This is a genomic window from Pseudoalteromonas sp. NCCP-2140, from assembly GCF_023708065.1.
Lineage (GTDB): Bacteria > Pseudomonadota > Gammaproteobacteria > Enterobacterales > Alteromonadaceae > Pseudoalteromonas.
In genome coordinates this window covers 1-115,343 of sequence record NZ_BRCZ01000002.1, presented here as the reverse complement: position 1 = coordinate 115,343, position 115,343 = coordinate 1, and the positions used below count along the sequence as shown (strand labels likewise).

General features: G+C 40.7%; 111 protein-coding genes, 2 rRNA genes and 1 riboswitch (1 of these 114 running past the window's edge). Of the genes, 47 read left to right on the top strand and 66 right to left on the bottom strand.

Annotation, left to right across the window (positions count from 1 at the left end; genetic code table 11):
• From NFU46_RS04430 to NFU46_RS04420, 3 genes are all read left to right on the top strand, one after another.
• Window positions 1–254 carry the 3' end of a PepSY domain-containing protein gene (locus NFU46_RS04430; RefSeq protein ID WP_105175283.1) on the top strand. Its footprint begins 898 nt before the window's first position, so only the last 254 of its 1,152 coding nucleotides appear in the window; the start codon falls outside the window, past its left edge; its stop codon occupies window positions 252–254.
• Window positions 254–724 (top strand): hypothetical protein, encoded by a 471-nt coding sequence (locus NFU46_RS04425; RefSeq protein ID WP_130166598.1) that lies wholly within the window; start codon window positions 254–256, stop codon window positions 722–724. Before NFU46_RS04430 ends, NFU46_RS04425 begins: the two co-directional genes overlap by 1 nt.
• Before the next feature lie 240 nt (window positions 725–964).
• Window positions 965–2,377, top strand: coding sequence for a family 43 glycosylhydrolase (locus NFU46_RS04420; protein ID WP_251600081.1), 1,413 nt, complete (start codon window positions 965–967; stop codon window positions 2,375–2,377).
• A gap of 32 nt (window positions 2,378–2,409) precedes the next feature.
• Here NFU46_RS04420 and NFU46_RS04415 read toward each other — a convergent pair whose 3' ends face one another.
• Window positions 2,410–3,159 carry an RIO1 family regulatory kinase/ATPase gene (locus NFU46_RS04415; RefSeq protein ID WP_251600078.1) on the bottom strand — a complete coding sequence of 250 codons (750 nt, stop codon included), beginning with the start codon at window positions 3,157–3,159 and terminating at the stop codon, window positions 2,410–2,412.
• An 86-nt stretch (window positions 3,160–3,245) separates the two neighbouring features.
• The gene (locus NFU46_RS04410; RefSeq protein ID WP_251600075.1) at window positions 3,246–3,710 is read right to left on the bottom strand and encodes a MarR family winged helix-turn-helix transcriptional regulator; all 465 of its coding nucleotides are present in this window, start codon (window positions 3,708–3,710) and stop codon (window positions 3,246–3,248) included.
• Window positions 3,711–3,837: 127 nt separating this feature from the next.
• Between NFU46_RS04410 and NFU46_RS04405 the strand changes: the two genes are divergently transcribed.
• Genes NFU46_RS04405 through NFU46_RS04395 form a run of 3 tightly spaced genes read left to right on the top strand, consistent with a single transcriptional unit; the run spans window position 3,838 to window position 6,192 of the window.
• Window positions 3,838–4,989 (top strand): hypothetical protein, encoded by a 1,152-nt coding sequence (locus tag NFU46_RS04405; protein ID WP_175079995.1) that lies wholly within the window; start codon window positions 3,838–3,840, stop codon window positions 4,987–4,989.
• Window positions 4,990–5,037: 48 nt separating this feature from the next.
• Window positions 5,038–5,928 carry a dienelactone hydrolase family protein gene (locus NFU46_RS04400; protein ID WP_175079996.1) on the top strand — a complete coding sequence of 297 codons (891 nt, stop codon included), beginning with the start codon at window positions 5,038–5,040 and terminating at the stop codon, window positions 5,926–5,928.
• Window positions 5,929–5,976: 48 nt separating this feature from the next.
• On the top strand, window positions 5,977–6,192 hold the full coding sequence (locus tag NFU46_RS04395; protein ID WP_054562273.1) for a hypothetical protein: 216 nt from the start codon (window positions 5,977–5,979) through the stop codon (window positions 6,190–6,192).
• 77 nt (window positions 6,193–6,269) lie between these two features.
• Here NFU46_RS04395 and NFU46_RS04390 read toward each other — a convergent pair whose 3' ends face one another.
• The 7 genes from NFU46_RS04390 to NFU46_RS04360 form a co-directional block, all read right to left on the bottom strand.
• A complete protein-coding gene (locus NFU46_RS04390) occupies window positions 6,270–6,977 on the bottom strand; it encodes a TorF family putative porin (protein WP_175082308.1) in 708 nt (235 codons plus the stop codon).
• Window positions 6,978–6,988: 11 nt separating this feature from the next.
• Entirely contained in the window at window positions 6,989–8,206 is a 1,218-nt protein-coding gene (locus NFU46_RS04385) for a choline transporter (RefSeq protein ID WP_058586477.1), read from the bottom strand.
• A 129-nt stretch (window positions 8,207–8,335) separates the two neighbouring features.
• Window positions 8,336–10,006, bottom strand: a complete 1,671-nt coding sequence (betA, locus tag NFU46_RS04380; protein WP_175079998.1) for a choline dehydrogenase — start codon at window positions 10,004–10,006, stop codon at window positions 8,336–8,338.
• Complete coding sequence (betB, locus tag NFU46_RS04375) at window positions 10,006–11,469, bottom strand: betaine-aldehyde dehydrogenase (protein ID WP_054554308.1); 1,464 nt, start codon at window positions 11,467–11,469, stop codon at window positions 10,006–10,008. Before betB ends, betA begins: the two co-directional genes overlap by 1 nt.
• Window position 11,470: 1 nt before the next feature.
• Window positions 11,471–12,061 (bottom strand): transcriptional regulator BetI, encoded by a 591-nt coding sequence (gene betI / locus NFU46_RS04370; protein ID WP_055020667.1) that lies wholly within the window; start codon window positions 12,059–12,061, stop codon window positions 11,471–11,473.
• 293 nt (window positions 12,062–12,354) lie between these two features.
• A complete protein-coding gene (locus NFU46_RS04365) occupies window positions 12,355–12,822 on the bottom strand; it encodes a nuclear transport factor 2 family protein (RefSeq protein WP_251600072.1) in 468 nt (155 codons plus the stop codon).
• Between the two features lie 88 nt (window positions 12,823–12,910).
• Window positions 12,911–14,092, bottom strand: coding sequence for an MFS transporter (locus tag NFU46_RS04360; RefSeq protein ID WP_251600070.1), 1,182 nt, complete (start codon window positions 14,090–14,092; stop codon window positions 12,911–12,913).
• Window positions 14,093–14,202: 110 nt separating this feature from the next.
• On the opposite strand from NFU46_RS04360, the gene NFU46_RS04355 reads away from it, so the two are divergent.
• Both NFU46_RS04355 and NFU46_RS04350 read left to right on the top strand, forming a co-directional pair.
• On the top strand, window positions 14,203–15,090 hold the full coding sequence (locus NFU46_RS04355; RefSeq protein WP_175082306.1) for a LysR family transcriptional regulator: 888 nt from the start codon (window positions 14,203–14,205) through the stop codon (window positions 15,088–15,090).
• 99 nt (window positions 15,091–15,189) lie between these two features.
• Window positions 15,190–16,281, top strand: coding sequence for an alkene reductase (locus NFU46_RS04350; protein WP_251600068.1), 1,092 nt, complete (start codon window positions 15,190–15,192; stop codon window positions 16,279–16,281).
• Window positions 16,282–16,285: 4 nt separating this feature from the next.
• Here NFU46_RS04350 and NFU46_RS04345 read toward each other — a convergent pair whose 3' ends face one another.
• Complete coding sequence (locus tag NFU46_RS04345; RefSeq protein WP_251600065.1) at window positions 16,286–16,723, bottom strand: MBOAT family O-acyltransferase; 438 nt, start codon at window positions 16,721–16,723, stop codon at window positions 16,286–16,288.
• Window positions 16,724–17,408: 685 nt separating this feature from the next.
• Between NFU46_RS04345 and NFU46_RS04340 the strand changes: the two genes are divergently transcribed.
• From NFU46_RS04340 to NFU46_RS04295, 10 genes are all read left to right on the top strand, one after another.
• Complete coding sequence (locus tag NFU46_RS04340) at window positions 17,409–18,440, top strand: glycosaminoglycan attachment site (protein WP_251600062.1); 1,032 nt, start codon at window positions 17,409–17,411, stop codon at window positions 18,438–18,440.
• 70 nt (window positions 18,441–18,510) lie between these two features.
• A complete protein-coding gene (locus NFU46_RS04335; RefSeq protein WP_251600059.1) occupies window positions 18,511–19,749 on the top strand; it encodes a hypothetical protein in 1,239 nt (412 codons plus the stop codon).
• Window positions 19,750–20,142: 393 nt separating this feature from the next.
• Complete coding sequence (locus NFU46_RS04330; protein ID WP_251600056.1) at window positions 20,143–21,309, top strand: restriction endonuclease; 1,167 nt, start codon at window positions 20,143–20,145, stop codon at window positions 21,307–21,309.
• A gap of 314 nt (window positions 21,310–21,623) precedes the next feature.
• Window positions 21,624–22,337 carry a hypothetical protein gene (locus NFU46_RS04325; protein WP_251600053.1) on the top strand — a complete coding sequence of 238 codons (714 nt, stop codon included), beginning with the start codon at window positions 21,624–21,626 and terminating at the stop codon, window positions 22,335–22,337.
• A gap of 132 nt (window positions 22,338–22,469) precedes the next feature.
• Window positions 22,470–23,384, top strand: coding sequence for a hypothetical protein (locus tag NFU46_RS04320; protein ID WP_251600050.1), 915 nt, complete (start codon window positions 22,470–22,472; stop codon window positions 23,382–23,384).
• Between the two features lie 352 nt (window positions 23,385–23,736).
• Window positions 23,737–24,621, top strand: coding sequence for a YecA family protein (locus NFU46_RS04315; RefSeq protein ID WP_251600048.1), 885 nt, complete (start codon window positions 23,737–23,739; stop codon window positions 24,619–24,621).
• 380 nt (window positions 24,622–25,001) lie between these two features.
• Window positions 25,002–25,667 (top strand): AbiV family abortive infection protein, encoded by a 666-nt coding sequence (locus NFU46_RS04310; RefSeq protein ID WP_251600045.1) that lies wholly within the window; start codon window positions 25,002–25,004, stop codon window positions 25,665–25,667.
• Window positions 25,668–25,802: 135 nt separating this feature from the next.
• A complete protein-coding gene (locus NFU46_RS04305; RefSeq protein ID WP_251600042.1) occupies window positions 25,803–26,165 on the top strand; it encodes a hypothetical protein in 363 nt (120 codons plus the stop codon).
• Window positions 26,166–26,319: 154 nt separating this feature from the next.
• Window positions 26,320–27,174 (top strand): hypothetical protein, encoded by an 855-nt coding sequence (locus NFU46_RS04300; protein ID WP_251600039.1) that lies wholly within the window; start codon window positions 26,320–26,322, stop codon window positions 27,172–27,174.
• 611 nt (window positions 27,175–27,785) lie between these two features.
• The gene (locus NFU46_RS04295) at window positions 27,786–28,289 is read left to right on the top strand and encodes a hypothetical protein (RefSeq protein ID WP_251600036.1); all 504 of its coding nucleotides are present in this window, start codon (window positions 27,786–27,788) and stop codon (window positions 28,287–28,289) included.
• A gap of 37 nt (window positions 28,290–28,326) precedes the next feature.
• Here NFU46_RS04295 and NFU46_RS20445 read toward each other — a convergent pair whose 3' ends face one another.
• Entirely contained in the window at window positions 28,327–28,449 is a 123-nt protein-coding gene (locus NFU46_RS20445; RefSeq protein ID WP_285835529.1) for a hypothetical protein, read from the bottom strand.
• A gap of 213 nt (window positions 28,450–28,662) precedes the next feature.
• On the opposite strand from NFU46_RS20445, the gene NFU46_RS04290 reads away from it, so the two are divergent.
• On the top strand, window positions 28,663–29,112 hold the full coding sequence (locus NFU46_RS04290; RefSeq protein WP_251600033.1) for an antitoxin Xre/MbcA/ParS toxin-binding domain-containing protein: 450 nt from the start codon (window positions 28,663–28,665) through the stop codon (window positions 29,110–29,112).
• A 54-nt stretch (window positions 29,113–29,166) separates the two neighbouring features.
• Here the strand turns inward: NFU46_RS04290 and NFU46_RS04285 are convergent, their stop codons facing one another.
• Window positions 29,167–29,400: a helix-turn-helix domain-containing protein gene (locus NFU46_RS04285; RefSeq protein ID WP_251600030.1), complete on the bottom strand. Its 234-nt coding sequence runs from the start codon at window positions 29,398–29,400 to the stop codon at window positions 29,167–29,169.
• A gap of 105 nt (window positions 29,401–29,505) precedes the next feature.
• Between NFU46_RS04285 and NFU46_RS04280 the strand changes: the two genes are divergently transcribed.
• Window positions 29,506–30,045 (top strand): hypothetical protein, encoded by a 540-nt coding sequence (locus NFU46_RS04280; protein ID WP_251600027.1) that lies wholly within the window; start codon window positions 29,506–29,508, stop codon window positions 30,043–30,045.
• A 66-nt stretch (window positions 30,046–30,111) separates the two neighbouring features.
• Window positions 30,112–30,297, top strand: a complete 186-nt coding sequence (locus tag NFU46_RS20510; RefSeq protein ID WP_405030593.1) for a P-loop NTPase fold protein — start codon at window positions 30,112–30,114, stop codon at window positions 30,295–30,297.
• Between the two features lie 161 nt (window positions 30,298–30,458).
• On the opposite strand, the gene NFU46_RS04275 is transcribed toward NFU46_RS20510, so the two are convergent.
• From NFU46_RS04275 to hrpB, 5 genes are read right to left on the bottom strand one after another with little or no spacing between them, the layout of a single operon-like run.
• The gene (locus NFU46_RS04275; protein WP_251600024.1) at window positions 30,459–30,881 is read right to left on the bottom strand and encodes a hypothetical protein; all 423 of its coding nucleotides are present in this window, start codon (window positions 30,879–30,881) and stop codon (window positions 30,459–30,461) included.
• Window positions 30,881–32,923, bottom strand: coding sequence for a hypothetical protein (locus NFU46_RS04270; RefSeq protein ID WP_251600008.1), 2,043 nt, complete (start codon window positions 32,921–32,923; stop codon window positions 30,881–30,883). Before NFU46_RS04270 ends, NFU46_RS04275 begins: the two co-directional genes overlap by 1 nt.
• Window positions 32,923–34,887 carry a hypothetical protein gene (locus NFU46_RS04265; protein WP_251600005.1) on the bottom strand — a complete coding sequence of 655 codons (1,965 nt, stop codon included), beginning with the start codon at window positions 34,885–34,887 and terminating at the stop codon, window positions 32,923–32,925. The genes NFU46_RS04270 and NFU46_RS04265 overlap by 1 nt, the downstream gene beginning before the upstream one ends.
• A gap of 2 nt (window positions 34,888–34,889) precedes the next feature.
• Entirely contained in the window at window positions 34,890–36,398 is a 1,509-nt protein-coding gene (locus NFU46_RS04260; protein WP_251600003.1) for a hypothetical protein, read from the bottom strand.
• A 44-nt stretch (window positions 36,399–36,442) separates the two neighbouring features.
• Window positions 36,443–38,842 (bottom strand): ATP-dependent helicase HrpB, encoded by a 2,400-nt coding sequence (gene hrpB, locus NFU46_RS04255; protein WP_251600001.1) that lies wholly within the window; start codon window positions 38,840–38,842, stop codon window positions 36,443–36,445.
• Between the two features lie 169 nt (window positions 38,843–39,011).
• Here hrpB and NFU46_RS04250 point away from each other — a divergent pair, with 169 nt between their 5' ends.
• Window positions 39,012–39,779, top strand: a complete 768-nt coding sequence (locus tag NFU46_RS04250) for an ABC transporter substrate-binding protein (RefSeq protein ID WP_251599998.1) — start codon at window positions 39,012–39,014, stop codon at window positions 39,777–39,779.
• Between the two features lie 195 nt (window positions 39,780–39,974).
• Window positions 39,975–40,172, top strand: coding sequence for a CsbD family protein (locus NFU46_RS04245; protein ID WP_054562286.1), 198 nt, complete (start codon window positions 39,975–39,977; stop codon window positions 40,170–40,172).
• 40 nt (window positions 40,173–40,212) lie between these two features.
• On the opposite strand, the gene NFU46_RS04240 is transcribed toward NFU46_RS04245, so the two are convergent.
• From NFU46_RS04240 to metA, 6 genes are all read right to left on the bottom strand, one after another.
• Window positions 40,213–41,358, bottom strand: coding sequence for a lipase family protein (locus NFU46_RS04240; protein WP_105181400.1), 1,146 nt, complete (start codon window positions 41,356–41,358; stop codon window positions 40,213–40,215).
• A 33-nt stretch (window positions 41,359–41,391) separates the two neighbouring features.
• Window positions 41,392–41,916 carry a DUF6795 domain-containing protein gene (locus tag NFU46_RS04235; RefSeq protein ID WP_105181399.1) on the bottom strand — a complete coding sequence of 175 codons (525 nt, stop codon included), beginning with the start codon at window positions 41,914–41,916 and terminating at the stop codon, window positions 41,392–41,394.
• A gap of 165 nt (window positions 41,917–42,081) precedes the next feature.
• Entirely contained in the window at window positions 42,082–43,122 is a 1,041-nt protein-coding gene (locus NFU46_RS04230; RefSeq protein ID WP_251599995.1) for a GGDEF domain-containing protein, read from the bottom strand.
• Between the two features lie 342 nt (window positions 43,123–43,464).
• A complete protein-coding gene (gene metH / locus NFU46_RS04225) occupies window positions 43,465–46,095 on the bottom strand; it encodes a methionine synthase (protein WP_175082301.1) in 2,631 nt (876 codons plus the stop codon).
• Between the two features lie 9 nt (window positions 46,096–46,104).
• A complete protein-coding gene (locus NFU46_RS04220; RefSeq protein WP_220095033.1) occupies window positions 46,105–47,172 on the bottom strand; it encodes a homocysteine S-methyltransferase family protein in 1,068 nt (355 codons plus the stop codon).
• Window positions 47,162–48,109, bottom strand: coding sequence for a homoserine O-succinyltransferase (metA, locus tag NFU46_RS04215; RefSeq protein WP_062566720.1), 948 nt, complete (start codon window positions 48,107–48,109; stop codon window positions 47,162–47,164). The genes NFU46_RS04220 and metA overlap by 11 nt, the downstream gene beginning before the upstream one ends.
• A gap of 199 nt (window positions 48,110–48,308) precedes the next feature.
• Between metA and ettA the strand changes: the two genes are divergently transcribed.
• From ettA to NFU46_RS04200, 3 genes are all read left to right on the top strand, one after another.
• Entirely contained in the window at window positions 48,309–49,982 is a 1,674-nt protein-coding gene (gene ettA / locus NFU46_RS04210; protein WP_054562291.1) for an energy-dependent translational throttle protein EttA, read from the top strand.
• A 115-nt stretch (window positions 49,983–50,097) separates the two neighbouring features.
• The gene (locus NFU46_RS04205; protein ID WP_175080006.1) at window positions 50,098–50,463 is read left to right on the top strand and encodes a PilZ domain-containing protein; all 366 of its coding nucleotides are present in this window, start codon (window positions 50,098–50,100) and stop codon (window positions 50,461–50,463) included.
• A gap of 53 nt (window positions 50,464–50,516) precedes the next feature.
• The gene (locus NFU46_RS04200) at window positions 50,517–51,425 is read left to right on the top strand and encodes a histone deacetylase (protein WP_063529564.1); all 909 of its coding nucleotides are present in this window, start codon (window positions 50,517–50,519) and stop codon (window positions 51,423–51,425) included.
• 81 nt (window positions 51,426–51,506) lie between these two features.
• Here NFU46_RS04200 and cyoE read toward each other — a convergent pair whose 3' ends face one another.
• The 6 genes from cyoE to NFU46_RS04170 form a co-directional block, all read right to left on the bottom strand.
• Window positions 51,507–52,391 carry a heme o synthase gene (gene cyoE / locus NFU46_RS04195; RefSeq protein ID WP_054554292.1) on the bottom strand — a complete coding sequence of 295 codons (885 nt, stop codon included), beginning with the start codon at window positions 52,389–52,391 and terminating at the stop codon, window positions 51,507–51,509.
• A gap of 141 nt (window positions 52,392–52,532) precedes the next feature.
• On the bottom strand, window positions 52,533–52,892 hold the full coding sequence (cyoD, locus tag NFU46_RS04190) for a cytochrome o ubiquinol oxidase subunit IV (RefSeq protein ID WP_251599992.1): 360 nt from the start codon (window positions 52,890–52,892) through the stop codon (window positions 52,533–52,535).
• Window positions 52,892–53,527, bottom strand: a complete 636-nt coding sequence (gene cyoC, locus NFU46_RS04185) for a cytochrome o ubiquinol oxidase subunit III (protein ID WP_054562296.1) — start codon at window positions 53,525–53,527, stop codon at window positions 52,892–52,894. The genes cyoD and cyoC overlap by 1 nt, the downstream gene beginning before the upstream one ends.
• Entirely contained in the window at window positions 53,524–55,512 is a 1,989-nt protein-coding gene (cyoB, locus tag NFU46_RS04180; protein ID WP_251599988.1) for a cytochrome o ubiquinol oxidase subunit I, read from the bottom strand. Before cyoB ends, cyoC begins: the two co-directional genes overlap by 4 nt.
• Window positions 55,513–55,514: 2 nt before the next feature.
• Window positions 55,515–56,429, bottom strand: a complete 915-nt coding sequence (cyoA, locus tag NFU46_RS04175) for a ubiquinol oxidase subunit II (protein WP_054562298.1) — start codon at window positions 56,427–56,429, stop codon at window positions 55,515–55,517.
• A gap of 236 nt (window positions 56,430–56,665) precedes the next feature.
• The gene (locus NFU46_RS04170; RefSeq protein WP_175080010.1) at window positions 56,666–57,085 is read right to left on the bottom strand and encodes a hypothetical protein; all 420 of its coding nucleotides are present in this window, start codon (window positions 57,083–57,085) and stop codon (window positions 56,666–56,668) included.
• 415 nt (window positions 57,086–57,500) lie between these two features.
• Between NFU46_RS04170 and NFU46_RS04165 the strand changes: the two genes are divergently transcribed.
• Entirely contained in the window at window positions 57,501–58,856 is a 1,356-nt protein-coding gene (locus tag NFU46_RS04165; RefSeq protein ID WP_251599985.1) for a M14 metallopeptidase family protein, read from the top strand.
• A 213-nt stretch (window positions 58,857–59,069) separates the two neighbouring features.
• On the opposite strand, the gene NFU46_RS04160 is transcribed toward NFU46_RS04165, so the two are convergent.
• Window positions 59,070–60,047: a transposase gene (locus NFU46_RS04160; protein ID WP_251599982.1), complete on the bottom strand. Its 978-nt coding sequence runs from the start codon at window positions 60,045–60,047 to the stop codon at window positions 59,070–59,072.
• A gap of 280 nt (window positions 60,048–60,327) precedes the next feature.
• Between NFU46_RS04160 and NFU46_RS04155 the strand changes: the two genes are divergently transcribed.
• Entirely contained in the window at window positions 60,328–61,668 is a 1,341-nt protein-coding gene (locus NFU46_RS04155; RefSeq protein WP_251599979.1) for an alpha-L-fucosidase, read from the top strand.
• Between the two features lie 177 nt (window positions 61,669–61,845).
• On the opposite strand, the gene nqrM is transcribed toward NFU46_RS04155, so the two are convergent.
• The 11 genes from nqrM to NFU46_RS04100 all read right to left on the bottom strand — a co-directional run bounded on the left by nqrM (window position 61,846) and on the right by NFU46_RS04100 (window position 71,896).
• The gene (gene nqrM / locus NFU46_RS04150; RefSeq protein ID WP_036966498.1) at window positions 61,846–62,058 is read right to left on the bottom strand and encodes a (Na+)-NQR maturation NqrM; all 213 of its coding nucleotides are present in this window, start codon (window positions 62,056–62,058) and stop codon (window positions 61,846–61,848) included.
• A 78-nt stretch (window positions 62,059–62,136) separates the two neighbouring features.
• The gene (locus NFU46_RS04145) at window positions 62,137–63,168 is read right to left on the bottom strand and encodes an FAD:protein FMN transferase (RefSeq protein ID WP_251599976.1); all 1,032 of its coding nucleotides are present in this window, start codon (window positions 63,166–63,168) and stop codon (window positions 62,137–62,139) included.
• Window positions 63,169–63,280: 112 nt separating this feature from the next.
• Entirely contained in the window at window positions 63,281–64,507 is a 1,227-nt protein-coding gene (gene nqrF, locus NFU46_RS04140) for an NADH:ubiquinone reductase (Na(+)-transporting) subunit F (protein WP_054562303.1), read from the bottom strand.
• Between the two features lie 19 nt (window positions 64,508–64,526).
• The gene (gene nqrE / locus NFU46_RS04135; protein ID WP_016708692.1) at window positions 64,527–65,135 is read right to left on the bottom strand and encodes an NADH:ubiquinone reductase (Na(+)-transporting) subunit E; all 609 of its coding nucleotides are present in this window, start codon (window positions 65,133–65,135) and stop codon (window positions 64,527–64,529) included.
• Between the two features lie 10 nt (window positions 65,136–65,145).
• The gene (locus tag NFU46_RS04130; RefSeq protein ID WP_054554281.1) at window positions 65,146–65,778 is read right to left on the bottom strand and encodes an NADH:ubiquinone reductase (Na(+)-transporting) subunit D; all 633 of its coding nucleotides are present in this window, start codon (window positions 65,776–65,778) and stop codon (window positions 65,146–65,148) included.
• The gene (locus tag NFU46_RS04125; RefSeq protein ID WP_054562304.1) at window positions 65,778–66,530 is read right to left on the bottom strand and encodes a Na(+)-translocating NADH-quinone reductase subunit C; all 753 of its coding nucleotides are present in this window, start codon (window positions 66,528–66,530) and stop codon (window positions 65,778–65,780) included. The genes NFU46_RS04130 and NFU46_RS04125 overlap by 1 nt, the downstream gene beginning before the upstream one ends.
• Complete coding sequence (locus NFU46_RS04120) at window positions 66,523–67,725, bottom strand: NADH:ubiquinone reductase (Na(+)-transporting) subunit B (RefSeq protein WP_062566711.1); 1,203 nt, start codon at window positions 67,723–67,725, stop codon at window positions 66,523–66,525. The genes NFU46_RS04125 and NFU46_RS04120 overlap by 8 nt, the downstream gene beginning before the upstream one ends.
• Before the next feature lie 4 nt (window positions 67,726–67,729).
• On the bottom strand, window positions 67,730–69,073 hold the full coding sequence (locus NFU46_RS04115; protein WP_054562348.1) for a Na(+)-translocating NADH-quinone reductase subunit A: 1,344 nt from the start codon (window positions 69,071–69,073) through the stop codon (window positions 67,730–67,732).
• A 348-nt stretch (window positions 69,074–69,421) separates the two neighbouring features.
• On the bottom strand, window positions 69,422–70,615 hold the full coding sequence (gene fabV / locus NFU46_RS04110; RefSeq protein ID WP_054562305.1) for an enoyl-ACP reductase FabV: 1,194 nt from the start codon (window positions 70,613–70,615) through the stop codon (window positions 69,422–69,424).
• 309 nt (window positions 70,616–70,924) lie between these two features.
• On the bottom strand, window positions 70,925–71,236 hold the full coding sequence (locus NFU46_RS04105; RefSeq protein WP_217874802.1) for a BolA family transcriptional regulator: 312 nt from the start codon (window positions 71,234–71,236) through the stop codon (window positions 70,925–70,927).
• 72 nt (window positions 71,237–71,308) lie between these two features.
• Window positions 71,309–71,896, bottom strand: a complete 588-nt coding sequence (locus tag NFU46_RS04100) for an alpha-ketoglutarate-dependent dioxygenase AlkB (protein ID WP_251599973.1) — start codon at window positions 71,894–71,896, stop codon at window positions 71,309–71,311.
• A gap of 41 nt (window positions 71,897–71,937) precedes the next feature.
• On the opposite strand from NFU46_RS04100, the gene NFU46_RS04095 reads away from it, so the two are divergent.
• Genes NFU46_RS04095 through NFU46_RS04080 form a run of 4 tightly spaced genes read left to right on the top strand, consistent with a single transcriptional unit; the run spans window position 71,938 to window position 75,672 of the window.
• Complete coding sequence (locus NFU46_RS04095) at window positions 71,938–73,071, top strand: methyltransferase (RefSeq protein WP_251600715.1); 1,134 nt, start codon at window positions 71,938–71,940, stop codon at window positions 73,069–73,071.
• Window positions 73,072–73,084: 13 nt separating this feature from the next.
• Window positions 73,085–73,636 (top strand): YajG family lipoprotein, encoded by a 552-nt coding sequence (locus NFU46_RS04090; protein ID WP_251599970.1) that lies wholly within the window; start codon window positions 73,085–73,087, stop codon window positions 73,634–73,636.
• Between the two features lie 2 nt (window positions 73,637–73,638).
• Complete coding sequence (locus NFU46_RS04085; RefSeq protein WP_054562308.1) at window positions 73,639–74,256, top strand: peptidylprolyl isomerase; 618 nt, start codon at window positions 73,639–73,641, stop codon at window positions 74,254–74,256.
• A 36-nt stretch (window positions 74,257–74,292) separates the two neighbouring features.
• Window positions 74,293–75,672, top strand: a complete 1,380-nt coding sequence (locus NFU46_RS04080) for an AmpG family muropeptide MFS transporter (protein ID WP_251599967.1) — start codon at window positions 74,293–74,295, stop codon at window positions 75,670–75,672.
• A gap of 118 nt (window positions 75,673–75,790) precedes the next feature.
• On the opposite strand, the gene NFU46_RS04075 is transcribed toward NFU46_RS04080, so the two are convergent.
• A complete protein-coding gene (locus tag NFU46_RS04075) occupies window positions 75,791–76,030 on the bottom strand; it encodes a helix-turn-helix transcriptional regulator (protein ID WP_054562310.1) in 240 nt (79 codons plus the stop codon).
• Window positions 76,031–76,341: 311 nt separating this feature from the next.
• On the opposite strand from NFU46_RS04075, the gene NFU46_RS04070 reads away from it, so the two are divergent.
• The gene (locus NFU46_RS04070) at window positions 76,342–76,515 is read left to right on the top strand and encodes a hypothetical protein (protein WP_251599964.1); all 174 of its coding nucleotides are present in this window, start codon (window positions 76,342–76,344) and stop codon (window positions 76,513–76,515) included.
• 39 nt (window positions 76,516–76,554) lie between these two features.
• On the opposite strand, the gene NFU46_RS04065 is transcribed toward NFU46_RS04070, so the two are convergent.
• Window positions 76,555–76,794 (bottom strand): hypothetical protein, encoded by a 240-nt coding sequence (locus NFU46_RS04065; protein ID WP_285835532.1) that lies wholly within the window; start codon window positions 76,792–76,794, stop codon window positions 76,555–76,557.
• Between the two features lie 104 nt (window positions 76,795–76,898).
• Window positions 76,899–77,237 carry an iron-sulfur cluster insertion protein ErpA gene (gene erpA / locus NFU46_RS04060; protein WP_054562313.1) on the bottom strand — a complete coding sequence of 113 codons (339 nt, stop codon included), beginning with the start codon at window positions 77,235–77,237 and terminating at the stop codon, window positions 76,899–76,901.
• A gap of 372 nt (window positions 77,238–77,609) precedes the next feature.
• Between erpA and NFU46_RS04055 the strand changes: the two genes are divergently transcribed.
• The 7 genes from NFU46_RS04055 to NFU46_RS04025 all read left to right on the top strand — a co-directional run bounded on the left by NFU46_RS04055 (window position 77,610) and on the right by NFU46_RS04025 (window position 89,324).
• A complete protein-coding gene (locus NFU46_RS04055) occupies window positions 77,610–79,793 on the top strand; it encodes a diguanylate cyclase domain-containing protein (RefSeq protein WP_251599962.1) in 2,184 nt (727 codons plus the stop codon).
• Between the two features lie 71 nt (window positions 79,794–79,864).
• Complete coding sequence (locus tag NFU46_RS04050) at window positions 79,865–81,196, top strand: transporter substrate-binding domain-containing protein (RefSeq protein WP_251599945.1); 1,332 nt, start codon at window positions 79,865–79,867, stop codon at window positions 81,194–81,196.
• Window positions 81,197–81,295: 99 nt separating this feature from the next.
• Window positions 81,296–82,978 carry a chloride channel protein gene (locus NFU46_RS04045; RefSeq protein ID WP_062566705.1) on the top strand — a complete coding sequence of 561 codons (1,683 nt, stop codon included), beginning with the start codon at window positions 81,296–81,298 and terminating at the stop codon, window positions 82,976–82,978.
• A 20-nt stretch (window positions 82,979–82,998) separates the two neighbouring features.
• A complete protein-coding gene (locus NFU46_RS04040) occupies window positions 82,999–83,433 on the top strand; it encodes a CopD family protein (protein WP_054562318.1) in 435 nt (144 codons plus the stop codon).
• 104 nt (window positions 83,434–83,537) lie between these two features.
• Window positions 83,538–84,554, top strand: a complete 1,017-nt coding sequence (locus NFU46_RS04035) for an aspartate carbamoyltransferase (RefSeq protein ID WP_055197864.1) — start codon at window positions 83,538–83,540, stop codon at window positions 84,552–84,554.
• A gap of 72 nt (window positions 84,555–84,626) precedes the next feature.
• Entirely contained in the window at window positions 84,627–85,907 is a 1,281-nt protein-coding gene (gene hemL, locus NFU46_RS04030; RefSeq protein WP_251599942.1) for a glutamate-1-semialdehyde 2,1-aminomutase, read from the top strand.
• Window positions 85,908–86,396: 489 nt separating this feature from the next.
• Window positions 86,397–89,324, top strand: coding sequence for a TonB-dependent receptor (locus NFU46_RS04025; protein ID WP_251599939.1), 2,928 nt, complete (start codon window positions 86,397–86,399; stop codon window positions 89,322–89,324).
• A 404-nt stretch (window positions 89,325–89,728) separates the two neighbouring features.
• Here the strand turns inward: NFU46_RS04025 and mrcB are convergent, their stop codons facing one another.
• From mrcB to NFU46_RS04000, 5 genes are all read right to left on the bottom strand, one after another.
• Window positions 89,729–92,053 (bottom strand): penicillin-binding protein 1B, encoded by a 2,325-nt coding sequence (gene mrcB, locus NFU46_RS04020; protein ID WP_251599935.1) that lies wholly within the window; start codon window positions 92,051–92,053, stop codon window positions 89,729–89,731.
• A gap of 91 nt (window positions 92,054–92,144) precedes the next feature.
• Entirely contained in the window at window positions 92,145–92,306 is a 162-nt protein-coding gene (locus tag NFU46_RS04015) for a YqaE/Pmp3 family membrane protein (protein ID WP_251599931.1), read from the bottom strand.
• 161 nt (window positions 92,307–92,467) lie between these two features.
• On the bottom strand, window positions 92,468–93,697 hold the full coding sequence (locus NFU46_RS04010) for an ammonium transporter (protein ID WP_054562321.1): 1,230 nt from the start codon (window positions 93,695–93,697) through the stop codon (window positions 92,468–92,470).
• A gap of 9 nt (window positions 93,698–93,706) precedes the next feature.
• Window positions 93,707–94,045 (bottom strand): P-II family nitrogen regulator, encoded by a 339-nt coding sequence (locus NFU46_RS04005; RefSeq protein ID WP_054554260.1) that lies wholly within the window; start codon window positions 94,043–94,045, stop codon window positions 93,707–93,709.
• Between the two features lie 181 nt (window positions 94,046–94,226).
• Window positions 94,227–95,456 (bottom strand): diguanylate cyclase, encoded by a 1,230-nt coding sequence (locus NFU46_RS04000; protein ID WP_062566702.1) that lies wholly within the window; start codon window positions 95,454–95,456, stop codon window positions 94,227–94,229.
• Window positions 95,457–95,700: 244 nt separating this feature from the next.
• On the opposite strand from NFU46_RS04000, the gene NFU46_RS03995 reads away from it, so the two are divergent.
• The 5 genes from NFU46_RS03995 (at window position 95,701) to serA (ending at window position 100,465) form a co-directional block, all read left to right on the top strand.
• Window positions 95,701–97,218 carry a S10 family peptidase gene (locus tag NFU46_RS03995; protein ID WP_054562323.1) on the top strand — a complete coding sequence of 506 codons (1,518 nt, stop codon included), beginning with the start codon at window positions 95,701–95,703 and terminating at the stop codon, window positions 97,216–97,218.
• A 118-nt stretch (window positions 97,219–97,336) separates the two neighbouring features.
• A complete protein-coding gene (locus NFU46_RS03990) occupies window positions 97,337–97,903 on the top strand; it encodes a hypothetical protein (protein WP_251599927.1) in 567 nt (188 codons plus the stop codon).
• Window positions 97,904–97,916: 13 nt separating this feature from the next.
• Window positions 97,917–98,513, top strand: a complete 597-nt coding sequence (locus NFU46_RS03985; protein WP_054562325.1) for a 5-formyltetrahydrofolate cyclo-ligase — start codon at window positions 97,917–97,919, stop codon at window positions 98,511–98,513.
• A 54-nt stretch (window positions 98,514–98,567) separates the two neighbouring features.
• On the top strand, window positions 98,568–99,221 hold the full coding sequence (gene rpiA / locus NFU46_RS03980; protein ID WP_054554255.1) for a ribose-5-phosphate isomerase RpiA: 654 nt from the start codon (window positions 98,568–98,570) through the stop codon (window positions 99,219–99,221).
• A gap of 14 nt (window positions 99,222–99,235) precedes the next feature.
• Window positions 99,236–100,465, top strand: coding sequence for a phosphoglycerate dehydrogenase (gene serA / locus NFU46_RS03975; protein WP_167659130.1), 1,230 nt, complete (start codon window positions 99,236–99,238; stop codon window positions 100,463–100,465).
• A gap of 237 nt (window positions 100,466–100,702) precedes the next feature.
• Here the strand turns inward: serA and NFU46_RS03970 are convergent, their stop codons facing one another.
• The 4 genes from NFU46_RS03970 to yaaA all read right to left on the bottom strand — a co-directional run bounded on the left by NFU46_RS03970 (window position 100,703) and on the right by yaaA (window position 103,477).
• Window positions 100,703–100,996, bottom strand: a complete 294-nt coding sequence (locus NFU46_RS03970; protein WP_054554253.1) for a HigA family addiction module antitoxin — start codon at window positions 100,994–100,996, stop codon at window positions 100,703–100,705.
• Window positions 100,996–101,274 (bottom strand): type II toxin-antitoxin system RelE/ParE family toxin, encoded by a 279-nt coding sequence (locus tag NFU46_RS03965; RefSeq protein WP_175082285.1) that lies wholly within the window; start codon window positions 101,272–101,274, stop codon window positions 100,996–100,998. Before NFU46_RS03965 ends, NFU46_RS03970 begins: the two co-directional genes overlap by 1 nt.
• Window positions 101,275–101,644: 370 nt before the next feature.
• Window positions 101,645–102,580, bottom strand: a complete 936-nt coding sequence (locus tag NFU46_RS03960; RefSeq protein ID WP_251599924.1) for a mechanosensitive ion channel family protein — start codon at window positions 102,578–102,580, stop codon at window positions 101,645–101,647.
• 117 nt (window positions 102,581–102,697) lie between these two features.
• On the bottom strand, window positions 102,698–103,477 hold the full coding sequence (gene yaaA, locus NFU46_RS03955) for a peroxide stress protein YaaA (RefSeq protein ID WP_251599921.1): 780 nt from the start codon (window positions 103,475–103,477) through the stop codon (window positions 102,698–102,700).
• A 222-nt stretch (window positions 103,478–103,699) separates the two neighbouring features.
• On the opposite strand from yaaA, the gene tal reads away from it, so the two are divergent.
• Together tal and NFU46_RS03945 are read left to right on the top strand one after the other, a co-directional pair.
• Window positions 103,700–104,650 (top strand): transaldolase, encoded by a 951-nt coding sequence (tal, locus tag NFU46_RS03950; protein WP_054562329.1) that lies wholly within the window; start codon window positions 103,700–103,702, stop codon window positions 104,648–104,650.
• A gap of 186 nt (window positions 104,651–104,836) precedes the next feature.
• Window positions 104,837–105,025 (top strand): DUF3545 family protein, encoded by a 189-nt coding sequence (locus NFU46_RS03945; RefSeq protein ID WP_054562330.1) that lies wholly within the window; start codon window positions 104,837–104,839, stop codon window positions 105,023–105,025.
• Between the two features lie 298 nt (window positions 105,026–105,323).
• On the opposite strand, the gene ung is transcribed toward NFU46_RS03945, so the two are convergent.
• From ung to rrf (NFU46_RS03880), 13 genes are all read right to left on the bottom strand, one after another.
• Window positions 105,324–105,992 (bottom strand): uracil-DNA glycosylase, encoded by a 669-nt coding sequence (ung, locus tag NFU46_RS03940; protein WP_175080475.1) that lies wholly within the window; start codon window positions 105,990–105,992, stop codon window positions 105,324–105,326.
• Window positions 105,989–106,846 carry a cobalamin-binding protein gene (locus NFU46_RS03935; RefSeq protein ID WP_175082281.1) on the bottom strand — a complete coding sequence of 286 codons (858 nt, stop codon included), beginning with the start codon at window positions 106,844–106,846 and terminating at the stop codon, window positions 105,989–105,991. Before NFU46_RS03935 ends, ung begins: the two co-directional genes overlap by 4 nt.
• Before the next feature lies 1 nt (window position 106,847).
• On the bottom strand, window positions 106,848–107,447 hold the full coding sequence (gene cobO / locus NFU46_RS03930; RefSeq protein ID WP_063527779.1) for a cob(I)yrinic acid a,c-diamide adenosyltransferase: 600 nt from the start codon (window positions 107,445–107,447) through the stop codon (window positions 106,848–106,850).
• Between the two features lie 9 nt (window positions 107,448–107,456).
• Entirely contained in the window at window positions 107,457–108,941 is a 1,485-nt protein-coding gene (locus tag NFU46_RS03925) for a cobyric acid synthase (protein WP_251600712.1), read from the bottom strand.
• A complete protein-coding gene (gene cobU / locus NFU46_RS03920; protein ID WP_251599918.1) occupies window positions 108,941–109,468 on the bottom strand; it encodes a bifunctional adenosylcobinamide kinase/adenosylcobinamide-phosphate guanylyltransferase in 528 nt (175 codons plus the stop codon). Before cobU ends, NFU46_RS03925 begins: the two co-directional genes overlap by 1 nt.
• A complete protein-coding gene (locus tag NFU46_RS03915) occupies window positions 109,465–110,271 on the bottom strand; it encodes an adenosylcobinamide-GDP ribazoletransferase (protein ID WP_251599915.1) in 807 nt (268 codons plus the stop codon). The genes cobU and NFU46_RS03915 overlap by 4 nt, the downstream gene beginning before the upstream one ends.
• A gap of 1 nt (window position 110,272) precedes the next feature.
• On the bottom strand, window positions 110,273–111,334 hold the full coding sequence (gene cobT, locus NFU46_RS03910; RefSeq protein WP_175082278.1) for a nicotinate-nucleotide--dimethylbenzimidazole phosphoribosyltransferase: 1,062 nt from the start codon (window positions 111,332–111,334) through the stop codon (window positions 110,273–110,275).
• Between the two features lie 3 nt (window positions 111,335–111,337).
• The gene (locus NFU46_RS03905; RefSeq protein ID WP_175080471.1) at window positions 111,338–112,327 is read right to left on the bottom strand and encodes an iron ABC transporter permease; all 990 of its coding nucleotides are present in this window, start codon (window positions 112,325–112,327) and stop codon (window positions 111,338–111,340) included.
• A complete protein-coding gene (locus tag NFU46_RS03900) occupies window positions 112,320–113,150 on the bottom strand; it encodes an ABC transporter ATP-binding protein (RefSeq protein ID WP_058586526.1) in 831 nt (276 codons plus the stop codon). Before NFU46_RS03900 ends, NFU46_RS03905 begins: the two co-directional genes overlap by 8 nt.
• A gap of 103 nt (window positions 113,151–113,253) precedes the next feature.
• Window positions 113,254–113,321: riboswitch (cobalamin riboswitch) on the bottom strand.
• Between the two features lie 60 nt (window positions 113,322–113,381).
• Window positions 113,382–113,999, bottom strand: a complete 618-nt coding sequence (locus tag NFU46_RS03895; RefSeq protein WP_175082277.1) for a histidine phosphatase family protein — start codon at window positions 113,997–113,999, stop codon at window positions 113,382–113,384.
• 84 nt (window positions 114,000–114,083) lie between these two features.
• On the bottom strand, window positions 114,084–114,512 hold the full coding sequence (locus NFU46_RS03890) for an FKBP-type peptidyl-prolyl cis-trans isomerase (RefSeq protein ID WP_251599912.1): 429 nt from the start codon (window positions 114,510–114,512) through the stop codon (window positions 114,084–114,086).
• A 543-nt stretch (window positions 114,513–115,055) separates the two neighbouring features.
• A 5S ribosomal RNA gene (rrf, locus tag NFU46_RS03885) occupies window positions 115,056–115,170 on the bottom strand.
• A 58-nt stretch (window positions 115,171–115,228) separates the two neighbouring features.
• Window positions 115,229–115,343, bottom strand: a 5S ribosomal RNA gene (rrf, locus tag NFU46_RS03880).

Here is a 115,343-nt window from a genome sequence, read left to right as displayed (position 1 = left end):
GGACGGGTGAAATTGCAGCAAGTAAAAGCCCAGAAACCATGTCGGGACTACTGACCCTTTCGCATATCGCCGATCCGCTGCATTACGGTAATATTGGCGGCCTGTGGACAAAGGTTATTTGGTTTATCTTTGGTTTGATTTTAAGTGGTATGTCGATCACTGGTTTTATGATGTACGCCGCAAAATTAGTAAATAACAAACCTGTAAAAGCGCGCCAAGCTGCGCCAGTGAATAACGTTCAGGAGGCAAACTAATGGCTCGTTTACAAGCAACTTGGTGGCAACGTAAAAAGTATGTTTTACATGCTGTGGTACTGGCTTTACCTGTATGGTTTATTTATCAGTCATTGAATCCTCAGTTTCCTGCACTTTGGCAAGAGCAACAAGCGGGCGAATTTAAAATAGCCCCGATGCCGCTAAATGAAGATGCCCCGTATTCACACCACAATGAGTATGTTAAAGATTTCTTTATCGCCTTTAATCAAGGTGACATAAGCAATGTTCGTCAGGCGTATTTAAATATTGGCCAAGCACCTTTACCACTGACTGAGTTTGCTAAAGATGAAGAAGGCATAATGCATGGCACCAATCATGGCCAGCATGCCCACGCGATAGCCCCTAAAACCATCTCAGCTGATGATAAATTGTGGATCACCATCCAAACTTGGCAAGGCCAACTTCATACACTCAAATGGGATATTCCCAGCCAGTTTATTACTCAATAACATCCGAAAGCCACTCACAGAGTGGCTTTTTTGTATCTCAGCTAATCAAGTCCCTTCCAAAACAGTTAAAGGTAAAATTTTTGTTAATTATTTTTACCGATCACCTTTACAAAAGTAATAATATAATAAAGTATTATAAATAGTTTTCATTTGCACCAATCATAGAGTTGGTGTTGATCAAAACTCATCCATGGAGCAAAACACACAAGGAAAGCTCAATAACAATGATTTGGAGACACAATGATACTTTCAAAAAAAGCGCTAGCTGCGCTCAGCTTGGCAACAACCCTCATACTGCCCAGTGCTTATGCGATTGATAATGGTGTATACACCATTAAATCAAAGTACAGTGCTAAGTTTGTTGAAGTAGCCAGCGCGCAAACCAACGACGGTGCGAATGTTAGTCAGTGGGCTGACACTAATCACGACACCCAGCGCTGGTTAATCACCAACATAGGTGGCAGCAACTATTCGGTTATTAACTTAAATAGTGGTAAAGCCTTAGAGGTGTTTGACTTCTCGACCGCCGATGGCGGCAATGTGGTGCAATATGAGTACGCTAATCTTGCCAGCCAACACTGGCAAATTAATGAGGAAGGTAGCGGCTATTACAGCTTTATTAACGATCACAGTGGTAAGGCTCTTGACCTATATGCTTTTGATGGCAACGATGGCGCAAATATTAGCCAGTGGAGCTACAACGGCAGCGATGCGCAGCAATGGCAGCTAACCAAGCTTGCTAATGTTGAATCAACCCCTTGGGATCCATCAACGACCAATGGCGCTGCAAACCACTGGCCACTAACAGGTAGTTTAGTCACTCACGATCCAACCCTTGGCTATGAAAATGGCACTTGGTGGGTTTTTCAAACAGGACCAGGTATTTACGGAAAATATTCAAGTAACGGTGTAGATTGGAATGATGCCCTACCAATTTTTTCAAATGGTTTAAGCTGGTGGAGTAACTATGTGCCAGATCATGATGGAATTGATGTCTGGGCGCCTGAATTAAAAAGCTACAACGGCCGCAGCTGGCTCTATTATGCTATTTCGACTTTTGGTTCACGTGTCAGTGCTATTGGCCTTACCTCAGCAAGCAGTGTAGCAACCGGTGATTGGCGTGATGATGGTTTAGTCATTAACACGACTAATAGCAATGATTACAACGCTATTGACCCTGATCTTGTGGTGGCAAAAGATGGTGCACCTTGGCTTGCCTTTGGTTCATGGAATTCGGGTATTAAACTAACACGAATTAACCCTATGACCATGAAACCATTTGGTCAAATCTACTCTTTAGCAAGTCGCTCTGGTGGCATCGAAGCGCCTACCATAGTGTATCGCCAAGGTTACTACTATTTGTTTGTGTCGGTTGGCAAATGCTGTGACGGCACGAATAGTACTTACCGCATTGCGTACGGCCGCTCTAGTGACATTCGTGGTCCATACCTAGATAAAAATGGCACCGACATGTTAGCCAGCGGCGGTAGCATTCTAGATGCGGGTAATAGCCAATGGGTAGGTCCGGGTGGGCAAGACATTTTAAATACCGATGTGATTGTTCGTCATGCCTATGATGCAGGTGATAATGGCACCCCTAAATTGCTCATCAGCACCCTGAATTGGGATGCGAATGGCTGGCCTAAATACTAGTTCTCCCCACTAAGCGCGTGCAAGCGCGCTTTTTACAATCTATCTAATATACTGCGAATAAAGTCAGAGTTGAGTATCTGAGTTACAGCCCCGCTACACCATAAATAGGCACGTTGAATCGGATAACCTTTAAAAATCCAACGCTTACGCACATGATTAAAGTCGTGCAAATAATCCGCCTTCGCTTGCGGTAACGAGTCATTGGCTAACTTCTGCCATGCTTTATAAACCCCACTCATATCGGCACCACGCATAAAACGCTGTAACCAGCGCGGAAAACGTGCAAAGCGAATCGCTGACTGAAAATCAATAATGTAAGGCTTGCCCTCTTTTGAACAAATAACATTACCTAAATTACGTAAGTCGAGGTGCACCACCCCGCGGCGATGCATTTTTGCGACCAAACGCTCAAACTCTTTAAAGAAATCACTCGATAAATGCTGCTGTTGCAAGGCAAGCTGACGAAGTGGCGTGCCTTCAATAAAATCATAAGCAATGGCAATTGATGACAAACGGCAAAAGTTATCGACCACTCCGTCTACGTCTTGCAGGCGTGCCAGCCCTTTGTACTCTTGATTGATAAAAAGCGGCGCGATGGTTTTTCTCACCCACCATGGGCTGTGCTGAAAGTCTTTAATAATTAGATCAAATTTCGCGTCTTTATAACGATAAACAATGGCATTGGCAAAGCGGCCTGTGTGAACAACCGACAAACCTTCTGGGCTAAATTGATGAGCTGGAAATTGAGCGTGAAGCTGCGCAAGCAAAGATGATTCAAACATAACAACCCGGACTTGTTAAAATTAAATGCCTAGGCAACTATATTATCAAAATGCATCTACAGCGACAATGTACCGCTTAGAGAAATTTATGCTTTTAAATTATGAATAGCTCTAAACAACAAGCTTGCGAGTTGATTTTGCTCATCATCAGAGAAGCCTGTGAGTGCTTTGCGATAGATATCATTTACAGTGGGTAAAATTTCTGGGTAAAGCTTTTGGCCTTTTTCTGTGAGGCATAAAAGAGTTGAACGGCGATCTTCAACTGACTGCTTTTTTGCAACTAAGCCCTTGTCTTCTAAACGAGAAAGTAACCGACTCATGGCACCACGGTCATACACCATGTGCTCACAAAGCTCAGCCAAGGTATTTACTTTACCGCGTGCAAGTAGCACAACCACAATGTACTGAGCCGACGTTAACTCTTTATCCTCTAACGCATTATCAAGATGAGTCACCAGATTTGAACGTAAATAAGAGACTAAGCGACCTAAGTCTTGCACGGGATCTAAATCTTCAATACAGCACTGGCCAATTGATGCAGGTTCTTTCATATTTCCTCTAAAGCGATGAATAGCAATTCATAGACAGTTAATAGGCAAAATAATTCAATCCTATTAGATTGCTTCAACGGCTATGAATAGTGTAGCGTGAACAAGCTTACTAACTGTCGGGGGCGTTATGCTAACTAAACAACATATTATCAAGTATTTATCTCTTACAATACTGCTACTTCTTTGTTGGCTAGAGCATTATAACCATTTCATTATGCGCTTTATCGACAGCGCCCTTGTGCAATCAACCCTAGTGTACGCTTCATCTCGTACAGTTAATGCTGCTATATCGCTATTGCAATCAGCCGAAGTGGGCATTGGTATTGCGAGTATTCAACCTGCACAACTACTCGACCCAGTCAATGACTTAGCTGAATACATGTCGGATGCTATGCGCCTCGCTATAGGCTCGTTATTTTTACAGCGCATTTTATACACCATTTCTTCTGGGGTTATTTTTAGTGGTGTTTTTACTGTTTCGGTCGTCGCTTACTTTATATGTGAATGGCGTAACTATTTTCCTAACTTACGTCATAAGATTATGGCGAGCTTAATTTTAATTCGCTTTTTAGTGCCTGCTGTGGTGCTTACAACAGGCCTCGTGAGCCAAATATTCTTAGATGAGCAAATAAACCAGCAAAGTGAAATCGTGAGCGAAAAAGTCGAGACGGTGAATAGTAGTGCAAATAACACCTCTGCCCTATCAGCCAAGCTAAAAGCTGAGGTCGATAGTGAAAAACAAACCATCTTCGACAAGCTCTCTCTATTAAATGAGCAGCAGATTAAAAACCACCAGCGAGCCACTGAGCTCAAAGGTGATTTAGCAGAGCTCGAAGCCCAAATAGAAGCGATTCAAGCAACCCGCAGCTTGTCTGAGCGACTGACCTTTACTGAGCTTGAACAAGCAAAGCCATTACTTGATAAAAAGCAGCAATTAACAGCGCAGTTTAATGCGGTACTAAACCAGCAAAGACAGCTGAACTTAGACAAAGACGCCTTAAACGAACAACTAGAAAACCTTAACGCATCACTCAATCAAGACCAATCGTCGCAGGTGAGTAAAATTATCGACACCGTCACCTCTGGCATTAGCAACATGGTGGCAGCCGTCGAAGACTTATTTATCGACTTTTTGAATATCTTGTCACTGCTGATTTTAAAACTGTTATTAATGCCGTTGATTTTTTTATACCTATTTAACAAAGCCTTTAAGGCCATTTGGCAGCGCCGCTTTATGGACGTAGTAATACAAACAAAGCAACTGGCTGTTAATCGCTGATATTTCAGCTAAAGTTATAAACCTAACTCGTTTTTAAAGGATATAAGTATGACAGAGCAACGCCATAACCACATTCCCCAAGAAGCTTTCGATTGGTACGATGAATACGCCCATGGCTTGATGGACCGCCGTACCTTTATGAAAAAGCTGGGTGGCTTAGTCGCCCTTGGTTATTCAATGGCAATGCTAAGTAGCGCTTTACTGCCAAACTACGCATTAGCTGAGCAAGTATCCTTTAATGACCCTGATATTAAAGCCAGTTATAAAACCTTTGATTCGTTTAAAGGTCACGGCGAAGGTAAAGGCTATTTAGTCGAACCCGCTAATTTAACGGGCAAGCTCCCAATAGTATTAGTGATCCATGAAAACAGGGGCTTAAACCCTTATATTAAAGATGTTGCTCGCCGCCTTGCCAAAGCAGGATTTATTGCCTTTGCGCCAGATGCATTACACCCTCTTGGTGGCTACCCTGGCAATGACGATGAAGGCCGCGCCATGCAGCGCTCTATGGATAAACAAAAAATCCAACAAGACTTTATCGCCGCAGCAGAATACATAAAAAGACACCCAAATAGTAACGGCAAACTTGGTGCGGTAGGCTTTTGCTTTGGTGGATATATGGTTAACTACCTAGCAGCAGTTGATAGCAAACTGATTGATGCGGGCGTGCCTTATTACGGCACTCCGGCCGTTAAAGAACTCAGACAAAACATCAAAGCCCCACTACTTGTACACTTAGCCGAGTTTGATAAACGCGTTAATGCAACATGGCCAGAATACGAGAGCGACTTAAAAGCGCATCAAGTGCCTTACACTATGCACATGTATGAGCAAGCAAATCATGGTTTTCATAACGACTCTACATCTCGTTATGATGAAAAACAGGCGGAGCTTTCGTGGCAACGCACATTGGCCTTTTTCAATGAGCAATTGATTTAAACAGAGCAATTTCATACACTCTCGAAAAAATTTTAGGCTAGAAAAGAGATGGAATCGCAAGTCAGTTACCGCTTTGACTCACAGCAAACCGCCAATCGGTTTTTAAATAAGCTTAAACACTGGTCGGTGGCTAAAGTCACTGCGAGTCTTTGCCAAGGTGGTTATGGCGTAAAAATACGCTACGAAGTCGATACCAGTGGTTTTGATTACACTCTTGCAGAGCTTGATGATTTAGCAATGCAACACGAAGGCGAAGAAATTTAATTCTTATATTCTAGGCATAAAAAACGGCTAAACAAGGTTAGCCGTTTCATTTTAAAGCCGAGATTATAACGCTCTACTTATAAATCAAAGCTACGTGAAATAGACGCGACAATTCGCTCATCTGCGGTATCCCAGTCAAGGCTGGTATTTTCGCCAGCAAGCTCAAAATCAAAACCTGCAAAGCTTGTTTGATAGGCTAAACGATAATGGTTGTACGACTTATCATTACCATCCCAAGCAAACTTATTACCATCGAGTGAGTTAGAAATATCAAAGCTGGCACGAATTGCATGATTTGGCGCAATTTCAAAGGTATGGGCAACCATAGAAATCACATGCCCTGCATCGGTACCAAAGTAATCCCAAGCGTACCAGAAGTTAAGTTCTGTGAAACCTAGGCTATTGGTATAGCCAAACTTTGCATAAGTCTCAAAATAATTACCATCGCTTGAGTAATCTTCACCGTGGTAAGAATAATAAGCAATACCATAATCAACACTAAGGGTGTCAGTTAACTCAGCATAGTTACCAAAATACGCATCCCACTCGATGTCTGTGCCATCGCCAAAATCTACATTTGAAGCCCAAGTACCTACATACATACCTGAATCTGCAAAGGCATAATCTAAGCTGCCCTGAATCGCTGGGTCATTCATAGTTTGGCTTACACCATTGAAGGTGTAATCTGATGCCAATGTAACCGTAGTCGATAAGTCAGCCATGGCTGATGTCGATAGTAATGCCAATGGCAACGCTGCTGCTAATACTGTTTGTCTTGTTGTCATGTTGGTTTCCCTTAGCTAACTGTTTCTATTTTTGTGTAATCTAATTTATTGTCTTTTGGTGAACCTTCGATATTTTTCACTGTTTTTAACTTGCTGTAGCCAATAAACGCAGCACAGCCGAAAAATAACGCAATAACGAGCGCACCAACCCATTGGATCTGTAAAAAGTCGAACTTAAACAGCAGGGTTAATAATGAAAGCGCCACCACATTTAAGGCAATATAATTAAATTTACCTAAACGTTTCACCGTTAAGTTTAGGTTATCTGTGTATAAACGGATCAAAGAATCAAGTGAGTTGATCACAAACACCACACCAACAAACACCATAGCGATGTTTTTCAGGCCTGCTGTTGCAATACCCGCTTCATGATATTGATACAAAACACTAAACCAGATAGCGATTGGAATAGATGGGAAAATCAACATAGCCGCCAGCACTTGGTAAGTTTTTAAGCCACCCACAAAACGTGAGGTAAATTGACCAATCATGATGCTCCAAGCAAACCACCAAAACAGGTAGAAGGCATGGTAATCATTCAGCGGTAATATAAATTCATTGATATTGCCAAAGTAACCGCCGATCAACGCAAGGTTATCAACAAATGCAGATGTTTGTGCATCAGAACCAACAAAGGCACCGAACCACATAAATGCAATTAAAGCGATAAACAACCAAGTAGTAGAAATACTTAAAAAGCGTACATACTTAATGTCTGTGCTCGAATACACAGCAAAACAAATCGCTGCAAACACCATTAAGTAGAATGTCGGAATAATTGACTCACCATCACCAAGCGACGGCAAATACCAAGGTAAATTCGACAGCAGTAAAAATGCAGTAAATGCGCATGTACCAATAATAACGATGTTATTAATTAGTTTTACCCAAGCAATTTCAAAGAACTTTACTTTGGGTTCTATTACACAGAAATAAAAGCACGTAAGGAAATAAAATCCCCAGATCAAGAAGCCCCAATAACCAAATTCAATGGCTAGAGGATTGGCAAACGCATACTCTGGGCTTGCTTTTATGTCTGCATAACCTGCAAACTCTGTCAGTGGAAACATAATCAAGCCAACGTCTAGGCCCGATGTAAATAAAATTGCAATGAACGTAAACGTTCTAACCGGTGTGACGCCAACACACCTAACCGTACCCCATTTAAATAAAATAACCGCAATTGCTAACAGGGTAAAAATGATGCCAGCACTAAGCCAAAAGGTCATAGTTACCCCCCCAAAATAAGTAATAATACTTCATTGTTTCTCCAGTTTTATTCCTCGCATTAACGCACCACAAACAACTCGTGATGCGCGCCACTGCAAGCCCCACAGCCGAAACTGCGGGTGGCCTTATTAGATCTCCGAACTACGCTGCGTTGATTGCCATTGTTTTTCCATGGCAACATCTGCAGTTGATGCCGATAACACAGGCTTACCTAAAATGTGGTCCGCCGCTTTTTCTGCCACCATAATGGTTGGCGCATTTAAATTACCGTTTGGAACGGTTGGGAAGATAGATGAATCCACAACCCGCAAACCTTCGATACCGTGTACTTGAGTTTGCGAGTTAACCACGGCCATCTCGTCCTCACCCATCTTGCACGAACATGACGGATGGTAAGCACTCTCAACCGCCTGACGAACAAAAGCATCGATTTCTTCATCGCTTTGAACATCTTTACCGGGTTGAATTTCACCATCGCGATACTCATCAAACGCACTTTGCTCAATAATCTCGCGAGTTAGACGTACGCAAGCTCTAAAGCCTTCAATGTCATCTTGATGCTGTAAGTAGTTAAATTGGATCTTAGGCGCAACCTGAGGATCCGCTGACTTAATCGTTACTGCACCACGGCTTTTTGGTTTGTTATGCCCAACATGAACTTGGAAACCATGACCATCAAAGGCACTCTTACCGTCATAACGAATGGCTGCTGGTAAAAAGTGATACTGAATATCTGGCCATTCAACACCCGGTTTTGAGCGAATAAATGCACATGATTCAAAATGGTTCGTTGCCCCTAAACCTGAGCGATTTAATAACCAACGAGCACCAATTAGCCCTTTTGAAACAAGGCCTAATTTGCCGTTTAAAGTAATTGGTTGCTTACACTTATATTGGAAGTAAAACTCCAAGTGATCTTGTAAGTTTTGGCCAACACCTGGTAAGTGATGTTTAACCTCAACACCCGCTTCGCTCAGGATGTCTTTATCACCAATACCCGATAATTGCAGAATATGCGGTGAACCAATTGGGCCCGCACTTAAAATAACGTCTTTTGCTGCAAATGCTTGCTGCTTAGAGCCAGATACTGAATACTCAACGCCCACGGCTTTTTTGCCTTCTAGCAAAACTTTTTCAGCTAAAGCACCGGTGACTAGCGTTAAGTTTTTACGTGACTTAACTGGGTCTAAATACTCACGGCTAGCAGAGCTTCTTACGCCATCTTTAACTGTCATATGCATTGGCCCAAAACCTTCTTGCTGGGCTGCATTGTAGTCATCAGTGTGCGCATAACCTGCTTGCTGGCCCGCTTTGATAAAGGCTTTATAAAGCGGATTAGCCATTTCATTACCGTTATTAACCCCTAATGGGCCGTTATCGCCACGGTAACTGTTACCACCTAAGTAGAATGATTCCGCACGCTTAAAGTACGGTAAACATGCTTGGTAATCCCAACCATTAGCGCCGTGTTGCTGCCATTCATCAAAATCTTTGGCATGACCACGTACATAGACCATGCCGTTAATCGATGATGAGCCACCTAACACCTTACCCCGTGGGCAGTGCATTTGACGGTTATCTAAATATGGCTCTGGCTCGGTATGAAATTGCCATGCATATTTGTCAGTATTCATTGGGATTGATAGCGCGGTAGGCATCTTTATAAAAATACTTTTATCACTACCGCCCGTTTCAAGTAATAACACCTTATTAGAAGGGTCTGCTGATAGTCGGTTTGCCAACACGCAGCCTGCTGAGCCAGCACCGACTATGATGTAATCATAGTTCTGTGTACTCATTAAAATGGACTCTCTATATTGCTCATACCCACATAAATCGATTTAGTTTGGGTATAGTGATCTAAAGTTTCGATACCGTTTTCACGGCCGATACCTGATTGCTTGTAACCACCTACTGGCATTTCTGCAGGTGAATTACCATAGCTGTTTATCCAACAAATACCGGCTTGTAACTGGTGGATCACGCGGTGTGCACGCTGAATATCTTTAGTGAACACGCCTGCGGCTAAGCCTAGGTGGGTATCGTTTGCACGCTGAATAACGTCATCTTCATCATCAAACACCAACACGCTCATTACCGGGCCAAAGATCTCTTCTTTAACTATGGTCATGTCGTCTTTACAATCGACAAAAACGGTCGGTTCCACAAAGTAGCCGTTTGGCGCAGATGCTGGTGATAGTGCCTTACCGCCGGTTAGTAAGGTTGCGCCTTCTTGAATACCTTTATCGATATAGCCAAGTACAAGCTCTTGGTGTTTTTTAGAGATAAGCGCCCCTAAATTCACCTCAGGATCCATTGGATCGCCAGCGATAATATTTTGCTCTGTGCGTGTTTTCAGCTCATCAATAAACTGCTGATAAACATTTTTATGCACATAAATGCGCGTACAGTTAGTGCAGATTTCGCCTTGCGTATAAAAATTACCTAACATTGCCGCACTAACAGCTTGTGATACATCGGCATCATCAAATACTAATAACGGTGACTTACCGCCAAGCTCCATGGTCACATCTTTAAGTGAACCTGCAGCACTTGCCATTACTTTTTTGCCTGTGCCCACTTCACCAGTGAAAGACACTTTTTCAATATTTGGGTTTGCTGTTAACCATTGCCCGACTTCAGCAGCGCCTTGCACAACGTTGAATACGCCAGCAGGTACACCCGCTTCGATGAAAATCTCTGCAAGTTTAATTGCACCAAGTGGTGTTTCTTCAGAAGGCTTGAAAATAACCGCATTACCCGCAGCCAGTGCTGGGCCTGATTTCCAACAAGCAATTTGTAGTGGGTAGTTCCATGCACCAATACCGGCACAAATACCTAAAGGCTCTTTACGTGTGTAGTAAAAATCATTGCCAACCATTTGTTGCTGACCCACTTGCGCAGGAGCAAGACCAGCAAAATATTCAATAACATCGGCGCCAGTTTCAACATCGACACACTCGGCTTCTTGCCAAGGCTTACCCGTATCAAGTACTTCTACTTTTGCCAGTTCATCGTTACGTTCGCGTAAGATTGCCACGGCTTTTAATAAAATACGGCTACGCTCAATTGGCGTCATTGCAGACCATGCTGCAAACCCTTGTTTTGCGCTTTCGATTGCCGCGTTTTGAATAAACTCATCAGCGATTTCAACGTGATAAATCACTTCATCCGTTGCAGGATTCTTAACTGCAAAGGTATCGCCAGTTTGATTCTTTAAAAAATGGCCATTAATAAAATTTTCGTAAACAGGTGTGGTCATTTTAGGCTCCATACTGTTTTATCAGTGAACGAATGTAGTCTTTGGCTAATCGCTCACAATTTTCGAATTGATCTTGGTCTGACTTACTTAATACGGCTCTTAGCCATAAACCATCGATCATGGCTGCACTTAGCTCAGCAGCTAAATTGGCATCGCTATCGCTCATTAACTGTTTGAATGAGCTTAATAAGTTACTAAATAAACGTTTACTATTTACGTTTTGTAAGCGATGCAACTGGGCGTCGTGCATTGAATGCGCCCAAAAGCTCAACCAAGTTTTGGTGTTGTTGCTTTGCTGCTGAATACGCGAAAAGTTTGCTTCAACGATAAACATTAATCGTTGCTCTGGACTAGTCTGTGGCGTTACTTGATTCAAAAGTGCTTGCTTTAAGCTGGTCAATAAATAACGCACAGTGGCTTCAATTAAGCCCTGCTTACCACCAAAATAATGACTGATAATGCCAGACGATAAGCCTGCCTTTTTACTAATGCTATTTATGGTGGTGCCTTGCAAACCAAGCTCTGCAACCGACTCTATTGTGGCGTCAATTAACTGCTGACGACGAACAGGTTCCATTCCAACTTTCGGCATAATTTTTTATTGATTGAACGTTCAATTAAAATAAAGGTTAAGGTAATGAGCATGGCAATTCAAGGTTGACAAATTGTAAACAACCGCAAAGCTACACACGTAAGTTAAGCTAACCCACTGTTCTTACGTTTATTATCAGAAATATAAAAAAGTTTTAAATTTATTCAAAATAAAGCCTAAAAAGTATGAATTTAAGCTGAAATGCGGAAAAAAGAGAAAATTTATTGCAGGCGTATTATTAATAAAAAAGCGCTTATAAAAGCGCTAATGTTAGGCTAAAAGTTAAGCTAAGCTCATTCGTGGTATTTACGAATAACCGCTATCTTGCCATCTTCTATTTCGAGCACATCCATAATGGTTTGCGTGTATTCAATTTCTTGCTGGTTTTGTGGGTGTATACCTTTAGCGTGATGGGTATAACGCAAGGCAATGGCTGAATCATTAAAAATAAAGGTATCGAGTAAGTTTGCTTGGTATTCGGTGTGCGCACCAAGGTAAAAAGTCATACCTTTACGCATCATTGCTTTGCCATCTGGCTCTCTTGCATCATCTGTTTGATAAGGCAAGTGTTGGTTTGCTACATCGTCAGTTAATAAAGCTAAAAAGGCTTCTAGCTCTTTGTTGGTGGCATTGGGTGCTTGTGTTGCAACCATGGTATTAAAGTACTGCTGTGCTAATGCTGTGAGCTCTGGGTTAACTTGCTTTGCTTGGCTGCTAAATGTGCTAAAAAAACAAATAGCCAGAAAATAAAGGTGCTTCATCGTTATTCCTTGTGGTTTTAGTTATTGACTAATAATCAAACTACGCACCTAAAATAACGACAAAGCCCAGAACTATCAATATTTTAGTTTAAGCTGTTTGTGGCTTTGGGGTCTCGCGTTTATCTAAATAACCGCTGTATCGTGTTGCAATTAACGCCGCTAAACTGATGATAGCGCCAATCCAAGCAGTGTCTTGCAATGAGTAGTTTTCAACGACAACACCACCTAACACTGAACCTAGCGCAATCCCGATATTAAACGCTGCAATGTTCAGCCCTGAGGCCACATCGACGGCATTGGGTGTGAACTTTTCGGCAAGTTTAACCACATAAACTTGCAGCCCAGGCACATTACCAAACGCAAATGCCCCCCATACAAGTATGGTCAGTACCGCAGCCACTTTAGATTGCATGGTAAAGGTCAGCACTAACAGCACAATACTCAAAGCACTAAAGATAATGGTCAGCGCACTAATGGGGCCTTTTTTATCGGCTAACTTACCGCCATAAATATTACCAACAGCAACCGATACCCCATATACCAGCATGATTAAGCTAATAGTGGCTGATGCAAAACCAGTTTGCTGCTCTAAAATAGGCGCTAAATAGGTAAAGGCAGTAAATGTGCCGCCATAACCAAGTATGGTCATAAAGTACACGAGTAAAAGCCTAGGCTGCACCATTACTTTTAGCTGCTCACTCAAAGTCGCCGGTTTACTTTGCTTTAAGTTGCTCGGAATTAAAAACGCGCTACCAACAAGTGCAATTAAGCCCAGTAAAGACACTACTAAAAAGGTCGCTCGCCAACCAAAGTGCTGACCAATCCAAGTCCCTAATGGCACACCGGTTACTAATGCAACCGTTAAACCGGTAAACATAATCGCAATGGCACTAGCTTCTTTATCTTTACTGACAAGCCCAGTAGCGATCGTTGAACCAATTGAGAAAAACACCCCATGGGCAAGGCCTGTTAGAATCCTTGCGGTGATCAAGCTACCATAACTAGGTGCTTGCCAAGCCAGTAAATTACCAATTACAAATAGGCTCATTAAGCTAAGTAATACATGTTTTCGATTCCAGCGTCCGGTAAGCGCGGTTAATACTGGCGCCCCCACCGCAACCCCTAATGCGTACAAGCTAACAAGTAGCCCGGCACTCGGTAACGAAACCGCTAAATCATCAGAGATGGTTGGCACTAAGCCGACAATCACAAACTCAGTGGTGCCTATGGCAAACGCACTGAGAGTTAACGCAAGTAATGCTATTGGCATCACATATCCTCTGTTTAATTTTGAAAGTGCGGCTATTGTGGCTAAAATTAAATTTGCAAAAAATAGCAGTAGTGACAAAATACTTTTGTCAAAAATGAAAAGGTAAAACCATGAGCGTGATCTCCAACACCCAAGATTTAGAAGCATTTATTAGCGTGGTTGATACCGGCGGGTTCTCAAGTGCAGCCAATGCATTAGATGAGCAAGTAGCAAAAATATCACGGGCGGTAACTCGGCTCGAAAAATCCTTAAACGTTACCTTATTCAACCGCACTACAAGACGCATTGAGCTGACCGAAGAAGGTCAGTTATTTTTAGGCTATGCTAGAGAAGCACTCAGTCAGCTCGCACAAGGCGAAGAGGCCTTAAAGCTTTTGCACTGTGCGCCATCAGGAAAATTAAGAGTCGATGCTGCAAGCCCCTTTGTGTTTCACCAATTAGCACCACATTTAAAAGCCTTTAACCAAGCTTATCCTGACATAAAACTTGAGATCACCAGCCACGACAACATTATCGATTTACTTGAGCATAAAACCGATATTGCTATTCGTATTGGCGAACTTGCTGACTCAAACTTGCATGCGCGCACTTTGGGAGTTAGTAAGTTACAGCTCGTTGCAAGCCCTGATTATTTAAAAACGGCACCGCCATTAAATGAGCTAACCGATTTAGCCTCGCACCAGCTTATTGGTTTTACCGATGCGCCGCATTTAAATCACTGGCCGCTAACCACGCCTTTAGATCTTAAATTTTCAATCAGTGCATCAAGTGGTGAAACTGTACGCCAGCTTTGTATTCAAGGTCATGGCATTACCTTGTTGTCGGAATTTATGATCAACGAAGATTTAAAAGCAGGCCGTTTAGTAAAAGTGCTTGAAGGCGAGGTACTGAGCCCTAATCGCCGCGAAAAAGTGCATGCGGTGTATTACCAAAACAGCGGTGTGTCATCACGAGTATTAGCGTTTTTAGACTTTATAGCACCCAGGTTAACGCTTTAGTTTTTTGCACTTTTAACAAAAGTGTTTTGTGATTAGTGGCATTAATTTCATAAATGATTTTCGTTATGCTGAAAGCATATTCGCTTTCAAGGAGCCGTAATGAACAAATTATTCGATACCGTACAACTTGCCGGTCATACATTAAAAAACCGCATTGTTATGCCACCGATGACCCGCTCTCGCTCATCACAACCGGGTGATATCGCCAATGAGTTAATGGCCGACTACTATGCACAACGTGCCAGCGCAGGCTTAATTATCAGCGAAGGCACACAAATATCAGCCCTAGGTAAGGGTTATGCTTGGACACCGGGTATTTACACTGCCGAGCAAATTGCCGGTTGGAAGAAAGTAACCGACAAAGTTCATCAAGCTGGTGGCATTATGTTTGCTCAGCTTTGGCATGTTGGCCGCGTATCTCACCCAAGTAACACAGGTGGTGAGCAACCAATTGCGCCATCAGCGATTGCAGCTAAAGACGTTAAAGTTTTTATTGATGAAGATGACAAACCCGATTTTGTTGCCACAGCACAGCCACGCGCAATGAGTCATGACGACATCAAACAGGTTATAAACGAATACCGTCAAGCTGCCCGTAATGCTGTAGATGCAGGGTTTGATGGTATTGAGCTTCATGCTGCCAATGGTTACTTAATAAATCAATTTATTGATTCAGAGTCGAACCAACGTACTGATGAATACGGCGGCAGTTTAGAAAACCGCTTACGCTTTTTACAACAAGTGGCACAAGCGGTATGTGATGAAATTGGCGCTGAGCGTATTGGCGTACGCCTTGCTCCACTCACAACCCTTAATGGTACGGTCGATGATAACCCGTTCGAAACCTATATTGGCGCAGCAAAAGTACTCAATGACCTTAACGTTGCTTATCTGCACATTGCCGAAGCTGATTGGGATGATGCGCCTTTAATGGAGCAAAGTTTTAAGCAAGCGCTACGTGAAAACTATGCCGGGTTAATGATTTATGCAGGCAAGTACACTGGCGAGAAAGCAGAGCAAGCATTAGCCGCAGGCTGGGCTGATTTAATTGGTTTTGGTCGCCCGTTTGTTGCCAACCCAGATCTGCCAGCGCGCATTGAACAAGGCATTGAACTGGCTCAGCATGATCCAGATACCCTATTTGGAGGCGGTGCTAAAGGCTACACTGACTACCCCTTAGCAACGCAATAACGCACTAAAAAAGGTGGCTCGTCAACCAATAGCTCAATACAATAAAGCTGATGTTGGCGAGCGCTCTTAACAACCAAGGAGCAGAGCTAAACTGTATTTGGCTGTACTTGCTTACTAATACCAAAGCGCCCATCACAGTAAACCAAGGAGTAAAAAAGAATAGTGGCTTTAACTTCACTAAACTCACCGCTAAATCGTGCAGCGCCCCACTGACGGCAAAAGTAACAACAACCGCACACCAAATCGGCATAATGTCATTGCAAGGCTTCATTACATACCGAGATAAGTAATAGCTCCACACCGGATTCCAATATCGCCAAAACAGATAAAACGAGCTCGCACCCAGCGAGAGTCTCAGCATATTACGCAGCGAATCTTTATGCCCCAGAGGCACACCTGTTCGTTTTTTAACATATTGAGCAAGGGTAATAGCTGCAGACACTGGCTTTCTCTTTTTTCTAATGACTCAATTAGACTACTAAACAGTCAACAAAAGGGATACCAAAACAAGGCTGGAAATTGTAACGGTTTATGAAGCATGCAGCTCTAAGGCAAGTGATGAAGCTGAGCTAAGCACTCAGCTTCATTAAAATCACATCTTACTTTTTACTTTATTAGTCGCTTGACTAGTTGCGGGGTCGTCTGGCCAAAAATGACTCGCAACATTCGATTGAATTTCTGATTGACACTTTAAACATCATTATTATCAACAAATTAACACAAAAAAACCAAATAAATATTGACACTCAATATTCATTATTTTTATTGACACTAAATACTCCAGTCTTGACATTTTTTACACCGAGCTTCTGGTTTTGCTTACTTTTATAAGAACTGCTTTGTAAGAATAAGCCTCAACTTAAACAGCCAAATTTGACTTTTAAAGTTGTATGGACTTCCCAGCTTTCTCTCACTAGTTATTGACCTACTTTTCCTAATAGCAGATTATGAATCTAGTTATGCATTTGGTATTATCCAGACATGATCTGTAACTTGTCGGATTCAGAATGAAAGAAGTCTGTGGTAATAGTGTGTTACATGACAGCTCTCGGTATTTTCTATAAACCTTGTAAATACAATGTCTGCTGAAACAACACTATTAAGCTGCACATCAATATAGTGGGGTTATGATGGATTTATTTACACCTATAGCAGAAGATGAAAAGTTACACCCAATATTTAAAATGATACTTCAGAAACAATATGGACCTGAACGAGAAGTTTTAAACTCATGGGCTAAAGGTTTTGAAGATAGAGATGGAAAGTTTGTTTATGAACTCCAGACTACTTTCGAATCGTCAATGTGGGAATTATATCTTAATGCATTTTTAAATGAACTTGGAGCTAATACGGACTTTTCTAAGCATGCTCCAGATTTTATAACTGAATTAGACAGGCCTATTGTAATAGAAGCAACAATTGCAGCCCCACCCCAAGGCGGAGAAGCACCTGCTGGACACTCTCAAAAATTTGCGCCAACGGATTTTGCTACTTTCAATCAACAATCAGCAATTCGAATATCCAATAGCCTTTCATCCAAAATAAAAAAATATCGAACTAGTTACTCCAAACTGGAACATGTAAAAGATAAACCCTATGTTATTGGTTTGGCATCTTTTGATCGTCCTTATTCACACTATGCTGTAAATAGAGCAATTGTAGCAGTCTTATATGGACTATATGTTGATGAAGAAACAACTATTGCAACTGGAGCCAATGAATTAATTAAATATCCAGTTGATTCTGTGATAAAAAATGAAAATGCCACAATACCATTAGGTCTTTTCACCACGGATGAATTCAAAGATGTTAGCGCTGTAATTTATAGCTCTTTGGCTACTTGGGGGAAAATTCGTGCTTTGGCAGATAATCCAAGTGCTCAAACCGTCTTTCATACTAGTCACTTGCCTGTTGATGGCAGTATCTTCCCAGAGATGCGTAATTCTATGAAAGCTAATTATACAGAAGATATTGCAGATGGATTACATATCTTACACAACCCATTTGCAGAGCACCCTTTGGATGTAAATACTTTTAATCATGGACGAGTAGCTCAATACTTTGTGGATCCTGAAACAGGAATGATGGATGTTATTGCACCGGATGATTTTCTTTTATTGAGACAATTAATGAGTGTAGTCGTACGTGCTGATGCTTAACAAGAGCAAGTTTAGGCTCTTAATTTACTCGGTGCAAGCTGTGATCAGCTAGGTAATTTGGTAAGGGAAAATGAATTTTAACCAAAGATTTGAATGTACAACTTGTGAAAGTTTGGTTGATTGTAGAATCGGTATGTCTAACAGAGATGTTCAACCAATAAGGTTTTGCTGCCCAAGTTGTGGCGAGGCGATCCATATAAATATTGGTGATGGAAAAGGCGTAAAAGTAAAAGGGGCTAAGGCCGTTGAGTTTGAGGGACCTTTTGTTAACGAGTATCCATTTGTCGATTTACACCTAGATTTTCCTGTTACTTTTGGTGAGTACAAAATGGGGCATACACCATTTTTAAAGGCTGTAGGTCGAATTGGTCATAAAAACTTTGGCATTCACAATGCCAGATTGAATGGCTTGAACATATTGCATTCGAAAACTAAAGAATTAGAGCGTGTTCTGCGTTTGTACTCAAAAAACGTTAATTTATTTGGACGGTTATGTGAAAAAGAATTTGGAGAAACTCTAAGGTCTGAAAAGCCTCAAGATGTAAACTTAGCCCTATACTGCGTGATAGCAAAAGTATTTGCTCCTTTTTCAATGCCATCCGAGAATGCAGAGTCTGTTTCTATTCATATGAAAGGTATTAAGGGTGCATTATCTTCTAATGCGGTGGCATTTGATGCCTTTTTTGAAGAGATTATCGAAACCGATTTTTTAAAGAATACACAGTACGATTGCTTAGAAATTTACCCGCAAATTTTGGCAGGCGAGTTAGCATTTAGACCTGCATTATTTCTGGACTTTGACACCGATTACGATAAAGAGTTAGTTGCTTTTAGGGTGTCTACAGATGACTTTCAAAAGTACAAAGATCTATACAAAGATATCTCGGAAATTCTGTCTCGTCAGCTCATTCTGGTAGCAGGAATTAACAACATTATTTATCGTAAAGATCATAATAAGTTTAAAGATGTTGGCAAGGCAACGCCGAAGTCGCTCAACCAATTCGCAGACCTACCATATGGATTTAAAGTCGCCCATTTAGACGAGTGTTGGTACCAAATTAGTGAAGATGCAATTAATAACCAGCTCCGCAACTCAATTGCGCACGTCAAAGCAGAATATGATGATACTTCTCAAGTTATCACTTACTACCCTAAGAAAGAAGGCATAAAGCAAGAGAAAGCGGAATCAATGTACTTTATTGATTTTATGAGGAAAATACTCATATCATACCGTGAAATGCATCGACTACATCAGTTAATTAAATGCATGTTTAACTATGAGTATTTGATTCGTAAAAAAGCTGCTTAACAAAAGCTCAAGGCTTTTACATACTTTTTCTAACCTTGTTTAAACGCGCTAGAGCTATAGATCTAACACATTTATGTCCATTGACGAGTTACAAACATAACTCGCCTTTGCCCCAAAGTGCGTTTGAATTTAGGTCTCAATTGAGCGATAACCGGACACAGAAAAAGTTAAATTTATTCCTGTGTTTTGAGTAGGAATCTAATTTTGTCCAATAACATTATTAAACGCCGTTTTGGGGCAAAATAGCATGCTTAATTTTTAGTTATTTTAATTACTTGTTTACAATGGTAATTATTGGTGAAATTATCAGGATATGTAATATACGGCGTTTTGGTGTGTTATAAAACACCAAAATGGTACTCAATAAGACGTTAGAACTTTTTGGGAGATATCGTGCAAAAAAGAAGAATGATACCCGTAAAATTGAAGAAAGCTCTTATCAATAAATACAAAAATACATGTTGTATTTGCTCAGTATCGGGTGAAAAAGTTCCCTTAGAGCTCCACATGCTGAATGGTTTTAATTCAGAGGGGGAAGTATCTGAAGATGACCTTATTTTAATCTGTCCTAATTGCCATAAAGCACTAGATAGAGGGTTTTTTAAAGAGAGCGAATTTGTAGATGTACTAACAAATATCATTGCAAAGTCTGGTAAGTTTAAAAGCGTCAAAAGGTCGGTTATCTTAGGCGATACAAGAAGATTAGAGGCTGATATTGTCACAGATAATAAGCCTGATTCACGCTTCAAACATACTCTAATTGAATGTAAATCTTATCGTTCATTTTCAAAAAACTTAGCATCAAATGCAGTAAATCAGCTAAAGGCTCTTGGGGGGGCTTTAAATGATTCAGAGTTAGTTCTCGCTGTGTCCGGACGTTTAACTGATAAGATTAGAAATCAAGTCGAGTCTGAAGGGATCAAAGTATGGGATCTTGATTATCTAATAGAAAATTATAGTAAAGAAATTGATGATGTTGGTAGCCCAATTATGCAAATGCTAATTGGAAGTGTAGGCGCATCAGTACAACTGTCAAAAAGTAAGCTCCTTATCCAGAAACTAAAGTCTTGCAATCCCGGGCGGAAAGATTGTTATATTTATCAGGATCTCGTCGGTGAGATTATTGAAGATGTTTTTTGTCCTCCTCTACAAAAACCACTCGGTGAAAGCAGTGATCATTCCAAAGCTAATCGGCGGGACTTTATTATTCCTAACTACGCAAATGATGGTTTTTGGGCATTCTTAAGAGAAAAATATAGTGCTGATTATATAGTCGTAGATGCGAAAAATTATACCCGAAAAGTAAAGAAGGCAGATGTACTTCAGGTTGCAAACTATTTGAAACCTCATGGAGCGGGAATGTTTGGCTTGATATTTAGCCGAAATGGAGGCGATAGTGCGGGGTGTGAACAGACACTAAGAGAGCAGTGGATGGTTCACAACAAAATGATTGTCATCTTGAATGACTCTGATGTGGAGAATATTCTGGTCTCATCAACCTTAGGTTCTGCGACAGACGTTATTGGTCGAAAAATAGAAGAATTTAGATTGTCGATGTAAAGTACTAACAAGAGTCTAAGATTACATGAGTCCGCTTATGGCACGGAGCCGTCGGTCGGCTCTAACTCATCTCTGTCCATTAACGAGTGAGTAAATTGCAAAACTTGCGCATTGCTTCTGCCCCGAAACATTTTAGAGTAGATGATCGCATCATTTCTTCGAGCCCATCTTGACTAAATTCAATTAATGCATTTAGCATAAAACTACACACCGATTAACGAAGTCTTAGTAAGGATAGGACTGTTATGTTCGCACCTAATAATGGAAGCTTTACTCAACTGAAAACTCAAGACAGAGCAAGCCTTTGGAGGTACATGGATTTCACAAAGTTTGTATCATTGTTAGAGACTGAAATGCTTTTTTTCTGTCGTTCTGATCGTTTTGCTGACCCTTTTGAGGGGGCAACAACGAAGAAAACTGTAGAACATCGAATAAAGCATGTTGAAGAGCTAGTTTCAAAACACCCGTTATTAGAGGATAGAGAGGACTTCAGGCGTAGAATGAAAACTCTTTATAAAAATCAGTACCATATAAGAAAAAGGGTTGCGATTAATTGCTGGCACAGAAACGAGTATGAGTCAGAAGCAATGTGGAAACTATACGTCCCATCTAATGAGGGTGTTGCAATCAAGACAACTGTCGCGCGTTTGAAAGACTCTCTATCTGATTCAGAGGAAATGATACAAATCGCAGACGTTATATATAAGGATTATAATGATATTGTTTTCTCGCCAAACAGCTTATTTACTCCGTTTATTACAAAGAGAAAGAGCTTTGAACATGAAAATGAAGTTCGGGCTTATATAGTAAAAGATTCTGGTGATTTAAATAAGCACATTGAACTGCATGAAACGCCTATCGACTCAGGTATCAGCGTGAAGGTAGACCTAAATATATTGATCGATGAAATCTATATTTCGCCTACAGCTCCCAGTTGGTTCCTAATGTTGGTTAAGAGTATCCTAAAAAAATATAATTTACAGCACGTTGTGAATCAATCGGCATTGAGTGAGGAGGCGTATTTTTAGCAAGCACCCACCATCCACACTGTGATTGGATAGTAATTGAGCTTCATAATGAGTAGCTTGAGGGCTAGAGTGGAAAAGCCCCTTTTAAAAAGTGTTATATCACCAACCTAATTAGCAGGTTAGGGTTCAAAAATGAAAATAAAATTAGACATAAAATCGAACGCAATAGATAGTTTTAATGAAGCACTATCCAAACTTGAAAGCGCTCAAAATGGTGACGTAAAAGCTTATAAATTTACGATTCTACATCTATCACATGCTATTGAGCTTGTTTTAAAAATGTACCTGCAAAGTCTTGATGAGAATTTGGTTTTTTCTAAGTGCTATAGAAAAGTTAAACAACGGTCATCAGAAAAGAAAATAGATCTTTTAGCTGCATATCATGAATTAGCAAAAGATGGGTTTGACTTTGAAGCTATAGTTGCAGGCCACGACAATCCGTTCACTGTAAATGTAACTGACGTATTGGCTATCGCTAAGCACGAGACTTGTTCTATTACTGGCAGCCACTTTGTTGATCAAGACTTCATTGATGATATCGACTGGATGAAAGGTATTCGAAATGCAATTGAGCATTTCCAGTTCGAATTTACTGTGAAGGAAGTTCGAATGTGTATAGGTCGGCTTGTTCGTGGGTTAGATGAATTTTCAGACGTTTTTTCGTTATTTAATTTAGAAAAGGAAGTAGGAAAACATTGCTACGATACATTTAAGGTTTTGGCTGACGAATATGAACATTCATTAGCTGAAGCACATGTAGATATGCGTGAAGCAAAAGAAGCATTATTCAGTGCTACTCGACCTAAGCATCAAATGTTCATTGAATGGAATGAGTACTATTGCGAAGAGTGTAATAATGAAACAATTATTCCCGATACTGAATCACCTACAGGTTATAAATGCACATTTTGTGGGAATGAAGAATCAGGGCAAATTGAAGTAGATTGTGACGTTTGCGGTATGCCTTGGGCGAATGAAGAAATGTCGTATTGGGATGAAAACTTAGTCAACGTTTGCCCCCGTTGTGAGAATCCCGAGGCATGGTGATATAAAGTTTAAGTTTTCAAGATACTTTTTCTAATCTAGAAGGGCTATGTTAGTGCAATAGCACTAATATGATTATGTCCATTAAAGAGTTATAAGCATAACTCGCCTTTGCCCCAAGACGTGTTGACGTAATTACACTAAAGATCAGTTTTGATATCCCGACTTTACAATTTCCCTATATTAAATAAATGAGCAAGTTGCTCATATTTATCGTGAGGCCAATTTAAAAGTTTTTTAGCTAGCAAAAGGTTAACTGATTTGATAAAAATGTAGTAACCAGAAAGGTTAGCCGTTGTGTGGTAGAAATTGCGCGATTTGCGCACTATTAAAATATTAGTGCTTAAGGGTGGCTATGAATAGAAATCCTCCAATAGATGTAATTCGAAAGCTAAGAAACGAGGTTGGCTTTGGCTGTCCTATTGATGAGTGTGCTAACCCTTATTTAGAATGGCATCATTTCGATCCACCTTGGCATGTTGAAAAGCATCACAACCCAGAAGGAATGATCGCTCTTTGCACTACGCACCACAAAAGAGCTGATGGTGGTGCATACACGAAAGAGCAGCTTATGGCCTTTAAGAATAATAAAGCCCATGCTGAAAAAGTTAGAGGTCAATTTGATTGGTTGCGAAACGACCTTTTAGCAGTCGTTGGGGGAAACTGCTATTACGAGACACTTAAAGTGTTACAGATCGACGGTAATGACGTGGTCTGGTTCAACAGAGATGAAGATGGATATCTTCGATTAAACGTAAAAATGTTGAGTGTTTTAGCTGAAGAAAGGGCGATCATCGAAGATAATATATGGACCAATATTGGTAGCCCTTCGGATATGAACTCCCCACCACAAGGGAAGGAGCTTCGAATCGACTATGTAAATGGCGATCATTTGTTTGTCAAATTCATGGTTATGCAGACAGCCGAACAAGCATATAAAAAATATAAAAACGAACACCTTCTAAACTCAAGTGATGTGAAGTTTCCAATTACAGTTGTAGAGGTTAACTACAAAATAGGTGGTACAGGCATTGAGTTTAAGCCTTCAGGCACAAGCATTCAGACAAACAGCTTCAAAGGTGGTTTCATTTCACATTGCGGAGCGGGAATGGCAATAAGTACAGGCCTTGTTTTTCGGCAAAATCCATCATTATTGCCATACAAGCCTGAATCTAGGCTCAGCCCATGTCCTTGTGGTAGTGGTTTAAGGTTTAAGCATTGTCACGGTTTGCTGGTGTGAGCACTAACAAAACGCTGCTAAGGGCGTACCATACATTTGTCCAAAGGCGTGTTATAAATATAACTCGCCTTTGACCCACAATAAGTTAACGTAAATGCTCTAAGGGAGGCTTTTAGTAATAAGCAGCTCTTCATCCTTCCACCTAAATTACTGTTTCTATATCCATAACCATTGAATTTCTTCCATGGTCAGGAAAACGACCCAATGGGTTGTTTTTGTCGTGTCCAAATCTAGAGTAAAGTAACGTAACCTAAATACTGGTAAGTACTTTCTAAATTTGCTATCAATGGTCATAGGACAAAAACAAGACAGGTTGCGGTAGAAAAAAGAACCAACCGCTCGATATTAAGTTGTTATAACCCTTTTCAAATGAGGTGCTCATGTCTAAAGGATTGGATCAATGGAAAAATTCACTCAAGCCTGCTCAAATTGCAGAGGGGATGAATGCTGCCAACAAAAACGCCCGACGGTTAATCGAAGATGCAGAAATATTGTTTGATCTAAATCGCTTTCCTTCTGCATTATCTTTGTCGATTTTATCTATCGAGGAGTCGGGAAAAGTCAGTATTTTAAGGGAGCTAGCATTGGCTAAAAATGGAGAGCAAGTAAAAGAAGCATGGAAGGCTTATCGTTCACATACCAAAAAGAATATCATGTGGCTACTTCCTCATTTAGCTTCAAGTGGCGCAAACAAACTAGATGAGTTTAGATCCTTGTTTGATAAAAAGGCCGAACATCCATTACTCTTAGACAACCTTAAACAAATAGGTTTTTACACAGATTGTCTTGTAAAAGCTCATTGGTCAGTTCCTGAACAAATAATCGATAGAGATAATACTGAAGATATACTCAAAGTAGCCAAGTTGATGTGTAAAGATAGAGTTTATACTACGAAGGAAATAGAGCTTTGGGTAAAGCACATTAAACCAGTATGGAAGGGCTCAATGGGTTCAATGAAAACGGCTTTAAATAACTGGTTTGATGAAATGGTAAAAGAAAATCTTATCTTTGAAGGGCAGTATAGTTTTAAAGACTTTGTTGGGTAGCCAGCGGGTTATATCAAACGCTTAACCAAGGGACGCAAAACAGCAGGCTTGAGCTCCTTCGTCGCTAATTTTAGCCTGCTATTTTACGCCGGTTAAGCGAGGCATTATAAGCCTTTTTTTGAATATGGAGTTAAATTGAAGAAATCAACACATAAACTAATTATGAAACATCTATTTTCAAAGTATAAAGTTAAACATGGGAATGACGTTTCGTATATAGAGAACTATTCTTTTGGCTTTTTATGTCTAAGTGAGATTGAGGGCTTAAAAGAACAAGTAAATTCGGCAAATAAGCCTAATGAACTGTTAGAGGTTTTGACTGTTGGTGGTTATCTTAAAGAGTATAAAGTTCGTTATTACTTCACCGAAAAAGGTTTCAATGACGCTTGGAAAATTTCTGAACCTATCGGTTATTTTTTTACAAAACATTGGCAGTGGGCAATCGGAATTGTCGGCATTGGGTTACTTATTGCAACAGCGACAGCACTGAGTGGCTAAGGTGCTAGCAGGTTTATAACAAAGCATTTAAGACGGGTTCCCAACGCTTGGCACTTTCAGTTTGATTCAACTTAAGTGTTTACGGCACAATGGCTTAGGTCGGGTGGTAGGCGTTGCTTACCACTTAACGCAACGCTATAACGATCGGTGGAAAATGAAGAATAAGAAAACCTCCAAAAGCTCTTTGGTAGTAGGCTTGACTCCTGAAGGTTACAAAGTATCGGACCTAAGGATGACAAAACCAACGTTTCACTATGCCAAAGGTGGAAATGGATCCATGTTGGTGCAAGACATTGACACCATCAAACTTAATCGCTCGCGAAAAATTAGTTATTTTGTTCCCAACAACATTGGGATGCTGATGAGTGTCAGTGCAAAAGCTTCACGTCGCGCGAAAGAAATTTATGATCGTAAGTTCAAAAGTCCAACCTATGAATTAGATGTGACAAAACTGACTGGAGACAAAAAAGAAGCTATCGGTGCTATCTCTTCAGACGTTTATGATTATGTTGAAGAAATACAATCAGCAATTGTTTTTGCCTATACAGCGTTAGAAGCTTTCGCTAATTTAAGCATTCCGCAGGATCATATTTATCAAGCCTCAAAAAACTCTAAAGGTATTACCGAGTCATACGATAAAGTTGCAATTGAACGCTGGCTTAGTCTGAAAACAAAAATTAAACATATACTTCCGAGTGTCTACAGTACAACAAACGTTGAAAAACAAAAATGGTGGGGACAGTTCGTAACCCTAGAAGAATATCGAAATGAGATTATCCATCAAAAATCTATTGGTGCTACAGAGTTCTACAAATCGTATTTCAAAGATTCAATCTTTAACATCATTAATTGTGTTGAAGCTGTAATTTCCTTTTTCTACGTGGCTCATCAGAATAACGGTAAAACCAACGAGGTTTGGCCATGGCTAAACGGACATGCTGATATTCCGTCAATAGAATTTGAACAGAGCCAATTTGAAGTTGTAGGAAATGCCCATCAAGGCTGGTAGAAATCGTTATAAAAAAGAGTTTAAGACGGATTCCCAACGCTTGGCATTTTTGGTTTGATTCAGCTTTAGTGTTTACGGCACAATGATCTAGGTAAAGTAGTCTGCGTTGCTCACCACTTAGCGTGGCGTTACCGAATAAATACTCTAACGTGTTTTTGTCCAAATACAAGTTTTGTTTGCTTATGAGTCGGAGGGCCTCCAATAAACTTGTCTCAAAATTATACTTGTACTAATCTGACAGAAGTTTTTATAGCATCAGCTCATCCATAAACGAGTTGTATAAACTCGAGTTAACTCTTAACTTTCCCAAATATTTGTTTCAATTGTCGTTAACGACCTAGAATTGTTTAACTTAGGTTAACTTAACTTTGGTTAGGTATTACAGTAAGTATCTATAGTAAAGTATGTAAAGAATGAAACAGCACAATAAATTTAGAAACTAAAACAGTGTTGTTAATATATTATCAGTTTTACTAATGTACTAAGTTAATTACTAGTAAAAATTGTTAATTGGATTGATTTCTTGCCTTTTTTTGGTAGTTTGAAAGAGGTTCTTAGAAAAATATTACTGGGATATCTGTACAGTATGCTTCAGTTTTTAAGGGATGAATATGTACCAAGAAAAATATTGGCGAGAGATGGACCAGCTCAAGGTTCATGTGCTTTACTTAGAGAGTTATCTAGAGAAAACTACAAACATTGATAGAGCAATAAATATGTTTTTAGCCTTGGCTTCAAATGGAAGTATTGCTGGTTGGGTAATTTGGCAGCCCTTATCATTTGTTTGGGGAGCGATAATTGCCCTCTCTCAGACAGTAAATGCTGTTAAAACTTATCTTCCTTTTGCCAAAAGACTTAAATCTATACAGTCTGCATCCAATGAGCTTGAAAGAGTTTTTATTTCAATGGAGGATAATTGGTTTAAAGTTTCTGAAGGGGAATTTACAGCTAAGCAAGTACATAGTTTGCAAATGAATTATAAAGAAAAAATTAGACAAATTTCGCAAAAGCATTTTGGTTCCACTACATTACCAGAAAACAAAAAGCTATTATCTAAAGCGCAAGAAACGGCGAAAGTCTATTTTGATAATTTTTACCTAATGAAAGAGAAATAAATATGTCTAAAGATGAGGAAAAAAATAATGATAAAAGTTATGCAACAAGCTGTGAGGATAAGGCTCTACCACCCATATCATCAGGAGCAAGAATGCCTAAGGTAAAGCCTGTTGCTAAACCCCCTACTTCTACAAAGAAAGGTAAGTAATAGGAAAGCATTAAAGAGGGCTCCTAACGCTTGTCATTTTAATTTTGTGGCAGCGTTGCTTTAACTTTTTATCTAAAAAAGCATATGTTATGTAACAGACTTAAAGTTTGATAGTAAGGCCAGTTCCATGTTTATTAAATGTTGTGTTGGTATTATTGTAGACAGTTTATGACCGAGACAATGTCTTAAATTTCGTGTTCTATTTTCGCTGCTAGGTGGCTAAAGTGAGTGTAATTAGAAATAGGGTTGTAATTAGTTCTTTTTTTTTAAATGCCATAACTGAAGATATGGTCACTTGGAAAAGCTACCCTCTAAAGGAGGTTAATTATGTTCTTAATGTGGGTGTGAAAGCTGAAGTGCTACAAGAGTTTGCTAATTTAGTTAAATGGGATTTAAGCTTTATTGCAAAGGTAGTTGGGGTAACTAAACAATCATTAATTAAGAATAAAAATCAACGATTAAATAAACTTGCTTCAGAGCAGGTAATTGAGATAGCTAAATTAATAGATTTCGGTACTGATTATTTTGGCAGTATAGACAATTTTAATGACTGGTTAGGTGTATCTCATATAAGACTTAATGGCCAGCCTCCGCGAGCCTTTATAGACACAATCCGTGGTAGGGAGTTAATAAAGGAGTTAATTAATGGGTTGAAGTATGGGTTTTGCTCATGATTTATTGAAATGTTACTAAGCAAGTTCGCCTCTCAAATATACATGAATAAAGCTTTAGGTGCTTTTTTTTATGTCCGAAATAGACGGAAAAATTTCGTTAATATCGCAATCTAATATTATTATTATTTCATATATCCTTTGAAAAGATATGGCAATTGTTCCAGATTCAATCCTGCTAACATAGCTTTGTTCTACATTAAGACGGTGGGCTAGCTCGGCTTGGCTCCAATCTTTCTTTATGCGAGCTATCTTTATGTTTTTACCAATAATTTTTGTAATTGTTCGCATCAAATAAGAATCCAAAGATTAAAAATATAATGATCCCATATTGTTATTGGCTGTCATATGTATTAAGTTACATATTATATGCACGATCATACATAAAAGGGTGTTATGGAACTCGGTTTAGAATCATTTTTTGATACAGTCATTGGCCTGAATAACATTGATAATTTTACTGCTAGGGATATAAGTATTGGTTTTTGTTGCTTTGCCAAAGCTGAGCACTTTGAAATTGATAATATACAAAAGCAAGTATCTGGTTATTTGAAAAAGCTGACAAGAAAGGGGCTTCTTGAAGAGTCTGCGTCGGGAACAACAAAGGAAAAATCTAAAACGTACAGAAAAACATATCTTTTTCATTCAAATTTCGATTCTGCTAAAAATGACTCTAAACTAGATGTCCAATTTATAAAAGACTGTGAAAGTGAGATATCAAGGTACAGTTTTAAGATATTAGAATACGACATGGCATTGAAGAAGTGTGATGAAATGTGTAAACAAAGTAACAATTTAAAAGCTATCATTAAGTCTACTAACGAGCTATTAAGAGTTAGAAGAAATAGTCTTCAAAAGAAAAAAGAGTTACTACTTGAGTTAAGTACATTTTATAAAATAGAAGTACCTAATGCTCATATAGAAAGCAATAAATGATTTGCACTAAATACGAAACGCTTAGAATCTTAGAGGGAACTGATTTAAATCAACTTAAAAAAGAGATTGAGTTATTACTCCGACAAGAGCAAAAAAATTGTTGTGATTATTGATGATATTGATCGGTTGACAGGTGAGGAAGTTACCTCAAAAGAGCCTTCCGACAGTCAAATAAAAGTAAATAACATGGAGAAAGCATGCTATAACCGCAGGCAACGAAGGTCAGTTTTTGAGCATGCTCAGACAAACTAAAAGCCAACATCTACTTTACCCCCTATTCACCATGAAAACGTATGGTGAATCAGAACTTTGATGACCTATTACGTCAATATATTCGAAAAGTAGCCTAATTAGCGAGTGTGGCACTTCAGACTTGAATTCGGCCCTAACTATATATACACCTAACTATGGGCCTAGATTTGTAAATGCGAAATATTGTCAGATTTAATTTTTCTTTTTAATTCTTCAAGTTCTTCCTCTATTTCTTTGAGGCGATGATAGAGCTGTAACTCTCTTCCCAGTGCTGCTTCCAACTTCACTTGCAATTCTTTTTCTCTCGCTCTAGCTTTAGCAGACTTCTCCTTTTCTCGTTTAATAGCGGCTCCTTTCCCCATCGTCGTTTTCTGATTATCTTCAACAAAGATATTGATCATTGATATCAATGGCTGGTGTTGTTCTCGATTACTCTTAAGATACCCAGCATCAAATCCAGCCTCTTGGCTCACTATTGACTTGGTGATCTTAGCTTTTGGTAAGTTTTTGAACTCTTCTATGTTTGCGTTACCTTGCTTTAAGCGCTCAAAGGCTTCATAACAACGTTTCAACCCACTATTCATTAGCGATCTTGTTCTCCAATCATTCTGTGCTCTTTATAACTAATAAGCTTTTCCAATTCAGCAAGCAGGACTTGGTACTCTCCATCGGTAGCTTCATAAGCTGTTAGCTGTTCTTCTATTTTTTGTATTTGTATATTCACTTTATCCTCCTTGATTGCTGAATCATCACATGTTAGACACTCTGTAATTGCCCCAAGCATAAAGCTGTCGCACTTCTCGATGCTCATGCAACCTCCAAGCAAAGTTTCTCTGTAATATAATTCGCCTTTCTCAACACGTTTCGTTGTGTCTACTCTTACATCTAATACTAGCACTTCTTCATTGCGTAAATTTTCCCGTTGACGCTCTACATAGCCACCTGTTTTACCATATAGCTTCTCTGAGCTATTCAACAAGTCATTTACTAACATATCTACTACATTAGTAACCTCTCCATTTTGGCAATCAAAAATTATATGCTCGCTTGTTAAATCAAAAGATTTAGTTTCTTTGTTGTATCGTCCAAAAATACTTTGAGCATTTTCAAAGTTTCTTGAGTAGTAACGTGTGATGTCTTTAGTAAGATGTTTAAATTGGCGCTTTAATGTAGGAAGCTTAACGAAACCCGAACTGGATGCGTAAAAAGCTAAAGATCTTCTAAATTGATGACTTTTAATTGGCCAAACTTTACCAACACCAAATTCTGCTGAGTTACAAAAATCTCTCTCAGGATCTGATTTTTGTAACTCAGCATAATCTTCTTTGGAAATTAGCAACGAATCTAACCATGAGGGTTTTCTTCGCAAGGAAGCAAAATTGGTAACAGAAACTTTAAGTTCTGGATTTTTTACCACGGAGGGATTAATAAATAAATCACAATCTTTTACATCTAAGCGATAAATTCTAGCTAGCCCAGCACATACTAACTGTAGCACATTAATTGCTTTTTCAGTTTCAGGAGCCGCATACCACGCAGCAGATTCTCTATACCCCGTATACTTAGTTGTCGTCGATATTAGCTTTATGACACGCTTTTCAACAACCTCCTTTCCATCTTTATCTACTTGTTTTTCTGTTATCACCTTCTGCTCAATACAATCGAACGGTAGACGCATTACCTCTTGATCTCTCATTCCAGTATAGAGGTGAATAGCTAGTCGCATTTGATATTGGATAGATCTCAAAGCACCAGAAAGTGAGCGAATATCTGATACAGCTAAATCATCACTAAAAATCTCACCTAAGTCATACTCTTCTATGGCTTGTTTCATTGTTTTTCGCCAAAACTTTTCTCCTCCGACTCCTTTGCTTTTCTGAAACTCTTGAGAGCGACCAAAGTATGGATCAATAAATTCTTCGAGAAAATCGGGAAGCGAGGTTAAATTTTCATTCAAATACTCAATAGTTTCTGTCAAATGATTAATCAAAGTAAGATAAATGTTAGTTGGAATGACAGGGGTTTGCTCACTATCACTAACATTGATTTTTAAGTTGGGTACTGCTAAGAAGCCAACCTTGATGTGCCCAATAAAAGCCAAATGCTTACAAATAGCACGTGTTCTTTTTTGAAAGCTAGTTCCACTCTTAGTCTTTAGAAAATTATTAAGAAACCGCTCATTAGCGAATAACTCTGAAAGTTCAATTATTCCTACAAATTGGTTGCTGTGGAGAGAAATACAATACTCAACAGCATTTGCCATTACTTGGTAATAACCATACAACGTTGAAACTGAGATAGTGCCTGTGTGTCCAGCTTTAGCAAAATATTGTATTAAAAATAGTAGATGCTTCGCCTCATCTACAAGCTTTCTTCGATGAGATTTATGTTCACCGCTAAGTAATGAATCAAATCTCAATTTGTTTATTTTCATTGCACTAAGACGATAAGGGTTAAAATCCCAAATATCTTCACCAAAAACTGCGGTAGGTTCATTGTTGATATCTCGGCAAAGAACAAAGTCACTTGTAGGTCTTACATTATCATTATATATAAAACTATCGGCGGGCAAACCTAACTTACATTTTTGAGAGTCAAATAGTCGATTTGAATTTGCAATATTCATTAGATTACAACTCCCATCTGCTCATAACGCTGTAAACGAAACTCCCAAAAAGGTGTTAAAATGCCATAATCAATGACCTCTTCTTTAATACTTTCAACTAATAAACTCACCTCTTCAGACTTTTCAGACATTTGCTGTAAAACCTGCTGTATTCGAATACTTAATTCCAACAATAATTTATCTGAATGATTAAAGTCAGTTGCCATTCTTCTAACTGCTTCTATTACATATAACAAGCTATACAACTTCTTGATATCTTCCTCATCAGCGTGGCATACATAATGTTTGCAATACAAACACCCCATTTGTGTCGTACAGTTTGGTTCAATTGGTGGTTCTATTTTTGCCGGTTCAGGGTTTTTAAAATCGTCACAGTGACCAGATGGAGTACTTACGCCTTCAGTACCAGTATCTTTCAAGGTTACGAGAGTTCGCTTTGAGTTACTTCGTTGAAGTATAGCCTTTGCAGCGGCTCTTGCTGATTCAAAAAACAGCTCAAACTCTTTTTGTTGTTTATCAGGACTTGAAATAGCGTAATACTTTTGGTTTGTTTCAACTGTGTGGTTAAGAGAACCAGCTATGACCTCTTGAGATATACCTATTTCATTCCAAACAACCGTCTTGTGCTTTCTAACTTTAGAAGATGTTATAGGTGAAAAGCCCAAAGGGAAAAACTTTCCTATGACATTTTTGTATACCTGATATACGTAATTACGGCTTATCTGAGAATAGTTCCCAGTGTAAGTTCCTATGCGATGCATTGAAAAAAATAAGAAAGGGAAAGTATTACCATCCAATACCCAATTGCGAAGTTGAATATATTCCTTAAAAACGACCAAACCTTGTCTATTACCTAGATGATATGAAACTTCACGCCCTTTTGCCCTTAGTTTTATAGCTCTAAAATCGTTCTTTAATAAGTCTTTCTCTAAAGTAAAGCTTTCATCATATTCAAGCTGTACTAGCTCTGAAGGATTAACCCCAGTCATCAGAATAAACAACTGCATGTAACTTTGCATAGCTAGTGATGCATAGTTAAGTCGGTTAGGATTTCGAATGTCTGAGTTAATACTTATCAAATTTTTTTTAGATTTTTCTATTTCACGACTGGCTTCACACAAACTTAAATGCCGTTTAACCTTTAAAGTATATTCCTTTGGAGTTGATAACCTACCTTCCTGATAGTGATACGCAGCCAGCTCATTAGCTGCATAAGGTGTAACACAGGCCCAATTGTTAGTCGGAAATATGTAAGAGTCATAATCAGGCATTCTAAGAAGATAAGGAAATGGCTTGTTTTCTAGTGAAAACTTTTTAAACCCCCTTGCTAAATATAGAAATGTTTTAGTAGCAAAGAGAACGTTGTATTCTTCGGGCGCTTCTACATTTCTTCTTTTAAATTTAATTATCGGGATTTCTCTAATAATTTCAGAAGTAACTTCTTCGCCCCAATACAAATTAAAAAGAGAAATTAGCTTTCGTTGACAACTATTAGCTGTTCTTGGCGATAGTTTCGAAATATTAACCAAATGGTTAAGTTCTCTTACATACCCTTGGTAAGCTTCTCTCGAACTCGATTCAACTTCAAAAGCATCGCTATACCCATTCGTATCAAACCAATGAATAACCTTTAAATAATCATTTACATATACATCAACAGTCGTATCTTGATGTCCTGTAGTTGCAATATAATCATGAATGGCAACAATTAGCTCACGTCTTCTGGCATTAAATGAAGACTCATCAACTTCTAATGGATCAAACAATAAATGTGCTTTACGCATAGGCTGACGAACAGTATAGGCTAAAGAACCAATATCAATTGGGTGCACACGTACTCGTTTGTCTAACTGTAATCTTATTTTTTCTGGGTGGGTATAGTCATTACCAATTTCCCCTCTAGTTACTACAATAGTATCTCGCGTAACATAATTCTCCTGACCTGCGTTACCTAGTTTAGCCATAACTATACACCTAACCCATCAAAAAGCATTGCTTCGTATCGCTCCTGAGCATCAATTTTGTCATCAAATTCAACAAACAACTTCAGATAGTTTTCTGTTATTTCTCTATTTTTATGATGGAGTCTGACCTGAATTTTACGAATTTCATCACCGGGTCGCATCTGTCCCGGCTTTAATTTAATTTTTCTATCGTAAACGACATACCTAATAAAATGTTGATACAAATAGAAAGCGAATGTTGCTCTCAACCAATGGAAAGTAAAATCTTTCGGAAAAGATTCGGATGTGTGCTTAAACAACTTAGTTTTTAAATAGTCAGTATGTTCTCCCTTAGGACGAGTTTTTACCTTTCGATAGCGAGGATCATTTCTAGCCATATAGTGGCAATTACCGTTTTGGGATAAAAACAAATAAATGTCATCATCATCCAATATGTCTTTATACTTCTTTTTAAAAAGGTTTCTTCTTTTTTCAGCTTCTTTTGAATATGCGTATGTGATTATTTGCTTAGCTAAATCTTTAGGAAAATGAAGCTTGTTAACCTTTTGAAACTTTGTATCAATACCTGTACTTGGAGATGCATGTAGAATCAGAGTGCCATCTACTGCAAGTCTATCTCTTAATTCAATAGTAATGCTGTCATATGACTTAATGCTTGCAGCAATGTCAAGGGATTCTCTAAGTTGCTTTACATGCTTCATTCGCAGCGTAAATATAGATTGTTTACGACACCCTGTATTCAAAGCAATCAAGTAGATCAATCTTTCATCAACTGAAAAACCTCCACCATTTAAAGCTTCAATTAAATCATCTCGCTCCCTATTAGTTAATGGCCGTAAGTCTTCACCTTCATCCCTTACAAATCCAACAGGAACAGGCTTTTTTTCATTGCTTACATTAACAGTCTGACTTCTAATAGTGACTTTCTTTTTAAACCCGTTTTCAAAAATTATGAAAGCCTCTCTAGTTTTATCGACAGCTTTAATGTCAATAGAGAAACCTGGGAGATTCGTGAGAAATTTATAGAAGCTGTAAATAACTCCTGTTCGTTTATTCTTATTTTTTCCTGAAGCCAAATTTGATTCTATGAGGTACTTGAAATATCTATAAGTTGGTCTATTACCCGGCCTCTTAGCGCTAAAGTCTAGGTAATTAATACCCTCTACATCACAATAAATTTTATAGTCCAGCAACATAGAGGCTTCCCTCCGCAAATCATCAGTTGTGCCATAACCAACATCAAGATCTATAGAGCGTCTATAAAAATAAAGATTTGCTTCATACCAAGGAGTCCCGTCGTCATTAAACAAAAAAGGAAGGTGATAAACTGAGTCATATTCAGGATCAACTAATGAATACTCGTTTGCAATAAAGTAAGCTTCATTCTTATCACTTTTTTCCAGAAAAAATGGAATTTGGTAACCTAATGTTCCCCTAATTGTCGTTATTTCCCCAGCAGTGTAATTGACACGATTAAGAGTCGTTAAGCGATCTTCCTTCTTGTTTCCCATAACACCATCAAATTAAAAAGAATGTAAGACTGTCAAACGTTAGATTACCCCTTGCGGTATGTCAATGGGTGATCAGGCCATGCGTGTTTTGGATAACGCCCTTTCATTTCTTTTTGCACATCGCGGTAACTCGTTTGCCAAAAGTTAGCTAAGTCTTGAGTTAACTGCAGCGGTCGCCTAGCTGGTGATAATAGCTCCATTAATAATGGCAGTTTACCTTGGGCCAGCAAAGGCGTGCTAGTCATGCCATACACTTCTTGCATGCGCACACTGAGCTTCGCAGGGCCATCAAGCTGATAAGTCACTTTTACATTTGAACCACTTGGCACCGCTAATCGTAAGGGGAGGAGTTCATTCAATAAACTTTGCTGCTGCCAATCAAAACAGCTTTTAATTGCTTCGCTGTAATTGAACTTTTTTAATTGCTCAAGGTTTTTAATATCATCCAAATAAGGTGCAAGCCATTGGTTATCGGCAATTAATTCATCATGACTTAAAAGCGGGAATGATTCTGGTAACAGCTTACTTGCCAAACTCATTCGAATAAGTAACTGCTCACTGTCGGGCTGTTCATTAAATAACGAAAAGCCCTGCTTACTAAATAAGTTTAACCACGCTTTAGTACGCTCGCTCTTATCTAGGGGCTGTTTACTTGGCTGACTCGCTATGGTGATAGCACCGAGCTTGAGCTCATCTTGATGGATAAAACGCCCTGCTTTTTCATCGTATTCGCAGCGAGTTTGCTCAGCAAATAAATGCGAAAGCTCATCTTCAAGTTCACTTGGCATTAAGGCAACAGCAGCAAAAACACGGTTTCCCTTATGACCGCCCATGTGAGCAATGGCAATATAATCATCGTTATGCCAAAACTCCTCACTTAAGTCGGCGCCAGCACCATTGGCAAGTAAATAACCATTACCGCGCTTTTTGGCTAGGCGGTCAGGAAAGGCAAGTGCCACCAGCAGCGACAAGTACTCTGTTTTAAGCTCTTGAACCGGCTTGAGCTGTAAGCGCGTTAGCCAATAAGTTAATTGCTGCTTAAATACTGGATGCGGTTTGCTGTGCTGGCTATGCAATGCCAAATTAAGATCAGCTGGCATACTAATGCGGCTTTCAAGCAGCGCCGTTAAATACCCCGCTAATACATAAATACCAGGCATGCGCTGCTCTAGTTGCTTTGCCTTAATGAGCATATGCGAGAGGCGAATATCAGCTCCATAGCTCAGCATTTGGCTACCGAGGGCTGTTAGCTTTTCATTTTCATCAATGGCTTCGAGCATTTTCAAAAGTGCCGTTGCCTGTTTAATCTGCTGGCTACTAGGTGGGTCGAGTAAGCTAAGCTCAGCAAGTGACGCCCCCCACTGCTTTGCCTCTAATAACAACTGACTAATATCACTGGTCAAAATTTCTGGCGCATCATGGCTGTTACGGCGCTCAAAGGTTTGCTTAGAGCCTAATCGATACACAACCCCCGGCTCAATTCGCCCAGCACGACCAGCGCGCTGAATGGCAGAAGAACGAGAAATACTTTGCGTAACAAGCTCTGTAACACCGGTTTTTAAATTGAAATTGGCAGCACGGCGTTTGCCGCTATCAACCACAATGCGTATTCCTTCAATGGTCAAACTGGTTTCAGCGACATTGGTGGTTAGTACCACTTTGCGTTTGCCATTTTTAGCGGGCGCAATAGCAGCTTGTTGCTCGTTTTTATTTTGCTCACCGTACAAGCTAAATACTTCGACGCTATCACCTAAATCATTTAAAGACTGCTGAACGCGCATGATTTCACGCTGACCCGGCAAGAATACTAAAGCACTGCCCGTTTGCTCACTAAGCGCCTGTTTTATTAGTGCAGGTATGTCATCGAGCCAGCGGCTTTCGTCTTTAAGTGGAATATACACTTCATCAATAGGGTAGCTTCGACCTTCTGAAGAGATGATAGGACAGCTGAAAAACTCACTGTAACGTTCGCCGTCTAAGGTTGCCGACATCAGTAAGATTTTTAAATCATCGCGAAGTGCAGCCTGTGTTTCGAGGGCAAATGCCAAAGCCGTATCTGCGGCAATTGAGCGCTCGTGAAACTCATCAAAAATAAGTAAGTCTACATCACTAAGCTCTGGGTCATTTTGCAACATACGCGTCAGCATGCCTTCAGTGACAATTTCGAGTTTAGTTGTAGAACTTACTTTTGATTCACCACGAATGCGTAAGCCGACACTGTCACCGACTTTTTCATTTTGCTGGCTTGCCAAATACTGGGCAATATTGCGTGCGGCCAGTCGTCTTGGCTCTAACATAACAATGCGTTTAAAGTGCCCTTCGCGCATTAGGGTAAGAGGCAGCCATGTCGATTTACCCGCTCCCGGTGGCGCTTGCAATAAGGCCATTGGGTTACTCTGTAATGTGGTTAACAGGGATTGATAAATATCTTGAACTGGCAGCACGTTAGGTATCTCTTACTTTCTTTTCGCGCATTGTATCAAAAAACTAAAAATTGCGATGGCTATAGGCTTATTTTCTATCTCGGGCTTTAGAAGTGAAAACATTGCATTCTGCCAGTTTAGACTTATTCTTGATTAAACGACCAAACAAAAATCAGAATAAGGAATTAACTTGTTCAGGATTTACACCCGTATTTTAATCACCTTGCTACTTTTAGTTTTCCCGTTTCAAAAAGCGTTTAGTCAGCAAAAAATTACGGTTGCACTTGGCAATACACTACCCCCTTGGGTCATGGTTGAAGACAACACAGGCATTATTCCTGACTTACTTCGTGCAACACTCGGTGTTCACGGTTATCAAATACACTTTGTCTACGTTCCCTATGCAAGGCGGATCCCTTTGTATACTGAGAACTTAGTTGATGTTGTGTCTGATATTAATAAAAAAGTTATCGAAACCCATCAAATGAGCGGTTACTTTTCAGATATTGCTTACAGCTACGAGAACTTTGCTTTTAGTCTGGCCAAGCAAAACCTGCAGCTTAGTTCAATTGCACAATTAAAACACTTTAGTGTTCTTGCATGGCAAGGTGCAAAAGAATTACTCTCACCAGAATATCAAGCAATGGCCAGAGAAAACCCACAATACGCAGAAACCTATGATCAGCTTGCACAAGTACAGCTTTTGTATCGAGAGCGCTACGAAGTGATCCAGATGGACGGTAAAATTTTTGATTATTATCGAGCGTTAATTAATATCAATGATGAAATTGATGTCTCTAAACCTGTGCAACGATTTGCGTTATTTGGCAAAAACCCCAGTGGCTTTTTATTTCGAGACGAAGCCTTAAGAGACCTGTTTAACGAGAACTTGCGTAAACTAAAATCAACTGAAGAATACACGCGGATAATCAATCGCTATACATCTAAGAGCCACTAAGTATCTAAAAACTAGCGCAACAGAAAATATTACAGGCTGATGCTAAAAACTACGTAGTAATTGCAAACTTTTAAATTCCACTCATTATATGTAAAGACACAAAAAACTATAAATCAATGAGTTAACAAGTTACACCAAATTGGTACAGCGATTGCTCTTACTAAGATGAATGTTTAACAAAGTAAGGAGATTATGATGAACAGCGATCGTTTAGAAGGCAATTGGAAAGAGCTTAAAGGTAAAGCACAACGTAAATGGGGTGACCTTACCGATGATGATTTAGATAAAATTGAAGGTAGCCGTAAAGAGCTGGTTGGTAAACTTCAGCAAAAATACGGTAAATCTAAGGAAGAAGCTGAGCGTGAAGTCAGCGACTTTGAAAAAAGCCATTAGTTTCGCAGCCTAACAAAGCCGCCATCGGCGGCTTTTGTATTTATTTTGTTAGAGCTATTGCTTGGCCTGCAAGAGAAAATACATTAGTGAGCATCAATTTCAAAATATGTCTAATGGATGCATATGTAAAGGATATAGCTTTAAATGGATAGCCACAAAAAGCCAGCATGTAACCTAAGATCCCCTTCACATCACTAGTATAGCTTTTAGATAAATCAATACTATCAGTTAGAGCTTTAGCTATTTGATCATAAACGGTAAGTGTATTTGTGTAATGGTTTTGTATAGCATATAACTTACCTGTATCACGTAAATGAGTAATTAACGCTGCGCCTATTTTTCTTGCCCAACGAGAAGTACGAGTGCACTCTAACCGTTTTTCATAATCAAGCCTGACTTCTTCTTGTATTCTTTTTTCCATTCCTCTACTAATAGCAGCATAACTTTTAAAGCTACTAGCAGTATTTAAGTAGCCAGGTGTCGGCTCTGTCATACTATGAGCTTTTGGAGTAATTGTTGCTGCACCATTTAAAATATACTCTTTTTCAGTATGCATAAATGGCCACACCGGCACTAAAGGTACAGGGTCAGCGGCGTGCACACAGCGATAAACATGGTTATTTGTTGCAGCTTCCGTCTGTAAAGCAAAGCTATGATAACCAACTCTTGGAGCACCAAAAGTATAAAGCTTCACATTTGCACCAAAGTGATTTTTTAACCAATTCGCAGCTAAGTTAGCCAAAGCACCGCCTAAGCTATGACCCACAACATGTATATTTAGTTTTTTATTCACTCTTTTACTAAAGAATTGCTCTAGCTGCTTTCTAAATGAGTTAAAGGTATGATTAAACCCCGCATGTACAGGCTGATTATTACTACAGGTACTTAGACCACAATTAAGATCAGTAATCACATCTCGCATTTTAGCCGTGCCGCGTAATGCTAAGACATAATCACCTTCAAATAACCCCTTTTTGCCTTTTGCAATACACCCAAATTCTGTTTTATGATTAAACATTCGCTCTAAAATTGAGCCACTCACACCTTGTACTGATTCCGACTCTAAAGTAAAAAGAGTGCTAACTCTTTCAACATAAGGGTTAGTAGCTATTAAAGCTCGATTATCTAATAGTTCATATGCAATTGCTGCGAAATTAGCTGCAATTGCAGGGCTTAAAGCTTTCATTTTTATGTCCTTATAGTTTTGACCTTTGAAATTCTAATCTTCTTTAATCTCTGAAAGATCGAAGTAATCACTTTGTTTTAAAATTTCAAAATCTTTATTCCATCGCCCAATACTTACGGCTTCAAATTTATGACCTTCAACTTTTGTGTTTTCAAATTTAAAGATTATTTTATCACTAGAAATATCAGCAACTAATTGTCCAAGCTTTTTTGCATATTCTTCACGAAAACTAAAACCTGGTAATCTTGCTCCCCATAAGCAGTACTCTTTACTCTTATGTGTTAAAAGAAGTGACTGAGAAGTAAAAATTTCTGCAAAGGGGACTGCGGGTTGGTTAGAGCGAACATTGACTTCTGGAAAATAAAAGCAGCCTTTATCATCGGTATAAGCAAAATCTTCTACATTTTTTCCATCAGAGAAGCGAAGAAACCTTTCTACTTTCACCTTTATTAAAGGTTTGCCATTTTCACTAACTTGACCTTTAACTTCGGGGCATAGATGTACCTTATACGCACCGAAATAGTTACCCAATTTCTTAAATGATTCTAAGAGTGACATTAAAAATGAGCCTTAAAATAGGCTGCGAACTTAACGGAAAGAAGATGTTGATGATGTTCCTTATCTTGACTCACTATTCACACGCCCTTGTAAATAATGGGTACATCATACATAAATAACCAACAAAAAACAGCTAAGTTAGTACAGTCGTAGAGCAAATATTTATCAAGCTGGCTCATGCTTTGCTAAATCTACCTCAGCAACCGTTTGATTTTTACCTTGTGATTTAGCGCGGTAAAGTCGTTTATCGGCAATATTTAAGCAATGATCCATGCTTTCATCAGCGACACGCACGTACAAGCCAATACTTAAGGTGACATGAAAACGATGCTGGCCACTCGTAAATGGCTTTTCAGTAAGCTTCTTATGAATTTTTTCAGCGACTTTTCTGGCCCTAAGCTCATACCCTGTTGGGATCACAATTAAAAACTCTTCGCCGCCCCAACGGGAAATAACATCGTCTTCTGTGCACACTTCTTTAAAGACATCAGCAAAAAATATCAGCACCTCATCACCCACTTGATGACCGTAGGTATCGTTGATTTGCTTAAAGTTATCAACATCCATCAGCAAGAATACAGCCCCTTCGCCAAAGCGCTTATCTTGCAAGCATTCAGTTGCGTAGCGACGGTTAGCGAGTTCAGTCATCGCATCAGTACGTGCAAGCTTTTGATTAAGCTTAAGCTGTTCCATTAACTGCAAACTGTATTTGTTGCGGTAATATTCGTAGAAGCCGCCCAAAATACATAAAATCGAGAAACACAGCATGACCCGTGTAGGAAAGTAATGACTCGGATAACTGTAATAACCAAATTGATCGGTAAAATAGAAAAGCAACGAGATAATAATGGCAAGCAAGATAAGATCGAACGCTCCGCGCTTTAAGCCACGAATAAAAAATGTCACAGGAGATACAATAAACAGCCATAACGGCCCAGTGCCATTGCTCCCCCCAGAGACAATTAAAAAACACATCATCGAATAGAGGGCGTACAGCATAAGTACTGCTATGGTTTCGTCACGATTTTTAATGACGAAAGGTGAGGCAAACACAAAGCCGCCAATAATCAATAAATAGCTAAGGGCATGGTAACCATCTTGATAGCTGGTGATCGCCATTAAAAACGAGGTAATCGAACCAATAAATGCAAAAACACGTAAAAATCGTGCTTTATCTTTGTCACTTGCATTCACTGTATCAATCACAATTTCACCTTAGATTTCTTGATCAATCTCAACAATACCAATCCGCAATAATACTTAATCATTTTGAGGGATTAAACCTGTCGCTACCTGCGTTAAAAATTTCTGATTTAGAACAACTAAATAACGAAATTTTTGCCTTGTTATCAACGAGGTTTTATTGCCTCAAAATAGACCACTTTATTAAGCGAATTGGTATAACTTTAACACAAATATTTAAAATAGAAGGAATTTGCCAGTATTAAAACAATTAAAAATAAAAAAGTATGATAAAAAATGGGCATAAAAAAACGAGCCATTTGGGGCTCGTTTTTAATTTAAACAAAAGCTAATAACTAAAGGTTATTATTCTGGTTCATAGCCCAAATTAGGCGACAACCAACGCTCAGCGTCTGCAAGAGTCATGTTGGTACGCTTAGCGTAATCTTCAACCTGATCTTTTTGAATCTGCGCCACTGCGTAGTACTTAGCTTCAGGGTGAGAGAAATACCAACCAGAAACCGCCGCACCCGGCCACATTGCATATGAACTGGTTAGCTTCATGCCAATACGCTGTTCGGTATCAAGTAACTGCCAGATTTTCTTCTTCTCTGTATGTTCAGGACAAGCAGGATAACCTGGCGCTGGGCGAATACCTTGGTAGTTTTCACGAATAAGTTCATCGTTCGATAGATTTTCATCTACCGCATAGCCCCAATACTCTTTACGCACTTGCTCATGTAAGTACTCTGCAAATGCTTCTGCTAAACGGTCTGCAACGGCTTTAACCATGATCTTATTATAATCATCTTGCTTAGCATCGAAGGCATCGGCAAGGTCGTCTTCTTCAAGACCACCAGTAACCGCAAAAGCACCAAAGTAATCAGGGGTGCCTTTTGGCGCAATATAATCAGCTAAACAGTAGTTAGCAAAGTCGGTTTTTTCCGTTTGCTGACGTAAATGACAGGATGTAGTTAAAAGCGTTGTACGCGACTCATCGGTGTAAATCTCAATGTCATCCCCTACTCGGTTTGCAGGGAATAAACCAATGACACCTAGAGGTTGTAGCGCACCTGATTGCTCAAGCTCATCAAGCATTGCGTTGGCATCAGCGAATAAGCTTTTAGCCTGTTCACCCACAATTTCATCTTCAAGAATACGTGGGTACTTACCAGCGATTGACCACGTCATGAAATAAGGTGTCCAGTCGATGTACTGTCTTAACGTCGCAATCGAAACATCTTTAAACTCAGTCACACCCAGCTTTTTCGGCACAGGTGGCGTGTAGTTATCCCAATCGAGTTTTACTGCGTTGTCGCGAGCACGCTGTAAAGTAACGGGTTTTGAGCGTGGCTTTTTACGTGCTTGTTGTTCACGTACTTTTTCATACTCAGCCTTGGTTTTCTCTAAAAATGCCGGCTTTAACTCTTTCGACAATAAATTAGAAACCACACCCACAGCGCGGCTGGCGTTATTGACGTAAACCACACCTTTATCATACTGAGGCTCAATTTTAACCGCAGTATGCGCTTTAGAGGTTGTTGCACCACCAATCAGTAACGGTAATTCAAAACCACGACGGGTCATTTCTTTCGCAACATGCACCATTTCATCAAGTGATGGGGTAATCAGCCCTGATAAACCAATAATGTCAGCTTTTTCGTCAATGGCGGTTTGCAAAATTTTCTCTGCTGGCACCATCACACCAAGGTCGATAACCTCGTAGTTATTACATTGCAGTACCACGCCTACAATATTCTTACCAATGTCGTGTACGTCGCCCTTAACGGTTGCCATAACCACTTTACCATTGGTTGCGCCCTCTTCTTTTTCAGCTTCAATGAAAGGGTCAAGATAGGCAACGGCGCGCTTCATCACACGTGCTGACTTAACAACCTGAGGTAAGAACATTTTACCCGCACCGAATAAGTCACCTACTACGTTCATGCCGTCCATAAGCGGGCCTTCGATCACTTCGATAGGCTTAGCTTTGCTCTTGCGGCACTCTTCGGTATCTTCGTCGATGTACTCGGTAATGCCTTTTACTAACGCATGTTCAAGGCGCTTTTCAACAGGCCAAGTACGCCACTCTAAATCTTCTACTTTCTCTGCTTGCGCCATACCTGAGTATTTTGGTGCAAGTTCAACAAGTCGCTCACCAGCACCTGGGTCGGTATTGAGGATCACATCTTCTACAGCTTTACGCAGCTCTTCAGGGATATCGTCGTAAACCGCTAATTGACCCGCATTAACAATGCCCATGTCCATACCCGCTTTAATCGCGTGGTATAAAAACACAGAGTGAATAGCTTCACGAACTGGGTTATTACCACGGAACGAGAACGACACATTCGATACACCGCCCGACACTTTACAGTGCGGTAAGCCTTGCTTAATTCGACGCGTACCTTCGATAAACTCAACAGCGTAGTTATCGTGCTCTTCAATGCCCGTTGCGACGGCAAAAATGTTCGGGTCAAAAATAATGTCTTCTGGCGGAAAGCCAATATCATCAACGAGTATTTTGTAACTACGCTGACAAATCTCGAACTTACGATCAGCAGTTTCAGCTTGCCCGGTTTCATCAAACGCCATTACAACCGCAGCAGCGCCAAAGCGTTTAATTAACTTAGCTTGGCGGATGAACGGCTCTTCACCTTCTTTAAGTGAAATTGAGTTAACAATGGCCTTACCTTGAATACACTTTAAGCCTGCTTCAATCACGTCCCATTTAGATGAGTCGACCATGATAGGTACTTTTGAGATATCAGGCTCTGAGGCAATTAAGTTTAAAAACTTTACCATCGCCGCTTTCGAGTCCAACATGGCTTCATCCATGTTGATATCAATTACTTGCGCGCCATTTTCTACTTGTTCACGGGCAACATCGAGAGCGGTCTCGTAATCTTCTTCCATGATCAAGCGCTTAAACTTAGCCGAGCCTGTTACATTGGTACGCTCACCGACGTTAGTAAATACAGCAATTTGGTCAGTCATGTCGGTTTCCTAGTTTAAGTTACACGCTTCAAGGCCCGATAAGCGCATACGCACTTCAAGCTCAGGTAATTGGCGAGGTTTAACACCTTCAAGGCCTTTCGCAAACGCCTTAATATGAGCCGGTGTGGTGCCACAACAACCACCTACAATATTGATAAAGCCAGACTTGCCCCAATCAATAATTTCTTGGGCCATTTCAGGAGCTTCTAAATCATATTCGCCAAACTCGTTCGGTAAACCTGCATTTGGATGCACCGAGGTAAAGGTTTCACAAACGCGCGATAACTCTTCAACATACTGGCGCAGTAAGTCAGGGCCAAGGGCGCAGTTAAGGCCGATTGATAGCGGTTTAATATGGCGAATTGAGTTATAAAATGCTTCTGTGGTTTGCCCTGATAAAGTTCGGCCAGAGGCATCGGTAATGGTGCCTGAGATCATCACTGGTAAACTACGACCAGCTAGTTCGAATGCTTCTTCCACAGCAAACGAAGCCGCTTTTGCATTAAGGGTATCAAAGATGGTTTCTATTAAAATAAGGTCAGCACCACCTTCCATTAATGCCAGTGTTGACTCAACATACGCAGCCACCAGCTTATCAAAGTTGATATTACGATAACCTGGGTCATTTACATCTGGTGAAATAGAACAGGTTTTTGACGTTGGCCCAAGCACACCGGCTACATAACGCGGTTTGCTAGGATCTTTTGCTTCAAGTTCATCACACACGCTGCGTGCAAGCTTCGCTGACTCGAGGTTGATTTCGCGGCTAAGGCTCGCCATGTCGTAATCTTCCATCGAAATAGTCGTGGCATTAAAGGTATTCGTTTCGATGATATCAGCACCGGCTTCTAAGTAAGCACGGTGAATATCAGCAATGATTTTTGGCTGAGTTAGGCTTAATAAATCGTTATTGCCTTTAATAAGTACATGCCAGTCTTTAAAGCGCTCACCGCGATAATCCTGTTCTTCTAACTTATATTCTTGGATCATGGTGCCCATCGCGCCATCGAGGATTAAAATTCGCTGTTTTAGCGCCTCGGTTAATTGTTCGCGTTTATTCACTGCATTACTCGGCATAGTTGTTAGTCCTTACATCTTGGCTAACTAAGTTAATATCATACGGTGTAGTTTGGTACACATAATAGTTTAACCAATTCGAAAACAATAAAAAGGCATGGCTTTGCCACGTTTTCGACGGTTCGTTGTCTGGGTTATCGTCAGGGAAGTAATTTTCTGGCTTAGGTGCATCCGCTGATTTTTCTTGGTCGCGTAAATACTCCCCTTTTAAGGTATGAGCATCGTACTCTGGATGGCCAGTAATATACACTTGGCTACCTGATTTATTTTTAATTAAGTAGGCACCTACTCGCTCTGATCCGGCTAACACCACCAGCTCTTCGCAGGCATTGATCTTATCGATATCAATATGACCATAACGAGAATGTGGCACTAAAAAGGTATCATCAAAGCCACGCGTTAGCGCTGCGTGGTCAAAATAGCTTTTATGGGTAAATACGCCACTGAGTTTGTTTGGTTTCAGATCACGTTTAAGGCCATAGTGATGATAAAGCCCAGCATGGGCCGCCCAACACGAAAACAGCGTAGACGTCACATGCTGCTCTGCCCAATCTAAAATAACTTTTAGTTCGTCCCAGTAAGCAACTTCGTCATATTCTAAATGAGCAAGCGGCGCGCCCGTTATGATCATGGCATCGTAGTTATTATCTTTCACTTCTGAAAAATAACGATAAAACGTATCCATGTGCTGCTCAGAGTTACTACTGGTGCGATGGGTATCTAAGCGCAACAGCTCAACATTAACTTGCAGCGGTGAGTTTGCTAACAAGCGAATAAACTGCACTTCGGTTTCAACTTTGTTTGGCATTAAGTTTAAGATGGCCAAACGCATTGGGCGGATTTCTTGCGTTTTAGCACGACTTTTTGGCATTACAAACACGTTTTCTTGACGTAACTTTGCAATGGCAGGCAATTCATCTTTTACTGTAATGGGCATAGCTGGCTCCGAGCATACTTATCTGACTGCTAATTATGAACGGATAGTTAGAAATTTCAACCTCTAGATGTTTAGATGTCCAAATGAATTTTATTTGTTTGAAAGCAAAGCCCATAAAAGCCTGTTTCGTTGACGTATACGCGACAGAGCCTCTACAATATACGCTGTTAATTTTTCTTATAAATTGAAGGCTCCTTTCATGGTGTTACCAGATAAGTTTATATTCTCGATGAGTCGAGTTTCTAAGGTTGTGCCACCTAAGCGCACTATCTTAAAAGATATTTCTTTACACTTTTTCCCAGGCGCAAAAATTGGTGTGCTAGGTCTAAACGGTGCAGGTAAATCAACGTTACTTCGCATTATGGCTGGTGTTGACCAAGACTTTGAAGGTGAAGCTCGCCCTCAACCAGGCACTAAAATCGGTTACTTACCGCAAGAACCTGTACTAGACGAAAGCAAAACAGTTCGCGAAACAGTAGAAGAAGCAGTAAGCGAAGTTAAAAATGCACTAAACCGCCTTGATGAAGTATACAACGAGTATGCAATGGACGGTGCTGACTTTGATGCACTTGCGAAAGAGCAAGGCGAACTTGAAGCTATCATCCAAGCACACGATGGTCACAATATCGACAACGTGTTAGAGCGTGCAGCTGATGCATTACGCCTTCCACCTTGGGATGCAAAAATTGAACACCTTTCGGGTGGTGAGCGTCGCCGTGTTGCGATCTGTCGTTTACTACTTGAAAAACCAGATATGCTTATTCTTGACGAACCAACCAACCACTTAGACGCTGAGTCAGTTGCTTGGTTAGAGCGCTTCTTACACGACTACGAAGGTACCGTGGTTGCTGTAACCCACGACCGTTACTTCTTAGATAACGTAGCAGGTTGGATTTTAGAGCTTGACCGTGGTGAAGGTATTCCTTGGGAAGGTAACTACTCATCGTGGCTTGAGCAAAAAGATTTACGTTTACAACAAGAACAGAAATCTGAAAAAGCACGTCAAAAATCAATCGCACAAGAACTTGAATGGGTACGTTCAAACCCGAAAGGCCGTCAAGCTAAGTCTAAAGCACGTATGGCACAGTTCTCTGAGCTTCAGCAAAACGATTACCAAAAGCGTAACGAAACGAATGAACTATTCATTCCACCGGGTCCACGCTTAGGTGACCAAGTTATCGAAGTGAAAGGCCTGAAGAAGAGCTTTGGCGACCGTGTATTAATCGATGACTTAAACTTTGCAATGCCGAAAGGCGCTATCGTAGGTATTATCGGTGCCAATGGTGCGGGTAAATCAACGCTATTCAAAATGCTAAGTGGTGAAGAAACGCCTGATAGCGGTGAGATCATTGTTGGTGACACAGTTGAGCTTGCAACGGTTGATCAGTTCCGTGGCGACATGGACGAAAGCAACACTGTTTTCCAAGAAATCTCTAACGGCCAAGACGTATTAAAAATTGGTAACTTTGAATTCCCAAGCCGTGCCTATGTTGGCCGCTTTAATTTCAAAGGTAACGACCAACAAAAATTCGTTAAAGACCTATCAGGTGGTGAGCGCAACCGTTTACACCTAGCTAAGTTACTAAAAGCAGGTGGCAACGTATTACTACTGGATGAGCCAACCAATGACCTAGACGTTGAAACACTACGTGCACTGGAGAACGCTATTTTAGAGTTCCCTGGCTGTGTAATGTGTATCTCGCATGACCGTTGGTTCCTTGACCGTATTGCTACACATATTCTTGATTACCGTGACGAAGGCCAAATTAACTTCTTCGATGGTAACTACACAGAATACGAAGAGTGGTTGAAGAAAACCTTAGGCGCCGAAGCAGCACAACCTAAGCGTATCAAATACAAAAAAATTGGCTAATTAGCTGATACTCAAAAAGCCCCTACTTAGGGGCTTTTTTGTTGCAGTAAGCTTTACTATCACTCACTCCATTATGATCTATACTTATTAGATCACTAAAGTTGGAGATACAGCTATGAATGAACGCAGAGAGTTTTCGCGGGTATTATTTTCTTGCCCTGCGATACTTCGCATTGAAGGTAACGACTATCACTGTCAGTTACTTGATCTATCTTTGCAAGGTGCGCTTATTACTAAAAGTGATTCATTTTTAGTGCCTATTCATAGTAAAGCTGACTTAATCTTTACCCTGCCAGAGTCATCAATCGAGATTAAAATGCAAGTGGAGCTATGCCATGTTGAGCATCAGCATGCAGGCCTTCGCTGCGAACATATCGATATTGATAGTATTACTCACTTAAAACGGTTGATTGAGCTCAATCTGGGTGATGAAGCATTATTACATCGCGAATTAGCTCATTTAATTCACGCACCAGAGTAAACTTTTGTCGGTAGATTCGTTATGCTGTAGCAAATTCAGCTATTCAATGAGCTATGCAGTTAAATCCCCACTTACCCTTGGTGTATCACCCAAATTACTCGTTTAGTTTCGATCCTAACCATCGCTTTGTGATGAGTAAGTTTGCTTATTTATATGAGCATGTACAAAACCTTGGATTAATAAATGACAACCTAACTCAACCAGTGCTTGGCAGCCCTGAGCCTCTTGAATTGGTGCACTGCGAAAACTATATCCACGACCTTTGGCACAACCGCTTAGATGAAAAAGCGATGCGCCGTATTGGCTTACCTTGGTCAAAAGAGCTGATGGCACGTACCTTTACCGCGCCTCTGGGCACCTTACAAACAGCACGTTTAGCCCTTAAACATGGCATCGCTTGCCACTTAGCCGGTGGCACTCATCATGCCCATACTGATTTTGGCTCAGGCTATTGCATGGTAAACGACCTCGCTTTTACCAGCGAAACCCTGATAAAAAGTGGTGAAGTAACCAATATACTGATTTTTGATTTAGATGTTCATCAAGGTGATGGTACCGCAGCAATGCTAGCGCATCAGCCCTATGCCTATACTTGCTCTATTCACTGTGAAAAGAATTTTCCGTTTCGAAAGTCAGCCAGCGATTTAGACATAGGTTTAGCACCGAATGTCGCTGATAGTGAATACCTAGGCGTTGTTGACGATACGCTGAGTTATTTATTAAACACCCTAAACCCAGATTTAGTGCTTTATGATGCAGGTGTAGATGTATGGCAGCAAGATGGCTTAGGAAAACTTGATATAAGCTGGCAAGGGATAGCGCAACGCGACCATTTAGTTCTCAAACGTTGCCTTGAGCACAATGTACCTGTCGCAACAGTAATTGGTGGTGGTTATGATAAAGACCATCGCCGTTTAGCGGCTCGCCATGGCATTGTGGTAGAGCAAGCTGCTCGATTTTAAAAACGAAAAAGAAAAAAGGCCCGGTGGAGAAAAAACCGGGCCTTTGCTACTGTAACATTGGGATATGTTAGCAACTTTTTTCTAAGTTAAAACAAGTAGCTGTGGAGCTACCGAATGGTAATCTAAAGCCATCGCTATGCTCAAAACCGTGATGTTTACAATTGAAAAAGCAAACACTTGGCGCGCCCAGCCGCTGACGTCAATATTGCGACGATAGCCACGAAGCGCCATTAGCAACCACCAAAAACTCGTTGTACAGGCTACAGCCATAAAGGCTAAACCTGTATAACCACTAATGGTTAATAACATCACAACCAACGCATACACGGCGATATATAAAACAATGTGATGCTTTGCCTTCTCGATCCCCTGCGCTACTGGTAACACAGGAATTCTGGCCGCTTGGTAGTCGTTATAACGAAAGATTGCAATTGCATATGAATGAGGCATTTGCCATAGACTAAACATAACCAATAAAATCACAGCACCAGCATCAAACTGCCCAGTTACGGCACAATAACCCACTACAGGTGGTACTGCGCCAGATAAACTTCCTACAAAGGTGCCGTACACAGAACGACGTTTCATATATAAGCTGTACACACCGACGTAGATGACGTAACCAAAAGTAGCAAATAAGAGTGCCACTACGTTGGTATACACAGCTAATAACCCGAAACCAATAACACCAAGCACGATGCCATGTGCCATAGCCGCCTTTGCTGACATTTCGCCAGTCACTGTGACGCGTTTGCGAGTGCGCGCCATAGCAACATCAATATCACGATCAATTACGTTATTGATCGCGCATCCTGATGCCACTACTAAAGATAACCCTAGTAAGGTTGCGATCATTAACCATGGGTCAATATCACCGCGAGAGGCTAGCAAGAATCCCCCCGCGACAGAGATCAAATTGCCCATGATAATGCCAGGTTTAGTGACATTTAAATAACGTCGAAACACTTCCTCGACTCCTCTAATTTTCAGCACAAACGCAATATTACGAAAGAAACTAGTTAGTAACAGACTGTGAGAACTGGAGACACAACCTCAGACTAACCAGCTCCTTTCGTAAATCTTTTACCAAATACCAAGTAATTGTTATTAGTACATCATCATGGCGTTCGATTCGTAGATGATCCACACCGACAAACCAACCACCATTACAATGATTAAAGCACTAAAGATAAACGACAATGAACTTGCCTTGCCGTCTTCAGTTTTGAAGTTTAGGTGTAAGAAATATTTCAAATGCACCCAAATTTGCACAATCGCCATGCTCACGATGCACCATGCAGTGGTCGTTTTAGAAAACGAACCACTCATCACAGCCCAAAATGGAATAGCCGTTAAAACCACAGACAGTAGAAAACCAATTAAATAGTCTTTAACGCTGCCATGTGATTGTTCATTTTGTGCATGAACTTCTAAGTTATTCATTACATGTGATTCACTGTGGCTCATTACATTGCTCCCATTAAATAAACAACGGTAAATACACAGATCCACACCACATCTAAGAAGTGCCAGAATAGGCTTAAACAACTTAGGCGTGTCACTGTTTGTGGGTTTAAACCACGGCGCACAACTTCAATCATCAGGACAGTCATCCAAATAAGACCGGCTGTTACGTGAAGACCGTGTAAGCCCACTAAAGAGAAGAACGATGTTAAAAAGGCACTTTGCTGAGGGCCATTACCATGCGCAATTAGGTGATGGAATTCGTACACTTCCATACCAATAAACACTGCACCAAAGGCAAAGGTAACCAGCAACCAAGTTAATGTAGCCGCCTTTTTCTGCCCGTGAGCAGAAATCATCGCAAAACCAAAAGTGATACTACTGAGTAGTAGAGCTGCAGTTTCAACCGCAACAAAATCAAGTTCAAAAATGTCTTTACCCGACACACCGCCAGCAGTGTTCATGAACAATACTGCGTAGGTTGCAAAGAATGATGCAAACAACAGGCAGTCGGTCATAAGGTATAGCCAGAAACCAAATACGGTGTTACCACCTGTATCGTGGTGCTCATGGTCATGTGCATCGACATGACCGTGTGCGCCGTTTAAGGTGTCGAGTCCTGCAGAAATGGTACTCATGCATTCACCTCCTTCGTAGCGGCTGTATTGTGAGCCGTTTCTAGTTCAACAATTTCATCTGGTTGCACGTAGTAATCAACATCGCTGGTATAACAACGCTTGATGAACACCACGATAGCACCCAGTAAACCAAAGGCTGCAAGCCACCAAATGTGCCAGATCATGGCAAAACAGAAGGTTGTTAAAGCTGCGCTCATTAATACACCTGCCGATGTATTTTTTGGCATATGAATTGGGCTATAAGAGGCTTCTTGCTTGTAAGCTAAGCCTTTCTCTTTCATGTCTGTCCACGCATCAATGTCATCAACATGAGGGATTTTCGCAAAGTTGTAGTACTGCGGAGGTGAAGCCGATGCCCACTCAAGGGTATGACCATTCCACGGATCGCCCGTTGTATCATCAAGTTGCTCGCGGTTTTTGAAGCTCACTACAAGTTGCACAACTTGGAACAAGATACCGAACATAATGATCACCGCACCGCCAGCTGCAATGTATAACCAAATGTTCCAATCAGGGTTGTTCGTGTGGTTTAAGCGACGTGTCATACCTAAGAAACCAAGTACGTATAACGGCATAAATGCTACGAAGAAACCAATTAACCAGCACCAGAAAGATCGTCTGCCCCAGCTCTCGTCAAGTTTGAAGCCCATTGCTTTAGGGAACCAAAACGCAAAACCAGCTAAATAACCAAATACCGCACCGCCAATAATAGTGTTATGGAAGTGAGCGATTAAGAATAAGCTGTTATGTAATACGTAGTCAGCACCAGGAATAGCAAGTAACACGCCGGTCATACCACCGATAGTGAACGTCACCATAAAACCTAAAGTCCAAAGGACAGGCACAGTAATACGTAAACGACCACGATACATAGTGAATAACCAGTTAAACAACTTAACCCCGGTCGGTACCGCGATAACCATGGTCATAACACCAAAGAAGGCATTAACGTTAGCGCTTGAGCCCATAGTAAAGAAGTGGTGAAGCCAAACGATGAAACCTAAAATTGAAATTGCACCACTTGCGTAAACCATCGACTTATAACCAAACAGGCGTTTACCAGCAAACGTTGAGATAACTTCTGAGAAAATACCAAACGCAGGTAAGATCAGAATGTAAACTTCAGGGTGACCCCATGCCCAGAATAAGTTGATGTACATCATCGCGTTACCACCTAATTCATTCGTGAAGAAGTGGAAATCGAGATAACGATCAAGCGTTAACATAGCCAGTACAGCAGTTAAAATTGGGAACGATGCTGCAATTAAGATATTTGCCCACGTACATGCCCAAGTAAAAATAGGCATTTTCATTAATGTCATGCCTGGTGCACGCATTTTAAATACAGTCGCTAAGAAGTTTACCGATGTTAATAAGGTACCCAAGCCGGATATCTGCAAGGCCCATATATAATAATCGACCCCGACACCTGGACTGAATGACAACTCTGACAACGGTGGATATGCCACCCAACCCGTTTTCGCAAACTCACCAAAGAATAATGAGATATTGATTAGGATTGCACCGCCTGCAGTTAACCAAAAGCTAAAGTTATTTAAGAATGGGAATGCAACATCACGAGCACCAATTTGCAGCGGTAAAATGATGTTCATTAAACCAATCATAAACGGCATCGCCATAAAGATGATCATAATCACCCCGTGTGCCGTAAAGATTTGGTCATAATGCTCTGGTGGTAAGTAACCACTTGCACCGCCGGTAGCCATTGCTAATTGCAGTCGCATCATAATGGCATCCGCGAAACCACGGAAAAGCATGATAAGCGCAAGAATGATGTACATGACACCTAAACGCTTATGGTCAATTGAGGTGATCCAGTCGTGCCAAATCACGCCCCACTTTTTATATTTTGTTACTAAGCCTGCCACTAACAGACCTAAGACAGCAACAACCGTCATGGTAACCATGATAATTGGTTCATGAAACGGGATTGCGTCTAATGTTAATTTACCTAACAACGACATGATTATTCCTCGTCCTCGCTGTGCTTCTTATGAGCTGAGTGCTCTGGCATAGCGTGTTGCATTGCACCGTGAGAGCCATGCGCTTGCATATATTTCATTACGATTGAATGGAACATATCTTTATCTACGCTGGCATAGTATTTAACTGGGTCGTATTCACTTGGTTTTGCAAGTTCAACATAGCTTTGCTTAGTCAATGCAGAACCGGTATTTTTTACTTTGTTTACCCAAGCATCGAAATCAGCTTCTGTGGCTGTTGCAATGGCATCGAACTTCATACCAGTGAAACCTGCACCACTGTAGTTAGCAGAAAAGCCTTTAAAAGTACCCGGCTCATCAGCGATTAAGTGAAGCTTTGTTTCCATACCTGCCATTGAGTAAATTTGGCTACCAAGCTGTGGAATGAAAAACGAGTTCATGGTGCTTTCTGAGGTGATCTTGTACTGCACTGGCACATTGGCAGGAAAAACAAGCTCATTCACTGTGGCGATGCCTTGCTCTGGATAAATGAATAGCCATTTCCAGTTCAAAGAAACAACCTCAACAGTAAGGTGCTTACCTTTACCCTCAAGTGGTTTATATGGGTCAAGTTGTTGCGTTGACTGCCACGTGATCACACCTAAAATCGCAACGATGATGATAGGAATGGTCCAAACTACAGCTTCAATCTTATTAGAGTGCGCCCACTTTGGAGCGTAAATTTCTTGATCTCGTCCATCACGGTATTTCCATGCAAAATAAATTGTCATGGCAATAACTGGAATCACAACAATCAGCATTAACACCGTAGCTACGATAATTAAATACTTCTCGTCGACACCAATTTGACCTTTTGGATCGAGTACCCCGCCTTTACAGCCAGACAAAGCCAGCACTAAAGACGCTAGAGCAATATTACAAAGGTTTCGAATTGACAAAGGAATATCCTACAACCTAAAAGTTAACACTTGTCGAAATAAGAACACGACGCTTTTCTGCAACAGATGCTACAGATATCCCTCGGCTGAATAACGAGCACGACAAAAAGGCACGCTAAAAAGAGAGGGATTTTAGGTTGGCTGACTGAAATTTGGGCGTAAAAAGCCCACTAGGTGCTTAGTAAAGACAACTTAGTAAGCGACTAAAATGGCTGAACTTAAGCAACAAAGCTTATTTACAGACAACCACTTACACGAGGAGGAGCACGACAGCCATGAGCGCTGTGTACTACTAAAGACTTTATCGTTTCACGCGCAGCGAAGGCCGCTTTACGTAAAATGACACCTGCACGACGCGCAGGGAAGAAATGGAAGACCAACCAGCATAAACCAATAAGTAACTGGCAAGACACCACAGGGTAAGCTAAAAAACTCAACACATTAAGCAACGGTGTTTCGTATAAAGCACCTTCGCTTAATAAGTTTCTTAGCCCTTGAGCATCTTCTAATGTACCGTTGATTAGCATCGCTGAATTAATCAGCAACAAGGCTAAAACTGACATTAGCTCTTTACCAGCAAAAAGCGCACGCGCAGCCAATTGCAATCTAGCTAAGCTAGACTGTTTGACACCTTGTGACTGATTAATTGCTCGCAAAACTCACGCCTTTTTATCGCTTTTACTGCATTAGAGGTAAGTGGCTTACCCTATTTTTTAATGCGGTAACATGATCTTCATCAATAAAGTTTCAGTAATTACTGAAATTTCGATGTGGAGTATAACAAAGTCAACAGACGGTACAAGTAGAATTTAACAGCACACGGTTAAGTATCATTTAACCATTTGATAACAAACTGTAAAAAAACCAAATCATTAAAGCTAAGTAATTAAAAGTAATACTGTATTTTATATAGCGAAAAGCAATGAAGAAAAAGAAAATAGCATAAAAATAGCGATTTAAAGCATACTTAGTCAGTAGCAATCGAAGATTTAATACTGAACAAGGATTAGCCAAACCATTAAAAATATAATATTCTAAAGAATACCAAAATAAAGAATAAAAGAGATAATTATGCGTCAATATGCACTTGCCACAGCCCTTTTAGTATTAAGTAACACGACATTTGCAAGTACGATTGAAGACACCGCTGTAGCAGGCTTAGATAAACCTGCGATTTACTACGCCGATATAGAGCCCCACCTAAAAAACGCAGCAAAACACCGAAGCGTTACACTAAAACAAATCGGCACCTCTTTCCAAGGACAGGCACTTAACTCTCTTAAAATCGGCACAGGCCCAATCAAAGTGATGATGTGGAGCCAAATGCACGGCGACGAAAACACAGCTACTGCCGCACTAATGGATTTTTTAAGCTTTATAACTGCCGATGAAAACGCACAATGGCTAGAAAAATGGCAACAGAAAATAACCCTTCTCATTATCCCTATGGTGAACCCGGATGGCGCTGCTGTTCAAACCCGCCATAATGCACAAGGTATTGATTTAAATCGTGATGCAAAAGCTCTTCGCACAAAAGAAGGGCAAATACTCATGGCTGCGGCAGATGCATTCAAACCTGACTTTGGCTTTAACTTACATGATCAGAATGCATATTACGGTGCAGGTAAAATGGGAAAACAAGCCACCATTTCAGTGCTAGCACCCGCCTATAATGAAGCAAGAGAAGTAAATAAAAGTCGTGGTGAGGCTATGCAGTTTATTGCCCACTTAGCCAAAACGGTTGAAACCATGATCCCAGGGCACTTGGGGAAGTACAACGACAGTTACTCTTACCGTAGTTTTGGTGATACTTTTTCAGAAAAAGGTATCCGAACTATATTAATTGAATCAGGTGCTTACCCAAACGACCCAAACCGACAAATAGCCCGTAAAGTTAACCGTGTTTTATATAAAAAGACCATTGATTCAATAACTTCACAGGAATGGAAAAGCGCTAAAATGGCCCAGTACCACGCTATTCCATTTAATGCTAAAGACAATTGGGTAGACTTACTAATAGACGATGTAACAGTAAAGAGTGAACTTGGTGATTACCAGATAGATATTGCAATAAACAACAAAGGACAGTCCCCCATCATTAAAGAGTTGGGTGATATAAGCAGTATCCGCCAAGGTTACACCAGTTTAGATGCAAGCAGCCTGAACTTTAAGGTAGGTAACAGCTTTGTTTTAAATGAATCGTTAACGCTTACCGTAAATAAATATAAAGAGCTTTTAATACAAGGATATAGTTGCTTTTCTGGCGATATTAATATGCTAGAAAACGCCACAAATTGGCCAGTTTACGCATGCAAAAGTGTATTTACATCAATACCTTCACTTCATGCACCTGCCGCCTTTTTCTTACAAGCAAATGGCAAAAATAAGTACGCAGTTTTAGGGGCTGAGCTAATTAATTTAGATTAAACACGATTTAAAAGGACAGGCACTGTTAAAAGTGCCTGTTAAATCTCCAAATACCTTAAATTTGTTACCTAAAATAATCTTTGTGTAGGCAAACCATCCTATTAGCTTAATTTAACAATAAAAACTAAGATAAAAGATTTGACTTTATGAGAATTAAAAGCACAAGTTAGCTGCAAGTGTTTGCAAAAAATAAAAGTCGAGAGAAATTTAAGATTAACTAGCAAGTAATAACTTACAGCTTGCTAGGTTACTTCGTCGCTTACGAGCAGTTATACTGCAATAACTTTCGATAGCCCCCAATCGACCTGCAGCTCCACGAAATAAGTTTTCAAATTGAGTTGTTAGTGTTAACCAGTTTTCAGCTTCGAAATTTAGCCTTTCAAGAATAGGAGGTAAATGATGCTCTATATATCCCGGCTTATCCGCGCTGATACAACGCCCAGTTTGCTCTATCAGTAACAAGTATGACTTTAACTCAAAAGGTATACCCTTTGATTTATACTTACTCATGCCACCAACAAAACGAGCTAGTAACTTAGGTTGTTTTGAATCCTTTACACTTTGGCATCGCTTTTTAAAGCTGGTATAGTCCGATTGCTCCGGCGTGCTCGCGACCTTTGCACGAACAGGGTTTAAATCAACATAGGCCATACATGCTAATAGAGCAGGTTCATCAAGGAGTGCTTGGCTTTTAAAACGCCCTTCCCAAAAGTGGCCTGTACACTCGTCTTCTTTATTTGCCCGTCTGGCTATATATTCATTAAGCATTCGCATGAACCAACTAATACTCGAAAGGCGCGCTCTGTATTCTGCAACCTCTTTATTTAAGAAGACTTGTTGGCCGTCACTTAAAGGCTGACCATGAAGAAATTTTTGACCTAAAGGCGTTGCTTTACTGAGCTTAAACCAACGCAAAAGAATGGCCTTATCAGATAACCTATTTGCTTTTTTATCATCAACATAAAACACAACATGAGTATGGTTACTCATCACCGCATAAGCACACACATCAATGCAAAATACCTTTGCAAGAAAAAGTAGTCGCTCCTCAACCCACCCTCTGCGGTGTTCATATGATTTACCAGTGAGTACATCTTTCCCACAAAGGTAAGCGCGTCTAACGCAACGGGATACACAATGATAATACTTGGTGTTCGACAAACAGATTTGTCGCTTCCTTGCTAAAGCCATCGTCCACTCCTTGAACTGATAATTTGAAATGCATTAGCTGTAACTAAAGTGTAGACAAAATCCGTTTTGCCGCAAGATTAATTAAGTTAACAGATAAAAGTGACTGTCCATTTAAAAACCTTAGGTAAAGTGACTGTCCGTTTAAGTGAGTTTTACTTTTAACGTCGTATTTCTATGTTTCTGCATATATAAAATTTTCGAATATGCATAATTGCCTTTATTTTTGGGCCAATGATTTCCTGCTACTTTTAAGTAAAGAACCTAGTTTATGAGGTATAAAGTGAATACATTTAACTGCTTGCTGATAATAGCTTTGCTTATATTTTCAAGTGTAGGGCATGCTGGGACAGGCGTCGCAATTGACCCAGATAAAGCACAAGCCTACACTCCCGCCCCTGAAAACTTAAAAGCTCGGGAACGTTTTCAAGATAATAAGTTTGGCATCTTTTTACATTGGGGGCTGTATAGCCAGCTTGGTGGTGTAGGAAGCCCATATGGAGCCGAGTGGATCATGGAAGACTTACGAATTTCAGGCCCTAAGTATCAGCGTTTAGCTGAATTTTTTAATCCAACAGGCTTCAATGCAGAGCAATGGGTTAAGGCGTTTAAAGATGCTGGAGCAAAGTATATTGTTATTACTTCAAAACATCATGATGGGTTTGCTATGTACGACAGTAAAGTTTCTAACTTTGATATTGTCGATAGTACACCTTATAAAAAAGACCCTATAAAAGAGCTTGCTAATTCAGCTCATAAACATGGTTTACAACTTTTCTTTTACTACTCTCAGCTTGATTGGCATCACCCAGATTACTACCCATGGGGCCGAACAGGCCATTACACTAAGCGAGAAAAAAGTGGTGACTGGGAAAAATACCTGCAATTTCAAGATGCACAAATAAAAGAGCTTTTAACTCAATATGGGCCAATTGGTGGTATTTGGTTTGATGGTTGGTGGGATCAAGAAGACTCCCACAATTGGGATAACTGGCAACTACAACGCACTTATAAAATGATCCATGAATTACAATCAGCAACCTTAATCGTAAATAACCATCACAGATTTACTGTTCCGGGAGAGGATTATCAGGGCTTTGAACAACAGCTTCCTACTAACCAAGAACGGTTAGGTGAATTACCATTAGAAATGGCACAAACAATGAACGGTAGCTGGGGATTCAGTCTAACTGATGATAATTACAAAACGACTAAAGAGCTCGTACAAACATTAGTAAGTGCAGCAGGAAGAAACTCTAATTATTTACTAAATACCGGGCCTATGCCTAACGGCAAGATCCAACCTGAAAACCTAAAAACTTTTGCTGAGATTGGTCAGTGGCTTAAGGTGTTCGGTAAAAGTATATACGGTACTCGAGGCGGCCCTATTTCCCCACAAAGCTGGGGAGTTAGTACCCATAATAATGAGAGTATTTTTATTCATATTCTTAACTGGCAAGCAGATACATTAAGCATTGAGCTTGCAACTCCTATCAAGTTTGCAACTAATTTAAGAACCTCAGAACCGGTTAACTTTAAACAACTTGAAGGCGCAATTACTTTAGAAAGTTTGAAGTTTGATAATGACGAGTACGTTCAAGTCATCGAGTTAAAGTTAAAATGATCAACGTCTAAAAGCTGTCAAAAAACTAATTTTAAAATTAAAGATGACTGTCCACATAAAATATATTTAATAATGACTGGGCTTAAAAAAGAGAGTGGTTGCCTCAGAAAATTTAACAGTGACTGTCCTTGTAAAATTTAGGTATTAAAAAAGCGCCTTTGGGCGCTTTTTCTGTGGTTAAAGAATTTGATTCTCTTTCCAAGCTTGTTCTTTTGCCATGCGCTTTTTACGCTTGTCACATGGGTCGTCGCAGTCGCAGGCTTTGTCGATACCAACAGCGCCTAGGCCACCACAACTACTGGCCATAGATTTCTTTTGCACAATCATGCCGACAGCCATCGCTGCCACAATTAAAATAAGTAGACCAAATGTAAGAAGAAAAAGTGACATTGCTTTGCCCCTATCGTCAGCAATTAAATCGAGCCCAACTAATTAGGCTGCATGTATTATAAACTGCTTCTTGCCCTGCTACAAATATGGTTTAAATGCAGGGCTTGAATAAGTTACTAAGCCATTGTCTGACTTACCAATTAAATACACTGGCAAATCGTGCTCTTCGGCGTATTTCTGCGCCTTTTCCATGCCCATCACAGTGATTGCCGTCGCTAAGCCATCTGCCGTCATCGCTGATGGGTGTAAAACAGTAACTGATACCAAATCATGACGGCTCGGCATACCTGTTACAGGGTCAATTAAGTGGCTATAGGTAACACCATCCATTTCGTAAAAAATTCGGTAATCACCTGATGTCGCAATACCATTAGTACCCGGCTCAATTACTTTATGTACTTTACGCACGCCAGGCTCAGCATCAGGCTGTTCAATTGCAATTTTCCACGTGATGTTGTTTGGCTTAATACCCGATACACGTAGCTCACCGCCAATCTCAACCATATAATTAGTGAAACCATGGCTTTCAATCACTTCTGCGACTTTATCAATACCGTATCCTTTTGCTGTAGCAGAAAACGACAGCTCTAAGCCATCAATTGTTTTCATCAAACCCGCATCAGTAAGTTCAAGCTTATCAACACCAATTTGGGCAACCATTGCAGCCAAGGCTTCATCGCTTGGGCGTTTAGTCGGCTTTTTATCTGGACCAAAGCCCCACAAGTCAATAAGTGGCCCCATAGTCACATCTAACGTTTTTGTTGATTCGCCAAGGCGAATTGATTCAGCTACCACGTTTCTAAAATCAGCGCTTATTGGCATTACCTGCCCTGCTGGTAACTGGTTGAACTGGTTAATTTCTGAATCGGGAATGTAAGTCGACATAGATTGATTTACATCTTTAAGCACTTGCTTAATTTCAGGATGTAAATCAACACCTGCAACCTTTGAAGACTCTGCAAACACCTTAATATGATAAGTGGTGCCCATTGTCTTACCTTCAAAATAAAGCTCTTCAGCCTTATCAGCTTGGCTGCAACCAGCCATGAGTAAAGTCATAGTTAATAGAAAAAAGGCCATCAAGCCTTGGCGATAAAACACTCTATTCATAGCATTCACCTTGTAGATACCACGGAGTTCGGTATAGAAATAAAAAAGCCTCGTAACACTAAGTGCTACGAGGCCTGTATTCTAACCAAAACTTATTGTTTTGTGTATGGTGTTAGCCACCGAAGTCATCTAATAAGATGTTTTCGTCTTCTACACCAAGATCTTTAAGCATGTTGATAACAGCCGCGTTCATCATTGGAGGACCACACATGTAGAACTCACAATCTTCTGGCGCTTCATGATCTTTCAAGTAGTTTTCATAAAGTACGTTATGGATGAAGCCTGTGTAACCTTCCCAGTTATCTTCTGGTTGTGGATCAGACAGTGCTGTGTGCCATACAAAGTTATCGTTTTCAGCTGCTAAGCCGTCGAAATCTTCTACGTAGAACATTTCACGCTTAGAACGCGCACCATACCAGAAGCTCATCTTACGCTTAGATTTTAAACGCTTAAGTTGGTCAAAGATATGTGAACGCATTGGTGCCATACCTGCACCACCACCTACGAATACCATTTCTGCATCAGTGTCTTTCGCGAAGAACTCACCGAATGGGCCAGAGATAGTTACTTTATCACCTTCTTTTAATGACCAAATGTACGAAGACATTTTACCACATGGAAGGCTTAGGTCTCTTGGCGGCGGCGTAGCGATACGCACGTTAAGCATGATGATGCCTTCTTCTTCTGGATAGTTAGCCATTGAGTATGCACGAATTGTTTCGTCGTCTACTTTAGACTCCAGATCGAAGAAACCGAAGTGGTTCCAGTCGCCACGATACTCTTCTGGAATATCGAAATCAGCGTATTTAACGTGGTGAGCTGGTGCTTCAATTTGAATATAACCACCGGCACGGAAAGGTACTGACTCGCCATCAGGAATTTGTAACTTAAGTTCCTTGATGAACGTTGCCTTGTTATCGTTAGAGATAACAGTACAGTCCCACTTCTTAACACCGAAAATTGACTCTTCAAGTTCAATTTCCATGTCGTTCTTCACATTTACCTGACACGCTAAACGGCACCCTTCACGAGCTTCACCTTTAGAGATGTGATCAAGTTCTGTTGGTAAGATATCGCCGCCACCTTCTTTGATGTGTACACGACACTGACCACAAGAGCCACCGCCACCACATGCAGATGAAACGAAGATACCTGAATCAGCTAGCGCGCCTAATAGCTTGCTACCTGCAGATGTTTTAATAGCTTTTTCTGGGTCGCCATTAATTCCGATGATGATATCGCCGCTTGCTACTAATTTAGATTTAGCACCAATGATAACTAAAACTAAAATAACAACGATAGCGATGAAAACACCAACGCCTAAGAAAATCTCATTCATGATTTATCCTCGCTACCTATTAAAGTGAAATACCAGAGAATGACATAAAGCCAAGACCCATAAGACCAACAGTGATGAAAGTAATACCTAAACCACGTAAGCCATCAGGAACGTCTGAGTACTTCATTTTTTCACGGATACCAGCAAGTAAAGTAATTGCTAGTGCCCAGCCCACACCTGAACCGATACCATAAACAACAGACTCGCCGAAGTTATAGTTACGCTCAACCATGAAAGATACCGCACCGAAGATCGCACAGTTAACTGTGATCAGTGGTAAGAAGATACCTAACGCGTTGTAAAGTGCAGGGAAGAACTTATCTAATGCCATTTCAAGAATTTGTACAAGTGCTGCAATAACACCGATGAAAGTCAAGAAACGTAAGAAGCTAAGGTCTGCTTCTGGGTAGCCTAGCCACTCTAATGCACCTGGTGCAAGAACAGCGTGATAAACCAAGTTATTTACAGGTACTGAGATACCTAGTACCACGATAACTGCCACACCTAGGCCAATTGATGTTGTTACTTTCTTTGATACAGCAAGGAAAGTACACATACCTAGGAAGAAGGCTAAAGCTAAGTTTTCAATGAAAACCGCTTTTACAAATAAACTAATATAATGTTCCACTGCTCGCCCCTTACGCTTTTGCTTCTACTTGGTCTTTCTTGAAGGTACGAAGTACCCAAATGAATAAACCAATAATGAAGAATGCACTCGGTGGTAAAATCAATAGACCCATTGGTTGATACCAGCCACCATTTTGTACTAATGGGATAATATCAACACCGAATAGTGAACCTTTACCGAATAACTCACGGATGAAACCAACAGTTAGTAGTACTACTGAGTAGCCTAAACCGTTACCGATACCGTCTAAGAAAGACATTAACGGTGGTGACTTCATTGCGTATGCTTCAGCACGACCCATTACGATACAGTTTGTAATGATTAGACCAACGAATACTGAAAGCTCTTTAGCAGTTGCATAAGAGAATGCTTGCAGTACTTGGTCAACAACGATTACAAGTGATGCGATGATCGTCATTTGCACGATGATACGTACAGATGATGGGATGTGGTTACGAATTGACGAAATAAACAAGCTAGAAAACGCAGTAACTAGTGTCAATGCGATTGACATGATTAGTGCATTTTTTAAGCTTGATGTTACCGCTAGCGCAGAACAAATACCTAGTACTTGTAATGCGATCGGGTTATTTGCGAATACCGGGCCAAATAGGACCGACTTCATTTCTTTAGTATCAGCCATTATTTCAACGCTCCTTCACGTACTTTCGCAAGGAATGGACCAAAGCCATGCTCGCCAGTCCAGAAGTCAACTGTGTGATCAACACCGTTTGAAGTTAATGTTGCACCAGAAAGACCATCGATTTGATGTTCGTTCTTCGCACCGCTCTTCATGATATTGATTGGTAACTCTTTACCTTGCCATTTAGCAGTCCATTGTGGATTTTGAATTTCACCACCTAGACCTGGCGTTTCGTTGTGCTTGAAGAAGTTGATGTTTTTAACTGTTTCACCATCGCTTTCAAGCGCTAAGAAGCCGTACATTACACCCCAAAGGCCGTAACCTTGGATTGGTAGAATGATTGCGTCTGTAGAACCATCAGGTTTCTTCGAAATATATACAGGTGAATTTTTTGTCATACGCTGAATACCAGCGATGTCTTTAATTCCTTCCGCTTTCAACGCAAAGCTACGAGCTTGGTCGAATTTTGTTTTCTCGAAGTCAAATGAGTTAGGATCAGCACCTTCAACAAACTCACCTGTGTTCATGTCTACAACACGTGCTTCAATTTTTGAGTTAAAGGTATCTGACACAGTACCTGATACTTCAATGCCTGCAGCCGCTAAGATATTGCGTTGAATATCTTGTGTTTTGTTAGCTTGCTGTAAAGGACGAAGCTGAACTGAAGCAAACGATACGATGATTGCACACACTAAACATAGTGCAACAACAACGGTTAGCGTTTTGCCGATTGATTCGTTATTACTAGACATTACGTGCCAACCTCCGCTTGATATTAGCTTGCACTACAAAGTGATCGAATAATGGTGCAAATAAGTTAGCAAATAAGATTGCTAGCATCATACCTTCTGGGAATGCCGGGTTAACAACACGGATCATTACAACCATAAAGCCGATTAACGCACCGTAAGCGAACTTACCTTTGTCTGTGAATGATGCAGATACAGGGTCTGTTGCCATGAAGAACATACCAAATGCAAAACCACCAAGAACTAAGTGCCAGTGCCAAGGCATTGCAAATACAGCATTGGTTTCTGAACCAATTGTATTTAGTAAGAATGCCGTTGCAACCATACCTAGGAATACACCTAGTACGATACGCCAAGAAGCGATACGCACATAAATTAAGAATAAGCCACCGATTAATAGTGCTAGTGTTGACGTTTCACCTACAGAACCTTGAATGAAACCGTAGAACGCATTCCACCATAGTTCCATGTTGCTGTAATCAAGTGAACCAACCACTGCTTGACCAAGCATAGTCGCACCAGAGAATGAATCTACTGCTGTCCATACTGTGTCACCTGAAATTTGCGCTGGGTATGCGAAGAATAAGAATGCACGACCGGCAAGAGCAGGGTTAAGGAAGTTACGACCTGTACCACCAAAGATTTCTTTAGCGATTACAACACCAAACGTAATACCTAGTGCAACTTGCCATAAAGGAATCGTCGCAGGCAGGATTAGTGCGAATAATACAGATGTTACGAAGAAACCTTCATTTACTTCGTGCTTACGCACTGAAGCAAATAGTACTTCCCAGAAACCACCCACAGCAAACGTTACTGCGTATATTGGTAGGAAGAAGCAGGCACCGTAAAACATTTTCGCGCCCCAACCAGAGTCAGCAGTTAATTCACCACCGAATAATTGGAACAGACCAACTTGCCATGTGTTTGCTAGTTCAAAACCTTGCGCTAAGGCACCAGCGGCCTGATGACCGATGTTGAACATACCAAAGAACATTGCAGGGAACGTCGCCATCCACACTAAAATCATCATACGTTTTAGGTCGATGTTATCGCGAACGTGTGTTTTGCCTTTATTTACATAACCTGGCGTGTAGAAAATAGTCGCTGCAGCTTCGTAAAGCGCATACCATTTTTCGTGTTTACCACCCGGTTCAAAATGCGGCTCAATATCTTCTAGAAATTTCTTTAAACCCATCTCTCTAGCCTTCCTTCTCGATCGTAGTCAAGCAATCGCGTAGGATTGAACCGTACTCGTATTTACCTGGACAAACGAAGGTACATAATGCTAAATCTTCTTCATCAAGCTCTAGCGCACCTAACGAAATAGCACCATCAAGATCACGTGCGATTAAATCACGTAATAATAGTGTAGGTAGGATGTCTAAAGGCATAACACGCTCATAGCTACCAATTGGAACCATGGCACGCTTCGAACCACCTGTTGAAGTCGTCATGTTAAATAGACGGCTAGGAGCAAGGTGAGATAAGAAGGTACGTGTTACTGAGAACTTATTAGCACCTGGTGCGATCCAACCGAATAGCTCTTTTTCGCGACCTTCAAGTAATACAGATACTTGAACATGGTAACGACCTAAGAACGCGTGTGGACCTTGAGAGATAGCGCCTGATAATACAGAACCAGAAATTACACGGTTATCACCGTCTTCTAATTCACCAGCAACTAAATCATCTAAAGATGCACCTAGCTGAGTTTTCACTAAGCGTGGGTTTTTAACACGAGGACCAGCAAGAGAAACAACACGGTCTGTGAAGATTTCACCTGTTAGGAATAAATTACCAAACGCGATTACGTCTTGGTAACCTAAGTGCCAAACCTGCTTGCTTGCAGAAACTGGGTCTAAGTTATGAATGTGTGTACCAACAAGACCTGCCGGATGCTTGCCACCAAACTCATGTACTTCTACTTGAGGGATTGATGAACTAGGCACTTGGCTACCAGCTTGTTTACAAACAAATACTTTGCCGTCAGTTAAACGAGATACCACAGCTAAACCAGCTTCAAATGCTTGAGTGTTCTCAGCAATGATTACTGCAGGATCTGCAGCTAGCGGGTTAGTGTCGATAGCCGTTACAAAGATAGAGCTAGGATTTGCATCCAAAGCAGCTACTCTGCTGAATGGGCGAGCACGTAGTGCTGTCCATTGACCTGACTGAACTAGTACTTCTTTAACTTTTTCACGGTCTAAGCCCGAAAGCTCGTCGGCCTTGAAAGAGTCAAAGGTGATTTGCTCACTGCCATTAACTTCAATAACAACAGATTGCAGCACACGTTTAGCACCACGATTGATTTCTTTAACTACCCCAGAAGCTGGTGCAGTAAATAAGACGCCTGGGTTCTTTTTGTCTTCAAAAAGTACCTGGCCTTTTTTGACTTGGTCATCCACGCGAACATGCATGGTTGGACGCATACCAATATATTCTTCACCTAGCACAGCTACACGTTTGACGGCAGAACCATCGTGAATAACTTGCTGAGGTGCGCCCTCTATCGGTAAATCCAGACCTTTTTTTATGTTGATCATACGCACTTGCATTACATTAACGGAAAGAAACTGAAAAATCGTACCAACCACGTCGCCATTTGATATGCTCAAGTTAAACTCTAAGTATCAAAGAATAGCCTGTTTAACACCCCAAACAAGCAACGCAGTAAACTCCTCACATATATTGCCCGAATTTTAACATCAATCAGGGTGACTATGCGAGAGCAAATATGAAATTTATACGACAGATACGGTTATTTAGACTACAAAAACCTTTTGAATAAAATTCAATATAGACCAAAGTGCTATTGATGATGTTTTATTTTCACCCATTAACAAAAAAGTCGCTTAAAAAAGCGACTTTACAAAATCAAGTTTGTTTAGCAATTAATCGATTAGTTGTGAAATCGCAACATCAGGATTCACATCTTGCTCGTAATCTACACTGTCGATACCAAAGCCGAATAAACGTAAAAATTCATTGTGGTAACCCACGTAGTCCGTTAATTCGTCAATCGTATCTGTATCTACTGTATCCCAAACATGTTGTACACGAGCTTGAACATCATCTTCTAACTCTTTGTAGTTTTGGAATAAATGACCACCTTCGTCAAAACGTGGGGTTTCACCGTAAAGGTTTTCAGTAAATAGTGAGTGAATTTGCTCAATGGTACCTTCGTAAGTCCCGTCTGCTTTCATTACTTTGAATAAAGCAGAGATATATAAAGGCATAATTGGAATTGCCGAGCTTGCTTGTGTCACAACCGCATTTAATGAAGAAACATACGCTTCACCATTTAAGCCTTTTGTAGACTCTTTGATTGCTTGAGTTGCACGGTCAAGATCTTCTTTCGCTTTACCAATTGTCGCATGACCGTAAATTGGCCACGTTAACTCTTTACCGATATAAGTGTAAGCGGTTGTTTTGAAGTTATCAGCTAGCACATCCGCTTCTTTTAATGCGTCAATCCACATTTCCCAATCTTCACCGCCCATTACTTTAATTGTATTGTCGATGTCTTCTTGGCTTGCTGCTTCAACGGTTACTTCATCAATCACACGTTTTGAAGTGTTTAGGTTCTTCGTAGTGATATCTGAGCCAATAGGCTTAAGTGTTGATGAGTAAGTTTCGCCTGTATTTGGATCAGTACGACGAGGTGACGCAAGGCTGTAGATAACTAAATCAATTTTACCTAAATCAGCTTTGATAGTATCAATTGCTTTTTGCTTGATTTCGTTAGAAAACGCATCGCCATTGATATTTTTAGACCATAAACCAGCTTCTTCAGCGGCTGTTTGGAATGCTGCTGTGTTGTACCAACCTGCAGAACCCGTTTTGCGTTCGCTACCTTCTTTTTCAAAGAAAATACCTAACGTTTTAGCACCGCCACCAAATGCAGCCGTGATACGTGATGCTAGGCCGTAACCTGTAGACGCACCAATCACTAATACATTCTTAGGTGCATTGCTCAGTGGTCCTTGCGCTTTCACATAATTAATTTGTTCTTGTACGTGCTCAGCACACCCTACTGGATGCGCGTTAGTGCAGATAAATCCACGAATTTTCGGCTTAATGACCATTGATCATCCTATATCTATCACAATAAAAATTAGCGCTAGTTTAAAGGCTAATAGTTAAAATACAGGTCTGATCAGTAAAACTTTTCAGACCCACTTAAATCTTTCGAGCTTAAAACCCCAAGTGACAAGCAGTTTAGAGTGACTGTCCTGCTAACTTTAGGTGACTGTCCTTCTAACTTTGAGTGACTGTCCTTCTAACTTTGAGTGACTGTCCTTCTAACTTTGAGTGACTGTCCTGCTAACTTTGAGTGACTGTCCTGCTAACTTTAGGTGACTGTCCTTCTAACTTTGGGTGACTGTCCCGCTATGTTAGTCGAACTTTGAGCCACCTAAGCATTTTGGTGATTCAGGTGCCTGTCCCTGTTGTTCACTGAACTCTTCTGGAGTAAATGTGTGAATCGCTAATGCATGAATGTGGTTTGCTAATTCATCTTTTAATAGCTCATTAATTTGACGGTGACGGGCAAGCAAACGTTTACCTGCAAATTCTTCACTCACAACCACCACTTTAAAATGCGATTCAGTTCCACGGCTATGCATATGGCTTTCATTGACAACATTCAGGTGTTTACATTCGATACCCGCAGCAAGCTTTTGCTCTATTTGTTGTTGCATTGACATGTGTCATAGACCTTTAATAAGAAAATAATGCCAGCTACTATATCAAGGGCATGAGTCATTTTGCCAATGATTTTATATGATTGAACGAAAGGTAAGGTTAATTCGAGGGTGTTTGAGTCTTTGCTGCTTTGGCAAACTATGCTGGTAATCGCGCTGGCTAAAACCATTCATGATTAAACAGCTACCACTTTGCAGCACAATGCTATGTTGTTCATTATTATGTTTGTGCTTTATTTTAAATATCCGTTCGGCCCCTAGTGATACAGAAGCGATTGTCGGTTGCTCCCCAAGTTCTTTCTCATCGTCACTATGCCAGCCCATACAATCATAACCATCTCGATACAAATTAACTAAAAGCGCATTGAATGGTATCTGCAAAGTTCTTGATAAGCGTACACGCATGGCATCAAGCACCTCTGGCCATGGCTCAACGATTAACTGTGAACCCGAGTAGCCATAACTTACGTTCTGATCAGCAATAAAGCATTGCAAACGTGGGATCACATGGCTTTTTCCGTACACCTTTATAGTTGGTTGTTGCCAATTGAGCTGTTGCTGAAGATAGTAAAATAATTCGAGGCTTTTTTGTGCACTCAATGCATTGGCTTGGTAAGAAAACCCATCAGGTAAATGATTAGGGTTGGCGTTTGGCTGTTGCATGTTAGAATTTACCTATACATTAATACATTCGTAAAATCATGATGACCACCCAAGCACAGCTCGGTGATAACACCTATACCCTAGAACGCTTTCCGTTAGATCAAAAGAATCGCAGTCTTCAAGCGTGGGACTCAGGCGATGAGTACCTTGTCAATTATGTACAAGAGCACTATCCAGATGCAAATTCAATCCTGATACTCAATGACAGTTTTGGCGCTTTAGCCTGTGCCTTTAATACGTTAACAGTTTATTCAGTTAACGACTCGTATATTGGTCATCAAGCTACCCGTTATAATTTACAAGCCAATGAGCTATCGTGCGAATCATTAACACAGTTTGACTCATTAGCCGCGTTACCTAGTCAGGTTGATTTAGTGATATTAAAAGTGCCACGCAATTTAGGCTATCTTCAGCATCAACTTGCCGCAATCAGTGCAGCTTTACCTGCCGACATTGATGTTATTGCAGCTGGAAAAACGAAAGACATTCATAACTCAACTATAAAGGCTTTTAGTCAGTATATCGGTGAAACATCAACCAGCTTAGCAGTTAAAAAGTCCCGCTTAATTATCAGTAAAACCAGTGGCTTTAACAAAGTTGCTCCCTTCCCTGTTAACTGGCCACTTGAAGGCAGTGAATTTGAAATACAAAACCATGCCAATGTTTTTTCACGAGATTCATTAGATATTGGCGCACGTTTTTTCTTTAACTATTTGCCACAAACTAGCAAAGCTCGCAGCATCATTGATTTAGGCTGTGGTAATGGTGTTGTTGGCTTAATGACTTTAAAGCGTTGCCCTAAAGCCCATGTGACCTTCGTTGATGAGTCGTTTATGGCCGTCGAATCAGCTAAATTAAATATCACTCACAATCTACCAGAGCAATTAGACCAGTGTGAGTTTGTCCAAAACGATTGCTTAACCGATTTTCAACCTAACAGTGTTGATCTTGTTTTATGTAACCCACCATTCCACCAAGCACAAGCGGTTACTGATCATATTGCTTGGCAAATGTTCAAACAAGCAAAACAAACATTAAAGCAAGGCGGTGAATTAAGAATTATTGGTAATCGTCACCTTGATTATCATGAAAAGTTAAAACGCATGTTCGGCAATTGTAAGTTGTTAGGGTCTAACAAAAAGTTTGTCGTACTAAGTGCTACAAAGAATAATTAATGGAGTTAACTTAATGAAAAAATTACTTCCTTTATGTTTGCTAGCCGCACTTACTGCGTGTAGCAACCAGCCAAATCAGTTAATTTTGAATCCTGTTTATCAAGGTGGCAAAATTTCAACTATTAACAGCAATGTTAGCACGAGTGTAATTGATTTACGTGGCGACAACGTGACCTTAAAAATCATTGAATCAGATAAAATCAAAACGCTTGCCAGCCCAGGTATTGCAGATTCAGTGAAAAGTGCCTTAGACAGTGCGTTAAGCCGCAATGGTGCAAATATTTCAAATCTATCCACAACGCGTTTTGAATTAGACATTCATCAATTACAAGCTGTGGTTACAGAAAAAATGATGACTCATAGCAGTAATGCGACAATAGAGTTTGGTGTACGTGTTGTCAAAAATGCGAGTACTTTCAATAAAAATTACCAAGGTAATGCCAACCTTGAAGGACCACTTAGTCATGACCGTGCAAAAATAGAAGGTCAACTGAATAAGTTGACTGAACAAATAATTACCCGCATTGTATCTGACCCAGAATTAATCGCCTATTTAGAAGGTTAACTATGAAGCGTATTTTATTACTTAGTTTTATATTGTTTTTTGCTCACAGTTCATTCGCAGCGACTGAGGGTAAATTTATTCAAAAAGATAACATGTTTCCACGCGTAGAAATTGTCACTACGCTTGGCAGTATTGTGGTCGAAATGGATCGTTCACGCGCACCAATAACCGTAAATAACTTTCTAACTTACGTTGCCGACGGTAGCTATCAAGGTAGTGTGTTTCACCGTGTAGAACGTGATGAAGACAACGAACGTGATTTTGTTATTCAAGGCGGTGGTTACGATAAAGACTATGATGGTCTGTACGAAGGTGACCCTATTTTTAATGAAAGTGGCAACGGGTTAAAAAACGATATGTATAGCATCGCAATGGCATATCAAGACCGTAAACCTCACTCAGGTACTCGTCAGTTTTTCTTTAATATGGACGATAACGATCATCTTAATCCTGGTCGCGACTGGGGCTTTGCCGTATTCGGTATGGTCATGGATGGCTATGACACACTAGACAAAATCATGCGTGTCGAAACCGCTTTTAACGAAAAAATCGGTTACAGCTTTGTACCCAAAGATCCTGTTGTTATCTTAAACGTAAAAGTGCTTGACGCTAATCAATAATAAATAGGGGCGCACGCCCCTTAAACTGGCAACACTATGACAAAACCCCTTTCTATTTCAGAGTATTTCTCGTACTTCAAAGATAAACGTCTAATCAATATATTCATTTTTGGTATCAGTAGTGGCTTTCCTTGGGTATTGATTGGCTCAGTCATGTCGGCTTGGCTAAAAGATGAAGGTCTAAGCCGCAGTATGATTGGGTTATTTGGCATCGTGTTTGGTGCGTATAGCATTAACTTTTTATGGTCACCGCTCGTTGACCGTGTAAAGTTACCTGTTTTATTTAACTGGCTAGGCCAGCGCCGTAGCTGGATTTTATTTTGCCAGTCAGTGATTTTTATTGGCACCTTTTCACTTGCTGGGCTCGATATCAAGGCCAACCTCTGGTTTGCTGCCGCGCTGTGTTTAGTTATTGCTATCGCTTCTGCGACTCAAGATATTGCTATTGATGCATTTCGTATCGACACTTTAGCCGAAAACGAAAGCCACAAAGCCACCGCAGCAGCTGCAATGGCCACTTCAGGTTGGTGGAGCGGTTACGCCCTATTAGGCGCCCTGCCATTTTATATGGCCGACATCCCTTCAATTGATTGGCCACAAGTTTACTTTTTCTTATCTGTGGTAATGCTGCTATTAATGAGCAGCGTATTGTGGGCAAAAGAACCCGAATCAAACCGTGACGCTGTTCAAGCTGAGCTTGAACAAACCTATCAACAAAAGCTGGCTGGTAGTACGCAGACTCGCTTTGCTAAAGTTATTGCATGGCTTGCTGTAACCGTTTTTGACCCTTTCAGAACCTTCTTTGCCCGTAATGGCGTAAAAACAGCATTGGCATTATTGGCCTTTATTTTCTTATTTAAAATCGGTGAAGCCTTTTTAGGGCGAATGTCTATCGTGTTTTATAAAGAAGTGGGCTTTTCAAATAGTGATATAGCGACCTTCTCAAAAGTGGGTACTGCAGTGCTCACCATTGCTTTTACTTTTTTAGGAAGCTTATTCAATCAACGCTATGGCATTGTAAAAGGCTTGTTTATTAGTGGTATTGCAATGGCAGCCTCAAACCTTGCCTTTGCTTGGATTGCGATTGCAGGTCCTAAACTAAGCCTGTACGCGTTTGCTATTATTATTGATGGTTTTACCCAAGCTTGGTCACTGGTTGCCATGGTGGCGTTTATATCCATGTTATGTGATAGAGCATTTAGTGCTACCCACTATGCACTACTTGCTTCGCTAGGCAATTTAGGCAGAACCTTACTTTCAAGCTATAGCGGCGTGGTCATTGATGACTGGTTGGGTGGGAATTGGGCGATGTTTTTTGTGCTAACAGCACTGATGGTGATCCCATCACTGGTTTTTTTATTCTTAATTCGCCATAAGCTTTATGCGTTAGAAAACAACTATCATAAAAACAATTAACAAATCTGATACGTATGTGATTAAAGAGAGGATAATGCAAGGGAGGGGCTTTAAATAGCGCTTCCTTGCACTATTTGTATTACTTTAAAAGCGACGTTTCGCTTTTAGTAATGAATAATTAAGCGTCTTTAAGTAAATTAAGACCTTCATATGGGTCAACTTCTAAAGCATCGCAATAACGCATGAATTCAATTACATCTAAACGACGTTCTTGGTTTTCAATTTTACCAATGAAAGAATGCGGAGTACCTAAAACCTGTGCAAGGCTACGCATTGTGTGACCTTTTTCATGACGCTTAGTTTTAAGCCATTTCGTTAATTTCGAGTTTTCTTCAGAAGAAACTGTTTTACCCATCATAAAATACATCTCCTACTAGATGATTCAAGTTAATAATTTAAGAGTGAAATTTGCCCGTCTCACTCTTGGACACATTATATACTAATAATTTTCACTTTGAATGATTAATTATACAAATGTCCACATTTTAGGTATGGACCGTTTTAGTATACGAGTCTAAGTGTAGCTAAAATTAAAGCATGTGCTCTATAGTTAACTGGTTAACTGTACCAAAAAATTGATCAATTGGAAGTGTAACAAGATGAAAGTATCACTTTAAATTCTGCATATTTATGCTTAAAGTGTATGTAAATACCGAAAAAGGCTAGGAAATGTTTCGTATATTATTTTTGTTGCCAATTGTACTGTGTGTAGCATGGTACCTATTTTTAAAACAAAATCGTGTGCCAATTAAGCAAGGCAAGAATGGATTTGTGTATATTTTAATCGCCTCTGCGTTAGTTTTAGGCTTCTTTTTACTGATGATTAAAGTGACCCAACACTAGGGTCACTCATTTTTAATTAATCAGTAACGAATTTACCGATTACCGACGACGATCTCGCAGCATTAATAAGCAAGGCGTAAGTACCAGTGTTAATACAGTGGCAAACGTTAATCCACCAGCAACAGCCGTAGCCAATTGCACCCACCACTGAGTAGATGGCGCACCAAAATCAATATGCCGGTTAAATAAGTCAATATTCACTTGCAGTACCATCACCAAAACAATGGCGATAGCTAAAATATAGGGTTTCTTTTCTATTGTTGTAGTTATATTTGGCAACGCAAAATTCCTTCTAATAATGCGTAAAATTTAGCAGAGGCAAGATATTATGAGAAATTAAAGCAATAAAAAAGCCACATAAAGTGGCTTTTTTAAATAATTCGTTAAACGCTGAAGCTGGCTCCGCAACCACAGGTTGTTGTTGCATTCGGGTTATTAACAAAAAAGCGTGCGCCTTCAAGCCCTTCAGTATAGTCAACGGTACCATCGACCAAGTACTGAATACTCATAGGGTCAATTACTAGCGTTACACCATTTTTAACAATTTCTAAATCGCCAGGGTTAGCTTTTTCATCAAAAGTAAAACCATATTGGAAACCTGAGCAACCACCACCTGTTACATAAACACGTAGTTTAAGATCTGGATTCTCTTCTTCTTCGATTAACTGTTTAACACGAACAGCTGCTGCATCGCTGAACTTGATTGGCAACTCATCTGACATACCAAAACCCTCATAACCTATATTGGCCGCAATTATCTAATACCCGAGTGTTTTAATCAAGTATCACCAGAAGAGCATCTCAATTATGGTGAGGGTAACTGGCTAACCCATTCGCCTTGGACTAAAGTTTATTTGTACTACATTTGGGCTGGCATGAGTTTGCACTGAGGGAAGATAATTGTGATAGAGCATTTCAAGCTGCATTTTATAACTGATAATTTAAGCAGTGCGCAGGTCATTCCAGCTGAATACGATTTGCTCCTTGTGTTTGCTTCTATTCTCACAGCCGTATTTGCTTCGTATATCTCATTTTTATTATCAGCTCGTATCAAACACTCTTATCTAAAAAATGAAAGTCAGATATGGACCATCATGGCTTCGTGTTTTTTAGGTATAGGTATTTGGGGGATGCATTTTGTAGGTATGCTTGCCTATACCTTACCCATCCCTATTGAATACAACATTAGCATTACCTTGATATCAATTTTGCCAAGTGTGTTTGCCAGTTACATCGTACTCTCACCAGCACTGCAAACCGACAAAGGGCTACTATTTAGAAGTGTGTTAATGGGTGCTGGGATTGGCTCGATGCATTTTGTTGGCATGATGGCGATGGTGATGCCCGCAAAAATGGCTTATGAGCCTTGGTTGTTCTCTTTATCTATTATCGTCGCTATTGTGCTGTCTGGTATCGCATTAAAAATTAATGATTTTCGACTTGCCAAAGGGGTTCATCAAACACGGATGAACTTGGTGGTGGCCTTAATAATGGGCAGTGCAATTTCGGGAATGCATTACATTGGCATGATTTCGATGTCGGTTTTTGAAACTGAGTACACCACCTATGTTACAACCCACGACTACTCGACGTTAGCACAACTTATTATTTTTATTCTGGTGGCATTAAGTCTAATTGTACTAGGTGCTGTTGAGCTCAGAGCAAGGAGCTTATTATCAGCAAAACTGAAAGCAGTACTTAATACCGTACAAGATGTGGTAATTAGCTTTAATAATGAAGGAAAAATTGAATTTGCAAACCCGGCTGTTAACCAAGTTTTTGGCTATCAGCCGCATGATTTAATAGGCAAACATATTCGCACCCTGATCCCTGAAAGATCGTTAGAACTTGATGAAATCCTCCGGGATTCACAACTCAGCAAAAGAACGGCGGGTAAAAGTAGCAGTCGGCTCTTAAAAGGACAACGAGCCAATAAAAAACGATTTCCTATTACATTAACAATCAGCTCAATTGGTAAAAAAGAGTCAGGTCCTTATGTGGCGACAATAAAAGATCTCTCTGATATTCGAAACCAAGAAGCCTTTACACAAACTATTTTCGATAATTTACCCATCATGTTGTTTGTAAAAGAAGCTGAGCATCTAACATTTAGCCATGTAAATAAAGCGGGTGAGCAACTACTAGGTAAAAATAAAGACCAACTAATCGGTTTAAATGACTTTGATATTTTCAGTAATGAACAAGCAGTCAGTTTCGTGCAAACCGATCGCGATGTATTGAAAAGTGATGACACTCTAACTATAGAGGAAAAGCCGGTTACTATTGATGACAATACTCATTACTTAAGAACACGGAAACTCACAATTAAAGATAGTAATGGTAAAGCGCAATATTTATTGGACGTTTCTGAAGATGTTACTGAATTAAAACAAGCAAAAACCGAGCTTGAAAGCTTACACCAACGCATGTCTATGGCTGCAGATGCGGCCCATATTGGTATATGGGAGTGGAATTTTGACACTAATGAACTGATTTGGGATGACTGGATGCATACCTTATTTGAAATTCCAAAATCAGAATTCAAAGGGGACTATTCAGCATGGGCAAATAGCTTGCATCCAGATGAATATGAAGACGTAACTAACAAGCTAAAACTCGCAATTTTAAATGGCGAAGAGTTTCACGCAGAGTTTCAGATTGTTCTGCCCTCTGGCAAAACGCGCTATATCAATGCAGATGGAAGAATATACGGCAACCGCATGATTGGTGTTAATTTCGATATCACGAAACGCGTCATGGCAGAGAAGAAAATTAGGCAATTAGCACAAACAGACCACCTTACTGGTTTAGCAAATCGTAGCGCGCTTGAGCGATTCATCAAGCAAGAATTTGCCCGTGTTGAGCGCACAGGCTCTAAGGTAGGTTGCCTGTATTTTGATCTTGATAAGTTTAAGCCGATTAACGACACCCATGGCCATGCGATGGGAGATAAAGTACTGATAGAAGTTGCTAAACGCTTACAAGACACCGCTCAAAAAACCGATTGCGTTGCTCGCATTGGTGGTGATGAGTTTGTAGTTATTGTTACCGACATAGAAAATCAAGTACAAATTAACCGTGCACTATCACGATTGATCTGTGCGATTAAAGCGCCGATAAAATCAGATTCCGGTGACTTGCACGTAGAAGCGAGTGTTGGCTTTGCCTTATATCCAGATGATGCGCAATCATTTGATGAATTACTTAGCATGGCCGATAAGCGTATGTATGACCAAAAACATCACTGCTTTAGTTGTAATATTATGAACTGCAAATAAGCAAATTAATAATGCTAAAAAGTCTAATTTAGACGTATACTTATTAAACAATTAATAATGATTCTTTTTCCATGCTCACTCGCTTTTATTATTTTATGGTTCTTGTTTTCAGCTCATTGGCAGCTGCTAATACTACGTACCAAGAAACATGGAAAATCACCTCTTTAGAAGCCCCGCCGTATGCAAGTAGTACAATGGCAAATGGCGGTGATGCTATTGCACTATTAAGAGACACGCTTGCCAAAAAATCGATAAACCTCGAAGTTGAGTATTTACCTTGGCAAGATGCAATAAAAAAAGCCCGGTTAAGCGGCTACCTGGGTTATTACCCTGCTTGGCCATCTGAAATGATGCCCGGCTTTGTTGCTTCACCCACTATTTTAAATTCTCAATTAGCTGTCATTACCACGCAATCTAATCCACAAGATTTTGAAAATCTTGAACAGCTTTTTAATGAGCACAAAGTCGGCGTTGTTGAGCCTTATATTTATCCGGGTGTGGTCGAACAAGTAATTCAATCCTATGCAGGCAACATAGTGCAAACAGCAAACGATGAAGAGCTATTCCACTTAATGCAAACTGGGCAGATTAATTTTGCGATTACTGCACCAAAGGTGCTTAACTATTTTGCTGAGCAGCAAAACTTTCCTGAGCCGAAAATAGTGACTCAGTTTACCGACTCCCCATTAGTGATTGGCATACGAAATGATGCTGAAAACCAGGCTAAAATAGCCTTACTCAATGATTTATTTGCCAGTACAAAGTCATCTGAGACAAATTACTCTCGGCCAAAAAAGGTGTTATTAACCTATATAGATATTCCCCGTATAGCGCCATTTAAAGCGTTTATGAGTGATGTCTATAATGATTTAAATATCAAGGCTCAAATGCAACCCACACCATCTCGAAGAGGTGTGTTATTACTTAATGCAGGGATTGTCGATGGCGATATCGTGCGTTCAAAAAGCAACCTAAAAAAATTCGAGAATATCATTGTCGTAGAACCAAACCTTGGCATTATTAACTTAGTGCTCCTATGTCGAAAATCGCTGCAATGTGATCGGGATAACTTATACGATCCAAACAACCGAATTATAAGTTCGATTGGTGATATCGAAATTCTTAATGAGTTTGATATTAAAGCCGAGATCATTCATAACGAAGATTTAAGTCACACGCTTACCATGCTAAAAAAAGGACGTGTCGATTACGCCATCTACCCTGCGCTCAATAACGATATAATTACCTTTAAAAAAGACTTTTCAGTGGTGGTACTAAGGCAAATGGCTATCAACACGGTTATTCATAAAAAACATGCCCCGTTGGTAGATGAAATATCAAAAGCCATTACAGCTCGCTTACCTGAATTAACGCAGCAAATTAATAATGGCAGCAAAGATTAGCTAGATTTACCCAAAATGCAGATAAAATTATAAAATCCCAACGACTTAGTTAATTTGATTTGCTAAACTGCGGCTCAAAAGTGCTGTGAGGAAATATGCATGTGGCTTGAGAGACTAAGACGTCGCCTAGCAAAGCCTAAAACATCTGTGCAATTGTGCTTACTTGGTGTAAGTGCAGGGTTAATTGCGGCAGTGTTGATCATACTTTTTCGCCTCACAATCATGTTTTTTCAAAGCTTATTTTTAGATAAGCCTGATGACTTCACCACTTTACCAACCTATGAGCGAATGATACTGCCAGTTGGTGCAGCCCTATTAATTGCCTTATTCGCCGCCCTAACAGGCTTTAAGCATTATCGTCTTGGAATTCCATTTGTAATTCACCGTATTAAAAAACACTATGGTCATATGCCGCTTTATAACACGGTGAACCAATTTGTTGGTGGCGCATTAGCCCTTATTAGTGGCTTTTCGGTCGGTCGAGAAGGCCCCTCTGTACATATGGGTGCAACGGGTGCCAGTTTACTGGCCGATAAACTACACCTTCCGCACAATGCAATGCGTACCCTCACCGGTTGTGGTGTTGCAGCTGGTATTGCTGCTTCATTTAACACCCCACTTGCAGCCGTTATCTTTGTCATGGAGGTGGTACTGAGGGAGTATAAGGTGCATATTTTCGTGCCCATTATGCTCGCTGCGGTTACCGGTGCATTAGCCACTCAATTTGTATTTGGTGACGCTTCAGAGCTTGCACTTATCACCATGAACCCATTAAGTGGTTGGCATTACCCATTTTTAATCATTTTTGGTATGGCACTTGGTGCTGTTGCCTATGCATTTAACCAAAACTTGATGCTTATAATCCGTACTTTTAAACCACTAAGTATGTTCCCTCGTCTATTACTAGCAGGATTAATAGCTGGTTTAATTGCTTATATGGTTCCTCATGCAATGGGCTCAGGTATGAGTGCTATCACTATTGCTATTGAATCACCAGATGATGTGCAGTTTTTAACAACCATCTTGATTGCCAAATTACTCGCCACTTTATTTGCCATTGGTTTAGGTATTCCAGGTGGGATCATCGGCCCTGTTATTGGACTTGGGGTATTAATGGGCACCTTAATGGCCTTTTTCGCGCAGTTCATTAGCCCGGGTGTTGATATCACAGGTACCTATAGCATGCTTGGCATGGCAGGATTATTGGCAGCAACATTACACGCACCACTGGCAGCTCTCACTACGGTTATGGAGTTAACTTCAAGTCCTGAGATTATTGTGCCAGCTATGCTGGTGATCTCAACGGCTTATGTTACAGCACTGCAGTTTTTTGGTAACCGCTCTATTTTTATGCAACAACTTGATTTCCAAGGGCTTGAGTATCAAATATCGCCTGCTACCGAAGCATTACAAAAAGTGGGGGTGATGGATGAAATGGATGAGCAGTTCAAGCTGCTTTACAGTGACGACAAACAACAAATTAAAGAGTCGCTCGATGCCCTTGATAGCCAAACCCCGCTGATTGTTCATGATGAAGAGAATGGCTATCGTCTTGCTGAATATGATTTAAGCCTGATGTCTGATCAAGAAAGTAATATCAAATATGTCAGCCTTGCCGGCCTTAGTAGCCAAGCAACATTAGCCGATGCTTTTGACATATTAAAAGATAAACGCAGCGGTGCTGTGTATATTTACAACCTGCTTGATAACCAACAGATTATGGGCCTTTTGCGTTGGGACCAAATCAGACATATCCTTACCATACGCAACAGTTTGTTATAACAATTAAAATGGATGCTTAAATGACTGCGCTATTAGTTTATAAAACCTTCCACGTATTTTTTATGATTGCTTGGTTTGCCGGTATTTTTTACCTGCCACGTCTTTTTGTTTACCACGCAATGAGTGAAGAAAAAGCCTGTAACTCAATGCTGAAAGTAATGGAACGCCGCTTACTGTTTTTTGTGACACCGTTTGCTGTTTTAACATTGGTGTTTGGGGTACTGACCATTTTTGAATATGGTCGAGACTGGTTTAGATACAGCATGTGGCTGCACTACAAACTGGTGTTAGTGATTATTCTCTATATCTACCACGGCTATTGCTTTAAATTACTGGCTGACTTTAAGCATGATCGCAATACACGTAGCGATCGCTTTTACCGTATTTTTAATGAAGTTCCGGTACTCATCCTTTTAGCTATAGTGGCACTGGCAATTATTAAACCTAACTTATAATTTGCTGCTGTGAACGCTAAAAATTTGCTATAGTACTGCGCAAATTTATGCGGCCTCCCATACCGAGTGCCAGCGCCCTATAAATGTGATTAGGAACAAACCCCATGCTAAGTTTCCAAGGTGAAAATATCCTGTCGGTCAATCAGCTTGATCGAGATTGTATTGAACGTATTTTTGCAGTTGCTAAGAAAATGGAGCCTTATGCTAAAAAGCAAAAGCGCACCAATGTTTTAGAGGGCGCAATTTTAGCGAACTTGTTCTTTGAACCAAGCACGCGTACTCGTGTAAGTTTTGGTACTGCATTTAACTTACTAGGTGGTTTGGTTCGTGAAACAACGGGTATGCAAAGCTCGGCGCTTGCAAAAGGTGAATCTTTGTATGATACCGCACGCGTGATCTCAGCGTATGCAGATGCAGTCGCAATGCGCCACCCTGACGCAGGCTCTGTTGCTGAATTTGCCACCGGGTGTGATGTTCCAGTAATCAATGGCGGTGATGGCTCAAATGAACACCCAACACAAGCCCTACTTGACTTACTAACGATTGAACGTGAGCTAGGTCGTTTCAACCAAAGTATCGACGGTATGCATATTGCCCTAGTAGGTGATTTAAAATACGGCCGTACCGTGCACTCTTTATCTAAATTACTTTGTCATTATAAAGACGTTAAATTCTCTATGGTGGCACCTGATGGCTTACAAATGCCAGACTACATTTTAGATGCTGTTGATAACGCGGGTCATAAAATTCAAGTAGTAGATAAAATGGAAGGCAACTTGGCCGCCGATATTGTTTATCAAACCCGTATCCAAGAAGAGCGCTTCCCTTCACAAGAAGAAGCTAACAAATACCGTGGTGGTTTCCGTATCAGTCAGGCAATTTACAACGCACACTGTAAGCCTAACTCAGTACTGATGCACCCTCTTCCTCGTGACAGCCGTTTGGAAGCAAACGAGCTAGATAACGATTTAAATAGCAACGACAACCTAGCAATTTTCCGTCAAGTACAAAATGGCGTGTTAATTCGCATGGCGTTGTTTGCTCTAACCTTAGATGTTGCCGACAAAGTTGAGCAATATGAAGTCGACGTGCCTTGGTTTAGCCGTAAACGTAATAGCTAACTTGCTTCGTTTGGGGCTCGTTGAGCCCTCGCAAACCAACTCATTTAACGTGACAACCCAATAGGACTATTCATGACAATTAGCCAAGATCTTTTTAATCGCGCGCAAGAATCAATCCCAGGCGGTGTTAACTCACCAGTTCGTGCCTTCAATGGCGTTGGCGGTACTCCTTTATTCATCACTAAAGCTGAAGGCTCTTTTACCTTTGATGCTGATGGTAACCGTTATATCGATTACGTTGGTTCATGGGGACCAATGATCATGGGTCACAACCACCCAGCTATTAAGCAAGCGGTATTAGAAGCCGTAGAAAATGGCTTAAGCTATGGTGCGCCAACCGAAACTGAAATCTTAATGGCCGAAAAAGTAAAAGAGCTTGTACCATCAATCGAAAAAGTACGTATGGTAAGCTCAGGTACTGAAGCAACAATGAGTGCAATTCGCTTAGCACGTGGTTTCACTGGCCGTGACAAAATCTTAAAGTTTGAAGGCTGTTACCACGGTCATGCTGACTCACTACTAGTAAAAGCAGGCTCAGGCGCACTGACTATGGGCGTGCCAAACTCACCGGGGATTCCTGAAGACTTTGCTAAGCACACATTAACTGTGTCGTTTAACAACCTTGATGAAGTAAAAGCAATTTTCGCAAAATACGCTGACGAAATCGCTTGTATCATCGTTGAGCCAGTTGCTGGCAACATGAACTGTATTCCACCTGTACCTGGCTTCTTAGAAGGTTTACGTGAGGTGTGTGATGAATACAAATCTGTACTTATTTTTGATGAAGTAATGACAGGTTTCCGTGTTGCTTTAGGCGGTGCACAAGCTTACTACAACATCAAACCAGACCTAACGTGTTTAGGGAAAGTGATCGGTGGCGGTATGCCAGTAGGTGCTTTTGGTGGTAAGAAAGAAATCATGGATTACATCGCACCTGTTGGCCCAGTTTATCAAGCAGGTACATTATCAGGTAACCCAATTGCCATGGCAGCCGGCTTAAAATCTTTAGAGCTATTAAGTGCTGAAGGCCTGCACGATGAGCTTGAAGCAAAGAGCAAAGCAATTTGTGAAGGCTTTGAAGCAGCAGCGAAAAAAGCAGGCATTGCACTTACAACAAACTACGCAGGTGGTATGTACGGTTTCTTCTTTACTGATAAAGAAAAAGTAACTAGCTACCAACAAGCGACTGAGTGTGATTTAGAGCGCTTCAAAAAGTTCTTCCACTTAATGCTAGAAGAAGGTGTTTACCTAGCTCCTTCGGCGTTTGAAGCAGGCTTTGTGTGCGCTGAACACTCTGAGAAAGAGATCAACGACACCATTGCAGCAGCAGAGCGCGCATTCGCGAAGCTTTAAATTGAAATTTGAATAGGTCACTTTAATCGGTGACCTATACTTCGACGCCCCAAAATATAATACAAATACATCCCTACCAGAAAATAAAAACCAATAAAATATTACAATTAAAACATCATTTATACCAAGCAAGTATTCCATTAGTGCATTTTTATTTTCATTGTAACTAAAATACACATAAAAGCATCCCAACCAACTGTTTTAAAATAAATAAATCTAGAATTAAGAAACACTTAATCAAATTACACTTAGTTACATTTATTTTATTTTTGTATATAAAATAAATTTAAATACAATATTAGATCGTTCCAAGGCGTTTTTACGTTGTTTTATCGTATTTATAATATAAATAATTGATTAGTATGTTCCTCGTGTGTTACCAATTTGTTTCACCCTTTATTTAAAGGTAAAAACCTTAGAAAAATAAATGCAAGGTGTGAAGGTTATTAACAAATAACAACAAATCTAAAATTTCACAGGGAAAGCTCAATGAAAAACAACTTTTCAAAAACATTTAAGCGTTCGTTTACAGCTGCAGCTGTTGCTATGACCTTAAGTGCAGCTATGCCAGCCATGGCTGACAATGTTAATGGGGCAATCAAAGGTAACCTCATTACTCAGTCTGGCGTTTCTTTAGCTGGCGCAACAATCACTATTACTGATAAAACAAAAGGTTATGAAAAAACTCTCATTGCAGATGCAAATGGTCAGTTTAATCTTAATCAAGTGCCTGTTGGTAAATATGACATAACCGTTTCACAAGCTGGTTTTGAAAAAGCACAGATCAACGATGTAATTATCGGTGTCGGTAAAACTGCACTTCTAGAAATTCCACTAGTTGAAGGTAATATTGAACGAATTGCAGTTGTTGGTGGCGCAATTCGTGCTGTTGACGTTTCAGTTACTGAATCATCTTTAAACATTAGTTCAGAAGAGCTTGAATTATTACCGGTAGCTCGCTCATTAACATCGGTTGCTTTACTAGCGCCTGGCGCAACTGAAGGTGATAGTCGATTTGGCGATCAAGCATCTTTTGGTGGCTCATCTGTTGCTGAAAATGCTTATTACGTAAATGGTCTGAATATGACTAACTTCCGTAATGGCTTGGGTGGCGCGACAATTCCATTCTCTGCATATGATAGCTTCCAAGTAAAAACGGGTGGCTATTCATCTGAGTTTGGTCGAACGACTGGTGGCCTTATTTCTGCAGTTACAAAGTCAGGTACTAATGACTTTCACTTTGGTATTGAATCAATTTATTCGCCTGACTCATTGAGAGAACAGTCTCCAAACTCAGTTTACTTACAAAATGATCGTTGCGAAGATGCTGATGGGCACTGTATTGGTGATTTATATGCAAACAACCAAGATGACTATGTAAACTCATTTGAGACAAATATTTATGCATCTGGTGCGTTAATTGAAGATACGCTTTTCTTCTATGGTATTTATACATTCCGTGATAATGAAGAAGAATACGGTAACGCTTCTCAAACCTCTCTAACAAAAGAAAAAGATGACGACCCTTATTATCTAGCACGTATTGACTGGAACATTAATGAGGATCATCAATTAATGCTTTGGGGTTTTAGTGATGAGCGTACATATTCTGAAAGTACAATCGAAGACCCAAATGGCACTGGTAATTACACATTAGATGGTGGTACAGCTTATCACAAGCGCGGCGGTGAAAGTTTTGCAGTTCGTTATACAGGTAATCTGACTGATGACTTAAGCGTATCTGCTATGTATGGCGAAGTAAAATTCTCAGAAACAGATTACTCTGACTTTGATGACTGCCCTACCGGCTATGACGCAGACTTAGGTGTTGATACTACTTGTTATGTAAATTTCACAGTAGGCTCTAACGAAGATAAACGTGAGCAATTACGAGTTGACTTTGACTGGTACTTAAATGATGAGCATACATTAAGATTTGGTTATGACTCTGAAACCAATACATCAGACGCAACGACTATCAACTCGGGTGGTGTTTATTACTACTACAGAACATACGAAGAAGGTGCTCGCCTTTCAAACGGCTATGTTCTTCCAGAAGAGATGAAGACTACTCGTGTTCGTGACTATAAGAATGGCGGTGAATTCGAAGTTGAAAACTGGGCGATTTATATTGAAGACCAATGGGCTGTTACTGATACCCTAACACTAACTTTAGGTCTACGTAATGACAGCTTCACAAACTACAACGCGGATGGCGATGAGTTTGTTTCTATAGACAACCAGATAGCTCCAAGGTTAGGTGCATCTTGGGATATTAACGGTGATGGCGATAGTAAATTATTCGTTACTGCAGGTCGCTATTACTTACCTGTTGCTGCAAATACGAATATTCGTCTTGCAGGTGCCGAAACTTATATCCACACTTGGTATGAGTATGAGGGTCTTAATGCTGACGGTACTCCTGTAGGTTTGAGCAATCAATTAGGTGATATCGCTATTTCAAATGGTGGTGACGGAACAGCAAAACCTTCAAACACTCTTGCAGATAAAGATCTTGAGCCTATGTACAATGATGAAATCATTGTAGGTTATCAAGCAGCGATTAATGATGACTGGTCTTGGAGCATCAAAGGTACATACCGCACACTGGGCAATCAAATTGATGATGGCTCATATATCTTTACTGATGAAGATGGAGAGTACCTTGGTGAAAACTGGTTCTTATTTAACCCGGGTAGTGGTGCAACATTTAACTTCGACCTAGATGGTGACGGTGTAACTGAAGAGTATAGCTTCACTGCTGAAGAGCTAGGTTATCCAGATGCGAAGCGTCGTTACGCTGCTGTTGACCTTTCAATTGAGAAGAGCTGGGATAAAGTTTGGTCATTAAAAGCCCTTTACACTTGGTCTCATAACTACGGTAACACAGAAGGATTTGTTAAATCTGATAATGGTCAAGATGATGCAGGTTTAACACAAGACTGGGATTACCCTTATCTAATGGATGGTGCTAACGGTAATTTACCAGCGGATCGTCGTCACAATATTAAAGTTTACGGTGCATATGCAGTTACTGAAGACTTCTTAATAGGTGCAAACTTAAATGTTGCTTCAGGTCGTCCTTGGACAGCGTTAGGTGCAGGGTATACACCAGACCCAGACAAATATTCTTATGGCGACACCTATTATGTAGGTGATCAACGCTACCCTCGCGGCAGCATGGGAACAACTCCCTGGACAGCTCGATTAGATCTCAACTTTACGTACAACCTACATTTCAATGATCAAAAAGTACGCTTCGCATTAGATATTTTCAATGTATTTGATGCATCTACAGCAACTCGTTATGACGAAGTTGCTGAAATAGCGGCTGGTGATGATAGTGCAACATTTGGTTTAGCGCAAAGTTATCAATCTCCTCGTCGAGTCCAACTATCTGCTTCTTACGACTTTTAGTTTCGATTAAATTAGTAAGATAAGCAATGACTCTAAAAGCCTCTTTATGAGGCTTTTATTTTTTACATTTAAACCTAATTAGTACTGCAATAGTTCTTCAATCTTTACCTTTAATTTATCAAGTTACAACCTAGTTAAGCCAAAATAATTCATGTAAGAGCATTACTTTGAAATAAAGCTCTCGAAGTAAAATAATATAAATAGCAGTTAAAAAGCTTTGTCAGCATTAGCGCTTAATTTAGGAATACCAGGGAAATAAAGTGCGGTACAAGCAGCCACAAAGCACTGTAATTCATTCCACACTGAAAATGTCAGAGACACAGAGAAAAGTGCACTTATGGTAATGAATAGCGTACAAAATTTAGCTCAACTCTGTGTTGAGCTAAATGATTCAATGGCCAAGTTTAGCGCTGACAATTAGGTCTAGGCTCAAACTCACTAGCACGTATAGGTAGCTGCACTACTTTGCCGCAACCAGGAGGCGCTTGCAGACCAGTTTCTTCGTTAATAAAGGCCCAACGAATAGAAGCAGGGCGAGTATCCGCTATAGCTTCAGGGTTTAGTGGCTTAAGGTAACGAATGTAAGCTTCTAGTGCGCCAACACTGCCTGTTAAACCTGTACTCTTGTTATCGTCGCGACCAATCCATGCAACAGTTACGGTATTTTGGTCAAAACCTGCAAACCAGCTATCGCGTAAATCATTACTAGTGCCTGTTTTACCTGCTAGTTGGATTGATGGGAAATGAGCATTTAGGCGTTTAGCCGTGCCATCTTTAGTCACTCGCTTCATTGCGTATTTGGTCATGTAAATTGATGCATCATCAAAACGCTTTTGTGAGCTGACATCATGTTTATAAAGCACCTTACCTACTGAGTCAGTCAGTGCTGAAATAGACGTTAGCTCGCGGTACTGACCATCAGCAGCAAGGGTTGTATAAAGCTGCGCTACTTCAAAGCTAGATAGCTCAAGTGCACCTAAAAGTAACGACGGGTATTGATCAATACGCCCTTCTACACCTAAACGCTTTAAGGTATCAGCTACTTTATCTACACCGACATCAAGGCCCGTATTAACCGCAGGAATATTAATACTGTTACTGAATGCTTTGTATAGTGGCATAGGGCCGCGAAACTGTTTGTCGAAGTTCTCTGGTTGCCAAACTTTCCCCTGCTCATTAGTCACTTGTAGCGGTGAGTCATCCACCAAGGTGGCAACATTAAACTGACCACTTTCAAATGCCGTTAAATAAACGGCAGGCTTAACGAGTGAACCAATATTACGTTTGGTATCAAGTACACGGTTAAAACCAAAATAACGTACGTCACGGCCTGCTACCAACGCCGACACCCCACCCTTTTCAACGTTGACAGAGATCATCGCCGCTTCAAGCTCTTCTGTTTTAGGGCGTCTTTCTAGATAAGGTAGACTTGCCTCAACCGACTCTTCCATGGCCGTTTGCTTTTGTAAGTCAAAATAGGTGAATACACGCACCCCGGCATCTAACACTTGCTGATCAGGTAGTAGGCGCTTTAATTCTCGGTTAACTAATTCTAAGTAACCCGGATACGACTTTTGCAGACTGTCTTTCATTGGTGCAATATCAATTGGACGCTTTAATGCCGCACGGTATTCACGGGTATCAATCAATTTATTTTCAACCATTAAGCGCAGTACTAGATCACGACGCTCCATTGCACGCTCACTATAACGACGTGGGTTGTAATATGAAGGACCTTTCACCATAGCCACTAATAGCGCAATTTGGTCGTATTCAAGCTCATCCACAGGCTTTGAAAAATAAAACTCAGCGGCAAGACCCATACCGTGAACGCCTTGATTGTAAGACTGACCTAAATACACTTCATTGAGGTAAGCTTCTAAAATGTCATCTTTGCTGTAGCGGTAATCTAATATCAGAGCGATAAGCGCTTCATTAAACTTACGCACCAGTGAACGCTCACGGGTAAGGTATATATTCTTTGCTAATTGCTGGGTTAAGGTACTGCCCCCTTGCACTGTTCGCCCGGCTTTGATATTGCTGTATAAAGCACGCATAATCGACCACACAGACACGCCATGGTGTTGATAGAAATTACGATCTTCAACTACCAGTAAAGTGTCTTTTAGCATCGGCGGAAATTTATCTAGCGGCACAAACTCGCGGTCTTGTTTTGAATCATTACCAATGCGAGCTATTTGAACTGGCTCTAATCGAGCGCTGTTTAAACGACGACCAAATTTATCTTTGATAGTTGCTAATTTCTGCCCTGAAAAACGCAGCTCAATAACGTGTGAATCTTCAAGGCCATCATAAAATTCAAATTCACGGCGGTACACTTTAATACTGTTAGCTGATTTAACATACTGGCCTGTACGGCTTAGCTTATTTACAGATGAATAATTTAAACGGTTTAACTCCCAAATAACCTCTTGCTGAGACAAATACTGCCCAGGATAAAAGCTCATTGCACGAGCATACACTTGTGCAGGTAACTGCCATTTATTGCCTTCAAATTGGCGAGTAATTTTTGCATCTAAATAAATTAGATACAGCACCATGGCAACAATCACAGCAAGTGAAAGCTTCCAAAAAATTGACCAAAGTTTCCTTAATACACTAGCTTTAGCTGGCCCTTGAGGTGCGCGTGAGCGCTTAGCGGTAGTTTTTTTTGATGTCGCCTTCGGTTTACTAGACGATTTTTTTGCAGGAGTTTTTTTATCAGCCATTGAGTTCGCTATTGGTCAGTTAATTTTACAGGATTACGCCTTGAACAGCGCAATATTAACACCTGTAAAATTAACAGTCACTTAAACTCGTTTAGCGTGTACACAACCAGAGTGAGTGGATCACAGCAGGTATAAAGAAGATAAAGCATAGAATAATGTTAATCACTAAGTCTTTACCTGCGCCCGCTTTTAAAAATACCACAACAGGCGGTAAAAACAGCGAAATAATTATAAGCAAGAGTTTGTTATCCATCGTTTTTCCTTGTTAGAAATGAACATTAAGCATAGTCAAAAAATAGCGATTTCGCCTATCAGAAAAGACTTATTTAAACGCAAAAAAGCCCTACCTAAGTAGAGCTTTGATTTGAACACACAATGATATTGTTATGGGCGTGCTATTTGCACGCACCAAGATTAGTTACTGCGAACTGATACAAACTCAGGGTAAGCATCAATACCACAGTCATGTTGATCCATACCGTTTAGTTCTTCTTCTTCGGTAACACGGATACCCATGGTATTTTTCAGGATTGCCCATACGATTGATGACGCGATGAACACAAATCCTAAGATACATACTAAGCCAATTAATTGATTAACAAAGGTTGCATCAGAGTTTGAAAGTGGTACTAACATGATACCTAATGCACCACACACACCGTGTACAGAGATAGCACCTACAGGGTCATCGATTTTCGCTTTATCAAGAGCAACGATGCTAAATACAACCAGTGAACCACCTAATAGACCAAGTAAACAAGCAAGTAATGGCGTTGGAGATGCAGGTTCTGCAGTGATAGTTACTAGACCTGCTAGTGCACCATTTAGAACCATAGTTAAATCAGCTTTACCCCATAACACTTTACATACAAATAGTGCTGCAATTGCGCCACACGCTGCTGCTGCGTTAGTGTTTAAGAAGATTTTACCAACCGCTGTTGCGTTTTCAGCGTCAGAAACAAGTAGCTGTGAACCACCGTTAAAGCCGAACCAACCCATCCAAAGGATTAATGTACCTAGCGTTGCTAACGGTAAGTTAGAACCAGGAATTGGGTAGATTTCACCGTTTTTACCGTATTTCCCCTTACGAGCACCTAGGAAAAGTACACCAGCTAGCGCTGCCGCAGCACCTGCACCGTGAACGATTGCAGAACCAGCGAAGTCAACAAAGCCCATTTCAGATAAGAAACCTGCGCCCCAAGTCCAGTAACCTTCGATTGGGTAGATGAAACCAGTTAAAACAACAGTGAAAATTAAGAATGCCCATAACTTCATACGCTCAGCAACCGCACCAGATACGATTGACATAGCTGTTGCTACGAACACAACTTGGAAGAAGAAATCAGACTCTAAAGAGTGATCCGCATCAGCAGCTTGAGTGCCGATTAATGCGCCAAATGAAGGGATGAAACCACCTTCTGCGTTATCAACATACATGATGTTGTAACCCACTAATAAGAACATAGTGCAGGCAATAGAAAATAGTGCAACGTTTTTAGTTAGGATTTCTGTTGTATTTTTTGCACGAACTAAACCTGCTTCAAGCATAGCGAAACCAGCCGCCATCCACATTACTAAAACACCCGACATTAAAAAGTAAAAAGTGTCGAGTGAGAACTTCAACTCTACGATAGTGTTTTCCATAATTCCCCCTTAAATTGCTTCTTCATCAAGTTCGCCCGTACGGATACGAACGATTTGGTCTAAGTCGTAAACAAAAATTTTGCCGTCACCAATTTTGCCTGTTGAAGCAATTTTTGTGATGGTTTCAACAACGCGTTGACAATTTTCGCTACGAGTTGCAATTTCAAGTTTGATTTTTGGAATAAAATCGACTTGGTATTCAGCTCCACGATATAGCTCAGTATGACCACGTTGACGGCCAAAGCCTTTAACGTCGACAACTGTCATCCCCTCAATGCCTAAATCAGCCAATGCTTCACGTACATCATCAAGTTTGAATGGCTTTATTATTGCACTAATCATTTTCATAGTGGCCCCCTTCGGACGCTTATTGTTATCCTGTTGGCTTATACAATCCAACCTTTGTGCCACTATTTTTTATTACTTATTTTCAATAACTTAAAAACAAAACTTGGTTTTTGCACAAAAAAAATGCACCCTATTGGTGCATTTTTTTAACAATTAACCAGCGCTGGTGCAATTAGCACAACTATAGTTTAACTAAGCAGTTCCGATCTTGCTGTTTGGCTTGATATAAGGCCTTGTCAGCAATGCGCATCGCAGCTGTAAGCGATACTTTTTGGAATTGAGTCATACCAATACTCATGGTTAATGAGTAAGGCTCACCATTAATAGAAAAGGCATGGCTTGCTAACTGCTCTCTGAAGGTATTGAGTCTCGATTCTGCCTTAGCTAAGTCCATATTATGCAGTACCACGGCAAATTCTTCGCCGCCAATTCTCGCAATAGTGAAGTCATCAAACTTAGTCTTTAAAAATGAAGACACTTGTTTTAGCGCCTGATCACCGGCTTCGTGACCAAACTGGTCGTTCACATTTTTAAAGAAGTCGATATCAAGCAAAGCCAATACGTTTTCTTGCTCAACATTTTTAAGCAGTTTTTCTGCGTATTGATAAAAATAACGACGATTATGCAAGCCAGTTAAATGGTCGCGGTATGCGCTTTCTTTTATATCGGCTATTAAAGCAAGCTGCTCCATGGTTTGCATAACACGGCAATGAAACTCTTCATTCATAAACGGCTTAGTTAAAAAGTCGTTAGCGCCGTATTTAATAAAACGCGCCGATAAACCATGCTTACCGGCACCTGATAAACCGATAATAGCTAAATCATCACGGCCGCGGAAATTACGCACCGCTTTAACGAGCTCAAAACCATCCATTGTTGGCATTGCATAGTCCGTAAGTAGCAGCTTGATTTCAGGATCGTCTTTAAGCATTTGTAGTGCTTGTTCACCATCTTGAGCATCACGTACATCAAACAACTGCTTTTCGAGCATTTGCTTCATTAAAGTGCGACTTAGTACTGAGTCATCAGCCACCAGCGCTTTGCTACCATCGTTTCTAAGTAATTGTGCAACAAGTTTGATCGCATAATGGTATGAGTCGCGGTTATCTTTAACCACATAATCAACCACACCAAGCTCTAACATTTGCTGGCGAATGTATTCATCGATTTTTGAGGTTAGGACAACGGTCGGGATGTTTTTTGATAAGGTGTATTTAGCTACTTCGCCATTCATCGCATCAGGTAGCGTTAAATCGACTAAAGCTAAAGTGTAATCGTGCTCAGAAATTAAAGAGACGCCCTCTTTTAAAGACCACGCAAAGTCGACAGCCACATCTAAATAGTGAGCAGCGAGGTGACGTAACACTTGCTGTACTACTTTACTGTCTTCAACTACTAATACTCTTTGCATTGCAACTTCTCTTTCTTAAGCACGTGTACACAGATTATAAACACGCTAAATATACGCCATTTTTTAATCTAGCTAAATAATTAAGCAAAATATCTTTGCTAAAAAAATGCACTTTTTTGTAACCAGCTCAGTATTTTCGGTTATTTTTCTGTTTAACAGCTAATATTGGTCACTAGTCTCATTAGTTTGTCATCGAGTTTGCTTTACTTTTTAATAGCTGCAATTCGAATAATAAGGAATCAACATGAAACTAGTTAGTTTTATTGGCTTGTCAGTGACAGCACTAACACTGACCTTCAGTACTCCAAGCTTTGCTGATAACGGACGTCGTATTGACGTTGACAGCAAAGTGGTAACAGAGCACAAAGCCCGCATTAATGGTGAGCGCTTTTCATATACCGCAACCACAGGCACGCAACCAGTTTGGAATGAGCAAGGCGATGCCGTTGCAACGCTACAATATACTTATTATACCCGCGATAAAGTAGACGATAGAACAAAACGTCCTTTAGTCTTTTCGTTTAATGGTGGCCCAGGTTCTGCGTCAGTATGGATGCACCTTGCCTATACTGGACCACGTGTATTAAAAATTGATGACGAAGGTTACCCTGTTCAACCTTATGGCGTAAAAGATAACCCTTACTCAATTTTAGACGTGGCTGATATTGTTTATATCAACCCAGTTAACACCGGTTACTCGCGCGTTCTTGAAAACGAAAAAGGTGAGTTGCCAAGTAAGTCAGATCAACAAAAAATGTTCTTTGGTGTTAACGCTGACATCAAATACTTAGCTGAATGGTTAAATACCTTTGTTTCTCGCAACGAGCGCTGGCGTTCACCTAAGTTCTTAATTGGTGAGAGCTATGGTACGACTCGTGTTTCTGGTCTTGCTCACGAATTACAAAATCGCCAATGGATGTATATCAACGGCGTTATTTTAGTATCACCAACTGAAATTGGTATTAAACGTGAAGGCCCGGTAGAAGCTGCTAATCGCTTACCTTACTTTGCAGCAACCGCTTGGTACCACAAAGCCCTTAGCGCAGACTTACAGGCAAAAGACTTAGACGAATTATTACCTGAAGTTGAACAGTTCACTGTGAACAAGTTCTTACCTGCAATTGCTAAAGGTGGTTTTTTACCTGCTGATGAAAAACGTGCCATCATCAAGCAAGCAGCAAAATACGCAGGTTTATCTGAAAAGTTTGTTGAGCAAAATAATCTTGATATTCCAAATAACTTCTTCTGGAAAGAGCTATTACGAGAGCGCGGCCAAACAGTGGGCCGTTTAGATTCTCGTTACCTAGGTATCGACAAGCGTGATGCAGGTGAGTCACCTGATTACTGGGCTGAGCTTACTTCATGGTTACACTCATTCACGCCAGCGATTAACTATTACCTACGTGAAGAGCTTAATTACAAAACCGATATCAAATATAACCTATTTGGTAATGTTCACCCTTGGGACCGCTCAGGCAATAACACAGGTGAAAACTTACGTTTAGCAATGGCACAAAACCCATACTTAAACGTGATGATTCAATCTGGCTACTACGATGGTGCAACAAACTACTTTGATGCTAAATACACAATGTGGCAGTTAGATCCAAGTGGCAAAATGAAAGATCGCTTAAGCTTTAAAGGCTATCGCAGTGGTCACATGATGTATTTACGTCATGCTGATCTTGAGTCATCAAATAATGACTTACGTGATTTTATCCTTAAATCACTGCCTGCCGAAGGTAAAGCTGCAAAATACTAAACAGCGTATTTGCAAAACCATAACAGAAAAAGCCCGTTTTATACGGGCTTTTGTTTTTACGCTAATCTTTTTGGGTATATACTCAAGTCATTGATTTAAGGATTTGGATAATCAGCAAATGGCAGAAAAATTTCGCGTTATGTTTGCAGGGCTTGAAGCCGGTGTAGATCAAGCACAAGCAACAGAGCAACTAGCTGCAAAACTAAAAACAACAACAGATAAAGTTGCGACCCTGTTTGAGCATAAGCCATTATTTGCACCAAGCGAGCAAGATAAAGCACTAAAACAAGCAAAGTTACTCGCCAGTGTTGGCATTAAAGCCAAGCTCCAACCGATTAACCAAGCAGCCACCAGCAGCCAATCAAGCAATACAGCCGCACAGACCAAAGAGCGTGAAGAACGTATTTTTGATGCCCTCGATTACATCACCAGTAGTCTTATTCGCCTAGAAGAAAAACTTGATGACTTAGAGCAACGTTTACCTGAGCTTGAAAATAATAGCGTTGCTGATAGCGACGATAGCTGGCAAGAAGATGACTTGCTACTTGAAGACGAATTAACAGAGCCTGTTAAAAAACGCTCAAACACCCTACTCTATTCGCTTATTGCAATGGTCATTGTGTTATTGATCATTTTGGGTGTAGTAGAGCTTTTTCCTGAACTTTTCTCCTTTTTAGAAAGTTAACACTAATATTGACATGAGCAACACACGAGCAGAAATCAGACAATCTATTCGAAAAAAGCGCAATTCACTGACTGTTGAACAACAAAAAAATGCAGCAATTGCGCTAAAAGTGAATTTTACTCAACACTTAAAATCGCTAAAAACACCTAAAAATGCCCATATTGGCATTTATTTCAGCAATGATGGCGAATTAGACACTTCATTGTTAATTAAAGAATTATGGATGCAAGAGCAGCATTTATATCTGCCTATCATCCACCCCTTCAATGGCACAACTTTATACTTTCAGAGATATGAAGAAAATTCACCCATGACTGCAAACCGCTATGGTATCTTGGAGCCCAAGTTGAATTGCAGTCAAATATGTCCTTTAGACAAGCTTGATATTTTACTTATGCCATTAGTGGCATTTGATGATCAAGGTAACCGTTTAGGAATGGGCGGTGGGTTTTATGACAAAACGTTGGCTCGGTATTACCAAGAAAACTGGCAAAAACCGATTTTGATAGGCCTTGCCCATCAATGTCAGCATGTTTCAGCATTGCCAATTGAATCATGGGATGTACCGCTAAAACACATTATAACCCCAGAGAAAATCTACCAATGGTAAGCAAACTGTTTGTATACTATAGGCCCTCTCTGACAGCTAACTGAGCACATAATTATGACGCAAGATGAATTAAAAAAAGCCGCTGCCTGGGCAGCCCTGGAGTTTGTAAATGAAAATACCATTGTTGGTGTAGGTACAGGCTCTACAGTGAATCACTTTATTGATGCACTTGATACAGTAAAAGACACCATTACTGGTGCGGTTTCAAGCTCAGAGGCTTCAACTGAAAAGTTAAAAGCACTGGGTATTGAAGTATTCGAACTAAACGATGTATCAAGCCTTGATGTGTATGTTGATGGCGCAGACGAAATCAACCCACACAATGAGATGATCAAAGGCGGTGGTGCAGCGCTGACACGCGAGAAAATCGTTTCAGCGGTAGCAAAACAATTTGTTTGTATTGTTGATGAATCTAAAGAAGTTACAACATTAGGCGCATTTCCACTGCCGGTTGAAGTGATCCCAATGGCACGCAGCTATGTAGCGCGTGAACTAGTAAAACTAGGCGGTGACCCTGTTTACCGTGAGGGTGTTGTAACAGATAACGGTAACGTCATTTTAGACGTGCACAATTTAGATATCAGCAACGCCAAAGAATTAGAACTAACAATCAACCAGATTGTTGGTGTAGTAACAAACGGCTTATTTGCCCATCGCGGCGCAGATAAAGTCATTATCGGCACCAAAAACGGGCCGCAAATAAAGTAAATAGGAATGAGGATATGAGTAAGGTATCGTTAGCAAAAGACAAAATTAAAATTCTCTTGCTGGAAGGCGTGCACCAAAGTGCTGTAGAAACGCTTAAGCGTAATGGCTACAGTAATATTGATTACGTAAAAACATCCTTACCTGAAGACGAGCTCATTGAGCGCATTAAAGATGTGCACTTTGTAGGCCTTCGTTCTCGCACTCATATTAATGAAGCGGTATTAGAAGCAGCTGAAAAGCTAGTCGCAATCGGCTGCTTCTGTATCGGTACTAACCAAGTCGACCTGCAAGGTGCTCGCGAACGTGGTATTGCAGTATTTAACGCACCATTCTCAAACACCCGCTCTGTAGCAGAATTAGTACTTGGTGAAATCTTATTATTACTTCGTGGTATTCCAGAGCGTAATGCCCTAGCACATCGTGGTGGTTGGTTAAAATCAGCCAACGGTTCATTTGAAGCACGTGGTAAAACGTTAGGTATTATTGGTTACGGCCACATTGGTACACAGCTAGGTATCATGGCTGAAAATATCGGTATGAACGTTGAGTTTTACGATATCGAAGATAAACTAACGCTGGGTAATGCAACACAAGTTCATAACCTAACTCAGTTATTACAACGTGCTGATGTTATTAGCTTACACGTACCAGAAACACCGCAAACGAAAAACCTAATAGGTATGGCTGAGCTTGAAGTAATGAAGCAAGGCGCGATCTTGATCAATGCTTCTCGCGGTACTGTTGTTGATATTGACGCTCTAGCAGAATCACTGCGTGATAAAAAGCTGAGCGGCGCTGCAATCGACGTGTTCCCTGTAGAACCAAAATCAAATGATGAAGAGTTCGTATCACCGCTTCGCGAGTTCGATAACGTGATTCTGACTCCGCATATTGGTGGTTCAACTCAAGAAGCACAAGAAAATATCGGTATTGAAGTAGCAGGCAAACTTGCTAAGTACTCAGATAATGGCTCAACCATTACGGCGGTTAACTTCCCTGAAGTATCACTGCCTGAGCTTGCAAACCGCAGCCGCTTATTACACGTGCACCACAACCGCCCAGGTGTTCTAACGCAAATTAACCAAGCATTTGCACAGCACGGCATTAATATCGCAGCCCAGTACTTACAAACTGACGAAGCGATTGGTTACGTAGTAATTGATGTAGATACAGACCAATCAGAAGTCGCTCTTAAAGAGCTAAGTGCTGTTGAAGGGACTATCAGAGCACGTATCCTTCACTAATCGTTGGCATATCGAATAGATAAAAAGCGCAACCAGTTAAACTGCTTGCGCTTTTTTTGTAGGACAAAACTTTAAGGTAGGTTGGTTTGAGTATAAGCCGTAAATTTTAAACTCTAAGTCAAAATAACTCACCGTAGTCGTGAAATTTATTTCGCTCGATGGCTTATTTCTTATAAATAACACACAAGAAATTTCAGGTGAACAGCCAAAGTAGCAACAAGCTTGTGATTATTCTCATTACGCTACTGCAAAACTAATAGGGTGTACCTTGGTTAGGTTAACATTTTGTTTAGCTTGCCAAAGATTGTAATTATCTTGCATCGATAGCCAACTTTCAGGGCTTCTACCCAAAGCCTTAGATAATCTTAATGCCATTTCAGGAGTAATAGAGCTCTGCCCCTTAAGGACTCTGTTAAGAGTTGAAGGTGAGACATCCAATTGTTTCGCGACAAATCTACAGCTGTAACCGAACGGCTCCATATATACATCGGAAATAAATTCACCCGGATGCGGTGGATTATGCATAGTCATTAGTGATAATCCTCGTAGTTTAATATGTAGGCGTTACCATCTTTGAATTCGAATGTTACTCGCCAATTACCATTTACAGTTATTGACCAAACACCATCACGATTGCCTTTTAATGGATGCAACTTAAACCCAGGTAAGTCGATATCTTCAATAATCGAAGCGGTATCTATAGCGGCTAGTTGCATTCTCAAACGGCGCTCGTGTTTGGCTTGAATCCCTGCTTTGTTTCCAGTCTCGAAGAACTTTTTCAAGCCTTTATGTTTGAATGTCTTGATCATTGCCAAAGTGTAGCGTGCTGCGCAACAGGTGTCTACTTTAATTATAATCCCCTCGCTTAGGGGGAATAACCGTAGACTAAAATTTGAAGCGGAGCAAAAACCAACGCATTAATTAAAAGCTTTAAGCCGTAAGTTTTAAACTCTAAGTCAAAATAGCTCATCGTAGGCGTGAATTTATTTCGCGCGAGGGTTTATTTCTTACAAGTAAAACACCTATCATTTCTAATAAACAGTAAAAGTGAGAGCAAGCTTGTATTTGGACAAAAAGTTTTTAGAGTCAAAAACGATTCACTCTGTCTAGTCAAAAATAAACTCTCCCCCACCTCAAACACACTTCCCTGTGTAAATCACGCCGATGAGTCAGTAAGTTTTACTCATCGGTTTGCGGTGCCTCAGCGCCTTTATCTTGCTGTTTTTCGCTTATCATGGCATTTAATTTCTCGCCGCCTTTTATGCCAAAATCTAACGTGCGGATTGGGAATGGGATGGTCATATCAGCTTCGCTTAGGGCGTTTCTAACTGCCACAACAGCCTTGTGACGAACGGTCATGAAATCCGCTTCGCCAGGGTACTTAATCCAAAACCAAACTAGTAAGTTAACGCTGCTATCACCAAAGCTTTCGGCGTAAACTGCGGTTTCTTCTTGTTTAATCACAAAATCAAACTCATTGATTTTTTTAACAATCACCTCAGCGGCTTGCTCTGGATCGTCAGCATACGAAATCCCCACTGGCACTTCGATACGACGCACACCTAAGGTACTGTAGTTACTGAGTATATTTCTAAATAGAATCTTGTTAGGCACTAATATAAGTTGCCCATAAAAGTTCTCAATGAGGGTATTTCTAAGGTTAATCGCCCGTACAGTACCAAACACGCTTTCGGTGCGAATCACATCACCTGTTTTAAATGGTTTGCGAATACCCATAGCAATACCCGCTATAAGGTTCTCTGTCATGTCCTGAAAGGCAAAACCAATCGCAAGACCAACAATACCCGCACCAGCAAGTAATGAGGTGACAGTGCCTCTGAGCCCCAAGAAATCAAGGGCTACAAATAAGCCAACGCATAACACGATGACTTTTACGATCGATGACATTAAGTCTGCGATTTGCGAAGACTCTAACGAGCGGCGTAATAGCTTTCTAAGCATTGACCCAACGATACGCGCCAGCAATGAAAATACAATGGTGATGATCACTGCGACAATGAAGTTTGGAATATGGCTTATGATGATATCAACCCAGCCACCGAGCTTTTCTTCTATAAGTTTTTCGGCCTCACCGACGGTTGGTATTTTTAACATGCGACTACCTGATACATTAAGAAACATAACAGGTGTTTTGCAAAATAAGCGCCAGTTTCATACAAGCACAAAAAAGCCGTGCTTCGCACGGCTGTTCTAAATCATTTTACTAAAAATTTAGTTCTGCTCTTCTCGTAAGAAAACAGGCTCTAATTCTTTTGCTGTTGCATCGCTACTAAAGTAATAACCTGCAACAGTGAAATCTTTTAATTCACTTAATTGAGTGATTTTATTTTCAATGATGTAACGTGCCATCATGCCGCGGGCTTTTTTCGCATAAAAGCTGATCACTTTATATTGGCCGTTTTTACAGTCTTTAAAATGTGGAGTGACGATTTGTGCATTTAATGCTTTTTTATCAACCGCTTTAAAATACTCATTCGAAGCAAGGTTTACCAAGTATTTGCTATCTTGCTCAGCAAGCACTGTATTAAGCTTTTCGGCGATAACACTGCCCCAAAACTCATATAAGTTTTTACCACGTGGGTTTTCTAACTTAGTGCCCATTTCAAGGCGGTAAGCTTGCATTAAATCTAATGGTTTAAGCACACCATAAAGGCCAGACAAAATACGTAAGTGCGACTGTGCGTAATCAAGATCAGCATCGCTTAACGTTTGCGCATCTAAGCCACCGTATACATCACCATTAAAGGCTAGCACGGCTTGTTTTGCGTTGTCTTGGGTAAATGGCTGTGACCACTCGGCGAAGCGTGCCGCATTCAAACCAGCTAGTTTATCGCTGATTTTCATTAGGCTACCAATTTGCGCTGGTGTTAAATCACGGCAAACTGACATTAACTCTTCGCTGTGCTCGAGTAATTCAGGTTGAGTGAATTTATCGGTCGTGGCTGGTGTTTCGTAATCTAAATTTTTTGCAGGTGAAATAACAGTGATCATACTTAGCTATTGACTTGTAATTTGTTTGATGTCAATTTCAACATTAATTGAATCAAAATGCACGTTTTGTTTCGTCCTGCCTTTATCCGCTGTTCTTTTCATACATAATGTTCTAGTTTTCTGTATTAAGGACATTTGACCTATTAAACACTGTCATAGTGTTGCAGCATAAAGGCCGCTATAATGGATTTTCTTTTAACTTGCTTGGAATGAGGAAAGCAAATGACTTCAGCACTACAAAGGCTTAAACAGCATTCATCTATTGTTGCAGATACAGGTGATATCGAAGCTATCAAAAAGCACCAACCAGAAGATGCAACAACAAACCCATCTCTACTTTTAAAAGCCAGTGAAATTGAAGCGTATAAGCCTTATTTAGATAAAGCGTGGCAATATGCCAAAGAAACCGAGCAAGATGCAGCTAAACAACTTGAGTTAGCATGTGATTACTTTGCAGTATTAATTGGTAAAGAAATTAGCGAAATAGTACCGGGTTATATCTCAACAGAGGTAGACGCACGTTTATCATTTGATACCCAAGCGACTATCGACAAAGCCCACACTTTACTGAGCCTTTACGAAAAAGAAGGCGTTAGCAAAGATAAAATCTTAATCAAAGTTGCATCAACCTGGGAAGGTATCAAAGCCGCTGAGCAACTTGAAAAAGAAGGCACTAAGTGTAACTTAACGCTGTTATTCTCTGAAGCACAAGCACGCGCTTGTGCCGATGCAAATGTATTTTTAATTTCACCATTCGTTGGCCGTATCTTAGACTGGCACGTTGCTAACGGTATGGAAAAACCAACTGATCCGCTAAACGATCCTGGTGTGCAATCTGTACGTAGCATTTACGAATTCTACAAACGCCACGACTACAAAACAGTTGTTATGGGCGCAAGCTTCCGTAACACAGGCGAGATCATCGCACTGACTGGCTGTGATAAGTTAACGATTAGCCCTGGTCTTTTAGAAGAGTTAGGCCAATTAACGGATGCACAAGAGTACCTACTAGAGAGCGACTTTACTGTTGAAGAAAAACCAGCACCACTAACTGAAAGCCAGTTCCGTTGGTTACATAACCAAGATGCTATGGCGACAGAAAAACTTGCTGAGGGTATTCGCTCTTTTGCACAAGCACAGCTTGAATTAGAAGCACGCTTTAAAGCAATGTAATTCAAATTACAGCATTTTTTTAAACGCCACCGCTAGGTGGCGTTTTTGTTTCTAAAATAACTAATCCTTTGATCTATTCATCTATCAATCACACTTCTGTAACAGTATTGTCACTTTTTTATTCTATTTTTGAGCAGCCTGTGGTATAGGTATTTCCGAGGTTCAAAAAATCAATAGGAGAAGTTCATGGATAGCCTAGACGATATTTTAGAAATATTAGAAGGTCCTAGTAAAACAAAAAAGACCTCTACAAAAAATAAAAAGAGAAAATGGCGCGAAATCGAAGCTTTGAAAGACAAGCATAGACTTCGCAAAGAACTACAGGAGTTAGACTATTTCACAGACAGCATTGAGCTTGATGAATTAGACTTTTAATTAAAGGCCCGCAAGGGCCTTTTGCATTTGTGCTTATACCCAAGCCACCTCAAGATGCAGAATTCAGCGTTTCACAGGTGCTTAAAATCAAGGCGTTGCTTTGCAAGAATGGCCATCCCTTTTAAGAAGCAACAACGATGAGAGTAAGTGCCTGTGAAGCGCCCAAAGGGTTGGTTTAAAAGCGATTTATACTGCGTTATTGATTTTAACAATAGAACCACTATTACTTGCAATCAATGCCTTGCCTAAATCGCTTTTAATTCCAACTGAAACTCACACCTTGAGGTGGTTTGGGTATTTATTGTGGCAACGACCAATTTACTGGCGCTTTATTTTGATCAGTAAGTAGCTGGTTTGTCTTTGAAAAATGCTGACAACCAAAAAAGCCACGATGTGCAGAAAGCGGTGATGGATGCGGGCCTTGGATCACATGATGACGCGAGGTATCAATGTGTTTACCTTTTTTCTGAGCATGCGCGCCCCATAACACAAACACCACACCGTCACAGTGCTGATTAATAAGCGCAATTACTGCATCGGTAAATTGCTCCCAACCAAGGTGCTTATGAGAATGAGCTTGCCCTTGCTCAACCGTTAATACCGTGTTGAGTAAGAACACGCCTTGTTCGGCCCAGCTTTGCAAATAGCCATGATGAGGTATCTCAAAACCTTCGATATCTGTTGCCAATTCTTTGTACATGTTTTTCAAAGACGGCGGCAGCTTTTTAACTTCAGGCAATACCGAAAAACACAAACCATGGGCTTGGCCTTCTCCGTGGTAAGGATCTTGCCCTAAAATAACCACCTTAACTTCATTCAGAGGTGTGGCTTCAAAAGCTGAGAATACCTGTTCGTCTTTCGGATAAACGGTAACGCCTGCTGCGCGTCTATCGGCCACATATTGCAAGGTTTCTTGCATGTAGGGCTTAGCAAGCTCGGTATCTAGAAATGTTTGCCAATCGATCATTTTGAAGCCTGTATTTGCTGTCGAGAAACGTCTATTTTACCACACATGTCGGTCAAACCATCAAGCATTCGGGTTGTAAAACGGTGCAATAAGTCTGCGTTTACACTAATAAACTGGTTATGTTGCACCGCTGGCAATTCAGGCCATTGTCGCCAATCAATTTTAGGCTGAGGCTTTTTCGATTTTTCATCTGGAATAATCACTACCTCTGGATTGGCAACCAATACATTTTCAATACTAATGCGCGGGTAGTCTGTATCACTATTAGCGAACACATTATCCGCATGACAAATAGTTAATAGCTGATTGATCCAAGTGTTTCCGCCAACTGTCATCATTGGCTCAGGCCATAATTGATAAAACACTGACACTTTCGGCTTGCCTTCTTGCGCAGTACGAATAGCATTGAGTTTAGTTTCAAACTCTTTAGCTACTTTATTTGCCTTGGTTTGCAAGTGCGTAAGCGTGCCTAGTTTACGCAGCTCATCAGCCACATTATCAACCTGATTTGGGTTGCTGTACGCTACCGGAATACCTAATTTTTCAATGTAAGCGAGATCTTCGGCTTTGTTACCCGTTTTCCAAGCCAGAACTAGGTCTGGTTTTAACGACAACAGTTTTTCCATGTTAATTCCGTAATAGCCGCCTACTCGTTCGATATCATTCGCTTGCTGAGGAAAGTCTGCATAGTCAACGGTACCGACAATGCGCTCTCCTGCTCCAATGGCAAATAGGTTTTCAACGATGTGCGGTGCTAAGGCAACGATACGCTGCGGCTCTTTAATTTCATGAGCCTGAGCCAATGCAGGTAAATAAAATAAAACCCCTAAGAGTGCAAACTTGATGGTTCTCATGTTAAAAATCGAACCCTTTTTGCGCTTTTATTCCTGCATCAAAAGCGTGTTTTACGTTTCTGACTTCACTGACTGTATCAGCTAAGTCGGTCAGTTTACGGTGCGCACCACGACCTGTAATAATCACCGATTGCATAGCAGGGCGAGAGCTAACAGCTTCTAGCACTTCGTCTAAATCAATATAACCGTAGGTAATCATATAGGTTATTTCATCTAGCATAACGAGATTAATCGACTCATCCTTCAGCATTCTTTTTGCTTCTTGCCATGTCACTTGCGCAGCAGCTGTATCTGACTCTTTATTTTGTGTTTCCCAAGTAAAACCGGTGTTCATAATAACAAATTCAACCCCTGCTTTTTCCAGTAGGTTGCGTTCACCGCACTCCCATGTGCCTTTAATAAACTGACACACAGCGGCTTTCATTCCGTGACCTACCGCACGTGCAACAGTACCAAAACCAGAAGTCGATTTACCCTTACCGTTGCCAGTTATAACCTGAAAAATACCCTGCTCTTTTTGTGCAGCAGCAATCCGTTCGTCGACTTTTTGTTTTACTTTTTGTTGGCGTTGTTGGTGCTTATCTTGATTCTGTTCGCTCATTGTTGTTCCTTATGTCTCTAAATTGAAGTTCTCATAAATATTGATGATTTGTTCAATATCGAGATTATCTGCTACTACACTAGCTAAACGGCTTAACTGCTGTTCACGGTTTAAGTTAATATCAATTGGCTTAATTTGGCTATTTGGTGCAAGCCAAGTTATTAGCTCAGATACGCCCTCAGGGGTATCGAACAAGCCATGTAAGTAAGTACCTGCTACTTGGTTATCATCACTAATAAAACCATCTACTTTGAATCCACTTGGGTGTTCATTAAAACTCAAAAATGGCTTATCAAGTGCCGGCCCTTGACTAATCCCGGCGTGAATTTCATAACCAGATATTGCTTTATCGCTATTGTTTAAATGAAGTATGCCGGAGACTTGGCTTAGTACTTTTTGTTGCCCTAATTGCGTTTCAAAGTCAGCAAGCCCTAACCCTGCTGCGCTGCCTAAATTAGACTCCACTGCATGTGGATCAGCAAGGTAGTTGCCTAACATCTGCAGCCCACCACATACTCCAAGCACTTTACCGCCATAGCGTAAATGACGTGTTATTTGTTTATGCCAGCCTTCATTTTTTAAAAACGCTAAATCGCCGAGTACATTTTTACTACCCGGAATAATAATCAGATCAACACTTGGAATAGCCTGAGTATGACGTACATACTGTAAATCGATTTCGGGTTGTAATCGCAGTGCATCAAAGTCTGTGTGATTACTAATATGAGGAAGTAGCAGCACCGCTATGCGTAATTGCGGTTTATCGACCTGATTAGTTATAGCAACGGCATCTTCAGCATCGAGTGCTAAGTCATGTAAATAAGGTAATACCCCAAGTACTGGCTTATTGGTGTATTGCTCTAACCAATCAAGGCCACCTTGCAATAACGCAATATCGCCCCGAAAACGATTAATCACAAAGCCTTTAACGCGCGCTTGCTCCGACTCAGACAACAAGGCTAACGTTCCGACTAAATGGGCAAACACACCGCCTTTATCGATATCTGCAATAATGATCACTGGGCAATCTACCGCCTCGGCGTAACCCATATTGGCAATATCGTTTTCGCGCAGGTTAATTTCTGCAGGGCTCCCTGCACCTTCAACAACCAGTAATTCAAAACGCTCACTTAAGCGCTGCTGCGAAGTAAGAACTGCATCCATCGCCACTTTTTTGTAGTCATGATAACTGCCCGCTTCCATATTCGACAGCGCTTTGCCATGAACGATTACCTGCGCTCCAGTATCGCTGTTAGGTTTTAATAAGATAGGATTAAAATCGACTTCTGCGGGCACTTTTGCCGCTACAGCTTGCAAAGCTTGTGCGCGACCTATCTCGCCACCATCTGCGGTTACAGCGCTATTTAACGCCATATTTTGTGGCTTAAAGGGCGCAACCTTTATGCCTCGCTCAGCAAAGATTCGGCAAAGTGCTGCTACAAGAGTACTTTTACCTGCATCTGAGGTCGTGCCTTGCACCATTATTGTTTTCATCATTGTTCTCTTTTTAAGGTTTGTGCAAGACCTGCAATCACAAACTCAACACGTGCAACTTGCTGTGCTAAGGCTTGATGCAACCAACCTGAATGATCAACAAACTGACGGCTTAACTCACCCAGCGGCACAATACCATGACCCACTTCATTGCTGACAAAAATCACCTCACCCGGCAATTGCGATAGCACATCGAGTAAGGCCGCTTTTTGCTCAAGCCAAAATGCTTCACCCTGCTGGCATAAGCAATTACTCAACCATAGGGTTAAACAGTCCACTAAAATACAGTTTCCAGCTCGGCTATGTTGTTGTAGTGCTTTAGCCAAATACAAAGGCTCTTCAACAAGCTGCCAATGCTTAGCGCGCTCTGCTTGATGCCTGTTAATTCGGGCTGTCATTTCTTCATCACCCGCATTTGCTGTGGCAATGTAGATAAGCGGCTTGTTTGAACTTATTGCCTGCTGCTCTGCAAAACGGCTTTTACCGCTGCGAGCACCGCCTAAAATTAAAGTATGTTCCTGGCTCATAATAAGCTCACCAAGCAAAGGTAAGTAACAAGCTCAGATACTTGCTGGGCTGCACCTAAGCAATCGCCGGTGTAGCCAGATAACTGTTTTTCAAACCAGCGCTTTAATAGTAAACGAGTAACAAACAGCACACTGACGAGTATTAATAATTGCCCTAGAGTGAAGCTAAAAAACAACCATGCAATTGCTAATACCGCACCGCCAGTTGCTAACAGTATTTGATAACTTTGCGTGCTTAAATGCATCGCAATGGGTTTTACTTTAGATGTGGCGTCCTGACTTACATAGTCCATATCTGCAATTAAGCTTGTTGCAACAACCCGGCTCAAGCTTTGCCCTAAAACAAGTGCAATAATCACAGTACTGGTTACTTCACTAAGTGCAACGAGTGTTTGGTACTTAATTAATAAGGCCATCACTAACGCCGCAGCACCATAGGTACCTAAGCGACTGTCTTTCATAATGCTCAGCTTATCTGCAACGTGCCAACCACCACCAAAGCCATCCCAGACATCAGCTAGGCCATCTTCATGGAATGCCCCTGTGATTATCAAGCTAAACGCCATAACTAACGCGACTGCAATGGCTGCAGGGAATAACCAACTTAGCAGTAAAAAACTCAGCGCTAAAAGTGCACCTAATATCACACCGACCAATGCAAAATAGCGGCTGGCCTGATTGAGTGCCTGACTCGATACTGCAAAGTTTAATTTAACGGGGATACGCGTTAAAAAACTAAGCGCTAGCAAAAATAGCTGAAGCTGACTTGGGGTAGAATCAGAAGTGTGTTGTTCAGCGCTCATATCAGACAACTTGCTCAACATTAGCATCGGCAAAACTTGCCATGTCATTATAAAACGCCAAAGATGCTTGCAGTAAAGGTAAGGTAAGCGCAGCCCCAGTGCCCTCTCCTAAACGTAAATCAAGCTGCAATAAAGGTGCTGCATGCAAGGCATTGAGCATTGCTTTGTGCCCTTGTTCATCAGAGGCATGAGCAAATATCATGTAATCGCGAGCGTTTGCATTAATCCGAGTTGCAACAAGCGCTGCTGCTGTACAAATAAAGCCATCCACGATCACCGCCATGCCAAGCTCGGCAGCAGCTAAAATAGCACCGGTGATCTGAACAATTTCAAAACCACCTAATGCCGCAAGCGTCATTAATGGGTCGTCAAAATGAGTTTGGTGTAATTGAAGGGCTTGCTCAACAACTTTAATTTTTTTAGCGATAACCTCGTCGCTCACACCTGTGCCTTTACCAACACATTGGCTGGCAGGTAAAGACAAAATGGCAGCCATTAATGCCGCAGCACTTGTGGTATTGCCAATGCCCATCTCACCAAAGGCGATGGTATTGCAGCCTTGCTCATAGAGTGAATGAACTCGCTGCTTAGCTAATTCAAACCCTTTTTCAACCTGATTAAGAGACATAGCCATTTCAGTATTCAGTGGTGCAGTGATGTCACCTAAACGCTGGTTATGCACACTTTTATCATGTGAAGTACTGAGTGTTCCGGCGTCAACAACTTCTAGCTGCCAGCCCAGCTGACGGCAAAACACGTTGATCGCTGCGCCTCCTGCTGCAAAGTTTGCCACCATTTGCGATGTAACGCTGCTAGGAGCAATCGACACACCTTGGCTTGCCACACCATGATCGCCCGCAAATACAACGAGAGAAGGGTTTGAAATAACCGGTTTAAAGGCAACTAGCGCCTGCTCATTATCAAGCTGCTTTGAAAAAATAAGCGTTAATTGTTTGGCACAACTTTCAAGCTGACCTAAAGCGCCTAGCGGCTTTGTTTTAAGGTCTATTTTTTGTTGAATTACAGCCGAAAATTGCTGATTAAGAGGCATGATATTAAACATTAGCTACCTGCTCTGTTTACGAAAATAAAGTAAGAATAAAAAGAACACACTACCGATAGCGGCTGTGATCACACCAACAGGTAGTTCTTGGTTATTCAATAGGGTTCGGCATAACACATCGACCCACACCATAAAAATACCTCCGACCAATGAGGTCATAACTAAGTTATGGCTGCTGCCTTGCGGCGAAAAGTAGCGCACAATATGTGGGATCATCAGGCCGACAAAACCAACGCCCCCACACATAGCAACAAGCACCGCTGTTATTAATGAACTTAGCAGCAGCATCATGATCCGAAAGCGTTGCACATGAATCCCCAAAGTCGCAGCACTTTCATCACCAAGCAGCATTGCATTTAGCTGACGACGAAATGCAACCATCAGTGTCATGCAGGCAATAATAACGGTAAATGGCAGCCAAAGAGTGTCCCACTGGGCACGAGAAAAACTGCCCATCGTCCAAAACAAAATGGCGGTGATGGCTTGTGGATCGCTAAAATAAAGCAGCAGACTAGTCAGAGCACTAAATAAGAAAGATAGAGCAACACCTGCGAGTAACATGGCTTCAACTTGGCCAACATGACGACGCCCTGCAATAGCAATAAGCAACAGCATAGAAAGTAAGCTTCCGGCAAATGCTGCAACTGACATACTAAAGCCAAAACTCACACCGGTTAGGGCAATAAAGCACACCACACCAAATGAAGCTCCAGAAGAAATACCAAACAAGTAAGGGTCAGCAAGCGGGTTTCGGGTTACGGTCTGCAAAATTAGTCCTGCCAGAGCAAGCCCTGAGCCTGCTAAGAATGCCAGCACCGTTCTTGGCATACGCAACTGCCAAATTATACGCTGCACAAATTCATCGCTACCTTGGCTAAACAAACCATTAAAAACATCACTCAGTGGCGTATTTGCAGCACCAAAGCTCAATGCTAAAAAACAACTAATAAGCCCTACGACAACACAGATACTTAAACGCATTGCATCAGTCATTTTGATGCTCCTGTGTCTGATAGCCATAAAAATAAGTGATGTGCGGAATAAACTTATCAGTGCTTGATTGCGGGTGAGCAGATACCGCTGCGCAGACACCAAATACATCACTCAACAGCTGCTCTGTTAGCACCGCTTTTGGTTGCCCCTGGCAAACCAAACGCCCTTCATCAATCACCAATAATTCATCACATAAACTCGCCGCGAGATTTAAATCATGGAAAGAGGCAAGCACAGTCACATCGAGGGACTTTGCTAATTCCATTATTTGAATTTGGTATTTAACGTCAAGGTGACTGGTAGGTTCATCCATGATGAGCAACTTAGGTTGTTGTACGATAGAGCGTGCAATAAGCGCTCTTTGCTTTTCGCCACCTGAGAGCGAATCAAATGCTTGCTCACTATGATGAGACAAACCAACCTGCTCTATAGCTTGATATATTCGCTGCTTATCATTGGCAGACGTGCCGCTGAAAAGTCGCTTATGAGGTGTTAAACCTAAACTCACTACATCGAACAAAGACAAATTAAACTGCGATGGAGACTCTTGTAAAACCACTGCAACCTGCTTTGCATATTCATCAGCACTGATTTGCCAAATATCTTGACCGCTTAGCAGCACAACCCCTTGCTGAGGTTTCAAGTAACGATAAAGGCAACGCAGCAAGCTTGATTTACCCGCACCATTAGGGCCGAGTAGACCGATAAATTGCCCTGCTTTTAACTCAAGGTTAATTGATTTAAGTATAGTTTTATTCGCAGTACCCCAACTTAAATCAGACACTGATATTAATGGCGCAGCGCTAAGGCTATTTTGTTGCAAGCTTATTCTCTCTTGGCGAGTAATCACAACGCACAAGAAAGCACTGGTAAGTACCAGAAAATGATGTGAGTTGACCCGCTCGATGATTAGTTTTTAGTGCTAAGTATCTGGCTGACCATTATTTAGATGGATTACAGTTGCGGGAACAGCTGGAGAATTTCACTCCATTCCATAGCATATGAGTATTATGGCGGGCTAAGTAAATAATTCAATGAATATCGCTCTAGATGGCTAAAAAACAATTTTGGGCCAAGCCTGTCCTTGTTCATCTATATATACATCGAGTGTAATAAGCCCCGCATAAGGAAGGTGAAAAACATTTAAATGCGTGGCTGATTGTTTTGGCATCTGACAAACAATAGCGAGGATTTGTTTAATCACACCTGCATGACTTATTACCAATGACTGTTCATGCTTGGATTCACATAGTGATTGTAAAAATGTTTGCCACCATGCCTCCACTCGTGCGTAAAAGTCTGCCATAGATTCACCATTGGGCACTTTTACTTGCCAAGGATGCTGCCAAAAATCACCAATATGAGGTTTACTCGTTTGCTGCCAAAGCTGTTGGTAGTCTTGGCCATCCCAATCACCAAAATTAAACTCTTTTAGCGCGTTATAATAGTGTACATGCAGTGAGTGTTGATTTGCTAAATAATCAGCGTGGACTGAGCAACGCTTGAGCGGAGAGCTATATATGGCATTTAAATGTATGAGATCGGCAGAAGCTTGGCGCATTTGTTCAAGGCCTTGCTCAGATAAACCGACATCGATTTGCCCAGAAAGAATTCCGGGCCTAGCGATTTCACCATGGCGAAGAAAGTAAACTCGTGAAGTAAATGCGTCCATAATGTTCCTCAGTAAACCAATAGTGAACGTTAACGCGTTTTAAGCCCTCTGTCGACTTATGCTAAGGGACACATCCGAAGAGAGTTAAGCTAAACGCATTAAACGAACGTCAAAATGTAGCACTGCATTTGCGCCAATCTTGCCACCGTTACCTTTTTTACCCCAAGCAAGCTCTGGAGGGATCACAAATTCATAGCGAGAGCCGATATTCATTAATAACAATCCTTCTCTTAACCCTTCTATAGCTTCGCTTAAAGCGAACACCTCAGGCATACCCGCTTTATAACTGTCGGCAATCACATTGCCATCAGCAAGCATAATACGTTGGTTAATAACCACTGTATCGAATTCTGATATGCGTTCTCCTTCAACATCATCAATCACTTTATACATTAAGCCCGACGGGCATAGATGTGTATCTGGATGCGATGAGAACTTAGAAATAAATGCTTCACTATTTTTACGATTTAAACCTGAAGAGCCTTTTGACTTAGTCGTTTTCTTACGAGACACAGCAAACCTCAATTGTATTACAAATATAAAACGCTTTATCGCATAACAAGGTAAGGGAAGCAAGTTTGCGAGAGTAAAGTTGCAAGTTAGAAGGGGAAATAAAGGGGAAGGATATGAGTTAGAAAGAGTAAAGTTTGAGGATCTGGCGTAGGTTGGGTAGAGTGCAGCGAAACCCAACACAGAGCTATCAGCTTTCAGCCGTCAGCGATCAGCCACGCGGTGTGGGTGTTTGGGTCAGAGTCTCTTTAAGTAATAAAATCTTGTAGGAGGCACTTCAGTGCCGAAATAATAAAACAAAAATATTCATTGCTGAAGTCATTCTTACGCCAGACTTGACCTTGGAATTTAAACTTTACCCTTGCTAACTCGTGTTGGGTTTCGCTCCGCTCTACCCAACCTACCTGGAGAATGAATAGGGTGAATGCTGAGGGAGTCTCTGCACTAAACAACCCCACAGTTCAGCTGACGTCTGACGGCTGAAAGCTGACAGCTCCCAGACGCAAAAAAGCCCGACTCTTTCGAATCGGGCTTTCTTTAATAGGATCCTGGCGATGACCTACTTTCACATGGCAAATGCCACACTATCATCGGCGCTGTTTCGTTTCACTACTGAGTTCGGCATGGGGTCAGGTGGGTCCAAAACGCTATTGTCACCAAGAAAATTCTTTTCAATTTTCTTATTATTTTTAATTTAAAGTCTTGCGACTGAATTTGGAGCCTGGCGATGACCTACTTTCACATAGCAGCTGCTACACTATCATCGGCGCTGTTTCGTTTCACTACTGAGTTCGGCATGGGGTCAGGTGGGTCCAAAACGCTATTGTCACCAAG

Excerpts from the sequence above, each read along its gene's own strand:
- NFU46_RS04235 (WP_105181399.1), bottom strand. The coding sequence starts at position 41,916 with ATGTCACTCTTAGAATCATTTAAGAAATTGGGTAACTATTTCGGTGCG.
- hemL (WP_251599942.1), top strand. The coding sequence starts at position 84,627 with ATGACAATTAGCCAAGATCTTTTTAATCGCGCGCAAGAATCAATCCCA.
- NFU46_RS04120 (WP_062566711.1), bottom strand. The coding sequence starts at position 67,725 with ATGGGTTTAAAGAAATTTCTAGAAGATATTGAGCCGCATTTTGAACCG.
- NFU46_RS03925 (WP_251600712.1), bottom strand. The coding sequence starts at position 108,941 with ATGAAAACAATAATGGTGCAAGGCACGACCTCAGATGCAGGTAAAAGT.
- NFU46_RS04070 (WP_251599964.1), top strand. The coding sequence starts at position 76,342 with ATGTTTCGTATATTATTTTTGTTGCCAATTGTACTGTGTGTAGCATGG.
- erpA (WP_054562313.1), bottom strand. The coding sequence starts at position 77,237 with ATGTCAGATGAGTTGCCAATCAAGTTCAGCGATGCAGCAGCTGTTCGT.
- NFU46_RS04280 (WP_251600027.1), top strand. The coding sequence starts at position 29,506 with ATGGAACTCGGTTTAGAATCATTTTTTGATACAGTCATTGGCCTGAAT.
- NFU46_RS04105 (WP_217874802.1), bottom strand. The coding sequence starts at position 71,236 with ATGTCAATGCAACAACAAATAGAGCAAAAGCTTGCTGCGGGTATCGAA.
- NFU46_RS04410 (WP_251600075.1), bottom strand. The coding sequence starts at position 3,710 with ATGAAAGAACCTGCATCAATTGGCCAGTGCTGTATTGAAGATTTAGAT.
- NFU46_RS20445 (WP_285835529.1), bottom strand. The coding sequence starts at position 28,449 with ATGCTTTCCTATTACTTACCTTTCTTTGTAGAAGTAGGGGGTTTAGCA.
- NFU46_RS04395 (WP_054562273.1), top strand. The coding sequence starts at position 5,977 with ATGGAATCGCAAGTCAGTTACCGCTTTGACTCACAGCAAACCGCCAAT.
- NFU46_RS04335 (WP_251600059.1), top strand. The coding sequence starts at position 18,511 with ATGAATTTTAACCAAAGATTTGAATGTACAACTTGTGAAAGTTTGGTT.
- NFU46_RS04010 (WP_054562321.1), bottom strand. The coding sequence starts at position 93,697 with ATGGAAAACACTATCGTAGAGTTGAAGTTCTCACTCGACACTTTTTAC.
- fabV (WP_054562305.1), bottom strand. The coding sequence starts at position 70,615 with ATGGTCATTAAGCCGAAAATTCGTGGATTTATCTGCACTAACGCGCAT.
- NFU46_RS04015 (WP_251599931.1), bottom strand. The coding sequence starts at position 92,306 with ATGGATAACAAACTCTTGCTTATAATTATTTCGCTGTTTTTACCGCCT.
- NFU46_RS04340 (WP_251600062.1), top strand. The coding sequence starts at position 17,409 with ATGATGGATTTATTTACACCTATAGCAGAAGATGAAAAGTTACACCCA.
- NFU46_RS04145 (WP_251599976.1), bottom strand. The coding sequence starts at position 63,168 with ATGAATAGAGTGTTTTATCGCCAAGGCTTGATGGCCTTTTTTCTATTA.
- NFU46_RS04045 (WP_062566705.1), top strand. The coding sequence starts at position 81,296 with ATGTGGCTTGAGAGACTAAGACGTCGCCTAGCAAAGCCTAAAACATCT.
- tal (WP_054562329.1), top strand. The coding sequence starts at position 103,700 with ATGACTTCAGCACTACAAAGGCTTAAACAGCATTCATCTATTGTTGCA.
- cobU (WP_251599918.1), bottom strand. The coding sequence starts at position 109,468 with ATGAGCCAGGAACATACTTTAATTTTAGGCGGTGCTCGCAGCGGTAAA.
- cyoC (WP_054562296.1), bottom strand. The coding sequence starts at position 53,527 with ATGAGTACCATTTCTGCAGGACTCGACACCTTAAACGGCGCACACGGT.
- NFU46_RS04285 (WP_251600030.1), bottom strand. The coding sequence starts at position 29,400 with ATGCGAACAATTACAAAAATTATTGGTAAAAACATAAAGATAGCTCGC.
- NFU46_RS04025 (WP_251599939.1), top strand. The coding sequence starts at position 86,397 with ATGAAAAACAACTTTTCAAAAACATTTAAGCGTTCGTTTACAGCTGCA.
- NFU46_RS04115 (WP_054562348.1), bottom strand. The coding sequence starts at position 69,073 with ATGATCAACATAAAAAAAGGTCTGGATTTACCGATAGAGGGCGCACCT.
- betB (WP_054554308.1), bottom strand. The coding sequence starts at position 11,469 with ATGACCACACCTGTTTACGAAAATTTTATTAATGGCCATTTTTTAAAG.
- NFU46_RS03965 (WP_175082285.1), bottom strand. The coding sequence starts at position 101,274 with ATGATCAAGACATTCAAACATAAAGGCTTGAAAAAGTTCTTCGAGACT.
- NFU46_RS04205 (WP_175080006.1), top strand. The coding sequence starts at position 50,098 with ATGAATGAACGCAGAGAGTTTTCGCGGGTATTATTTTCTTGCCCTGCG.
- betI (WP_055020667.1), bottom strand. The coding sequence starts at position 12,061 with ATGCCGAAAGTTGGAATGGAACCTGTTCGTCGTCAGCAGTTAATTGAC.
- cyoD (WP_251599992.1), bottom strand. The coding sequence starts at position 52,892 with ATGAGCCACAGTGAATCACATGTAATGAATAACTTAGAAGTTCATGCA.
- NFU46_RS04000 (WP_062566702.1), bottom strand. The coding sequence starts at position 95,456 with ATGCAAAGAGTATTAGTAGTTGAAGACAGTAAAGTAGTACAGCAAGTG.
- NFU46_RS04055 (WP_251599962.1), top strand. The coding sequence starts at position 77,610 with ATGGCTTCGTGTTTTTTAGGTATAGGTATTTGGGGGATGCATTTTGTA.
- NFU46_RS04315 (WP_251600048.1), top strand. The coding sequence starts at position 23,737 with ATGAATAGAAATCCTCCAATAGATGTAATTCGAAAGCTAAGAAACGAG.
- NFU46_RS04085 (WP_054562308.1), top strand. The coding sequence starts at position 73,639 with ATGAAGCGTATTTTATTACTTAGTTTTATATTGTTTTTTGCTCACAGT.
- NFU46_RS04265 (WP_251600005.1), bottom strand. The coding sequence starts at position 34,887 with ATGGCTAAACTAGGTAACGCAGGTCAGGAGAATTATGTTACGCGAGAT.
- NFU46_RS03985 (WP_054562325.1), top strand. The coding sequence starts at position 97,917 with ATGAGCAACACACGAGCAGAAATCAGACAATCTATTCGAAAAAAGCGC.
- NFU46_RS04270 (WP_251600008.1), bottom strand. The coding sequence starts at position 32,923 with ATGAATATTGCAAATTCAAATCGACTATTTGACTCTCAAAAATGTAAG.
- NFU46_RS04080 (WP_251599967.1), top strand. The coding sequence starts at position 74,293 with ATGACAAAACCCCTTTCTATTTCAGAGTATTTCTCGTACTTCAAAGAT.
- NFU46_RS03995 (WP_054562323.1), top strand. The coding sequence starts at position 95,701 with ATGAAACTAGTTAGTTTTATTGGCTTGTCAGTGACAGCACTAACACTG.
- NFU46_RS04300 (WP_251600039.1), top strand. The coding sequence starts at position 26,320 with ATGAAGAATAAGAAAACCTCCAAAAGCTCTTTGGTAGTAGGCTTGACT.
- NFU46_RS04050 (WP_251599945.1), top strand. The coding sequence starts at position 79,865 with ATGCTCACTCGCTTTTATTATTTTATGGTTCTTGTTTTCAGCTCATTG.
- NFU46_RS04365 (WP_251600072.1), bottom strand. The coding sequence starts at position 12,822 with ATGAAGCACCTTTATTTTCTGGCTATTTGTTTTTTTAGCACATTTAGC.
- cobO (WP_063527779.1), bottom strand. The coding sequence starts at position 107,447 with ATGAGCGAACAGAATCAAGATAAGCACCAACAACGCCAACAAAAAGTA.
- NFU46_RS04035 (WP_055197864.1), top strand. The coding sequence starts at position 83,538 with ATGCTAAGTTTCCAAGGTGAAAATATCCTGTCGGTCAATCAGCTTGAT.
- NFU46_RS04160 (WP_251599982.1), bottom strand. The coding sequence starts at position 60,047 with ATGGCTTTAGCAAGGAAGCGACAAATCTGTTTGTCGAACACCAAGTAT.
- NFU46_RS03915 (WP_251599915.1), bottom strand. The coding sequence starts at position 110,271 with ATGAGCGCTGAACAACACACTTCTGATTCTACCCCAAGTCAGCTTCAG.
- NFU46_RS04325 (WP_251600053.1), top strand. The coding sequence starts at position 21,624 with ATGGATTTCACAAAGTTTGTATCATTGTTAGAGACTGAAATGCTTTTT.
- NFU46_RS04260 (WP_251600003.1), bottom strand. The coding sequence starts at position 36,398 with ATGGGAAACAAGAAGGAAGATCGCTTAACGACTCTTAATCGTGTCAAT.
- metA (WP_062566720.1), bottom strand. The coding sequence starts at position 48,109 with ATGCCCATTACAGTAAAAGATGAATTGCCTGCCATTGCAAAGTTACGT.
- cobT (WP_175082278.1), bottom strand. The coding sequence starts at position 111,334 with ATGTTTAATATCATGCCTCTTAATCAGCAATTTTCGGCTGTAATTCAA.
- NFU46_RS04245 (WP_054562286.1), top strand. The coding sequence starts at position 39,975 with ATGAACAGCGATCGTTTAGAAGGCAATTGGAAAGAGCTTAAAGGTAAA.
- NFU46_RS04425 (WP_130166598.1), top strand. The coding sequence starts at position 254 with ATGGCTCGTTTACAAGCAACTTGGTGGCAACGTAAAAAGTATGTTTTA.
- NFU46_RS04405 (WP_175079995.1), top strand. The coding sequence starts at position 3,838 with ATGCTAACTAAACAACATATTATCAAGTATTTATCTCTTACAATACTG.
- NFU46_RS04310 (WP_251600045.1), top strand. The coding sequence starts at position 25,002 with ATGTCTAAAGGATTGGATCAATGGAAAAATTCACTCAAGCCTGCTCAA.
- nqrM (WP_036966498.1), bottom strand. The coding sequence starts at position 62,058 with ATGTCACTTTTTCTTCTTACATTTGGTCTACTTATTTTAATTGTGGCA.
- NFU46_RS04420 (WP_251600081.1), top strand. The coding sequence starts at position 965 with ATGATACTTTCAAAAAAAGCGCTAGCTGCGCTCAGCTTGGCAACAACC.
- mrcB (WP_251599935.1), bottom strand. The coding sequence starts at position 92,053 with ATGGCTGATAAAAAAACTCCTGCAAAAAAATCGTCTAGTAAACCGAAG.
- ung (WP_175080475.1), bottom strand. The coding sequence starts at position 105,992 with ATGATCGATTGGCAAACATTTCTAGATACCGAGCTTGCTAAGCCCTAC.
- NFU46_RS04355 (WP_175082306.1), top strand. The coding sequence starts at position 14,203 with ATGAGCGTGATCTCCAACACCCAAGATTTAGAAGCATTTATTAGCGTG.
- rpiA (WP_054554255.1), top strand. The coding sequence starts at position 98,568 with ATGACGCAAGATGAATTAAAAAAAGCCGCTGCCTGGGCAGCCCTGGAG.
- NFU46_RS04100 (WP_251599973.1), bottom strand. The coding sequence starts at position 71,896 with ATGCAACAGCCAAACGCCAACCCTAATCATTTACCTGATGGGTTTTCT.
- NFU46_RS04130 (WP_054554281.1), bottom strand. The coding sequence starts at position 65,778 with ATGGCTGATACTAAAGAAATGAAGTCGGTCCTATTTGGCCCGGTATTC.
- NFU46_RS04040 (WP_054562318.1), top strand. The coding sequence starts at position 82,999 with ATGACTGCGCTATTAGTTTATAAAACCTTCCACGTATTTTTTATGATT.
- betA (WP_175079998.1), bottom strand. The coding sequence starts at position 10,006 with ATGAGTACACAGAACTATGATTACATCATAGTCGGTGCTGGCTCAGCA.
- NFU46_RS04200 (WP_063529564.1), top strand. The coding sequence starts at position 50,517 with ATGCAGTTAAATCCCCACTTACCCTTGGTGTATCACCCAAATTACTCG.
- NFU46_RS04125 (WP_054562304.1), bottom strand. The coding sequence starts at position 66,530 with ATGTCTAGTAATAACGAATCAATCGGCAAAACGCTAACCGTTGTTGTT.
- nqrF (WP_054562303.1), bottom strand. The coding sequence starts at position 64,507 with ATGAATGAGATTTTCTTAGGCGTTGGTGTTTTCATCGCTATCGTTGTT.
- NFU46_RS04165 (WP_251599985.1), top strand. The coding sequence starts at position 57,501 with ATGCGTCAATATGCACTTGCCACAGCCCTTTTAGTATTAAGTAACACG.
- NFU46_RS03960 (WP_251599924.1), bottom strand. The coding sequence starts at position 102,580 with ATGTTAAAAATACCAACCGTCGGTGAGGCCGAAAAACTTATAGAAGAA.
- NFU46_RS04360 (WP_251600070.1), bottom strand. The coding sequence starts at position 14,092 with ATGCCAATAGCATTACTTGCGTTAACTCTCAGTGCGTTTGCCATAGGC.
- NFU46_RS04240 (WP_105181400.1), bottom strand. The coding sequence starts at position 41,358 with ATGAAAGCTTTAAGCCCTGCAATTGCAGCTAATTTCGCAGCAATTGCA.
- cyoB (WP_251599988.1), bottom strand. The coding sequence starts at position 55,512 with ATGTCGTTGTTAGGTAAATTAACATTAGACGCAATCCCGTTTCATGAA.
- ettA (WP_054562291.1), top strand. The coding sequence starts at position 48,309 with ATGGTGTTACCAGATAAGTTTATATTCTCGATGAGTCGAGTTTCTAAG.
- NFU46_RS04350 (WP_251600068.1), top strand. The coding sequence starts at position 15,190 with ATGAACAAATTATTCGATACCGTACAACTTGCCGGTCATACATTAAAA.
- NFU46_RS04095 (WP_251600715.1), top strand. The coding sequence starts at position 71,938 with ATGACCACCCAAGCACAGCTCGGTGATAACACCTATACCCTAGAACGC.
- yaaA (WP_251599921.1), bottom strand. The coding sequence starts at position 103,477 with ATGATCACTGTTATTTCACCTGCAAAAAATTTAGATTACGAAACACCA.
- NFU46_RS04400 (WP_175079996.1), top strand. The coding sequence starts at position 5,038 with ATGACAGAGCAACGCCATAACCACATTCCCCAAGAAGCTTTCGATTGG.
- serA (WP_167659130.1), top strand. The coding sequence starts at position 99,236 with ATGAGTAAGGTATCGTTAGCAAAAGACAAAATTAAAATTCTCTTGCTG.
- NFU46_RS04075 (WP_054562310.1), bottom strand. The coding sequence starts at position 76,030 with ATGATGGGTAAAACAGTTTCTTCTGAAGAAAACTCGAAATTAACGAAA.
- NFU46_RS04005 (WP_054554260.1), bottom strand. The coding sequence starts at position 94,045 with ATGAAAATGATTAGTGCAATAATAAAGCCATTCAAACTTGATGATGTA.
- NFU46_RS04090 (WP_251599970.1), top strand. The coding sequence starts at position 73,085 with ATGAAAAAATTACTTCCTTTATGTTTGCTAGCCGCACTTACTGCGTGT.
- NFU46_RS03990 (WP_251599927.1), top strand. The coding sequence starts at position 97,337 with ATGGCAGAAAAATTTCGCGTTATGTTTGCAGGGCTTGAAGCCGGTGTA.
- NFU46_RS04390 (WP_175082308.1), bottom strand. The coding sequence starts at position 6,977 with ATGACAACAAGACAAACAGTATTAGCAGCAGCGTTGCCATTGGCATTA.
- NFU46_RS04415 (WP_251600078.1), bottom strand. The coding sequence starts at position 3,159 with ATGTTTGAATCATCTTTGCTTGCGCAGCTTCACGCTCAATTTCCAGCT.
- NFU46_RS04320 (WP_251600050.1), top strand. The coding sequence starts at position 22,470 with ATGAAAATAAAATTAGACATAAAATCGAACGCAATAGATAGTTTTAAT.
- NFU46_RS03970 (WP_054554253.1), bottom strand. The coding sequence starts at position 100,996 with ATGACTATGCATAATCCACCGCATCCGGGTGAATTTATTTCCGATGTA.
- NFU46_RS03945 (WP_054562330.1), top strand. The coding sequence starts at position 104,837 with ATGGATAGCCTAGACGATATTTTAGAAATATTAGAAGGTCCTAGTAAA.
- NFU46_RS04295 (WP_251600036.1), top strand. The coding sequence starts at position 27,786 with ATGTACCAAGAAAAATATTGGCGAGAGATGGACCAGCTCAAGGTTCAT.
- NFU46_RS04275 (WP_251600024.1), bottom strand. The coding sequence starts at position 30,881 with ATGAATAGTGGGTTGAAACGTTGTTATGAAGCCTTTGAGCGCTTAAAG.
- metH (WP_175082301.1), bottom strand. The coding sequence starts at position 46,095 with ATGACTGACCAAATTGCTGTATTTACTAACGTCGGTGAGCGTACCAAT.
- NFU46_RS04385 (WP_058586477.1), bottom strand. The coding sequence starts at position 8,206 with ATGACCTTTTGGCTTAGTGCTGGCATCATTTTTACCCTGTTAGCAATT.
- NFU46_RS03895 (WP_175082277.1), bottom strand. The coding sequence starts at position 113,999 with ATGGACGCATTTACTTCACGAGTTTACTTTCTTCGCCATGGTGAAATC.
- NFU46_RS03935 (WP_175082281.1), bottom strand. The coding sequence starts at position 106,846 with ATGAGAACCATCAAGTTTGCACTCTTAGGGGTTTTATTTTATTTACCT.
- NFU46_RS04220 (WP_220095033.1), bottom strand. The coding sequence starts at position 47,172 with ATGCCGAGTAATGCAGTGAATAAACGCGAACAATTAACCGAGGCGCTA.
- NFU46_RS03905 (WP_175080471.1), bottom strand. The coding sequence starts at position 112,327 with ATGACTGATGCAATGCGTTTAAGTATCTGTGTTGTCGTAGGGCTTATT.